The 113,100-nt window shown below is 66.8% G+C and carries 100 protein-coding genes and 1 tRNA gene (2 of these 101 only partly in view); 41 read left to right on the plus strand and 60 right to left on the minus strand.

The window, feature by feature from the left end; all coding sequences use genetic code 11:
- The 5 genes in view from mtnB to ACNI3Q_RS12580 are tightly spaced (at most 45 nt apart) and all read left to right on the plus strand, a layout consistent with a single transcriptional unit that may run on beyond the window.
- Window positions 1–630, plus strand: partial view of a methylthioribulose 1-phosphate dehydratase gene (gene mtnB / locus ACNI3Q_RS12560; protein WP_426277167.1) — the 3' portion only. 9 nt of this gene lie to the left of the window's left edge; the window shows 630 of its 639 coding nt (coding positions 10–639); its start codon lies off the left edge, out of view; it ends in the stop codon at window positions 628–630.
- Entirely contained in the window at window positions 627–1,178 is a 552-nt protein-coding gene (locus ACNI3Q_RS12565) for a 1,2-dihydroxy-3-keto-5-methylthiopentene dioxygenase (RefSeq protein WP_426277169.1), read from the plus strand. Before mtnB ends, ACNI3Q_RS12565 begins: the two co-directional genes overlap by 4 nt.
- A 45-nt stretch (window positions 1,179–1,223) precedes the next feature.
- Window positions 1,224–1,865 carry an acireductone synthase gene (mtnC, locus tag ACNI3Q_RS12570; RefSeq protein WP_426277171.1) on the plus strand — a complete coding sequence of 214 codons (642 nt, stop codon included), beginning with the start codon at window positions 1,224–1,226 and terminating at the stop codon, window positions 1,863–1,865.
- Window positions 1,862–2,944, plus strand: coding sequence for an S-methyl-5-thioribose-1-phosphate isomerase (gene mtnA, locus ACNI3Q_RS12575; RefSeq protein WP_426277173.1), 1,083 nt, complete (start codon window positions 1,862–1,864; stop codon window positions 2,942–2,944). The genes mtnC and mtnA overlap by 4 nt, the downstream gene beginning before the upstream one ends.
- A gap of 23 nt (window positions 2,945–2,967) precedes the next feature.
- Window positions 2,968–3,999: a LacI family DNA-binding transcriptional regulator gene (locus ACNI3Q_RS12580; RefSeq protein WP_426277175.1), complete on the plus strand. Its 1,032-nt coding sequence runs from the start codon at window positions 2,968–2,970 to the stop codon at window positions 3,997–3,999.
- A gap of 21 nt (window positions 4,000–4,020) precedes the next feature.
- On the opposite strand, the gene ACNI3Q_RS12585 is transcribed toward ACNI3Q_RS12580, so the two are convergent.
- From ACNI3Q_RS12585 to ACNI3Q_RS12665, 17 genes are all read right to left on the minus strand, one after another.
- Window positions 4,021–4,254, minus strand: a complete 234-nt coding sequence (locus ACNI3Q_RS12585; protein ID WP_426277177.1) for a hypothetical protein — start codon at window positions 4,252–4,254, stop codon at window positions 4,021–4,023.
- On the minus strand, window positions 4,251–5,408 hold the full coding sequence (gene tgt, locus ACNI3Q_RS12590) for a tRNA guanosine(34) transglycosylase Tgt (RefSeq protein ID WP_426277179.1): 1,158 nt from the start codon (window positions 5,406–5,408) through the stop codon (window positions 4,251–4,253). The genes ACNI3Q_RS12585 and tgt overlap by 4 nt, the downstream gene beginning before the upstream one ends.
- A 72-nt stretch (window positions 5,409–5,480) precedes the next feature.
- Window positions 5,481–6,167, minus strand: coding sequence for an HAD hydrolase-like protein (locus ACNI3Q_RS12595; RefSeq protein ID WP_426277181.1), 687 nt, complete (start codon window positions 6,165–6,167; stop codon window positions 5,481–5,483).
- Window positions 6,164–7,123, minus strand: coding sequence for a cation diffusion facilitator family transporter (locus ACNI3Q_RS12600; protein WP_426277183.1), 960 nt, complete (start codon window positions 7,121–7,123; stop codon window positions 6,164–6,166). The genes ACNI3Q_RS12595 and ACNI3Q_RS12600 overlap by 4 nt, the downstream gene beginning before the upstream one ends.
- Before the next feature lie 13 nt (window positions 7,124–7,136).
- Complete coding sequence (locus ACNI3Q_RS12605; protein ID WP_426277185.1) at window positions 7,137–7,628, minus strand: EF-hand domain-containing protein; 492 nt, start codon at window positions 7,626–7,628, stop codon at window positions 7,137–7,139.
- Between the two features lie 39 nt (window positions 7,629–7,667).
- Window positions 7,668–9,167 carry a tryptophan halogenase family protein gene (locus ACNI3Q_RS12610; protein WP_426277187.1) on the minus strand — a complete coding sequence of 500 codons (1,500 nt, stop codon included), beginning with the start codon at window positions 9,165–9,167 and terminating at the stop codon, window positions 7,668–7,670.
- On the minus strand, window positions 9,164–10,201 hold the full coding sequence (locus tag ACNI3Q_RS12615; protein WP_426277189.1) for a cupin-like domain-containing protein: 1,038 nt from the start codon (window positions 10,199–10,201) through the stop codon (window positions 9,164–9,166). Before ACNI3Q_RS12615 ends, ACNI3Q_RS12610 begins: the two co-directional genes overlap by 4 nt.
- Before the next feature lie 5 nt (window positions 10,202–10,206).
- A complete protein-coding gene (locus ACNI3Q_RS12620) occupies window positions 10,207–10,938 on the minus strand; it encodes a SapC family protein (RefSeq protein WP_426277191.1) in 732 nt (243 codons plus the stop codon).
- A gap of 140 nt (window positions 10,939–11,078) precedes the next feature.
- The gene (locus tag ACNI3Q_RS12625) at window positions 11,079–14,180 is read right to left on the minus strand and encodes a TonB-dependent receptor (RefSeq protein WP_260020169.1); all 3,102 of its coding nucleotides are present in this window, start codon (window positions 14,178–14,180) and stop codon (window positions 11,079–11,081) included.
- A gap of 275 nt (window positions 14,181–14,455) precedes the next feature.
- Complete coding sequence (gene queA, locus ACNI3Q_RS12630) at window positions 14,456–15,490, minus strand: tRNA preQ1(34) S-adenosylmethionine ribosyltransferase-isomerase QueA (RefSeq protein ID WP_426277193.1); 1,035 nt, start codon at window positions 15,488–15,490, stop codon at window positions 14,456–14,458.
- A gap of 16 nt (window positions 15,491–15,506) precedes the next feature.
- Window positions 15,507–16,199, minus strand: a complete 693-nt coding sequence (locus tag ACNI3Q_RS12635) for a peptidylprolyl isomerase (protein WP_426277195.1) — start codon at window positions 16,197–16,199, stop codon at window positions 15,507–15,509.
- A 65-nt stretch (window positions 16,200–16,264) separates the two neighbouring features.
- Entirely contained in the window at window positions 16,265–16,780 is a 516-nt protein-coding gene (gene coaD / locus ACNI3Q_RS12640) for a pantetheine-phosphate adenylyltransferase (RefSeq protein WP_426277197.1), read from the minus strand.
- Complete coding sequence (locus tag ACNI3Q_RS12645; RefSeq protein WP_426277199.1) at window positions 16,777–17,667, minus strand: polyprenyl synthetase family protein; 891 nt, start codon at window positions 17,665–17,667, stop codon at window positions 16,777–16,779. Before ACNI3Q_RS12645 ends, coaD begins: the two co-directional genes overlap by 4 nt.
- Window positions 17,668–17,684: 17 nt before the next feature.
- Entirely contained in the window at window positions 17,685–17,930 is a 246-nt protein-coding gene (locus ACNI3Q_RS12650) for an exodeoxyribonuclease VII small subunit (protein WP_426277201.1), read from the minus strand.
- Between the two features lie 48 nt (window positions 17,931–17,978).
- Window positions 17,979–19,697, minus strand: a complete 1,719-nt coding sequence (locus ACNI3Q_RS12655; RefSeq protein WP_426277203.1) for an AMP-binding protein — start codon at window positions 19,695–19,697, stop codon at window positions 17,979–17,981.
- 98 nt (window positions 19,698–19,795) lie between these two features.
- Entirely contained in the window at window positions 19,796–19,996 is a 201-nt protein-coding gene (locus ACNI3Q_RS12660; RefSeq protein WP_426277205.1) for a hypothetical protein, read from the minus strand.
- Window positions 19,997–20,074: 78 nt separating this feature from the next.
- On the minus strand, window positions 20,075–21,754 hold the full coding sequence (locus tag ACNI3Q_RS12665; protein WP_426277207.1) for a GGDEF domain-containing protein: 1,680 nt from the start codon (window positions 21,752–21,754) through the stop codon (window positions 20,075–20,077).
- Between the two features lie 378 nt (window positions 21,755–22,132).
- Here ACNI3Q_RS12665 and ACNI3Q_RS12670 point away from each other — a divergent pair, with 378 nt between their 5' ends.
- Entirely contained in the window at window positions 22,133–22,450 is a 318-nt protein-coding gene (locus tag ACNI3Q_RS12670) for a UrcA family protein (protein WP_426277209.1), read from the plus strand.
- A 93-nt stretch (window positions 22,451–22,543) separates the two neighbouring features.
- On the opposite strand, the gene clpA is transcribed toward ACNI3Q_RS12670, so the two are convergent.
- Complete coding sequence (gene clpA / locus ACNI3Q_RS12675; RefSeq protein ID WP_426277211.1) at window positions 22,544–24,868, minus strand: ATP-dependent Clp protease ATP-binding subunit ClpA; 2,325 nt, start codon at window positions 24,866–24,868, stop codon at window positions 22,544–22,546.
- 133 nt (window positions 24,869–25,001) lie between these two features.
- Window positions 25,002–25,199 (minus strand): DUF1192 domain-containing protein, encoded by a 198-nt coding sequence (locus tag ACNI3Q_RS12680; protein WP_426277213.1) that lies wholly within the window; start codon window positions 25,197–25,199, stop codon window positions 25,002–25,004.
- 197 nt (window positions 25,200–25,396) lie between these two features.
- Here ACNI3Q_RS12680 and ACNI3Q_RS12685 point away from each other — a divergent pair, with 197 nt between their 5' ends.
- The 4 genes from ACNI3Q_RS12685 (at window position 25,397) to ACNI3Q_RS12700 (ending at window position 30,917) form a co-directional block, all read left to right on the plus strand.
- Window positions 25,397–26,395, plus strand: a complete 999-nt coding sequence (locus tag ACNI3Q_RS12685) for an NAD(P)H-quinone oxidoreductase (protein WP_426277215.1) — start codon at window positions 25,397–25,399, stop codon at window positions 26,393–26,395.
- Between the two features lie 3 nt (window positions 26,396–26,398).
- Window positions 26,399–27,022, plus strand: coding sequence for a glutathione S-transferase family protein (locus tag ACNI3Q_RS12690; protein WP_426277217.1), 624 nt, complete (start codon window positions 26,399–26,401; stop codon window positions 27,020–27,022).
- Between the two features lie 97 nt (window positions 27,023–27,119).
- Entirely contained in the window at window positions 27,120–28,568 is a 1,449-nt protein-coding gene (uxaC, locus tag ACNI3Q_RS12695; RefSeq protein WP_426277219.1) for a glucuronate isomerase, read from the plus strand.
- A 156-nt stretch (window positions 28,569–28,724) separates the two neighbouring features.
- Window positions 28,725–30,917: a TonB-dependent receptor gene (locus ACNI3Q_RS12700; RefSeq protein WP_426277221.1), complete on the plus strand. Its 2,193-nt coding sequence runs from the start codon at window positions 28,725–28,727 to the stop codon at window positions 30,915–30,917.
- An 86-nt stretch (window positions 30,918–31,003) separates the two neighbouring features.
- Here the strand turns inward: ACNI3Q_RS12700 and ACNI3Q_RS12705 are convergent, their stop codons facing one another.
- Entirely contained in the window at window positions 31,004–31,630 is a 627-nt protein-coding gene (locus ACNI3Q_RS12705) for a DNA-3-methyladenine glycosylase family protein (RefSeq protein ID WP_426277223.1), read from the minus strand.
- 68 nt (window positions 31,631–31,698) lie between these two features.
- Here ACNI3Q_RS12705 and ACNI3Q_RS12710 point away from each other — a divergent pair, with 68 nt between their 5' ends.
- Entirely contained in the window at window positions 31,699–32,016 is a 318-nt protein-coding gene (locus ACNI3Q_RS12710; protein WP_260020151.1) for a 2Fe-2S iron-sulfur cluster-binding protein, read from the plus strand.
- 213 nt (window positions 32,017–32,229) lie between these two features.
- Here the strand turns inward: ACNI3Q_RS12710 and ACNI3Q_RS12715 are convergent, their stop codons facing one another.
- A complete protein-coding gene (locus ACNI3Q_RS12715; RefSeq protein WP_426277226.1) occupies window positions 32,230–33,000 on the minus strand; it encodes a hypothetical protein in 771 nt (256 codons plus the stop codon).
- A 36-nt stretch (window positions 33,001–33,036) separates the two neighbouring features.
- Entirely contained in the window at window positions 33,037–33,792 is a 756-nt protein-coding gene (gene rlmB / locus ACNI3Q_RS12720; RefSeq protein ID WP_426277228.1) for a 23S rRNA (guanosine(2251)-2'-O)-methyltransferase RlmB, read from the minus strand.
- 152 nt (window positions 33,793–33,944) lie between these two features.
- Between rlmB and ACNI3Q_RS12725 the strand changes: the two genes are divergently transcribed.
- Window positions 33,945–34,030, plus strand: a tRNA-Tyr gene (locus ACNI3Q_RS12725).
- 494 nt (window positions 34,031–34,524) lie between these two features.
- Here ACNI3Q_RS12725 and ACNI3Q_RS12730 read toward each other — a convergent pair.
- Window positions 34,525–36,846 carry an ATP-dependent helicase gene (locus tag ACNI3Q_RS12730; protein ID WP_426277230.1) on the minus strand — a complete coding sequence of 774 codons (2,322 nt, stop codon included), beginning with the start codon at window positions 36,844–36,846 and terminating at the stop codon, window positions 34,525–34,527.
- Window positions 36,847–36,949: 103 nt separating this feature from the next.
- On the opposite strand from ACNI3Q_RS12730, the gene ACNI3Q_RS12735 reads away from it, so the two are divergent.
- The 8 genes from ACNI3Q_RS12735 to pdeM all read left to right on the plus strand — a co-directional run bounded on the left by ACNI3Q_RS12735 (window position 36,950) and on the right by pdeM (window position 43,615).
- On the plus strand, window positions 36,950–38,089 hold the full coding sequence (locus ACNI3Q_RS12735) for a S41 family peptidase (protein WP_426277232.1): 1,140 nt from the start codon (window positions 36,950–36,952) through the stop codon (window positions 38,087–38,089).
- A 114-nt stretch (window positions 38,090–38,203) separates the two neighbouring features.
- Entirely contained in the window at window positions 38,204–38,569 is a 366-nt protein-coding gene (locus ACNI3Q_RS12740; RefSeq protein WP_426277234.1) for a YciI family protein, read from the plus strand.
- 10 nt (window positions 38,570–38,579) lie between these two features.
- A complete protein-coding gene (locus ACNI3Q_RS12745) occupies window positions 38,580–39,788 on the plus strand; it encodes an RNA polymerase sigma factor (protein WP_426277591.1) in 1,209 nt (402 codons plus the stop codon).
- A 68-nt stretch (window positions 39,789–39,856) separates the two neighbouring features.
- Complete coding sequence (locus ACNI3Q_RS12750; protein ID WP_426277236.1) at window positions 39,857–40,036, plus strand: hypothetical protein; 180 nt, start codon at window positions 39,857–39,859, stop codon at window positions 40,034–40,036.
- 59 nt (window positions 40,037–40,095) lie between these two features.
- A complete protein-coding gene (locus ACNI3Q_RS12755; RefSeq protein ID WP_426277238.1) occupies window positions 40,096–40,494 on the plus strand; it encodes a GFA family protein in 399 nt (132 codons plus the stop codon).
- A gap of 94 nt (window positions 40,495–40,588) precedes the next feature.
- Window positions 40,589–41,872 (plus strand): MFS transporter, encoded by a 1,284-nt coding sequence (locus ACNI3Q_RS12760; RefSeq protein WP_426277240.1) that lies wholly within the window; start codon window positions 40,589–40,591, stop codon window positions 41,870–41,872.
- A gap of 62 nt (window positions 41,873–41,934) precedes the next feature.
- Window positions 41,935–42,915: a retroviral-like aspartic protease family protein gene (locus ACNI3Q_RS12765; protein WP_426277242.1), complete on the plus strand. Its 981-nt coding sequence runs from the start codon at window positions 41,935–41,937 to the stop codon at window positions 42,913–42,915.
- A 37-nt stretch (window positions 42,916–42,952) separates the two neighbouring features.
- Window positions 42,953–43,615, plus strand: coding sequence for a ligase-associated DNA damage response endonuclease PdeM (gene pdeM, locus ACNI3Q_RS12770; RefSeq protein ID WP_426277244.1), 663 nt, complete (start codon window positions 42,953–42,955; stop codon window positions 43,613–43,615).
- 67 nt (window positions 43,616–43,682) lie between these two features.
- Here pdeM and ACNI3Q_RS12775 read toward each other — a convergent pair whose 3' ends face one another.
- The 7 genes from ACNI3Q_RS12775 to ACNI3Q_RS12805 form a co-directional block, all read right to left on the minus strand.
- On the minus strand, window positions 43,683–44,204 hold the full coding sequence (locus ACNI3Q_RS12775; protein WP_426277245.1) for a hypothetical protein: 522 nt from the start codon (window positions 44,202–44,204) through the stop codon (window positions 43,683–43,685).
- A 286-nt stretch (window positions 44,205–44,490) separates the two neighbouring features.
- The gene (locus ACNI3Q_RS12780; RefSeq protein ID WP_426277247.1) at window positions 44,491–45,201 is read right to left on the minus strand and encodes a GIN domain-containing protein; all 711 of its coding nucleotides are present in this window, start codon (window positions 45,199–45,201) and stop codon (window positions 44,491–44,493) included.
- 62 nt (window positions 45,202–45,263) lie between these two features.
- Complete coding sequence (locus tag ACNI3Q_RS12785) at window positions 45,264–45,980, minus strand: head GIN domain-containing protein (protein ID WP_426277249.1); 717 nt, start codon at window positions 45,978–45,980, stop codon at window positions 45,264–45,266.
- Window positions 45,981–46,115: 135 nt separating this feature from the next.
- The gene (locus ACNI3Q_RS12790; RefSeq protein WP_260020135.1) at window positions 46,116–46,655 is read right to left on the minus strand and encodes a CarD family transcriptional regulator; all 540 of its coding nucleotides are present in this window, start codon (window positions 46,653–46,655) and stop codon (window positions 46,116–46,118) included.
- Between the two features lie 319 nt (window positions 46,656–46,974).
- On the minus strand, window positions 46,975–47,316 hold the full coding sequence (gene fdxA / locus ACNI3Q_RS12795; protein ID WP_260020134.1) for a ferredoxin FdxA: 342 nt from the start codon (window positions 47,314–47,316) through the stop codon (window positions 46,975–46,977).
- Window positions 47,317–47,353: 37 nt separating this feature from the next.
- Window positions 47,354–47,677: an RNA-binding S4 domain-containing protein gene (locus tag ACNI3Q_RS12800; protein WP_426277252.1), complete on the minus strand. Its 324-nt coding sequence runs from the start codon at window positions 47,675–47,677 to the stop codon at window positions 47,354–47,356.
- A complete protein-coding gene (locus tag ACNI3Q_RS12805) occupies window positions 47,670–50,174 on the minus strand; it encodes a helicase-related protein (RefSeq protein ID WP_426277593.1) in 2,505 nt (834 codons plus the stop codon). The genes ACNI3Q_RS12800 and ACNI3Q_RS12805 overlap by 8 nt, the downstream gene beginning before the upstream one ends.
- A 290-nt stretch (window positions 50,175–50,464) precedes the next feature.
- Between ACNI3Q_RS12805 and ACNI3Q_RS12810 the strand changes: the two genes are divergently transcribed.
- Complete coding sequence (locus tag ACNI3Q_RS12810; RefSeq protein WP_426277254.1) at window positions 50,465–51,892, plus strand: M23 family metallopeptidase; 1,428 nt, start codon at window positions 50,465–50,467, stop codon at window positions 51,890–51,892.
- Between the two features lie 12 nt (window positions 51,893–51,904).
- Here ACNI3Q_RS12810 and ACNI3Q_RS12815 read toward each other — a convergent pair whose 3' ends face one another.
- The gene (locus tag ACNI3Q_RS12815; protein ID WP_426277256.1) at window positions 51,905–52,288 is read right to left on the minus strand and encodes a hypothetical protein; all 384 of its coding nucleotides are present in this window, start codon (window positions 52,286–52,288) and stop codon (window positions 51,905–51,907) included.
- 84 nt (window positions 52,289–52,372) lie between these two features.
- Between ACNI3Q_RS12815 and ACNI3Q_RS12820 the strand changes: the two genes are divergently transcribed.
- On the plus strand, window positions 52,373–52,870 hold the full coding sequence (locus ACNI3Q_RS12820) for a TetR/AcrR family transcriptional regulator (protein ID WP_426277258.1): 498 nt from the start codon (window positions 52,373–52,375) through the stop codon (window positions 52,868–52,870).
- On the opposite strand, the gene ACNI3Q_RS12825 is transcribed toward ACNI3Q_RS12820, so the two are convergent.
- The 5 genes from ACNI3Q_RS12825 to ACNI3Q_RS12845 all read right to left on the minus strand — a co-directional run bounded on the left by ACNI3Q_RS12825 (window position 52,867) and on the right by ACNI3Q_RS12845 (window position 58,859).
- Entirely contained in the window at window positions 52,867–54,540 is a 1,674-nt protein-coding gene (locus tag ACNI3Q_RS12825; protein ID WP_426277259.1) for an ATP-binding protein, read from the minus strand. The two genes, ACNI3Q_RS12820 and ACNI3Q_RS12825, sit on opposite strands and share 4 nt — an antisense overlap.
- A gap of 81 nt (window positions 54,541–54,621) precedes the next feature.
- Entirely contained in the window at window positions 54,622–55,401 is a 780-nt protein-coding gene (locus tag ACNI3Q_RS12830) for a TIGR02186 family protein (RefSeq protein WP_260020131.1), read from the minus strand.
- A 2-nt stretch (window positions 55,402–55,403) separates the two neighbouring features.
- A complete protein-coding gene (locus tag ACNI3Q_RS12835; RefSeq protein ID WP_426277261.1) occupies window positions 55,404–56,315 on the minus strand; it encodes a sulfite exporter TauE/SafE family protein in 912 nt (303 codons plus the stop codon).
- A gap of 85 nt (window positions 56,316–56,400) precedes the next feature.
- A complete protein-coding gene (locus tag ACNI3Q_RS12840; protein ID WP_426277263.1) occupies window positions 56,401–57,465 on the minus strand; it encodes a hypothetical protein in 1,065 nt (354 codons plus the stop codon).
- On the minus strand, window positions 57,462–58,859 hold the full coding sequence (locus ACNI3Q_RS12845) for a glycosyl transferase family protein (protein WP_426277265.1): 1,398 nt from the start codon (window positions 58,857–58,859) through the stop codon (window positions 57,462–57,464). The genes ACNI3Q_RS12840 and ACNI3Q_RS12845 overlap by 4 nt, the downstream gene beginning before the upstream one ends.
- Window positions 58,860–59,007: 148 nt before the next feature.
- Between ACNI3Q_RS12845 and ACNI3Q_RS12850 the strand changes: the two genes are divergently transcribed.
- Both ACNI3Q_RS12850 and pbpC read left to right on the plus strand, forming a co-directional pair.
- On the plus strand, window positions 59,008–64,746 hold the full coding sequence (locus ACNI3Q_RS12850) for an alpha-2-macroglobulin family protein (RefSeq protein WP_426277267.1): 5,739 nt from the start codon (window positions 59,008–59,010) through the stop codon (window positions 64,744–64,746).
- 177 nt (window positions 64,747–64,923) lie between these two features.
- Window positions 64,924–67,038: a penicillin-binding protein 1C gene (gene pbpC, locus ACNI3Q_RS12855; RefSeq protein ID WP_426277269.1), complete on the plus strand. Its 2,115-nt coding sequence runs from the start codon at window positions 64,924–64,926 to the stop codon at window positions 67,036–67,038.
- Between the two features lie 43 nt (window positions 67,039–67,081).
- On the opposite strand, the gene ACNI3Q_RS12860 is transcribed toward pbpC, so the two are convergent.
- Both ACNI3Q_RS12860 and ACNI3Q_RS12865 read right to left on the minus strand, forming a co-directional pair.
- Entirely contained in the window at window positions 67,082–67,606 is a 525-nt protein-coding gene (locus tag ACNI3Q_RS12860) for an RcnB family protein (protein WP_426277271.1), read from the minus strand.
- 110 nt (window positions 67,607–67,716) lie between these two features.
- The gene (locus ACNI3Q_RS12865) at window positions 67,717–68,202 is read right to left on the minus strand and encodes an outer membrane protein assembly factor BamE (RefSeq protein ID WP_426277273.1); all 486 of its coding nucleotides are present in this window, start codon (window positions 68,200–68,202) and stop codon (window positions 67,717–67,719) included.
- A gap of 128 nt (window positions 68,203–68,330) precedes the next feature.
- Here ACNI3Q_RS12865 and ACNI3Q_RS12870 point away from each other — a divergent pair, with 128 nt between their 5' ends.
- Both ACNI3Q_RS12870 and ACNI3Q_RS12875 read left to right on the plus strand, forming a co-directional pair.
- Window positions 68,331–68,852 carry a ubiquinol-cytochrome C chaperone family protein gene (locus tag ACNI3Q_RS12870; protein WP_426277275.1) on the plus strand — a complete coding sequence of 174 codons (522 nt, stop codon included), beginning with the start codon at window positions 68,331–68,333 and terminating at the stop codon, window positions 68,850–68,852.
- Window positions 68,849–69,376, plus strand: a complete 528-nt coding sequence (locus ACNI3Q_RS12875; RefSeq protein WP_426277277.1) for a YceD family protein — start codon at window positions 68,849–68,851, stop codon at window positions 69,374–69,376. Before ACNI3Q_RS12870 ends, ACNI3Q_RS12875 begins: the two co-directional genes overlap by 4 nt.
- 4 nt (window positions 69,377–69,380) lie before the next feature.
- Here ACNI3Q_RS12875 and ACNI3Q_RS12880 read toward each other — a convergent pair whose 3' ends face one another.
- Window positions 69,381–70,013 carry a TetR/AcrR family transcriptional regulator gene (locus tag ACNI3Q_RS12880; RefSeq protein WP_426277279.1) on the minus strand — a complete coding sequence of 211 codons (633 nt, stop codon included), beginning with the start codon at window positions 70,011–70,013 and terminating at the stop codon, window positions 69,381–69,383.
- Between the two features lie 115 nt (window positions 70,014–70,128).
- Here ACNI3Q_RS12880 and ACNI3Q_RS12885 point away from each other — a divergent pair, with 115 nt between their 5' ends.
- The 3 genes from ACNI3Q_RS12885 to ACNI3Q_RS12895 all read left to right on the plus strand — a co-directional run bounded on the left by ACNI3Q_RS12885 (window position 70,129) and on the right by ACNI3Q_RS12895 (window position 75,309).
- Window positions 70,129–72,441 (plus strand): TonB-dependent receptor, encoded by a 2,313-nt coding sequence (locus tag ACNI3Q_RS12885; protein ID WP_426277281.1) that lies wholly within the window; start codon window positions 70,129–70,131, stop codon window positions 72,439–72,441.
- A 71-nt stretch (window positions 72,442–72,512) separates the two neighbouring features.
- The gene (locus ACNI3Q_RS12890; protein WP_426277283.1) at window positions 72,513–73,784 is read left to right on the plus strand and encodes a spinster family MFS transporter; all 1,272 of its coding nucleotides are present in this window, start codon (window positions 72,513–72,515) and stop codon (window positions 73,782–73,784) included.
- A 28-nt stretch (window positions 73,785–73,812) separates the two neighbouring features.
- On the plus strand, window positions 73,813–75,309 hold the full coding sequence (locus ACNI3Q_RS12895) for an ABC1 kinase family protein (protein WP_426277286.1): 1,497 nt from the start codon (window positions 73,813–73,815) through the stop codon (window positions 75,307–75,309).
- A gap of 6 nt (window positions 75,310–75,315) precedes the next feature.
- Here the strand turns inward: ACNI3Q_RS12895 and ACNI3Q_RS12900 are convergent, their stop codons facing one another.
- The gene (locus tag ACNI3Q_RS12900) at window positions 75,316–76,887 is read right to left on the minus strand and encodes a peptide chain release factor 3 (RefSeq protein ID WP_426277288.1); all 1,572 of its coding nucleotides are present in this window, start codon (window positions 76,885–76,887) and stop codon (window positions 75,316–75,318) included.
- 138 nt (window positions 76,888–77,025) lie between these two features.
- Here ACNI3Q_RS12900 and ACNI3Q_RS12905 point away from each other — a divergent pair, with 138 nt between their 5' ends.
- Window positions 77,026–77,856, plus strand: coding sequence for an alpha/beta fold hydrolase (locus ACNI3Q_RS12905; protein ID WP_426277290.1), 831 nt, complete (start codon window positions 77,026–77,028; stop codon window positions 77,854–77,856).
- 63 nt (window positions 77,857–77,919) lie between these two features.
- Here ACNI3Q_RS12905 and ACNI3Q_RS12910 read toward each other — a convergent pair whose 3' ends face one another.
- Window positions 77,920–78,795, minus strand: a complete 876-nt coding sequence (locus ACNI3Q_RS12910; protein ID WP_426277292.1) for an aldose 1-epimerase family protein — start codon at window positions 78,793–78,795, stop codon at window positions 77,920–77,922.
- 103 nt (window positions 78,796–78,898) lie between these two features.
- Window positions 78,899–79,651 (minus strand): SDR family NAD(P)-dependent oxidoreductase, encoded by a 753-nt coding sequence (locus ACNI3Q_RS12915; RefSeq protein WP_426277294.1) that lies wholly within the window; start codon window positions 79,649–79,651, stop codon window positions 78,899–78,901.
- Window positions 79,652–79,761: 110 nt separating this feature from the next.
- On the opposite strand from ACNI3Q_RS12915, the gene ACNI3Q_RS12920 reads away from it, so the two are divergent.
- Window positions 79,762–80,604, plus strand: a complete 843-nt coding sequence (locus ACNI3Q_RS12920) for an alpha/beta hydrolase (RefSeq protein WP_426277296.1) — start codon at window positions 79,762–79,764, stop codon at window positions 80,602–80,604.
- A 31-nt stretch (window positions 80,605–80,635) separates the two neighbouring features.
- On the opposite strand, the gene pheT is transcribed toward ACNI3Q_RS12920, so the two are convergent.
- Genes pheT through ACNI3Q_RS12935 form a run of 3 tightly spaced genes read right to left on the minus strand, consistent with a single transcriptional unit; the run spans window position 80,636 to window position 84,833 of the window.
- Window positions 80,636–83,083 (minus strand): phenylalanine--tRNA ligase subunit beta, encoded by a 2,448-nt coding sequence (gene pheT, locus ACNI3Q_RS12925; RefSeq protein WP_426277298.1) that lies wholly within the window; start codon window positions 83,081–83,083, stop codon window positions 80,636–80,638.
- Window positions 83,080–84,168, minus strand: coding sequence for a phenylalanine--tRNA ligase subunit alpha (gene pheS, locus ACNI3Q_RS12930; protein ID WP_426277300.1), 1,089 nt, complete (start codon window positions 84,166–84,168; stop codon window positions 83,080–83,082). Before pheS ends, pheT begins: the two co-directional genes overlap by 4 nt.
- 44 nt (window positions 84,169–84,212) lie before the next feature.
- Window positions 84,213–84,833, minus strand: a complete 621-nt coding sequence (locus ACNI3Q_RS12935) for a LysE family translocator (RefSeq protein ID WP_426277303.1) — start codon at window positions 84,831–84,833, stop codon at window positions 84,213–84,215.
- 169 nt (window positions 84,834–85,002) lie between these two features.
- Here ACNI3Q_RS12935 and ACNI3Q_RS12940 point away from each other — a divergent pair, with 169 nt between their 5' ends.
- Complete coding sequence (locus ACNI3Q_RS12940) at window positions 85,003–85,890, plus strand: UDP-2,3-diacylglucosamine diphosphatase (protein WP_426277305.1); 888 nt, start codon at window positions 85,003–85,005, stop codon at window positions 85,888–85,890.
- 5 nt (window positions 85,891–85,895) lie between these two features.
- Complete coding sequence (locus ACNI3Q_RS12945; RefSeq protein ID WP_426277307.1) at window positions 85,896–86,921, plus strand: glycosyltransferase family 4 protein; 1,026 nt, start codon at window positions 85,896–85,898, stop codon at window positions 86,919–86,921.
- Window positions 86,922–86,924: 3 nt separating this feature from the next.
- Here ACNI3Q_RS12945 and ACNI3Q_RS12950 read toward each other — a convergent pair whose 3' ends face one another.
- The 9 genes from ACNI3Q_RS12950 to purD form a co-directional block, all read right to left on the minus strand.
- Window positions 86,925–88,274, minus strand: a complete 1,350-nt coding sequence (locus ACNI3Q_RS12950) for a hypothetical protein (RefSeq protein ID WP_426277309.1) — start codon at window positions 88,272–88,274, stop codon at window positions 86,925–86,927.
- A gap of 54 nt (window positions 88,275–88,328) precedes the next feature.
- Window positions 88,329–88,688: a hypothetical protein gene (locus ACNI3Q_RS12955; RefSeq protein ID WP_426277311.1), complete on the minus strand. Its 360-nt coding sequence runs from the start codon at window positions 88,686–88,688 to the stop codon at window positions 88,329–88,331.
- A 46-nt stretch (window positions 88,689–88,734) separates the two neighbouring features.
- Window positions 88,735–89,835 (minus strand): redox-regulated ATPase YchF, encoded by a 1,101-nt coding sequence (gene ychF / locus ACNI3Q_RS12960; protein WP_426277313.1) that lies wholly within the window; start codon window positions 89,833–89,835, stop codon window positions 88,735–88,737.
- 75 nt (window positions 89,836–89,910) lie between these two features.
- Window positions 89,911–90,516, minus strand: a complete 606-nt coding sequence (locus tag ACNI3Q_RS12965) for a TIGR02466 family protein (protein ID WP_426277315.1) — start codon at window positions 90,514–90,516, stop codon at window positions 89,911–89,913.
- Window position 90,517: 1 nt separating this feature from the next.
- On the minus strand, window positions 90,518–91,549 hold the full coding sequence (locus ACNI3Q_RS12970; protein ID WP_426277317.1) for a glycosyl hydrolase: 1,032 nt from the start codon (window positions 91,547–91,549) through the stop codon (window positions 90,518–90,520).
- A 57-nt stretch (window positions 91,550–91,606) separates the two neighbouring features.
- The gene (gene pth, locus ACNI3Q_RS12975; protein WP_426277595.1) at window positions 91,607–92,176 is read right to left on the minus strand and encodes an aminoacyl-tRNA hydrolase; all 570 of its coding nucleotides are present in this window, start codon (window positions 92,174–92,176) and stop codon (window positions 91,607–91,609) included.
- A gap of 62 nt (window positions 92,177–92,238) precedes the next feature.
- Entirely contained in the window at window positions 92,239–92,892 is a 654-nt protein-coding gene (locus tag ACNI3Q_RS12980) for a 50S ribosomal protein L25/general stress protein Ctc (RefSeq protein ID WP_426277319.1), read from the minus strand.
- A 130-nt stretch (window positions 92,893–93,022) separates the two neighbouring features.
- Complete coding sequence (locus tag ACNI3Q_RS12985) at window positions 93,023–93,910, minus strand: TraB/GumN family protein (protein ID WP_426277321.1); 888 nt, start codon at window positions 93,908–93,910, stop codon at window positions 93,023–93,025.
- A gap of 48 nt (window positions 93,911–93,958) precedes the next feature.
- Window positions 93,959–95,224 (minus strand): phosphoribosylamine--glycine ligase, encoded by a 1,266-nt coding sequence (gene purD, locus ACNI3Q_RS12990; protein WP_426277323.1) that lies wholly within the window; start codon window positions 95,222–95,224, stop codon window positions 93,959–93,961.
- Between purD and xseA the strand changes: the two genes are divergently transcribed.
- The 5 genes from xseA to ACNI3Q_RS13015 all read left to right on the plus strand — a co-directional run bounded on the left by xseA (window position 95,223) and on the right by ACNI3Q_RS13015 (window position 98,881).
- Entirely contained in the window at window positions 95,223–96,677 is a 1,455-nt protein-coding gene (gene xseA, locus ACNI3Q_RS12995) for an exodeoxyribonuclease VII large subunit (protein ID WP_426277325.1), read from the plus strand. The genes purD and xseA overlap by 2 nt on opposite strands.
- Before the next feature lie 25 nt (window positions 96,678–96,702).
- Window positions 96,703–96,900, plus strand: a complete 198-nt coding sequence (locus ACNI3Q_RS13000) for a DUF2093 domain-containing protein (protein ID WP_426277327.1) — start codon at window positions 96,703–96,705, stop codon at window positions 96,898–96,900.
- Window positions 96,900–97,793: a M23 family metallopeptidase gene (locus ACNI3Q_RS13005; protein WP_426277329.1), complete on the plus strand. Its 894-nt coding sequence runs from the start codon at window positions 96,900–96,902 to the stop codon at window positions 97,791–97,793. Before ACNI3Q_RS13000 ends, ACNI3Q_RS13005 begins: the two co-directional genes overlap by 1 nt.
- A 33-nt stretch (window positions 97,794–97,826) precedes the next feature.
- Window positions 97,827–98,375 (plus strand): superoxide dismutase family protein, encoded by a 549-nt coding sequence (locus ACNI3Q_RS13010; protein ID WP_426277331.1) that lies wholly within the window; start codon window positions 97,827–97,829, stop codon window positions 98,373–98,375.
- A gap of 131 nt (window positions 98,376–98,506) precedes the next feature.
- Window positions 98,507–98,881 (plus strand): hypothetical protein, encoded by a 375-nt coding sequence (locus tag ACNI3Q_RS13015; protein ID WP_426277333.1) that lies wholly within the window; start codon window positions 98,507–98,509, stop codon window positions 98,879–98,881.
- A 61-nt stretch (window positions 98,882–98,942) separates the two neighbouring features.
- Here the strand turns inward: ACNI3Q_RS13015 and ACNI3Q_RS13020 are convergent, their stop codons facing one another.
- The gene (locus tag ACNI3Q_RS13020; protein ID WP_426277335.1) at window positions 98,943–99,983 is read right to left on the minus strand and encodes a LacI family DNA-binding transcriptional regulator; all 1,041 of its coding nucleotides are present in this window, start codon (window positions 99,981–99,983) and stop codon (window positions 98,943–98,945) included.
- Window positions 99,984–100,164: 181 nt separating this feature from the next.
- Here ACNI3Q_RS13020 and ACNI3Q_RS13025 point away from each other — a divergent pair, with 181 nt between their 5' ends.
- Window positions 100,165–103,311, plus strand: a complete 3,147-nt coding sequence (locus ACNI3Q_RS13025) for a TonB-dependent receptor (RefSeq protein ID WP_426277337.1) — start codon at window positions 100,165–100,167, stop codon at window positions 103,309–103,311.
- Between the two features lie 122 nt (window positions 103,312–103,433).
- On the plus strand, window positions 103,434–106,133 hold the full coding sequence (gene galB, locus ACNI3Q_RS13030; protein WP_426277339.1) for a beta-galactosidase GalB: 2,700 nt from the start codon (window positions 103,434–103,436) through the stop codon (window positions 106,131–106,133).
- A 39-nt stretch (window positions 106,134–106,172) separates the two neighbouring features.
- Here galB and ACNI3Q_RS13035 read toward each other — a convergent pair whose 3' ends face one another.
- A complete protein-coding gene (locus tag ACNI3Q_RS13035) occupies window positions 106,173–106,952 on the minus strand; it encodes an arginyltransferase (protein ID WP_426277341.1) in 780 nt (259 codons plus the stop codon).
- Window positions 106,953–107,213: 261 nt separating this feature from the next.
- The gene (locus ACNI3Q_RS13040) at window positions 107,214–108,455 is read right to left on the minus strand and encodes a threonine ammonia-lyase (protein WP_426277343.1); all 1,242 of its coding nucleotides are present in this window, start codon (window positions 108,453–108,455) and stop codon (window positions 107,214–107,216) included.
- Between the two features lie 179 nt (window positions 108,456–108,634).
- Here ACNI3Q_RS13040 and ACNI3Q_RS13045 point away from each other — a divergent pair, with 179 nt between their 5' ends.
- Window positions 108,635–110,287: an amidohydrolase gene (locus ACNI3Q_RS13045; RefSeq protein WP_426277597.1), complete on the plus strand. Its 1,653-nt coding sequence runs from the start codon at window positions 108,635–108,637 to the stop codon at window positions 110,285–110,287.
- Between the two features lie 4 nt (window positions 110,288–110,291).
- Here ACNI3Q_RS13045 and ACNI3Q_RS13050 read toward each other — a convergent pair whose 3' ends face one another.
- From ACNI3Q_RS13050 to ACNI3Q_RS13060, 3 genes are all read right to left on the minus strand, one after another.
- Window positions 110,292–111,653, minus strand: coding sequence for a glycoside hydrolase family 27 protein (locus tag ACNI3Q_RS13050; RefSeq protein WP_426277345.1), 1,362 nt, complete (start codon window positions 111,651–111,653; stop codon window positions 110,292–110,294).
- Window positions 111,654–111,834: 181 nt separating this feature from the next.
- Complete coding sequence (ctrA, locus tag ACNI3Q_RS13055) at window positions 111,835–112,545, minus strand: response regulator transcription factor CtrA (RefSeq protein WP_426277348.1); 711 nt, start codon at window positions 112,543–112,545, stop codon at window positions 111,835–111,837.
- A 165-nt stretch (window positions 112,546–112,710) separates the two neighbouring features.
- On the minus strand, window positions 112,711–113,100 hold the 3' end of the coding sequence (locus ACNI3Q_RS13060) for a LysR family transcriptional regulator (protein WP_426277350.1). It continues 513 nt past the right edge of the window; the window shows 390 of its 903 coding nt (coding positions 514–903); its start codon lies off the right edge, out of view; it ends in the stop codon at window positions 112,711–112,713.

Here is a 113,100-nt window from a genome sequence, read left to right on the forward strand (position 1 = left end):
ACCGCGCAAAAGCCGGATACCGCAGAGGCAGCGATCGCGGCGTTGATCGCGGCGACCGCACGGCTGGATGCGCGCGGGCTGGCAGCGGCGACCAGCGGCAACCATTCGGTGCGGCTGGATGCCGAAACGATCGCCATAACGCGGTCCGGCACGCACAAGGGGCGGCTGACCCCCGCCGACCTGATGCTGGCAACGCCGGAGGGCGAACCGCTGGAGCCGGGTCGGCCATCGGCCGAAACCGTGCTGCACGCGCTGATCTATCGCCAGTTTCCCGACGCTGGCGCCATCCTGCACTGGCATTCGCCGGGCGGCGTTGCGCTGAGCCGTACCCTGGGCGACGCATTGGTGCTGACCGGGCACGAGATGCTGAAGGCATATCCGGGCGTCGAGACGCACGATACCGAACGGGTAATCCCCGTGGTCGACAACAGCCAGGACATGGGCGAGATCGAGGCGGCGCTGGGCGGGCGGCTGACGGCCGAGGACACTGCGCCGGTGTTCATGATCCGCGCGCATGGCATCTATGGCTGGGGCCGGGATGTTGCAGAAGCCGAGCGGGTGGCCGAGGCGACGGAATTCATGATCGCGGCAGAGATCGCCGCACTGACGATCAGCGGAGCAAGACCATGAGCCGGTTGCGCGTTTATGCCGAGGATGCACCCGATGCGGTGCTGCTGGACAGCGCCGATGGCGCGGTGATCGCGCGGGAGATGGCCGGGATCGGCGTGCGGTTCGAACGATGGCCGCTGCGCGATGTGCCGCAGGGGGCGGATAACGACGCGATCCTGACGCTGTATTCGCCCGAGATCGACCGGCTGAAGGCAGAGGGCGGCTATCAGTCCGTCGATATCGTCCGCATGGTCCCCGATCATCCCGACCGGGCGAGCCTGCGGACCAAGTTCCTGGACGAGCACGCCCATGCCGAGGACGAGGTCCGCTTCTTTGTCGAGGGCGAGGGGCTGTTCACGCTGCACGCCAATGGCCATGTTCATGCGCTGCTGTGCACGGCAGGCGACCTGATTTCCGTTCCGGCGGGCATGACGCACTGGTTCGACATGGGGCCAAGCCCGACCTTTACCGCGATCCGCCTGTTCGTGAATCCGGACGGCTGGGTGGCGAAATTCACCGGCGACGATATCGCCAGCCGATTTCCCCGACACGAACCGGTCGCGGCATAGCACTTGCCCCTCCCCTGACGGACAGGGGCTTGATAAGGGCGCTGCATGACCAAGCCCAAGGCCCTGCTGCTCGATATCGAGGGCACCACATCCTCCATCGCCTTTGTCGCGGAGGTTCTGTTTCCCTATTCCCGCGCGCATCTGCGGGATTGGGCAGCGGCGCATCCCGATGCGGCCGCACCCATCCTGAACGACGTGGCCGCGATGGAACCGGGCGATCCGGTCGACACCCTGATCGGGTGGATGGACGAAGATCGCAAGGCGACGCCGCTCAAGACCATACAGGGAATGATCTGGGCCGATGGCTATGCCGATGGCACGATCCGGGGCCATGTCTATCCCGACACGATAGAGGCGCTGGCGCGGTGGCGGGCGGCGGGCGTGCCGGTGCACATCTATTCCTCCGGCTCGGTCGAGGCGCAGAAGCTGTTGTTCCGCCATTCCGAGGCGGGCGACCTGACCCCGTATCTGGGCGAGCATTTCGACACGCGGGTGGGTGCAAAGCGGGAGGCGGCGTCCTATGCCGCGATTGCCGCCGCGCTGCGGCTGGCGGCCGGCGATGTGCTGTTCGTCAGTGACATGATGCCGGAGGTCGAGGCCGCACGGGCCGCAGGGATGCAGGCGCTGCTGATCGACCGGACGGGCGATGCAGGCGATGTCGCCACGCTGGCGGAGGTGCGCCCGTGAAACTGAACGGCGTTGCCACCCGGTCGATCATGCGGACGGATGACGGTGCGGGGTGCCGCATTCTGGACCAGAGGCTGCTGCCCTGGGAAATCCGGTGGGTCGAAATCCGCGATGCTCAGACGGCCGCGACGGCGATCCGCGAGATGTGGACGCGCGGCGCGCCGCTGATCGGCGAAACCGCCGCTTATGGCCTGGCGATGGCGCTGGCGGTCGATCCTTCGGACGAGGGGCTGACGCGGGCAGACGCGTTGCTGGGGGCGGCGCGGCCGACGGCGGTCAATCTGCGCTGGGCACTGGACCGGGTGGGGTGCATCGTCCGGCCGCTGTCGCCGGATCAACGCGCCGCCGCCGCCTTTGCCGAGGCGGACCGCATCTGTGACGAGGAAGTGGCGATCAACCGCGCGATCGGCGAACACGGCCTGGGGCTGATCCGCGATCTGGCGGCGCGAAAGGCGGGGCAGACCGTCAATGTCCTGACGCACTGCAATGCCGGATGGCTGGCGACGGCGGATTACGGCACCGCGACCGCGCCGATTTACCTGGCGCATGATGAGGGCGTGCCGGTCCATGTCTGGGTGGACGAGACGCGGCCGCGCAATCAGGGCGCGCTGTTGACCGCATTCGAACTGGCCGGGCACGGGGTGCCGCACCATTTGATCAGTGACAACTCCGGCGGCCTGCTGATGATGCGGGGACAGGTGGATGCCGTGATCGTCGGCACTGACCGGGTGACGGCGAACGGCGATGTCTGCAACAAGATCGGCACGTATCTGAAGGCGCTGGCCGCGCACGACAATGGCGTCCCCTTTTACGTGGCGCTGCCGTCGACCACGTTCGACCCGGCGACGCCCGATGGCGCTGCGGTGCCGATCGAGGAACGGTCGGGCGACGAACTGGCCTGGCTGACCGGGCCGACCGCCGATGGCCGCATCGAAACGGTGCGGGTGACGGGATCGCCCGCCGCCAACCATGCGTTCGACATTACCCCTGCCCGGCTGGTGACCGGATATATTACCGAGCGCGGCGTCCTTGACCGGGACGGCCTGGCGGGGTTGCGCCAAAGCGGCTTGCCAGCGTAGGTCATCCGCGAAGGAAGGACCGTTTGACCAAGCCGCCGCCCCGCCTGACCTCCGTTGAACTGGCCGAACGCGCTGGCGTTTCGCAGCCGACCGTATCGCGGGCGCTGCGCAACGATCCGAGTGTTGCTGCCGAAACGCGCGAGCGGATTCAGGCGATTGCGCGGGAAATGGGCTATTCGCTGAACGTGCCCGCATCGCGGCTGCGCACCGGGCGCACGCAGACGCTGGCGCTGGTCGTGCTGGCCCCGCCGGGTGGCCGGGCGGGGGACGTGAACCCGTTCTATCTTTCCCTGCTGAGCGCAATCTCGGTCGCGGCGGCCGAGCATGGCTACAGCCTGCTGGTCAGTTTTCAGGGCGCGGGCGGCGATCCGTTTTTCGGCGCCTATGAGGATTCGGGGCTGGCCGACGGCGTGATCGTGATCGGTTCGGGCCAGAACCGCGACGGCTGGGCTTTTTTTGCAAGGCTGGCCGAACAGGGCAAGCGGATCGCCGCATGGACCGGATCGGTCGAAGGGATTGCCGCCGTCCATGCCGATAACCGCGCGGGCGGGCGGCTGGCGACCGAGCGGCTGATCGCGCGGGGATGCAGCCGCATCCTGTTCCTTGGCCCCAGTGACAACAGCCTGAGGCAGTTTGGCGACCGGTGCATCGGGTATCGCGCGGCAATGGCAGCGGCGGGGCTGGCCGCGATCGAGGTGGATCCGGTTGCCGTCCCCTTTGGCGGGGACCGCGAATCCTATGGCATTGCGGCGATCGAATGGGCGCTGGGCATCGGCCTGACCTTTGATGGCGTGTTCGCCGCCAGCGACCTGGTTGCGCTGGGCGCGATGCAGCGGTTGCAGGAAGCCGGGATCAGCGTGCCGGGCGCGGTGCCGGTGATCGGGTTCGACGGCATCCGCGCCGGACTGTACGCCAGCCCGCCGCTGACCACGATCGAACAGGATTACGACCGGGCCGGGGACGAGCTGGTCGAATTGATGCTGGCGATGCTGGACGGGCGCGAGTTCACGCCCGACCCGGTGCCCGTCCGCCTGCTGGAACGTGCCAGCGCCTGAACGGGCCGGGCCAGCGTCCGCTTACTTCTTGCCCTTGCCCCGATTGGCGTAGAGCAGGGCAGCGACCAGCGCGGCCGAACCGACGCCGATGCCGGCGGCCAGGCCAACGGTGCTGGCGGGCCAGCGCTTTTTCTGGGCATCCGCTTCGGCCGGGTCGTTGGCCTTGGCTTCCTCGATCGCCTGCAGCGTCGATTTCGCGCTCAGCGCGACATCGGTGATTTCGTTGCCCACGGGTTTGGTGGTGTCGTCCGTCAAGATTTCCCTCCAGTCGCATCAGCCGCCTTGCCGCTGGAATAGCGGCTGCGGAATTCGTTGGCGAATACCGTCAACCGACCCTGGCCGATCGCGTTCCGCAGATCCTGCATCAGCGCCTGATAAAAGGCGATATTATGTTCGGTCATCAGCATCGCGCCCAATATCTCGCCCGATTTGACCAGGTGGTGCAGATAGGCGCGGCTCCATTTGGTGCATACCGGACAGGCGCAGTCGGGATCGAGCGGGCCCTGATCCTCGGCAAAGCGGGCGTTGCGCAGGTTGATCGGGCCGGACCGGGTGAACGCCTGTCCCGTGCGGCCGGACCGCGTGGGCAGCACGCAATCGAACATGTCGACGCCGCGTTCGACCGCGCCGACAATGTCGTCCGGCTTCCCGACACCCATCAGGTAGCGCGGCTTGGCCGCATCCAGCTGACCCGGTGCGTAATCGAGGGCGCCGAACATCGCTTCCTGCCCTTCGCCGACCGCCAGGCCACCGATGGCATAACCGTCAAATCCGATGTCGAGCAGCGCATCGGCGCTTGCCTTGCGCAGCCCCTGGTCCAGCGCGCCCTGCTGAATGCCGAACAATGCGTTGTTGGCGGCATGATCGCCGCCCGCGTCGAATCCGGCCCGCGACCGGCGCGCCCAGCGCATCGATCGTTCCATGGCGGCGGCCTGTACCTCGCGCGTCGAGGTGGTCGGGACCAGTTCGTCGAACGCCATGACGATGTTCGATCCCAGCAGCCGCTGGATTTCCATCGACCGTTCCGGCGACAACATATGGCGGGTGCCGTCGAGGTGCGATTTGAAGACAATGCCTTCCTCGCTCCGCTTGGTCAGTTCGGACAGGCTCATCACCTGATAGCCGCCGCTGTCGGTCAGGATCGGGCGATCCCAGCCCATAAAGGCGTGCAGGCCGCCCAGCCGCGCCACCCGTTCCGCCGTCGGGCGCAGCATCAGGTGATAGGTGTTGCCCAGGATGATGTCGGCCCCCGCCGCGCGCACGTCCTGCGGCTTCATCGCCTTGACCGTGGCGGCCGTGCCGACGGGCATGAAGGCAGGGGTGCGGATGGTGCCGCGCTGCATCGCAATCTCGCCGGTGCGGGCGCGGCCATCGGTGGCGTGGATGGTGAACTGAAAACGGGGAGGCATGACGCGCGCCTTAGGCGCTATGGCCGGTAAAATGAAGCGGGCACCTGCGCACCGGGGCGCCGGCGGGCGCGCCTATCGACCCAGGATCGTGCGGACCACATGGTCGGGGCCGGTAAACAGCCAGTCGGGGTGCATCGCCCCCAGGATACCGGGATTGGCATAGCCCCACAGGACAGCGCCGCACCGCACCCCGGCCTTGCGCGCGGCGGTGACGTCGCGGGTTTCATCGCCCACCGACAGCGCCTCGTCCGGACGGACGTTCAGCTTGCGCAACAGGCGCCGGAACTTGCGCGCCTTGCCGAACAGGCTGGCTCCGCATTCGAAATGTTCGATCAGCGCGACATTGGCCGGACCCAGCACGGCCTTGGCATTGGCTTCGGTGTTGGACGTGCAGATGGCGATGCGGATGCCAGCGTCATGCACCTGTGCCAGCATGTCGGACACGCCGGGAAACAGTTCGATCCGGTGCGCATTTTCGGCAAAGCGCGCCTGAACATAGCGGGCGATGGCGGGCAGCCGCCAGCGGGAGATGCCGACCGCGCGGATCACCTCGCGCGTGGTGCGGCCGCGCAGCGTCTCGATCTCCTCTGGCGAGACATGACGGAAGCCGAACCGGTCGGCCAGTTCATCGACGATCGACAGGAACCAGGTGCCGCTGTCCGACAGCGTGCCGTCGAAATCGAAGATCGCCAGCCGACAGATCGGGTCAGCGGGATCGGCAAGGATTGCAGGCGCAATCGGCGCCTCGCCATCGCTCAACGATGCCCTCCATGCAGCCGACATTCGGTTCCCGTTCCCGTTTCAACCTGAACGGTCATGTGCCCGATCCGGTGATCATGCGCTAGCCGATGTTGCAGTGCGAGCAGAAAATCGTCGCCGGGGTGCCCGTCGGGCATGACGAGATGTGCGGTCAGCGCCGCTTCGGTCGTGCTCATCGGCCAGATGTGAAGGTCGTGCACGCGCGCGACGCCCGGCTGTGCGGCCAGCATCGCCTCCACCGCCACCGGGTCGATCCCGGCTGGCACGCCGTGCAGCGCCATCGCAACCGATTCCCGGAACAGGCCCCAGCCGGACCACAGGATGACGGCGGCGATGACAAGCCCGACCAGCGGATCGACCCACCAGGCCCCGGTCAGCAGCAGGATCGCGCCCGCCGCGACCACGCCGGCGGACACCGCCGCATCCGCTGCCATGTGCAGGAACGCGCCGCGAATGTTGATGTCGCCATGTCGCCCCCGCGCAAACAGCAGCGCGGTGCCCAGGTTGATCACGATGCCGATGCCCGCGACGATCATCACCGTAAGGCCGGGGACGGGCGCGGGGTCAACGAACTGACGCACCGATTCGGCCGCAATCACGACGATCGCCGCCATCAGCATCACCGCATTGGCAAGCGCGGCAAGGATCGAGGCGGCGCTGAGCCCATAGGTGAACCGCGCAGAGGGCGAACGCCGGGCCAGGCTGGAGCCGATCCAGGCAATGACCAGGCCCGCGACATCGATAAGGTTGTGGCCAGCATCGGCCACCAGCGCGATCGACCCGGTCCAGAACCCCCATGTCCCCTCGATCAGGACAAAGCCGAGATTGAGCAGCGTGCCGATGGCAAAGGCCCAGCCGAAATCGCCGGACGGGGCATGGCCATGACTATGACCATGGCCGTGGTTGTGACCGTGGCCATGATCGTGCCCATGGGCATGGGAATGATGGACGCCCATGGCGATTGCCGCTCTATCGCCTGCGCTGCGGGGGGCGGTCGCGGCGCATGTCGCCATCCATGCTGCGTGCGCCCGCGATGGTCAGCATCTCTGCACGGGTCAGGCGGCCGTCCTTGTCCCGGTCCATCCGGTCGAACCCCTGGTTCATCGCGGCCAGACATTCGTCGGGCGTGATCCGGTCGTCCCGGTCGCCATCAACGGCAAAGGGGCTGGGCAGGGCATTGCGATCGCCCAGATAGCGTTCGGCCCAGTCCGACCAGGCGATATAACCGGCCGCAACCCCGCCCTTGTCGAGCATCGGGCGAAAGGTGCGATCCACACAGGCGACCAGTTCCGCCCGCGCCAGCACGGCATCGCCATCGCCGTCGCATCCGGCAAAGAACAGCGCCAGCGGCTCTGCCATGATCAGCGCGCGCGGCATGGTGGGCACGACCGGCGGCGGGGCGGGGGGCGCGGCCTGCTGGCCCGACAGGGCGAGCAGGGCGGCAAGGGCAATCGCACTCATCCTGTCAGCGTGGCCGCGCTTGGCAGCGGGCGCAAGGGGTCAGGCCGCGCGGGCCGGACAATATCCCGCCACGAAATCCGCATGATGCGGCATCTGGCCCACCGCACGGTCGATCTGCTGCTTCAGGTCGCGCAGCGATTCCGCCAGCCGGGGCGGCGGGATCATGCGCGCGACGGCGTGCCAATCCTGCGGCTCGACGCGCTGGCCCAGCATCACCTGAATCCAGCTGTCGACCCGGAAGATATCCTCGCCCGCCTGAAACGCCTGTGCGCTTTCTCGCCACAGGGTCATGCGCGCCCGCAGGCTGTCGGGCAGGGTCATCGACCGGCACCGCTGCCAGAACGGACTGTCGTCGCGCTGGGTCGCGGCATAGTGCAGGATGATGAAATCGCGCACGCCCTCCAGCTCGGCAATGCTGATCGCGTTGAACCGGTCGGCCAGCGCCTGATGGCTGCCAGTGCCGAACGGGAACATCTGAATCAGCCGCGTGACCGCGATCATCATCAGGTGGATGCTGGTTGATTCCAGCGGCTCCAGAAACCCGCTGGACAGGCCCATTGCCACCACATTGCGTTCCCATAGCCGCGCGCGGCGGCCGGTGGTGAAGCGCAACTGGCGCGGATCGGTCAGCGGCCGGCCCTCGATCGCGCCGAGCAGTCGGTCGCGCGCCGCATCGTCGGACAGATAGTCGGTCGAATAGACCAGGCCGTTGCCCACCCGCGTCTGCAGCGGAATCTGCCAGCGCCAGCCGGCATCATGCGCGATGGCGCGGGTATAGGGTACGGCCGGGCGCACCGCTTCGGTCTGCACCGCCTGTGCCGCGTTCATCGGCAGCCATTCGCTCCAGTCGACATAGGGCACGCCCAGCGTCTGGCCGAGCAGCAGGCTGCGAAAGCCGGTGCAATCGATAAACAGGTCGCCCGCGATCATCGTGCCGTTTTCAAGGTGCAGCGCGGCGATATCGCCGGTTTCGCCATGCTGTTCGACGCGGGCGATCCGCCCCTCGACCCGGCGGACGCCCTGCCGTTCGCTGATCGAGCGGAGGAACCGGGCATAGGCGGTGGCGTCGAGATGAAAGGCATAGCTGATCTTTGCAGCGTCCGAGACGTAGAATTTTTCCGCGTCCGCCGCCTGATGCTCGAAACAGTAATCGCCGATCGGCCCGGCAATCCCCTGTCGCCGCGCCTCCAGCCAGATATGTTGGAAATCCGCCATCCAGGTGGATTTGCCGACCACGCCGAAGCTGTGGAGATAGCGGTCGCCGGGCTGTGCCCAGTTTTCGAACGCGATGCCCAGTTTGAACGTCGCCTGGGTGGCGGCCATGAATTCGCGCTCGTCGATGCCGCACAGGGTGTGGAACGACCGGACGGTGGGGATCGTCGCCTCGCCCACGCCGACCGTGCCGATCTCGTCCGATTCAACGAGGGTGATGTCGATCAGCGCGCCCAGCTGTTTCGACAGGGCGGCGGCGGCGCACCATCCGGCGGTGCCGCCGCCGGCAATCACGACACGGGTGCGGGCAGGGGAGCGATCGGTCATCGGTTCATCTTTTGCAGGATCATGGCACGCAGGCGGCGCGCCTCCATCGGGTCCATCGGCGCGGCAAGCGGCCCGCGGGCATGGGGCGGAAGGGGATCGCCCGCGCGCGTCGCCGGGCCGAACACATAATGGTCGAACAAGGCGCGCCACGCCGCCTTTTCCCCGTCCGGCCGGTCGCGCAGCGAGAGGAGGCCATGCAGCAGAGTCAGCATCGGCGTGTCCATGTGGGGCGATGCCTGGTTCCACCAATAGTTGATCATGGCGTTGAACGGATCCAGCGCCTCGACCTGATGCCACCACAGCGCGGGATAGATCAGGGCATCGCCCGGCTCCATTTCCGCAACCTCCGCCGCGGCGAGGGCATCGGCAAAACCGGGATGCCGCGACAGGTCGGGCGCGGCGAAATCGACCGTGCTGATGACCTGGCCCGCGGGCGTGGGATCGAGCGGGCCGGGATAGAGATTGCCGATCTGATCCGGCGGGAACAGGGTGAAACGGCGGCCGCCGACCATCGTCACGGCGATGTTGTTCGACATGTCGAAATGCGCGCGTGCGGTGGTGCGGTTGCCGATCCAGATGCTGACCAACGGCGGATGCGCGGCAAGCGACGGATCGCCAAAGGGCAATGCCGCCTCTGCGCGCAGGCCGGGCAGATACAGATCGAGATCGGTCGATCCGACATACAGGCTCGGCGCGGCGGGATCACCCAGCGTGGCGGCGATCCGGTCGAGCGTTTCCGACAGCCCGGCACGGGTGGCTGAAAAGTTCAGCCCGCGATACTCGTCGGCATAGCCGAACCGTCCGCCAATGGAAGGATCGCCGCAATAGACGGTGATCGGGCGGCCGCCATCAAAGGATTTGAGATAGGCGATGGCATGATCCGGCCCGGCGCGGCCTGCCGCGACCAGCGGCAGATCGCGGGCGATGCCGCGCAGGATCGCCGGCCGCCCCTCTGCGATCAGATCGGCGATGGGCAGCGTGGCTGCATCCGTTCCGTCGATCACGCGGGTCCGGGCAGGCACGGTCAAAGCCATCGCGGCTATTCCGCCTCTGCCGCTGCCAGCAGCGCGACCTTGCGGTCGATCAGGGCGCTGATATTGCCGAGCGAGGCGATCAGATACAGGGCGGGCGCAAGAAAGCCACGCGCGTGCAGCGTGCCCAGTTCATCCCCTGTCAGGTCGGCAAAGCGTGCCTGGCTGATCGTCAGATAATCCTCGAGCGCATAGATTTCGCGGTCGTTGAGCGCCAGTTCGAGTGCGATCGGCTCGATCAGGTCAAGCGCCTCCCACGCCGCATAGCATTCGGCGGCGACGGCATGGCCTTCATGAATGGTCCGCAACACCTCGATCATCGCGTCGAGCACCGGGCCGTTGCCGCCATGGGGCAGGAATACCGGATGGCCCATGCCGCCATCGCTGACGATGCGGGGATGATCCAGATCGATATGGATCATGGGTTCGCGCACGCCGTCCCGCTCACCCAGTCCGATCAGGAACGGGCCACGCGCCATCAGCGCGGGGATATAGCGCGCGTCCCAGCGTTCGTCAGTGACGAACAGATTCTCGCCCCGGTCAAGGCCAAGCAGGGCAACCGTCTGCAACGCGCCGTCCTCATCGCGCATCAGCAGCATGGGATAATCGCGCTGCACGGCCTCGAACTCATTGGGCAGCACGGCGATCTGGTTCACCGCCTCCCCAAAGCGGGCGCCATGGCCCGGCGCGATCTTCAGATCCGCATGGTCGATATTGTTGAGCAGGGCATAGTTGGTCATGGCGGCAGTCTATCGGATTTGCAGGTAGGCGCGACCCCCCAGGGTGCAGCGGATGGAAAAAGGCCGTTGCACGCAGGCAACGGCCTTCCTCCCCCTCCTGAGCGGGTAAACGAAGCGGCCTTGTGAAAGGCCGCCCGTCATCAGAAGCGGTAGCGCGCGCCGACCAGGATGCGCGGCTTCAGCTCCTGGGCGAACACCAGGTTCGTTTCGGTGCGGGCATATTGCCGCAGCGATTCGCTGGTCAGGTTGATCGCTTCCAGCGACACCGCGATGTTGTCCGAGATGTCGTAGCTGATGTTCGCATCCAGCGTACCGAACGCGGCGGTGAACAGCGGGTTGCGGTTCGCGCCCTGGTTGGTCGCCGTCAGGAACTTGTCGCGCCAGTTGTACGACACGCGGGCCGACAGGCCGTTCTTGTCGTAAATGCCGGTCAGGTTGGCGCTGTCGCCAAGGCCGGTCAGCGCGAACACGTTCTCGTTCGGGTTGGCATAGGGATCGACATTCACGTCGCCGTTCACCTTGGTGTACGACGCAGCAAAGCCGAAGCCGCTGTTCCCGAAGAAGTGCGTCCAGGCCACTTCAAAGCCGTTGATCCGGCCTTCGCGGTTGTTGATCGGCTGCGACACTGCAAAGTTGAACAGCGGATCGTTGGCGGCCGCCACCACATCGACCTGTGCCAGCAGTGCGTTGACGAACGCATCGTTCAGCGCGCCGTTGGCATAGTTGGAATTGAACGCCGCCGTGGCTGCTGCCGCGTTGCCGTTGTTCTGGACCAGCAGCGCCGTGTACGAGAACAGGTTGATGTCCGACACGTCGTAATTGTTGGCGCGCAGGAAATCGAGCGCCTGGCCCGAACGCGTGCCCGCTGTCCCCGAGCTGGGATCGCGCAGCCCGAACAGGTTCCGGTTTTCAACGCCGGTGCCGATGAAGTTGCGGACGCGCTTGTCAAAGAAACCGACCGAGATGAAGCTCGACGGCTTGTAATACCATTCCAGCGACACGTCGAAATTGTCCGACAGCAGCGGCAGCAGGGCAGGGTTCTGCGAGCTGCCGGTCGGCACGCCGCCCGTCGCGGTGGGACGCGGCGGGGCAAAGGCGCTCGCGGTAGCGAACAGGTTGCCATAATCCGCGCGGGCCAGCGTCTTGCTGAACGACACGCGGCCGACCAGGTTTTCGACGATGTCGATGTTGAAATCGAGCGACGGCAGCAGGTTTTCATAGCTGCCGGTGCCGACCACTTCCGACCCGGCGCCGCCGGCATCGACGAAGAAGTCGTTGTCGGCCGCCCAGCGGATGGCGGACGGGATCGCCTGGATACCCACCGAACGGACATCGGTCTGTTCGTAGCGCACGCCGATCACGGCGCTGGCGCGGCGGCCGGCGATTTCGCCGTTCCACGTCATCTGACCGAACACGGCCCAGGTCTTTTCAGCGACCGTATCGTCCGACGGCGGGTTGGGGCCGACGGGCTTGCCGCGCTGCGCATAATAGGGGCTGAGCACGTTGTTGAGGTCGACGGCATTGCCGCGGAACGCGATCAGCGCCGATCCGGTCGAGCCGGGGTTGAACGCATCGAACTTGCAGGTCAGGCAGTAGGTGCTGACCAGATCGCCCGCGATCTGGTTGATGAGGCCCGTATCGGTGATGCCCCAGTCGCCAAGGGTCTGCGTCGTCTGCTGAGAGGTCGAGCGCATCTTGGAATCGACATACTGGCCGCCGAAATCGAACCGGCTGCCTTCACCGAAATCCCAGGCCAGGCGGGCGGTTGCGCCGTTGATCCGCTGTTCCTGACGGGAGGTGACGGTGCGGCCGACCTGCGAGCCGAGATCGGCCAGGTCGAGCGTGTTGTTACAGTTGCCGCCGCGATTGGTGCAGTCGTTGATGGTTTCGGCCTGCTGCGGGAAACCGTCGACATAGGTCAGCGAATGGCTGGACCGCACCGGCGCGCCGATCGCCACCAGCGTGGCAGAGGTGCCGTTGGGGTTGTTCGGGTTCGACACCGACTTCGAATGATAGCCATCGACGATCACGCTGAGATTGTCGGCCACTTCCCACTTGGCGTTGCCGCCGACCGAGTAGAGCTCGGTCTTGGTGGCAAAAGCCTGCTGCTCATAGCCCTTGTCGGCCTGGATCGCTTCCTGAAGGAAGATCGCCGACTGCATCTGCGGGTCGCCATCGAACCGGATGCGGCCGAACGGGCGCTGGAACCAGTTGGTCTGTTCGCTGCGGTCTTCCTGCAGCGAGTTGCTGGCATACAGCGCGTCGATGCTGAGATCGAGCGAGTCGGACGGACGGAATTGAACGACGCCCTGCGCGTTGATGCGTTCGCGGCGGTTTTCCGAGAACTGATAGCGGCTGTCGTTCGGGATCTGAACGAACGAAGTGGTCGGCCGGTTTTCGATGACCGTATTGGCGTTCACGTACGTGCCCGAATTCAGGAATTCGTTCAGCGGCACGATGTTCCAGTAGTTCGGGTTCGCCTGAACCGACGCCGAGTTGCGCAGCTGATAGCTGCCGAACAGGGTCGCGCCAAAGGTGCCGTCCGGGTTGCTCCAGTTCAGCAGGCCGGACAGTTCCGGGGTGATGTGGCTGCGGTCGTTTTCCGCGTCGCTCATCGACACATCGTAAAGTGCCTTGGCGCCGATCGAGCCGGAAAAGCCGGTTTCGCGGGAATCGAGCGGCTTGCGCGTCACGATGTTGATGGCAGCGCCGATGCCGCCCGACGGCACGCTGGCGCGGCCGGTCTTGTACACCTCAAGCGCGCTGACGCCTTCCGATGCCAGATTCTGGAAATCGAACGAACGGCCGGTGCCGCGGGCAAAGGCGTTGCCGGCGCTGGTATCGACGTTCGATGCGGGCAGCTGGCGGCCGTTGATCGTGACCAGGTTGAAGCCGCCGGAGAAGCCGCGGACAGCGACCTGCGAGCCTTCACCGTTCACGCGGTTGATCGACACGCCGGTGATCCGCTGCAGCGATTCAGCGAGGTTGGTGTCGGGAAACTTGCCGATGTCTTCGGCCGAGATCGCGTCGACGACGCCGGCGGAATTACGCTTGATGTCGATGGCCCGGTTGATCGATGCGCGGACGCCGACGATGACGATGTCTTCATCGGTCTGATCCTGGCTGGTCGCGGCGGGATCAGCTTCCTGGGCGGATGCAATGGTCGGAACGGCAAGGCTGGCGGCGACGGCAATGACCGACGCAGAACGGACCAACGCCGTGGACAGCGAGAACTGCTTCATATTCCCCCTCCTAAAATCGGCCGGATGCGTGTCCCGCCGTTGTTAAAGATACCGGTGAATCACGCGATCCACGCTGTTAGCGGTATCACAGTCACAATGACTGTCAAGCGCCGCGGTAACAATTTGTCCTACGTTGTCAATCCGACAATGTGGGATTTCGACCGGAACTGTTCAAAACGGGTGGTAAATCCGACCGTTTATAATCATATATATGATTATTTTAGAACTAAATATCGCCGGTTTTAGACTTGTCTGAGTGGGGGGCTGGTTTCAGGTCAGGCGCGGGGCGGTAGCAACAGGCTGGCATCGCCATAGGAATAGAAGCGGTACCCCGATGCAATGGCATGGGCATAGGCTGCCTGCATCCGATCCAGCCCCATAAGCGCCGATACCAGCATGAACAGCGTCGACCGGGGCAGATGGAAATTGGTCATCAGCCCGTCGATGCCGCGAAAGGTGTAGCCGGGGGTGATGAAGATCGCCGTGTCGCCTTCGAACGGACGGATGATCCCGTCCGGGCCGGCGGCGCTTTCGATGAGGCGAAGGCTGGTCGTGCCGACCGCGATGATGCGCCCGCCGCGCGCGCGGACCGCATTCATCCGGTCGGCCGTCGCGGCGTCGATGCGACCCCATTCGGCGTGCATCCGGTGATCGTCGGTGTCGTCCGCCTTGACCGGAAGAAAGGTGCCGGCGCCGACGTGCAGCGTCAGGGTTGCCGTTTCGATCCCCGCTGCGGCGATGGCGTCCATCAGCGCGGGCGTGAAGTGGAGCGACGCGGTGGGCGCGGCAACGGCACCCGCCTCCCGCGCAAACATCGTCTGGTAATCCGCCCGGTCGCGGTCGTCGATTGCGCGCTTTGACGCGATATAGGGCGGCAGCGGCACCGTGCCCGCCCGTTCCAGCAGCAGTTCGACCGGCTCCGTCCCCTCGAACTCCAGGGCCAGGCTGCCATCCTCGCCGCGCTCGCCGGCGATGGCGGTGACGCCCGCTGCGAAGTCGATCCGGTCGCCGGCGCGGACACGCCGGGCATTGCGGACAAAGGCGCGCCAGCGACGCGGCCCTTCGCGTTTGTGCAAGGTCGCGCCGATCCGGGCATCGCCGCGCATCCCCTCCAACTGGGCAGGGATGACGCGGGTGTCGTTGAACACCATCAGGTCACCGGCACGCAGCATCCGGGGCAGATCGGCAACGCCCATGTCCAGCGTCGCATCGCCGTCCAGCACCAGCATCCGCGCGGCATCGCGCGGCTCGGCGGGCCGCAGCGCGATCCGATCATTCGGCAGTTCAAAGTCGAAGGCATCGACCTTCATCAGTCAGGGAACCGGTTCAGTTGCCGGCGGGCGGGATTACCAGGTCGGCATCCTCGTTCGGCACCGCTGCCTTTGTCTGATCCGCCTGATAGGGCGGGGGATTGTCCGCCGCGATCCAGGCATGAAGGATGCGGGCGGGCTGAGCCGGCGGCTCGCCGCGCGGGATGGAATCGACATATTGCATCCCGTCCAGCACGCGGCCGAACACGGTATAGTCCCGGTCCAGCGACAGGCGGGGGGCCAGCATGATGAAGAACTGGCTGTTCGCGCCATTTTCCGCCTTTGCCACGATTTCCGCCGGAGCGCCCTGCGGCGCGCCTGGGCGGGCCGCGGACACCGCACCGCGAACATGGGGCAGATAATTGAATTCCTTTTCCAGGTCCTGCAGCTCCGATCCGCCCGTGCCGTCGCCCTTGGGATCGCCGCCCTGTGCCATGAAACCGTCGATCACGCGGTGAAAGACAAGGCCGTCATAGAATTTCTGCCGGGTCAGCGTCTTGATCCGCTCGACATGCTTTGGCGCGACGTCCGACCGCAGCCAGATGGTGACGCGCCCGCCAGTCGACAGATCGAGGATCCAGAGATTTTCCTTGTCCGTCGTCGACGGGGCAGGGGGGCGATTGCTGGGCACCAAAAGCTGCTGCTGCGCCGAAGCGGGGGCCGCCCAGAGGGTCGCCAGGGAGAGGAACAGGACGGAAAGAAAACGCATGCAAACCCCGACTGACCGGATAATCCGGCGCGGCTTAGCCCAATTCCGCGCTTAGTCCAATGCCATCAGGCGCGGCTGCCCTTGCGCCCGATGCTCTCCACCCGGGCGATGACCTCTGCCTCCACGGCCGGGGTGACAAAGCGGTTGATCGGCCCCCCGAACAGCGCGATTTCCTTGACCAGGCGGCTGGCAATCGGCTGCAACGCGACATCGGCCATCAGGAAGACAGTGTCGATGCGGTTGTTGATCTGCTGATTCATGCCCGCCATCTGATATTCATATTCGAAGTCGGCGACGGCGCGCAGGCCGCGCACGATGATCCCCGCGCCTTCCCGCTCGGCAAAGTCCATCAGCAGCGAATCGAAACTGACGACTTCGATGTCGCCTTCGATCCCGGCAACTTCGCGGCGGACCGTCGCCATGCGTTCATCGACGCTGAACATCGGGTTCTTGGACGGATTGGTCGTGACGCCGATGACCAGCCGGTCGACCAGTTTCGCGCCGCGCCGGATGATGTCCATGTGACCCAGCGTGATCGGGTCGAAGGTGCCGGGATAGACGCCGGTGCGGGGGGCGCTCACCGGTCGCGCTCCAGCACGTAGCGGGCGATGTCGCGCAGCAGGTCCGCTTCGGGGCCATAGGCGTGGAGATGTTCGATCGCCTGATCGACCAGCAGCCGGGCCTGTTCGCGGGCGCGGTCGATGCCGAGCAGGGAAAGGAAGGTTTCCTTGCCCGCCTCGCCATCCTTGCGCAGCTTCTTGCCGGCCGCTTCCTCGTCCCCCTCGACGTCCAGAAGATCGTCCGCGATCTGGAACGCAAGGCCGATGTCGCGGGCATAGCCGCGAAGGCCGGTGCGCCCGTCGACCGGAACCCGGCCCAGGATGGCCCCTGCCTCGACCGAGGCGGAGATCAGGGCGCCGGTCTTCATCGCCTGAAGCCGGGTGACGGTGGGCAGGTCGAACGTCGTCTCTTCCGCCTTCAGGTCCATCATCTGTCCGCCGCCCATGCCGGCGGGGCCGGCGGCGCGGGCCAGATCGGCGATCAGTTCGACCCGGACGAACGGATCGGCATGGGTATCCTCATGCGCCAGCACGTCGAAGGCGAGATCGTGCAGGCAGTCGCCGGCCAGGATTGCCGTCGCCTCGTCAAACGCCTTGTGCACCGTCGGCTTGCCCCGGCGCATGTCGTCATCGTCCATCGCGGGCAGATCGTCGTGGATCAGCGAATAGACATGGATCGCCTCGATCGCCAGCGCGGCGCGGGCCATGCAGCGCCGGTCGACGCCGAACAGCCGGCCGGTGGCAAAGACCAGCAGCGGGCGCAGCCGCTTGCCGCCGCCGATGCTGGCGTGGCGCATCGCCTGATACAGGCTGGCACGGGCATCGTCCGGCACGGGCAACAGCCGGTCGAACTGCCGGTCCATTTCCTCGCCCACATCCGCCAGCGCGGCGGCGAGCAACGGTGTCATCCCCCCCATGGCGTTGATTATCCTGCGTTGAAGGGCTGAATGCCGGTCGGCTGGCCATCGGCCCCGGCGCGCACCGCCTCGATTCGCATCTGCGCGCGCTCCAGGCGTTCCGCGCACTGGCGGCGCAGGGCATCGCCCTGTTGATACAGGTCGATCGCGCGGTCCAGCGGCACGTCGCCGCTTTCCAGCTGGGTGACGATCCGTTCCAGTTCTTTCAGCGCGTCTTCGAACGAAAGCTGCGCGACTTGGGTGTCCTCGGCCATGGCGGCAGCTATGCGGCAGCCCCCGGCCGCTTGCAACCGGGGAAGCGTTCAGCCGCGCGCCGCCGCCTCTGCCATCACCTCGGCGACCAAATCCTTGCGGCTCAGTTTGCCGATCATCGTCTTGGGCAGGGTCAGGCGCACGATCACTTCGGCCACGCGCTCATGCTTGCCCAGCTGCGGGTTCAGCCAGTCGCGCAGCGCCGCGCCGTCGATCGGTTCCGCCTCCGGATGCAGCGTGACATAGGCGTGCGGCCGCTCGCCCAGATATGCGTCGGGCAGGCCGATCACCAGCGTCTCCTTCACGGCGGGGTGGTGATACAGCAATGCCTCGATCTGGCTGGGGAATACCTTGAACCCGCCAACGGCGATCATGTCCTTCAACCGGTCGACGATGCGGATGAAGCCGTCGGCATCGATCGTGCCGACATCGCCGGTGCGCAGCCAGTGGCGGCCGGGTACGCGGGTGTCGGGATCGTCGATGAACACCTCTGCGTCCGCTTCGGGCCGGTTCCAGTATCCGCACATGATCTGCGGTCCGCACACGACGATCTCGCCCGGTTCCCCCTCCGGCGCAGGGCGGGTGGGGTCTTCCTTGTCGACCAGCCGGACGCGGGTGCCGATCAGCGGCTGGCCGATGGTGCCGGTCTTGCCCTCCGCGTCATAGGGATTGGTCGAGACGACGCCCGAACTTTCCGACAGGCCATAGCCCTCGATCACGCGGGCGCCGGTCTTTTCCTCGAACGCCGCCTTCAGCTCGGCGGCGAGCGGCGCGCCGCCCGAGATGCAGATTTCCAGCGACCGCAAATTGGTCTGCGCCAGCTTCGGATGGTCGAGCAGCGCGCGGTACATGGTCGGCACGCCGGGCAGGGCGGTACAGCGCGCCCGCTGGATCGCGTCCAGCGCCTGACCCGCATCGAACCGGGGCAGCATCACGATCTCTCCGCCCGTCACCACGGTCCGGTTGAGGACGCAGGTATTGGCAAAGACGTGGAACATGGGCAGCACGCCCAGCACCCGGTCCTCCCGCTTGCCCAGCCGCGGGTCGAGCCAGGCCACCTGACGGGCATTGGCGGACAGGTTCTGGTGGCTGAGCATCGCGCCCTTGGGCGTGCCGGTGGTGCCGCCGGTATACTGGATCAGGGCGATGTCGCGTTCGGGATCGATGGCGGGCGGGGTGTGCCGTCCGTCATTGGCGATCAGCGCGGAAAAGGCGGTGACACGCGGATCATGCGGCTTTTCCGTCACCTCGCTCTGCCGGAACAGGCGATAGAGGATGGATTTCGCCATCGGCAGCGCGCCGGCGACCGATCCGACGATCAGGCGTTCCAGGCCGCTGCGGTCCAGCACCTTGAGCGCGGTGGGCAGCAGCGCGCTGGCCGACAGGGTGAACAGCGCCCGCGTGCCCGAATCCGCAACCTGCGCCGCCAGTTCGTCGACGGTATAGAGCGGCGAGAAATTGACGACGGTCGCACCCAGTTTGAGGATGCCGTAATAGGCCGCGACATAATGGGGCACGTTGGGCAGGAACAGGCCGATCCGGTCGCCCTTGCCATAGCCCATCCGCGCAAGGCCGGCCGCGACCCGGTTCGCCCCGTCCAGCGTTTCGGCATAGCTGTAATGCCGGCCGAGGAAATCGATCAGCGGCGCCTGACCCTTGACGCGCGCGGTCTCGTCGAACAGGTCGATCATGGTGGCCGGCGGCAGCGCCTGATCCCAGGGTCCCGGATGCCGATAAAGCGTGCGCCACAGGGGGTCAAAGTCCGTCATTGACACAGGTGTAAGCACCGGATTTCCGGCGTGCAACCGTGCTTTTTCATATGGTTCGATGGTTCAGCGACGGGCAGGCAGTTGACGCTGCGGCATGCTTATCCGGCGATGCGACGACCGGTCCAGGTGACCAGAATATTCACGGCCAGAACGCCCAAATCGAGCGCCGCCTGCACCTTGTGCGGGGCCGTGTCGCCCGAATCATGGGTGATGATGCGGATGTCGGCGTTGGGTTGGCGCATGGCGGCCAGCGCCAACAGCGCCAGCACCGCTCCAGCCATGATACGCCGCTTGCGCATAGCGCGTCTCCCCAATCCGTCCTCCATTAACCTGAATGGCGTCGGGCGGCAAGTGAACAGACCATGGGTCGCCCCGGTTCAGGCAGCGGCGCCCAGCGCGCTGCGAACGCGGTCGCGCCCGGCAGCCTTGGCATCGAATAGCGCGCGGTCGGCGCGGCGATAGAGCGATTTCCAATCCTTTTCGTCCGACAGCGGGCCGGTGCAGCAACCGATGCTGGCGGTGACGGTCAGGTCGAACGGCATCCGTGCAGCGCGCAGCCGGTCAAGCACCGCATCGGGGCTGATCGCCGATGCCGCGTCCTGCACCAGCACGAATTCCTCGCCCCCGATCCGTGCCGCCAGCGATCCTTGCCCCGCCACCTCGCGCAGCATCCGGGCAAAGACGCGCAGCACCTCGTCCCCGCCATCATGGCCCAGCGTGTCGTTGACCCGTTTGAAATGGTCGATGTCGATGATCATCATCTGCTGCTCGCCCGACCGACCGATGGCGCGCGACAGGAACGACCGGCGATTGAGCAGCCCGGTCAGCGGCTCGGTGTCGGCCAGCAATTGCGCCGCGATTGCGCCGGCCCGCGCAGCATCGCGTTCCCGGCTGAGCAGGTGAATGCGATAGGCGATCGCCAGCGACGACAGCAGCGATTCGGCTGCCATCGCAATGATCGTCGAATTGTCGGCCCAGAAATTCCAGGGGAGCAGCCCCAGATTGATCATGGTCCGCGTGGTGCCCGACAGGATCGGCATTGCCCAGGCAAGGGCGAACATCCAGCGATAGCGGCTGCGCCGCGCCCAGCTGGCCCACAGCATCATGCCGGCCAGCAGCATGACGGCCCCGAAACTGAGCGTGTACAGCCGGTCGGCCAGATGGATCGACCAGTGCGACAAGGGCGCAAAGCCAACGCCGACGAGGATCAGCAGGCCCGACACGATCAGCTGAATCCGGCTGAGCCAGCCGTCCATCACCCGCGGTTCGAAATAGCTGCGGGCAAAGAACAGAGCGGCGGAGGCGGACGCGGCAAGGAAGAAGTGATTGAACCGGATCCGGTCATTGTTGGCGATGTCGGGCACCGCCCACGCCAACAACCCCGACGAGGACAGCGTATAGCCGAGCAGCAGCGCCACCATCATGCAATAGAGCAGCTGGAACCGGTGGCGCAGCGCGCCCCACATGGCGAGGTTATAGACGATCAGTGCGATCGCGAGGCCGGCGAACCCGGCATAGACCGCCGCCATTTGCAGCGAGCCGCGCCGCGCCTCTTCCCGCGTCATGACATGCGCCCCGACCAGGACACCGCGCATGTTCGCACTGTCGTCAACGCGCCAGACAAGCCGGCGCACGGGCGCATCATGCGCCGGAATGGTCCATCCGATCAGCGCGCCGAGTTCGATATGCCGGCTGATGTCGCGATTGGTGAGCGATTGGGTGACGCGCCGGCCATCGGCGTAAAGCACGGTCAGCGCGATATCGCCCTGCCACAGGCTGGCGATGCGGATGGTCAGCGGATCTGCGGCCGTGGACGTCCGATCAAGCGGGCCGGACACCGCCCAGTAATCGCCGGGACCCAGTTTGCGCTGCTGTTCCCCGCAGGTCAGCCGCTCTGCCGGGGTCTGCACAATGGTTTCGGACGTATCCCCGGCCTGCACGGCGGCAACGCAGACCGGCAGCAGATCGGCATCCGGCGGAACGACGGCATGAACCGCCGCCGGGGCCAGCCAGGCGGCGACAACTGCGAACAGGCCAAGGAACCGGATCATCGGCATTGGCCGCATCGATAGCGGGGGGTTCGCAAAGATTAGGTAAATCCGAAAGTTAGCATGGCGAACGGCGCTGCGGATCGACCGGCAAAGCATCTGGCCGGGCACCGTTCATGGCGGCAAGCAAGTCGGTTGATCTGCCCCGCGCGGATTGACCGTCCGGTCAGTACAATCGTAATCGACCACGTGCCGGTGCCAAGTCTCTTCGCAGCTGCAACTTGATACCTTTGCAATAGAAGCCACGGCACCGATGGAATATGGCGCTGCCACCATTGGGGCGGAACCGGCAACAGCCGGGCCGCGTTCAATGGCACGACGCGATCAGGCAAACAGCCGGCGCGGCGTACACAGAAAAGAATATCGCAGACGCAGGAGTTGAGGAACATGACCCGTACCCTTTTGCTCGCCGTGGCTGCCGCCGCGGCGGCGACGGCTGTTCCAGCCACGGCTGAACAGCGTGTCGTTTCGACGACCGTCCATTTTGCAGACCTGAACCTGACCAGCGCCGCCGACCGGGTGGTGCTGAACAATCGCCTGGGCACCGCCATCCGCCGGATGTGCCGCGCCTATGGCAAGCAGACCGATGCCGAGCAGATCACGGCCGATGGCTGCGTTGCCGAAGCGCGCGCGGATGCCGAGGCCAAGCTGGGTCGCCTGAACGGCGGCGCCGGTTCGGTCGAGGTGATGTCGATGATGCGCTGATCCCGGCTGCGGATCGGAAATCAAAAACCCCGGCGGGCGGTGGCCTGCCGGGGTTTTTTCTTTGCCGGTGTAACCGGAGCCTGTCTGGCCGGATTACGCCTCGGTCGGGGCCGATTTCCGGCCGCCCTTGCGCTTGGACTTGCGGGGCGGGGCGGGGACCATTTCAAAGGCCAGCGCCCCGTCCTTCAGCTTCACGCTGACCTCGCCGCCATGGACCAGCTTGCCGAACAGCAGTTCCTCGGCCAGCGGCTGCTTGATCTTTTCCTGAATGAGGCGGCCCATCGGGCGCGCGCCATACAGCTTGTCATAGCCCCGCTCGGTCAGCCATGCCTTGGCCGCATCGTCCAGATGAATATGGACGCCGCGATCCGACAGCTGCAACTCCAGCTGCAGGATGAACTTGTCCACGACGCGCGCAACTACTTCCGGCGGCAGATAGCCAAACGGCACGATGGCATCGAGGCGGTTGCGGAATTCCGGCGTGAACAGCTTCTTGACCGCGTCCTCCTGCACATCCTCGCGAGTGAACTCGCCAAACCCGATGCTTTCGCGGGCCATGTCGGATGCACCGGCATTGGTCGTCATGATCAGGATGGTGTTGCGGAAATCCACCGTCTTGCCGTGGTGATCGGTCAGCTTTCCGTTGTCCATCACCTGAAGCAGGATGTTGAACAGATCGGGATGCGCCTTTTCGATCTCGTCCAGCAACAGCACGCTGTGCGGGTTCTGATCGACGGCATCGGTCAAGAGGCCGCCCTGATCATAGCCGACATAGCCCGGAGGCGCACCGATCAGGCGGCTGACCGAATGGCGTTCCATATATTCGGACATGTCGAACCGCTGCAGCGGAATGCCGAGCAATTCGGCCAGCTGCTTCGCCACTTCCGTCTTGCCGACGCCGGTCGGGCCGCTGAACAGGTAATTGCCGATCGGCTTTTCCAGTTCGCGAAGGCCCGCACGGCTGAGCTTGATGGCAGAGGACAGGACCTCGATCGCCTTGTCCTGGCCGAACACGACCCGCTTCAGGTCGGTTTCCAGATTGGCGAGCACGCGGGTGTCGTCGGTGCTGACCGTTTTCGGCGGGATGCGCGCCATGGTGGCGATCACCTGTTCGATCTCCTTGACGGTGATCGTCTTTTTCCGCTTCGACGGCGGCACCAGCATCTGCATGGCGCCAACCTCGTCGATGACGTCGATCGCCTTGTCGGGCAATTTGCGGTCGTTGATGTACCGGCTGGACAGCTCGACCGCGGCCTTGATCGCGTCGGGCGTATACTTGACGGAATGATGCTCCTCGAACGCCGAACGCAGGCCGGCCAGGATCTTGATGGTGTCCTCGACCGTCGGTTCGTTCACGTCGATCTTCTGGAACCGGCGCAGCAGGGCGCGGTCCTTTTCGAAGTGGTTGCGGAACTCCTTGTAGGTCGTGGAGCCGATGCAGCGGATCGAGCCGCCCGACAAAGCGGGCTTCAGCAGGTTGGACGCATCCATCGCCCCGCCGCTGGTCGCGCCGGCACCGATGACGGTGTGAATCTCGTCAATGAACAGCACCGCATGGGGCAGCTTTTCCAGTTCGGAGACGACCTGCTTCAACCGCTCCTCGAAATCGCCGCGATAGCGGGTGCCGGCCAGCAGCGCGCCCATGTCGAGCGAATAGATGACGGCCGGCTTCAGCACGTCGGGAACATCGCCCTCGACGATCTTGCGGGCCAGGCCCTCTGCAATCGCGGTCTTGCCGACGCCCGGATCGCCGACGTAGAGCGGGTTGTTCTTGGACCGGCGGCACAGGATCTGGACCGTGCGGTCAACCTCCGGCCCGCGGCCGATCAGCGGATCGACCTTGCCGTTCTTCGCCTTTTCATTGAGGTCGACGCAGAACTGCTTGAGCGCGCTTTCGCCCTTGCCGCTTTTCTGTTCCTGCTTGGCCGATTTCTCCTCCTCGGCCGCGCCCTTCACCTCTCGGCTTTCGGCAGGGGTGCCGCCCTTGCCGACGCCGTGGCTGATATAGCTGACGGCATCCAGCCGGCTCATATCCTGCTGCTGCAGGAAATAGACGGCATAGCTTTCGCGTTCGCTGAACAGGGCGACCAGCACATTGGCGCCGGTCACTTCGTCCCGGCCAGAGGACTGGACGTGCAGGATCGCGCGCTGGACGACACGCTGGAACCCGCTGGTGGGCGACGGATCGGTCTGTGTATCGACCTTCAGCGCCTCAAGCTCGGTATCCAGATATTTCGCCACCGTCGCCTTCAGGTCGCCCAGATCGACGCCGCACGCGTTCATCACCTTTGATGCGTGCTCGTCATCGATCAGCGCCAGCAGAAGATGCTCCAGCGTTGCATATTCGTGGCGGCGCGCAGACGCGGCCTCCAGCGCCTTGTGCAGCGTGGATTCCAGGGCAGAGGCAAAGGACGGCATTATTCATTACTCCAGGCGGGGCGGTGGGACGCTGGCCCCGCAAACCCTATGTCGGGATTGTGGGGCCGGTCATCAAGCGGGGTGCCCCTGCACCGGATGCGCGACGACGGGGTCGGTTCCGGTACGATCATGTTCATCGCTTGAATAAACTGTCGGCAACGGCGCGGTGACTGACCGCGCGCGCCTGGTGCGCGCGGACCCGGGCAATCTCCGCCTCCAGCGCGGCGATGCGCTCGTCCAGCTCGGCCACGGAAAGCGGGTCCAGATCCTGGCGTGCCAGCTGGTCGATCAGGTCGCCCAGGCGGGCGCGAGGGAGATCGTCCATATCCATATCGCCGATGCTCGCCCGCCTGCCTGCCCGTGTCAACGCCGCCGGGGGGAATTTTCCGCTGGTCGCGCGGATGCCCCCGATTATCGCGTCCGTGGCGGTTGACCCGCCGCCGGGCGCAAGCGTAAGCGGGCTGGCGGGACCAGCGCGGCGCGACATGGCGGCCGCGCGCCGGCGCCCGGGGGGAGCTGAATACCGGTATGGCGATTCCCGAAGCGATGCGAGCGATCGACCCTGCCACCGCAGGCGGGCCGGAGGTGCTGACCATCGTCGAACGGCCGGTACCGCAGCCTCAGCCGGGCGAGGTCCTGATCCGCGTGGCAGCGGCCGGGGTGAACCGGCCCGATGTCCTGCAGCGCCGGGGAATGTATCCGCCGCCGCCGGGCGCGCCGAGCATCCCGGGGCTGGAAATCGCCGGACATATCGTCGCGCTGGGCTCCGGTGTCGGGTCGGAATGGATCGATCAGCCGGTCTGCGCCCTGATCGGTGGCGGCGGTTATGCCGACTATGCCGTCGCCCCGCTTGGTCAGTGCCTGCCGGTGCCGGATTCTCTGTCGATGGACGAGGCGGCGGCAATGCCCGAAACGCTGTTCACCGTGTGGACCAACCTGTTCGAGCGCGCCTATGCGGCAGAGGGCGACCGGGTGCTGATCCATGGCGGCACGTCGGGCATCGGCACCATGGCGATCCAGCTTGCCCGGCTGTTCGGGCTGACCGTGATCGTCACCTGCGGATCGGATGACAAGGTCGCGGCCGCCCTGTCGCTGGGCGCGCATCATGCGATCAATTACCGGACCGAGGATTTTGTGGACCGGGTCAGGGACATCACCGGCGGACGCGGCGTCCATGTGGTGCTGGACATGGTCGGCGGCGAGTATGTCGCCCGCAATATCGCCTGCCTGGCCGATGACGGCCGCCATGTGTCGATCGCGGTGCAGGGGGGCGCGATAGCGACCATCCCGGTGTTCGAGGTGATGCGCCGCCGCCTGACGCTGACCGGATCGACGCTGCGCGCACGCGATGCCAGTTTCAAGGCGCTGGTATGCGACGAACTGTTCCGCACCGTGTGGCCACTGGTCCGGGAAGGGCGGCTGAAACCCGTGATCGACCGCCGCTTTCCGCTGGAGCAGGCCGCCGATGCGCACCGCCGGATGGAAGCGGGTGACCATATCGGCAAAATCGTGCTGACGATGGCGTGACGCATGGCTGACGAGCGGCTCATCCTTCACGAATATGCCTTGTCGGGGAATTGCTATAAAATCCGGCTGACGGCCGCGCATTGCGGCGTTCCGCTGGACCGGCGGCAATATGACATCCTGGCCGGGGAGACGCGGACGGCGGAATTTCTGGGGCGGATCAACCCGGATGGCCGCATCCCTGTTTTGCAGATCGGCGACCGGTTCCTGCCAGAGAGCAATGCCGCCTGTTGCTGGCTGGCGGATGGATCGCCGTTGATCCCGACCGACCGGATGGAGCGGGCGGAGATGCTGCGCTGGCTGTTCTGGGAACAATATAGCCACGAGCCCAACGTCGCCACGCTGCGCTTCTGGCGGCGCTGGGTGGGCGAGGACCGGTTGACCGAGGCGCAGCGCGCGCAGGTGGCGGGCAAGGAAGCGGCAGGCCGCGCGGCGCTGGCGATGATGGACCGCTACCTCAGTGGTCGGAACTGGATGGCGGGCACGTCCTTTTCGATCGCCGATATCGCGCTCTACGCCTACACCCATGTCGCCGATGACGGGGGCTTCGCGCTGGATGAATACCCGGCCATCGCCGGGTGGCTCGGCCGGATCGCTGCATTGCCGGGGCATGTTCCGATCACGGATTGAATGACATTGGCACGGGATCGGCCGCGTTACCGGCTTGCATTCACGTGAAAGCTGCTTTCTATCCGGCGGGTACCGCTATCATTCTGCAGGGACTGTCATGACCCGCCCGCTGACCCTTGATCCCGATCGCCTGTTTCCGGCCGAAACCCGGACCCGTGCCATTGCCCGGGACCTGTATTCGACAATTGCCGATCTGCCGATCATCAGTCCGCATGGCCATACCGATGCCGGCTGGTTTGCGCACAATCGCAACTGGACGAGCGCGACCGAGCTGTTTCTGGCGCCCGATCATTATGTCTATCGCATGCTCTATTCGCAGGGCATTGCCCTGGCGGACCTGGGCGTGCCGGATCGCAACGGAACGCCGCCGCACGATCCCCGCCGGGCATGGCGGATCTTTGCCGATCACTATTACCTGTTCCGCGGCACGCCGTCGCGGATGTGGCTGGATCATGTCTTTGCCAATGTCTTCGGCCTGGACGTGGCGCTGGATAGCGGGACCGCCGACCAGTATTTCGACCGCATCGGCGAGCAGCTGGCCAGTGAGGCGTTTCGCCCGCGCGCGCTGTTCGACCGGTTCAACATCGGGTTTCTGGCCACGACCGAAGGGCCGCAGGATGACCTGTCCGCGCATCACGCCGTGCAGGCATCGGGATGGGGTGGGCGGGTCGTCACGACCTATCGCCCCGATGCCGTCATCGATGTGGAGCATGAGGCGTTCCGTCCGGCGATGGACCGTTTCGCCGAGGTGACGGGCGAGGATGTGTGGTCGTGGCGTGGCTATCTGGCCGCCCATCGCAAGCGGCGCGCGGATTTCCGCGCAGCAGGCGCGACCGCGACCGATCACGGCCACATCACTGCCCAGACCGCCAATCTGACCCCTGCCGAGGCAGAGGCATTGTTTGACCGGGTAACGCGCGGGGAATGGGTGGCCGCCGATGCCGAGCTGTTCCGGGCGCAGATGCTGACCGAAATGGCCGCGATGAGCATCGAGGACGGGATGGTCATGCAAATCCATCCCGGCGTTGACCGCAATCATAACCACGGCCTGTTCACCTCGCACGGCCGCGACAAGGGCGCCGATATCCCGCTTCGCACTGACTATGTGCGTGCGTTGCGCCCGTTGCTCGACCGGTTCGGCACATCGACCGAGCTGTCGATCATCCTGTTCACGCTGGACGAGAGCACCTATGCCCGCGAGCTGGCGCCGCTGGCCGGGCATTATCCCTGCCTGAAGCTTGGCCCGGCCTGGTGGTTCCATGACAGTCCGGAGGGGATGCGCCGGTTCCGCGAGATGACGACGGAGACGGCCGGGTTCTACAACACCGTCGGGTTCAACGACGATACCCGTGCCTTCCTGTCCATTCCCGCGCGGCACGATGTCGCCCGCCGCGTCGATTGCGCGTTTCTGGCGCGGCTGGTCGCGGAAGGGCGGTTGCAGGATTGGGAAGCGGCGGACCTTGCCTATGAACTGACCAATGGCCTGGTAAAGCGCGCCTATCGCATCGATGCGGGCGACCGTTCGCCGGAACGCGTCGCCGCCTGAACGGCCGACCGGGCACAGGCGCGCCGCCATCGGATGGCGGCCGCCGACGAGCGATCGACGCCACCCTTACTCGCATATGCAGCATCGCTATTGTAATAGTGTAACATATCGTTAGGAACGACCCCGATACCGAGTCGAGTTCAAGGGGTTTTTCCAATGTCGATCCTCAACACCCTGCTAGCATCGTCTGCGCTGATCGCGGCACCGGCACCTGCTCCGCGCGAGCCGGTGGCCGTGCCGGTCACCGCCGCCCCGGACGAGGCGGACCCGCAGTCGCGCGACGGCGTGCATGGCGAGGCATCGACGGACATCATCATTACCGCGCCCTATGTCCGCGAACTGGACGTGCTGGCGCAGAAGTCGGTGCTGACCGGTGATGCGTTGCTGCGCGATCTTCGGCCGCAGATCGGCGATACGCTGACCCGGCTGCCCGGCGTGTCCGCCACGTCGTTCACCCCCGGTGCGTCGCGCCCGGTGCTGCGCGGCTTTCAGGGCGAGCGGATTCGCGTTCTGACCGACGGGCTGGGTTCGCTGGACGTGTCCAACACCTCTGCCGACCATGGCGTGACCATCGACCCGCTGACGGCAGAGCGGGTCGAGGTGCTGCGCGGTCCGGCCGTGCTGCTGTTCGGCAGCCAGGCGATCGGTGGCGCGGTCAACGTCATCGACCGGCGCATTCCGCGCGCGGTGCCGGAGAACGGCGTGCATGTCGATGCGATCGGCAGCTATGGATCGGCGGCTGAGGAGCGGAGCATCGGCGGTGCGCTGGATGTGGCGCTGACGCCGCAGATCGTCGCCCATGTCGATGGCAGCTATCGCAAGTCCGGTGACCTGCGCGTCGGCGGCTATGTGCTATCCCCGACGCTGCGCGCCGAACAGCTCGACATCGCGGCCGAGGAGCGGGCGGAAGGCAATCTGGACGAGGCGGCGGAGGCAGAGGCGCTGGCCGGCCTGCGCGGCCGGGTGCCCAATACGGCGACCGAGACGTACACGCTGGGCGGCGGCATTGCGCTGATCAACGATGGCGGCAGCCTGGGCATCTCTGCCGGCTATTACGACAGCAATTATGGCGTGCCGGCGCGGCCCGGCAGCAGCCATGCCCATGGCGAGGAAGGCGGCGCCGAAGCGGCAGAGGCCGAAGAAGGTCCGGTGACGATCGGGATCAAGCAGTTCCGCGCCGACATGCGCGGCGAGATCAATGTGGATGGTGGATTTCTGGACACCATTCGCACCCGTGTCGGCTTTTCGGATTACGAGCATACGGAGTTCGAGGGCGCAGAGGTCGGCACCCGGTTCCTGTCGGAAGCATTCGAAGGCCGGCTGGAGCTGGTTCAGGCCGATCGCGACGGCTGGCGCGGCGTGACCGGCGTTCAGGGCTTTACCCGGCGGTTCGACGCGATTGGGGCAGAGGCGTTCGTGCCGCGCAACGACACCGCGCAATTCGGCATCTTTACGGTGCAGGAAGTCGGGCTTGGCCCGCTCGAGCTGGAAGTCGCCGGGCGGTACGAGCGGACGGACGTGTCATCCAATTCGGTGCTGATCGGCGGCGAGGAGGATGGCGAGATCGTTGCGATCGATCGCGGGTTCGACACCTTTTCCGGTGCAGTCGGCCTCACCTATGCGCCCAGCGATCAGCTGCGCATCGGCATCACCGGATCGCGGGCGGAACGCGCCCCGGCGGCCGAGGAGCTGTTCTCCAATGGCCCGCACATCGCCACTCAGGCGTTCGAGATCGGCAACCCGTTCTTTACCAAGGAAAAGAGCTGGGGTGTCGAAGGGTTCGTGCGCGGCACTGCCGGGCCGTTGAAGTTCAACCTGGCCGCCTATGCCACCTGGTTCGACGATTACATCTATGAGTTCAACACCGGCGAGGAGCTGGATGAGCTGCCCGTGTTCCAGTATCAGCAGGCCGATGCCCGCTATTACGGGTTCGAGGCGGAGCTGTCCGCGACGCTGGTGCAGACCGACGGCTTTGCCCTGCGTGCCGACGGCGTTGCGGATTATGTCGATGCGCGCCTGACCGCGACGGATACGGCGGTTCCCCGCATTCCGCCGCTTCGCCTGCGCGGCGGGCTGGAGGCGGATGCCGGGCCGGTCAATGGCCGGGTCGAGGTCGAGCATGTGTTCGAACAGGACAAGGTTGCGGCATTCGAGTTGCCGACCGACGCATTCACGCTGGTCAATGCCTCTGTCGCATGGCGTCCGTTCGGCAGCGCCAGCGAAAGCGCGGTGATCCTGTCGGCCAACAACATCTTTGACGTCGACGCCCGCCGGCATGCCAGCTTTACCAAGGACTTCGTGCCACTGGCCGGCCGCGACATCCGGGTGTCGCTGCGCCTGAGCATCTGACGGCTCCCTCTCTGGCCCCGATCATCCAGGAACCAGAGCAACTGCCCCACCCCCTTTCGCCAGCACCCCGGCGAAAGGGGGATTTTTTATCCGACCGGTACGCCCCCCTGATAATGGTGCCAGGCAAAGATGGCGGCGGCCCCGCGATGCGGGCGCCATGGATCGGCCAGCGCACGGGTTTCCTTTTCGGTCGGCTTTTCGGACAGGCCAAGGATGCGACCGACGGCAATCTGGACGGCAAGATCGCCCGCGGGCCAGATGTCGGGCCGCCCCTCGGCAAACAGCAGATAGATTTCGGCGGACCAGCGCCCGATCCCCTTTAGCGAGACGAGCGCGGCAATCGCCTCTTCGTCGTCGGCCGGCAGCTGGTGCAGGTCGATGCGGCCAGAAGCGACCGCATCAGCGAGGCCAAGGGCATAGCCCGCCTTTTGCCGGGAAAGCCCGGCAGCGCGCAGGGTTTCGGCATCGGCCGCGAGCAGAGCCGCGGGGTCAAGGACCGCGCCGTCCAGCAGGGCATCCAGCTTGTTCCACACCGATTGCGCGGCCTTTACGCTGACCTGCTGGCCGATGATCGTGCGCAGCAAGGTGGCATAGCCCCGTTCGCGAAGCCGGGGGGCGGGATAGCCATAGTCGGCCAGCGCAGCCGCGATCGCGGGTTCCCGGTCCGCCAGAGCGTCCATCCCGGCGTTCAGTTGTTCCGCGCTCAATCCCATGTCACCCGTCCTTGATCTTTGCCGATCCCAGCGGCAGAGGCGGTCAGGCAATAGCCGTGGAGCCCGCAATGCCAAAACTGATCGTCGTCACCCGCGATGGTACCGAACACCCCGTCGACGCCACGCCCGGCCTGAGCGTGATGGAAGTGATCCGCGACCATGGGTTCGACGAGCTGCTTGCCCTGTGCGGCGGCAATTGTTCGTGCGCGACCTGCCATGTCCATGTCGACCCGGAATTTGCGGCCAAACTGCGCCCGGTCAGTGCGGACGAGGACGACCTGCTGGACAGTGCGTCCGACCGGGATGCGACGTCGCGCCTGTCGTGCCAGCTGCTGTTCACCGCCGAGCTGGACGGCATGAAGGTGCGGATCGCCGAAGAAGACTGATCCCCCGGTCGGCTGACAGTTTTGACACATTGAACGGGTTTCACGCGGCCGACCGCCCGGTTGACCGGCGGCGGCGGCGTGCCGGGCAAGCGTGGGCATCAGGGCTGATCCAGTCGGGGTCATCGCACCGACTGGATCAGAAAAAATCCAACATTGCCAGCCCGTTGACGCGGTTGCCCTTCGTCTGCGCACTCGCGCGCCGACTGGCCCGGATCAGCGGGCCGGGGGCAGGGGGGCCAGTTTCAGGACCGCCATCGGCGCGTCCTTGCTGATCGGGGTTGCCCGCCAGGTCACGCTGCGCCGGCCATTGGCCTCTGTTGCGCCATCTTCGTTATTCTGGCTGATGATTTCCGCATCGGTGGTCAGGGTGAAGGTACCGTCCAGCCGGTCCGCTGCCTTGCTGGCGCTGCTGCCGGCCATGCCGCCCGACTGCTGGTTGCCCTCGCCAAACGCAGGGGCTTTCACCCGGACCCGTTCATTGCCGCGCAGTTCGATGGCGACGAACGGCAACACGATTTCCGCGTCGAGATTATAGGGATAGACAAAGGCGTGATCGAGCCGCCCGTTGATCGCATAATCGATCAGGAACAGGCCATCGCCCTTATATTCCACCGATCGATAGCCTGCCTCGCCGCGCAGAGCATCGGCGATCGCGCGGTTCTTGCGCTCCTGTTCCGCCTTGTCGTCATCTTCTTCTTCGGAGAAATCGGCCGAATCCTGCTTCAGCGACGCGGGCTGCCACGAAGCCTCGCCCTCGGTCACGGCTTCGCCGTCCTCCTCGCCGCCCTCTTCATCAAGGTCGCCAAGCCCCTGCATGCTTTTTTCAAGGTCGAGGGCGAACACCTCACCCTTGTAGGTAAAGGTGAAGCTGCGATCCCGGTTCACGTCGAGCGTCGAGACGAACTTGCCCGGAGCGATAAAGCAGCTGGTCAGCATCAGCGGCGCCAGCACCGCCATGAGCACCGCGACCATCCGTTTCAACATTGCAGCGCCCCCGTTCCGATGTGTTCCAGCCGACCCCTAGTCCTGGCGACGATGCGTTGCCGCCGCGTAAAGCGCAATGGCTGCTGCGTTGGAAACGTTGAGGCTCTCCATGCGCGGGCTGATCGGCAGGCGGGCCAGCACGTCGCAATGGGCCATCGTGTTCTGCCGCATCCCGTCGCCCTCTGCACCCAGCACCAGTGCCACACGATCCGTGCCAAGCGCGCTGTCCAGCGTGGTTTCTGTCGCACCGGCCAGGCCGATGCGCCAATAGCCCGCCTCGCCAATCTCATCCAGCGCGCGGGACAGGTTGACCACGCGGACCCAGGGCACGAACTCCAGCGCGCCCGATGCAGCGCGCGCGACCGTGCCCGATTCCGGCGGCGAATGGCGATCCTGGGTCACGATGCACAGGGCATCGAAGGCGGCGGCGGATCGCAGGATGGCGCCGACATTGTGGGGATCGGTCACCTGATCCAGCATCAGGATCGGGCGATTGTCCTTTTCCCCCTGACCCAGCACTTCGCTGAGCCACAGATCCTCCAGCGGGTCGACCTCCGCCACCAGCCCCTGATGCGGCGCATCGGACGGGACCAGCCGCGCCAGATCGGCAACATCGGCATAGGTGATCGGCAGAACCGGCGGCAGGTCGAGCGTCGACAGCGCCTCCCGCGTTCCCCACAGCTTTCGCACCGTGCGTTCGGGATTGGCCAGCGCGGCCAGCACGGCATGGCGGCCCCAGAAACGGGGGCGGCCAGCCGGGGCCTGAGAGGGGCGATGTCCGCGTCGTGCCATGATGCTGTTCTTTCCGATCGCCTGTAACGATGATCCCGCCTGCTATGCCCACGGCCCCGCGGGCGCAAGACATTGACGGCGGGACGCACGCGGGGCGTTGACAGGCGGGGCGGGGGACGGCAAAGGCTCGCGCTCGCTTCGGCGGCTGGCCCGGAAGGGTGGCCGAGTGGTTAAAGGCAGCAGACTGTAAATCTGCCCGCGTGAGCGTACACTGGTTCGAATCCAGTCCCTTCCACCATCGCCGCCGCCGAAGCGAATACTCCCACCCGGAGGATGAAAGGCCCGCGCATGGCCGCCGGCCCGGCGGGTGCGGTTCCGATCCGTGTGTCATTCCGGTGTAATTGCGCCCGTCGCGGCCGCGTCGCATCGCAGGTACCGTCGGCCCTGGTCGCGTCCGTTCGATCATGGAGGCAGCGGCCATGCCCGGCGGGCACCATCGACAGCGCGATCCTGCGCGAACAGCTGGTCAAGAAATGGCGGCGCGAATGGAGGTTTGCGCTGATCGAAACGGATCATCCCGGTTGGGATGACCTGTGGGAGCAGTGCTTCGCAACCGGGATGCCGCAGCAATAGCCAGGCCCCGTGTCAAGCACGGGGCGACGATGAGAAGAGGAATCCGGAATGGGGTCGTTTCCTGACCGGCGGCTTTTGTGGTGCAGATGCTTCACGGCCGCCGTTCGATTGCGGTTCGATGCTTTCCGCATGGTCTGGCCCGCCGGAGGCTGAGGCCGGTCAGCCCAGCGTCACGAAGCTGTCGAGGACGCGTTTGCGGCCGGCCTGTTCGAAGTCGATTTCCAGCTTGTTGCCCTCGATCGCGGCAACCGCGCCATAGCCGAATTTCTGGTGAAAGACGCGCATCCCGATGCTGATGTCGTCGCGGCCCTTGTTGCCCAGGCTGACCGCCGGGGCGCGGCTTTCCACGACGCGGACTGGCTCTCGCGTGAAGCTGCGGGGGGTATAGCTGCCGCCGGGGTTCTTAAGGTCCACCCCCGCCGCGCGTTGCCAGCCCGGCCCGCGCCCCTGCCCGCGTGCAACATCGGCAAAGGGGTCGGCGCGTTCCGACCAGTTGGCGCGCCACAGGCTTTCGCCGCCCGACATGGTCGTTTCGCTTTCCACATGTTCGGGCGGCAGTTCGGCGATGAAGCGGCTGGGCAGGCTGCTGGTCCACTGGCCATAGATGCGGCGATTGGCGGCGTGCAGGATGGTGCTGTGCCGCCGTGCGCGGGTGATCGCGACATAGGCGAGGCGGCGTTCCTCCTCGAGGCTGGCAAGCCCGCCCTCATCCAGCGCGCGTTGCGAGGGGAACAGCCCTTCTTCCCATCCCGCCAGGAACACGGTGTCGAATTCCAGCCCCTTGGCCGCGTGGATCGTCATGATCGTCACCCGCGCGCCGCCGTCACTGGCGTCATTGTCCATGACCAGGCTGACATGTTCGAGGAACGCGCCGAGGGTTTCATATTCCTCCATCGCGCGGACCAGTTCGGTCAGGTTTTCGAGGCGGCCGGCCGCCTCTGCACTGCGATCCGCCTGCCACATCCCGGTATAGCCGCTTTCGTCGAGCAGGATGCGGGCGAGTTCCGGGTGCGGCAGGCTGGTTGCCATGTCGCGCCAGCGGGCGATGTCGCCGATCAGGTTTCCGAGCGCGCGCCGGGCCTGGGGCGTCAGTTCGTCGGTGTCGAGGATGCGCGCGGCAGCAAGGGTCAGCGGAATGCCCTGAACCCGGGCGAGCTGATGCACCTTGGCCAGCGCCTTGTCGCCAAGGCCGCGCTTGGGCACGTTGACGATGCGTTCAAAGGCCAGATCGTCCGCCGGTTGATTGACCACGCGGAGGTAAGCGAGCGCGTCGCGGATTTCCTGACGCTCGTAAAAGCGGAAGCCGCCGACGATGCGGTAGTTGACGCCGATCTGGATGAACCGGTCCTCGAACTCGCGCGTCTGATGCTGGGCGCGGACCAGGATGGCGATGTCGTTGAGGCTGGTGCCGCGCCGCTGCGCCGCCTCGATCTCGTCGCCGACCCGGCGCGCTTCCTCCGGGCCGTCCCACACGCCGATGACGCGCACTTTCTCGCCGGCGTCCAGTTCGGTCCACAGCGTCTTGCCCAGCCGCCCGGCATTGTTGGCGATGACGCCCGATGCCGCGCCCAGGATGTGCGGCGTGGAACGGTAATTCTGTTCCAGCCGGATCACCTTGGCACCGGGAAAATCCCGTTCGAATTTCAGGATGTTTTCCACCCGCGCGCCGCGCCAGCTATAGATCGACTGGTCGTCATCGCCGACGCACGCGATGTTGCGCCGCGCCTGAGCCAGCAGGCGCAGCCACAGATACTGGACGCTGTTCGTGTCCTGATATTCGTCGACCATGATGTAGCGGAACCGCTGCTGATACTGCTCCAGCACCTCCCGGTTATCCTTGAGGATGGTCAGGCTGTGCAGCAGGAGGTCGCCGAAATCGCAGGCGTTCACGGCGCGCAGCCGCGCCTGATACTGGGTATAGAGTTCCTGCCCGCGGCCATTGGCGTACAGTTCGCTTTCCCCGGCATCCAGATCGGCCGGGGTCAGCCCCTTGTTCTTCCACCCGTCGATCAGGCCGGCGAGCTGGCGCGCGGGCCAGCGTTTTTCATCCAGATCGGCCGCAATGACGAGCTGTTTCAGCAGGCGCAGCTGATCGTCGGTGTCGAGGATGGTGAAATTGCTTTGCAGGCCGACCAGTTCGGCATGGCGGCGCAGCATCTTTGCGCCGATCGAGTGAAAGGTGCCCAGCCACGGCATCCCCTCCACCGCATCGCCCACCAGCCGCCCGACGCGTTCCCGCATCTCGCGCGCGGCCTTGTTGGTGAAGGTGACGGACAGAATCTCCGACGGATAGGCGCGCCGCGTGTAGAGCAGGTGCGCCAGCCGCGCGGTCAGTGCCGCTGTCTTGCCCGTGCCTGCGCCCGCCAGCACCAGCACCGGGCCGTCCGTGGTCAGCACCGCATCCCGCTGTTCGGGGTTGAGGCCGCGCAGATAGGGCGGATCGTCGGACAGGGTTCGACCGGGGGCGGCGGGAGCATTCATCGGTGAACAGTTAGGGAACAGCGGCGAACGGGGCAAGCGCCGATCCCCGGCCGTCATCATTCTGTTACCTTGATCCAGCACCTGTCTGTCGAGGAGTATGCGTATGCCGATTGCCCGTCGTGACGTAATGATTGGCGGCGCCGCCGCGATGATGATGAGCGGTGCTGGCCGGGCGCTGGCACAGGTCAGCGGAGCGGCGGGCGTGCCGATCAAGCTGACCGACAGCCGGTTGCTGGTGGCGGGATCGATCGGCACGTCGCCGACGCTGCCGATGGTGATCGATACTGGCGGCCAGTTCGGCCTGATCCACACCGACCTGGCCCAGCAGCTGAAGCTGTCCAGGATCGGCTATCGAAAGCTGCGCCTGTCCTGGGGCAATGCCGAATACCCGATTTACCGCGCCAGCGGCTTGTTGCTGGGTGGCCGGTTCGAGGTGCCGGTGCTGGCGCTGGCGGGGATTGATCGCGCGCTGGGAGACGGGGCGCTGATCTCTCTGCCCGGACGCGTACTGACGGTGATGGACGGCGAACTCGACATGGATGCCGGCCAGTGGCGCGTCCATCCGCAAGGGTTGGGCGACATGGCCGGGTGGACCCGGTTCGAGAAGGCGATCGTCCAGCGCGGGCAGAGCGAGGACAGCCGGTTCCTTTATGCCGATGCCAGCATCAATGGCGCGCCGCCGATGCGGTTCGGGCTGGACACGGGGATGCCCCCGGTCATTCGGCTGTACCGCAAGGCGGCGGAGGCGGCGGGGCTGTGGAACGCGCCCAAATGGGCACCCGCCGCACCGGATGGCGAGACGCGCGTGGTGCGGGCGGAACGGATCGAGCTGGCCGGGGCGGTTATCGAGCGGCCGCTGGTGTTCATCAAGGACCGGCCCGACTGGAACGAGTTCGAAAACGGGATCGTCGGCCTGCCGCTGCTGCGCCTGTTCAACATCGCAACCAGCAACCGCGACAACGCCGTGCTGATGAAGCGCAATCGCCAGACCATGCAGCCGGACATGTACAACCGGACCGGCATCTGGATCGAACGGGCGGGGGACGCCATCGCTGTCGGCAAGGTCGGGCCGGGCAGTCCGGCGGAACAGGCCGGGCTGAAACCCGGAGACAAGCTGCGCGGCATGACGTTCGAGAGCTTTGTCCAGCGAAGCTATGACCCAGCGGGAACGGTGTTCAACCTGACGGTGGAGCGGGGCGGGACCAGCCAGCCGCTGCCCCTGACGCTGGCCGATTATCTGTAGGTTTTTCGAGCGACGCCGATTTTTTTCGGCGTTGCTGTCGAAACGGGCGGGGGTCGCGGCTCATCGTTACGGGTGCTGATTGTCAGCGCGCCGATGATGAGGAAGGATATCCCCATGCAATATATGCTCGTCTATCGCGAAACCGCCGCCGAAATGGGCAAGCGCGACGATCCGCAGGCCGCCGGTCCCTATTGGGGGGCATGGATGGCCTATATCGGCGCGATGCAGGCCGCGGGCGTCATGCTGTATGGCGACGGATTGATGTCGCCGGAATCCGCAACGCTGGTCAGCGTGGGCGCGGACGGCCGCACCATTCAGGACGGCCCGTTCCCCAATACCAAGGAGCAGCTGGGCGGTTTCGTCGTGATCGAGGTCGCCGATCTGGACGCGGCGATCGAATGGGCCGCGCGGGCGCCCTGTGCCGCCGACACGCCAGTTGAGGTGCGGCCGGTCGAGGCGCCGCCCGCCGGCATGGAATAGGCCGGTGACGATGGACGCGCGCCGCACCGCCGAACGGGTGGCGCGCGATTCCCATGGGCGGCTGGTGGCGATGCTGGCCAGTCGGACGCGCGACATCGCGGCGGCCGAGGATGCGCTGAGCGAGGCGTTTCGCGCCGCGCTGGCCACCTGGCCGGAACGCGGCGTGCCCGACCGGCCGGAGGCGTGGCTGCTGACCGCGGCACGGCGGGCGATCGGTCATCAGCAGCGGCACGAGGGCGTGCGGGCAGCGGCCGAGCCGATGCGCGCGCTGATCGAGGCGGAGCGGGAGGCGATGAGCGGAGCGGCATTTGGCGACCATCGGCTTGGCCTGATGTTCGCGTGCACCCATCCCGCGCTGGCCGCGGATATTCAGGCGCCGCTGATGCTGCAGGCCGTGCTGGGGCTGGACGCAGGCCGAATTGCGGCCAGTTTCCTGATCGCGCCGGCCACCATGGGTCAGCGCCTGTCGCGGGCCAAGGCAAAGATCCGTGACGCCGGCGTGCCGTTTGCCGTGCCCGATCCGGCGGAGGCGGGGCCGCGCATGGCGGCGGTGCTGAACGCGATCTATGCCGCCTATGGCACCGGATGGGACGACCGGTTTGCGGGCCATGCCGCGACCCGCGGCCTGGCGGAGGAGGCGCTGTGGCTGGCGCGGCTGACCGCCGGACTGGCCCCGCAGGATGCGGAGGCCAGGGGGCTGCTTGCCCTGATCCTCTATTGCGAAAGCCGGGCCACCGCGCGGCGGGATGCGGCGGGCGCATTCGTCCCGCTGGACCGGCAGGATCGTGGATTGTGGGATGCGACGATGATCCGCGAGGCAGAAACGCTGCTGGCCGGGGCCGCGCGGATCGCTACGCCGGGCCGGTTTCAGATCGAAGCGGCGATCCAGTCGCATCAGATGGTCGCCATCGCCACGCCGCATGCAGCGCCGCCCCATGCGGCAGCCATGCTGCACGACCTGCTGGTCCGCATTGCGCCGTCGATCGGGGCACAGGTGGCCCGCGCCGTGGCGCATGGCGAGGCGGGGCGGCCGGCCGACGGTCTGGCCATGCTGGATGCGATTTCGGCGGCGGCACAGGGATATCAGCCATGGTGGGCGGCGCGTGCGCATCTGCTTGAACGGCTGGGCCAAAGGGCGGCCGCGCGTGCGGCCCGGATGCGGGCGGCGGGGATGACCGACGACCCGGCGGTGCGCCGCTGGCTGCTGGCCCAGCCCTAGCGCCGCCCGGCGGCTGGTGTATGGACGGGGCAACCCGCCCGGAGTCGTCCATGCCCATCAAGAATCGCATGATCCGCAAGATCGCCGTCGCTCTGCTGTTCTCCGGCCTGACCGTGCTGGTCTGGCGGATCGGGGTGGCGCAGGGCTGGTTCCCGAACGAGAACAACTGCACCGCGGACCGGCAGGAGGAGCGGGATGCAAAGGGCAAGGTGACGCGCATCGTCCGCACGACCTGTTATTCAGGTTGACGCTTTACCCGCACGGGCCAGTGGGTTAGAACATATGGCGAACAAGGAAGGGGCAACGGATGCTGACGGGACAATGCCATTGCGGGGCCATCCGCTATGAAATGCCGGACACGTTCGATCATCACGCGCTGTGCCATTGCAGCGATTGTCGCCGCCATGCCGGTGCGCCCATGGTTGCATGGGCGCTGGTGGCGGCAGATGCGCTGAACGTGACGGGCGATCCGGTCGTCTATGCCTCGTCCGAGCATGGGCGGCGGCATTTCTGCGGCAGGTGCGGCACGGGCCTGTTTTATACCAATGATGCGATCTTTCCCGGCAAGATCGACGTGCAGTCGGCCACGCTGGACGATCCGGACGCCCTGGCCGGTCCGTTCGGGCACATCCAGATTGCCGAGCGGATCGGGTGGATGGCGGGCGCCGAGGGATTGCCGATGTTCGACCGTTATCCGGGCGGATGAGCCAAAGGCGAGCCTTAGCCGTCCAAAGCGCAATTGCGCTGGACCGGCGGCGGCGATCCCGGCAGGGCGCGCGGGCAATTTCGGGGGAAACGGCATGAACGGCGGATTGGCGGGGGGCAGGCGACCGGCGGGGATGGGCCGCATCCTGTTCGCCAGCCTGACCGGAACGGCGGTCGAATTTTACGATTTCTATATCTATGCGACCGCCGCCGCGCTCGTGTTCGGCCCGCTCTTCTTTCCGGCCAGCGATCCTGCGGCGCAGTTGATGCTGAGCTATGCCAGTTTCGGCCTGGCGTTCCTGGCCCGGCCGCTGGGCGGCATCGTGTTCGGCCATTTCGGCGACCGGGTGGGGCGCAAATCCACGCTGGTCGCATCGTTGCTGCTGATGGGCGGATCGACGGTGCTGATCGGGTTCCTGCCCACTTATCAGATGGTCGGATGGGTTGCGCCGGCGCTGCTGTGCGTGCTGCGTTTCGGTCAGGGGCTGGGGCTGGGCGGCGAATGGGGCGGGGCCAGCCTGTTGGCAGTCGAGAATGCGCCGCGCGGTCAAACCTATCGCTGGGGGATGTTTCCGCCGCTGGGTGCGCCGGTGGGGTTCATCGCGGCCAACGGGTTTTTCCTGATCCTGGGCGCGATGCTGGACGAGGCGGCGTTCCGCGACTGGGGCTGGCGGCTGCCCTTTATCGCCAGTTCGGTGCTGGTGATCCTGGGCCTGTGGGTGCGGCTCAGCCTGACCGAGACGCCGGCGTTCGCGGCGGCAGAGGCGCGGGGCGCGTTGCCCAAGGTGCCGATCGGCACGCTGTTGACGCAGCATCCGCGCGAGACGCTGGCCGCGACGGGGGCGACCATCGCATGCTTTGCGCTGTTCTATCTGTCGACCGCCTTTGCGCTGGGCCATGCAACCGGCACGCTGGGGATGGACCGGGAACTGGTGCTGGCGATCCAGATTGCGGCCATCCTGTTCCTGGCGCTTGGCATCGTGGTGGCGTGCGTCGGCGCGGACCTGATCGGGCCGGAACGGATGCTGGCGGTCGGATTTGCGGGCGCGGTGCTGGCCGGGGTGCTGATGGGGCCGCTGCTGGGGCGGGCGAGCGTGGGGGGCGTGTTCCTGTGGCTGGCCATCGCGCTGTTCCTGATGGGCTTCGCCTATGGCCCGCTGGGTGCGTGGCTGCCATCGCTGTTCCCGGCGGGCGTGCGCTATACCGGCACGTCGATCGCGTTCAACGTGGGCGGCATCCTGGGCGGCGCGCTGGCACCGGTTGCGGCACAGGCGCTGGCGGCGGATGGCGGGATTGCGCGGGTTGGCGTCTATCTGATCGCGGCGGGGATCGTCAGCGCGGCGGGACTGGCGCTGGTACCGCGGGCGATGCGGCGCTGATCCGGCGGCTTGTGCTGCGCCGCAAGATTGCGGGGTGGGCGCGACAGGCATATCGTGGGTCCATGACGGGCTGGCTGTTCACCTTGCTGGCGATGATCGGGGGCGTGGGCGAGGATCGCCCGGCCCAGCCCATGCCCGCGCCGCCCGCCGCCACGGCCCCCACTGGCGATGCCGCGCTGACCGAGGCGGAGGTGCTGGCCATCGGTTATCAGGAAACGCGGATGACGGTGCCGGTCGAGATTGCCGGGATCGGTCCCCATGCGTTCATGATCGACACCGGGTCGCAGCGCACGGTGATCGCCCGCCAGCTGGCCGAGCAGCTGCGGCTGACCGCCGGGCCGGTCATCAGCCTGACCGCGATGAGCGGGACCAGCCGGGTGCCGACGGTGACCATCCCCTCGCTGCGGCTGACCGAGCGCAGCCGATCGAGCGCGATCACCGCCCCGGCGCTGGAGGCGCATCACGTCGGCGGCATGGGCCTGTTGGGGGTCGACGTGCTGCAGGGGCACCGCGTCGTCATCGATTTCGATGCCAACCAGATGCAGCTGATGCCGTCCAGCCGCCGCACCGCAACGCGTGCGCGGTCGGACGAAATCGTGGTGGAGGCGCGCAACAGGGCGGGTCAGCTGATCCTGACCGAAGCCTTTTATGGCGGGCACCGGGTCCGCGTCGTGGTGGATACCGGGTCGTCCGTCACCATCGGCAACAGCGCGCTGCGTGCGATCATCGCGCGCCGGGGCGGCAAGACGGTGCCGATGTCGCTGCTGAGCGTGACGGGGGGGCAGGTGACCGCTGATTACGGCTATGTCGACCGGCTGAAGCTGGGCGCGATGAGCTTTACCAATCTGCCCATGGCGTTTGTCGACGTGCCGCCGTTCGCACGCCTTGGCCTCGACAAGCGGCCCGCGATCATGCTGGGCATGGATGCGATCAGCAAGTTCCGGCGGATCGAGGTGGATTTCCCCAACCGGCAGGTGGTGTTCCGGATGCCGCGCGATGTGCCGGCCGGGCCGCGTGGCATCGCCGACCCGTCGGCCATATAGGCTTGCCGACCGGGCGGGCGGCGGGCATAGCGGGGTCATGGTTCCCTTTTCGTTCGCAGGTCATGGCTTTGCCGCGCTGGCCGATGGCGCGCTGTACTGGCCGCGCCGCCGGGCGTTGATCGTGGCCGACCTGCATCTGGAAAAGGCGAGCTGGTTTGCGGCGCGGGGCCAGATGCTGCCCCCGTATGACAGCGCAGCGACGCTGAGCGCGCTGATCCGGGCGGTGGAGCGGACGGGGGCGCGCGAAATCTGGTGCCTGGGCGACAGTTTCCACGACAGCGCCGGGGTCGAGCGGCTGCCCGCCGAGGTGCGCAGCGGGCTGAAGCGGCTGATCGGGCCGCGCCGCTGGGTGTGGATCGCGGGCAACCATGACGGCGCGGTCACCGACGGCCTTGGCGGCGAGATCATGGACGAGGCGGTGATCGACGGCCTGACCCTGCGGCACGAGGCGGTGCCGGGCGATCCCGCGCCGGAGCTGTCGGGGCATTTTCATCCCAAGTTCCGGGTGCAGGTGCGCGGGCGGCTGGTGTCGCGGCGATGCTTTCTGACCAGCCCGACCAAGATCGTGCTGCCCGCGTTCGGCGCGCTGACCGGCGGGCTGGACGTGCGCCACCCGGAGCTGGTGCGCGCGGTGGGGCGGGATGCCGAGGCGCTGGTGGCGCTGGACAACCGGCTGCTGAGGTTTCCGGTGGCGGCGTGAGGGGAGTGGCCCCGAAGCTTCGAGCGACCGCTATAAAGAGGTCGTGCGAGCGGCAGCGATTGGGTGGTTAGTTGCCATCGCGCTCATCAGGCGCCCGGCACCAGGTTCGATCGTTGATGCTACCCACGATCGTTTGCGGCAACGGGCCGACATCGTCGATCGACTCAACGTAGAATTGCAGTTTGGCAAAGCCCAGATGCCCATAAGATCCGGGTGTTTGCGTTCGCCACCCTGTTACCCGTGCCGTTGCCCCGTCGACGCAGTGCTCTTTCCAAGAGCGTTCGCTTTGTTGGGCAAGATGCGGAAATCCTCGTGCTAAATATAATGCGACAGGCTCCGTTTCGTTTTCCCCAATTATCGATGACCCGTGATCACTGCTGAATATGGTCCCCGCTATTGTTTCACGCTCGCCTAGTATCTCACATTTCAGGACGTCCGCCGGAATGGATTCGGGCCGCGAAAGATTAGGCAGCCCGAGATCGCAGACGGCAGCCAGAACCTTCGGTCGATCGGCAATGTAAGTCGTCACTGCAGCGCAGACAAAAAGACCAGCGCCGATCAAAAGGGCTGTCTGCAGACGTTGTCTCATCAAGCATTCGGTACATCAGCACAACAATGTCCGCAACGGGATCGTTAGCTTATGGGCAGCTTTGGTCGGATTACGGCCCAACGCCTCTCCCGCAAGGGGAGGTGGCGCATAGCGCCGGAGGGGTGACGCGCCGTCGAAGGGGGGATACCCCTCCGTCAGCGCGTGCCGCGCTGCCACATCTCCTTGCAGGGGAGGAGCATGACGTCCCGGCCATTCACTCATCCTGAGCTTGCCGAGGGATGCGCTCCGACACCGGCGCCGATCAGCAAATTGTCGTCAGTAAAGCCTACCGCGCGTCGCCCTTGCCGCACTGGATGGGGGCGGGGCCGCTGATGCGGCATTCAGGGTTGCCGCCGATGGTGATGCTGCCAAGGCCAAGGCCGCTGACATCGGCGCGGTAGCGGGCGGTCATCTGGATCGTGCCGGTGCCTTCGGATCGCACCAGCGCCTCGTCCGCCACCAGCGAAAAGCCGGTGATGCTGCCGCCGGCATTGGACAGGATGCGGGCGCGGCGCACAGTGCCGGCCAGGGTCATGGCGCCCGGGCCGATGACGGTGGCGTTGAGGTCGTCCGCATCGATATCGCCGACCGACAGCCGGCCCGCGCCATTGACGGCGACCTGGACCCGCGCCCCTTCGATCCGGTCGATGCTGAGCGTGCCTGCGCCGTTCAGGCTGGCCCCGGTCAGGGCGCTGGCGGACACCCGGATGACCGGGCCATCAGGCGCAGGAGCCGCCCCGCCGCGCCAAGCGCCGTCCGCGCCGCGCACGGGGGAGACGATCAGCGTGCTGCCCTCCTGCCGCACCTGAACCCGTTCCAGCGAAGGACGGTCGCCGGTCAGCGTGGCGCCGGTGGTGCCGCCGCTGGTCACTTCCACCTGCCATGGGCCGTCGACGCGGATCTTGTCGAACCCGCTGAGCACCACGCGCCGTTCGAGCGATTGCGGTGCCGCCCCGATCAGCAGGGGCAGGGCGAGAAGGGGAGTGAGGCGGCGCATATCCACTGATCGCACCATCGGCGCGCCGCTGGCAAGCCGGATCGCGCGTGCCCCGCTTACTCCTATCCGCCGCAGCGGACGGTGCCCGATCCCCGCTTGTTGACGGTGCAACGGGCATTATCGCCCAGATCGGCATTGCCCGAGCCAAGGATCGAGACAGTGGCGGTGCCATTGACGTCGATGCGGACATCGCCCGACCCGGCGATGGAAACGCTGGCGGATGCGGCGCGCAGCTGTTCCGCGCGGATATCGCCGGAACCGGCAATGCTCGCCTCGACCGATCCGACCTCTCCCGCCGCCGACAGGGTTCCCGAACCGGCGACGGCAAGCGTTGCCCGATCCCCGGCCAGGCGGCCGACGGTCAGGTTGCCGGATCCAGCAAGATCGCCGGCAAAACCGGCATCGGCACGGTCGATGGTCATGTCCCCCGACCCGGCAAGCGAGGCGCCGGTGAGCCGCGGCAGGACGATGGACAGTTTGACATTCCCGTCACTGCCCCAGTTCCAGCCCGCGTCCTTTTTGCGGGCGATGACCAGCGTGCCGTCGCGGTTGACCAGGTCAAGGCTGTCCAGCGCCTTTTGGTGCCCGCGCGCCGTAACGCTGAACGTGTCGCCATGGCGGACATCGACACTGTCCGACCCGTTCAGCGCGATGCGGTCGAACCCGGCGACCGAAAAGCGGCGCGTGCCATCGGCGCTGTCCGATGCGGGGGTGCCAATTGCGGGTGTACACGCAGTGGCGGCAAGCGCGAGTGCAGCAAGGGTGGCAGAGCGCAGCATCGGAGGACCCCTTCCATGTGTATTATATGGATCATACACGTAGGAGAAAGGGCGGGCAAGGGCGCATCGCCCCGAACGAAACAGGGCGGCCCGTTGCCGGACCGCCCCGTTGCCATGTGACCGAAGTCGCTGCCGTCAGGCGGCGGCGTCTTCCTTGTCCTTGTTGTAGATCGCGGCTGCGGCCTTCAGGATCTCGATCAGCTTCTTGAGCGCGGTCGGTTCGTCCACCTGCTCCATCGCGGCCAGTTCGCGCGCCAGGCGCGAGGCGGCGGCTTCGAAGATCTGCCGTTCCGAATAGCTCTGTTCCGGCTGATCGTCGGCACGGTACAGGTCGCGGACCACTTCGGCGATGGAAACGAGATCGCCCGAATTGATCTTTGCTTCATATTCCTGCGCGCGGCGCGACCACATGGTGCGCTTGACCTTGGGCTTGCCCTTCAGCGTGTCGAGCGCTTCCTTGAGCGTCTTGTCGCTGGACAGTTTGCGCATGCCGACGCTTTCCGCCTTGTTGGTCGGAACGCGCAGCGTCATCTTTTCCTTTTCGAAGCGCAGCACATACAGCTCAAGCTGCATGCCCGCGATTTCCTGCTTCTGAAGTTCGATTACACGGCCCACGCCGTGCTTGGGGTAAACGACATAATCGCCGACGTCGAAGGACAGCGCCTTGGCAGCCATGTAGGAGGAACCTTTCCGTGAACTCGCGCCCCGAGGGGTTGCACGAACAACACTGGCCCGCTAACCGGGCTGGGTTGGTGCGACCGGGGCATTATTGTCAACGTCTCCGCGGCGGGGGGCATCGAATCCACCCGTCTGGCCATTATATAACACGTTGGACACAGAAATGCCAGCGCGGCGCGCCGGGCTTGTCCATTTTATCCATTTTGGCACATGTTTCACGCGCGGCACGATCTTTCGGCCCAACGCAAAACGGCCCCCGCCATTCGCGTGGCGGAGGCCGCTATCCTGATCCGCGCAGCGGCGTCAGCGGTGGCGATCAGTCGCCGGCGCCGGGCTCTGGCGAGAAATACTTGTCGAACTTGCCCTCTTCGCCCTTGTGCTCATCGGCATCGGCAGGCGTCTGGCCGGCATTGTTGGTGACGTTGGGCCATTGCGCGGAATAGGTCGCGTTCAGCTCAAGCCATTGTTCAAGGCCGTTTTCCGTGTCGGGCAGGATCGCCTCGGCCGGGCATTCGGGTTCGCACACGCCGCAGTCGATGCACTCGTTCGGGTTGATGACGAGCATGACCTCGCCCTCATAGAAACAGTCCACCGGGCAGACCTCGACGCAATCCATGTATTTGCATTTGATGCAGGCGTCGGTGACGACATAGGTCATTGGGGCGCAGGCTCCGTTCGTGTTGTGCGCACTTCTGCTATGCGGCGCTGTCGGGCGCGTCAACGGGGTTGGCATCGCCGGTGACAAGGTTTTCGTAGCAGCCAACCGCTTCTGCAGGCGGCCCGCGCCGGTGGGGCAGGGCCGTGACCCGCACCACGCGCACCTGGCCGTGCAGCGGAAAGGCGATGATCGCGCCGACGCGGACGGCGGCATGGGCACGGTCGATGCGCCGCCCGTCAAGGCGCAGGCGGCCGCCCTCTGCCAGCGTCTGGGCCAGGCTGCGCGATTTCGTCAGCCGCGCATACCAGAGGAACCGGTCGAGCCGCATCGACGGCCCGTGATCGCCCGCCCGGTCAGCCATTCAGCATCAGTTCTGCCAGCCCCGAAAAGGCATTGCCGGGGCGGGCGACGGGTTCGGCACGGGCACGCGGCGGGCGGCGGCGGCCATGCCAGACCCAGCCGGGTTCCTGCCCGCGCCGCCGAAAGCCGAGCGCGGTCATCAACCGGTCCTGCGACGGTGCGGTCAGGCCGATCGAGGTGGCGAGCGCCATGGGTGGTTCGAACGGCTGATCCGCGGGGGCGGCGACCCGCGCGTCGTGGATGCCGCGCGCCAGTCGCTCGACCAGGTCGATCCGCACCGCCTGATCCCCGATGCGGCGATAGCCGGGTGCAGCATCGCCCGATACGGCGACCACCGTCGCACCGGCAGGGGCGGGTGCGGGCACCGGCGACCCCGCTGCCCGAAACAGGGCATGGCGAAGGCGTGCGGCCTGCGGCTTCAGCATCCGGGGATCAAACAGGTCGAGCGTGCCGATGGTGACCCCGGCGCGGCGGAGCGCATGGCGCGCCGGGCCGGGCAGCGTGTCCACCGCCGCCGCCAGGCCATCGCGCGGGGCGATGCCCAGGCCATCGAGCAGCGCCGCCGCCACGACGCGCACGCCGGGCGGCGCATCCATGGCGCTGGCCAGCGCGGCAAGGGGGGCAAGGCCGGGCAGATGCCGGTTCAGCTGATCCGCCAGCCAGCGGTCCAGCCTGCCCTGAACCAGATCGCGGGCGCGGGCGGGCAGGGCAGCGGTCGCCCGGTCCAGCCGGACGCGCGGGCGATGGGCGGCAGGGCCGACGGCCAGGGCAGCGACCGGCACGTCGTTCCAGGCGATCCGGGGCTGACCCGTGCCGTCGACGGTCAGCGAGAAGGCCGCGTCCGGCGACGCGGCAAGGGCATCGGCGCGTGCGGCAAGTTCGCCCGCAAGCCGCTTTTCGGCCGCCGCCAGCAGCATCCGCTTGTCCGACGCGCGGGCATCGGCCGCGACCTCGAACCGGAAACCGCTGAGGCGGCCCAGCGGCTCGCCCTCCACGCTGACTGCGCCATCGGCATCGACATCGACCGGCAGGGCGGCGGGATCGGCCCCGATCTGGCGCAGCAGCACGCTGGTCCGACGGTCGACAAAGCGTTGGGTCAGACAGGCGTGCAGCGCGTCGGACAGGCGTTCCTCGATCGCGCGGGTCCGTTCTGCCCAATGGGCCGGGTTTTCCAGCCAGTCGGACCGGTGGGCGATATAGGCCCAGCTGCGCGCCGCGGCGATCCGCCCGGCGATGGTTTCCACATCGCCGCCCAGCCGGTCCAGCCGGTCAATCTCCTGCGCAAACCAGTCCTGCGGGATATGGCCCGTCCCTTCCGACAGGTGGCGGAACAGGCGGCCGACGAAGCGGGCATGGGGATCGGGGCCTAGCTTGCGGAAATCCGGCAGCCCGCACGCGGCCCACAGGCGGCGGATCATGGCGGGATGGCGCGCGCGGTCGCGGACCCAGCCTTCGGCGGCCAGCCGCTTGAGCACGGCAAGGTCCACCGCCTCTGGCGCGGCGCGCAGCACGGGATCGGCGGGCCGCCGTTCAAGGCTGTCGATCAGGGCGTCGATGCTGGAAAAATCGGGCGCGCCGTTGCGCCAGTACAGCTGTTCCAGCGGCGGCACGCGGTGCCCCTCGATCGCCAGCACCTCTTCCGGCTGAAACGCCTCCGGCCCGTCCTCGTGCAGCGCGCCAAAGGTGCCGTCGCGCTGATGCCGGCCGGCGCGCCCGGCGATCTGCGCCATCTCGGCGACGGTCAGACGGCGATGGCGGCGGCCGTCGAATTTGTGCAGCGAGGCAAAGGCGACATGGCCGACATCCATATTGAGGCCCATGCCGATGGCGTCGGTGGCGACGAGATAATCGACCTCGCCCGCCTGAAACATCGCGACCTGCGCATTGCGGGTGCTGGGCGACAGGGCGCCCATGACGACGGCGGCCCCGCCGCGCAGCCGCCGGAGCGCCTCTGCCACGGCATAGACCTCCTCTGCGCTGAACGCGACGATGGCGCTGCGCCGGGGCAGGCGGGACAGCTTTTTCGCGCCGGCATAGCTGAGCGTCGAAAAGCGGGGCCGGGTGATGATTTCGGCATCCGGGATCAGTGACCGGACCATCGGGCGCAGCGATTCCGACCCGAGGATCATGGTTTCGTCGCGCCCGCGCACGTTGAGCAGGCGGTCGGTGAACACATGGCCGCGTTCGGGATCGGCACCCAGCTGCGCCTCGTCCAGCGCGACAAACCCCACGCTGCGGTCGGTCGGCATGGATTCGGCGGTGCACAGCAGCCAGCGGGCATCGGGGGGCAGGATTTTCTCCTCACCCGTGATCAGTCCGACCTGGTTCGCGCCCTTGATTCGGACCACGCGGTCATAGACTTCGCGCGCCAGCAGGCGGAGCGGAAAGCCGATCATGCCGCTGGAATGGCCGCACATCCGCTCAATCGCCAGATGAGTCTTGCCCGTGTTGGTCGGCCCCAGCACGGCAGTGACCGGTCGATGCGCGAACTGGGCCATAGCCATGCCAAGATTGGCCATCCCGATGCCCATGGCAACCGGCATTGCGCGATTTAAGCGATCGGTTGCCGGTTCCGCGTCCCGGTCGCCCGGCCAGCGGCACGGTTCGTCGCAGGCAGAGCCGTTACTGGGCCGGGTTAATTTGACTTTAGGACCTTTGCTTCACAGAAATCATGCCGGTCCAGCGACCGGAATGGGTTGCCGGATCAACGGGTTGGGGGTGCGGGTTTTTGTTCCTGCGGGGCGAGCATGAATGGTTGGACGGCGGTAGCGGCGCTCAGGGCGCTGCGGTGCCTGCCCTGCGCCTTCGCCGTCCGGCCTGGGTCGAGACGCTGGCCGACCGTTTTCCCGACTTCGATCCCTTTCCCGACCTTGGCTCGCGCATTGGCAGCGGCGAATGGTATCGCGGCGCCGCAACCTGTGCCGGGATGCTGGCGCTTGCCTGGCTGTTGTCGCCGGGGTTTGAGCGGCCGATCCTGGGCCGCGCGCCCGCGCCGCTGGCCGGGGATGCACTGGATCAGGCGCGCAGCCAGGGCGTGACTGCGCTGGCGCTGGGCGCGAACAGCGGAACGCGCATGGGCGCGACCGCCGCCGCACGGCCGCTGAACGACACGCCCGAACGCCCGGTGATCGATGTCAGCGGAACGATGAGCGGTTCGTTCGAACGGTTCCTGACCCGGTCGGGCATGGCCGATGACGAGGCCGCGCGCGTGGCCGCCATGGTCGGCGATGCAGTGCCGCTGGATGCGATCCGGCCGGGCACCCGCATTGCGATGAAGCTGGGCCGCCGCCCGGAAAAGGATGCCGCCCGGCCGCTGGAGATGCTGGCATTTCGTGCGCGGTTCGATCTGGCGATCGACGTCAAGCGAACCGATGGCGGCGCGCTGGCGCTGAAGCGCATTCCCATCGCCATCGACAATACGCCGCTGCGCATCCGGGCACGGGTGGGCGGCAGCCTGTATCGTGCGGCGCGTGCCGCCGGTGCCCCGGCCCGCGCGGTCGAGGCGTATATCCGCGCCATGCGGCTGCGCCTCCCCATGTCGCGGATCGGCGCCAATGACCAGTTCGACCTGATCGTCGAGCGGCAGCGGGCGGAAACCGGCGAGGAGCGGCTGGGCAAATTGCTCTATGCCGCGATCGACCAGGGCAACCGCCAGATCCAGCTGGTCCGGTGGGAACAGGGCGGCCGCACCGAATGGTTCGATGCCAAGGGCGTCGGCGAAAACCGCGGCGAGATGGCGCGGCCCGTGCCGGGCGCGGTGTCCAGCGGTTTCGGCGCGCGCTTCCACCCCGTGCTGCGTTATCGCCGCCAGCATAACGGCCTGGATTTCAAGGCAAGCTATGGCACGCCCATCCGCGCCGCCTCCAGCGGCGTGGTTGCCTATGCCGGGTGGCATGGCGGCCACGGCAAGTTCGTGAAGGTCAATCACGCAGGCAGCCTGGCCACCGGCTATGCCCATATGAGCCGCATCGCCGTCAGCCCCGGCACGCGGGTCAGCGCGGGGCAGGTCATCGGCTATGTCGGATCGACCGGCCTGTCGACCGGCCCGCACCTTCATTACGAGGTGTATCGCGGCGGCCGCCCGGTGAACCCGGCCAATTTCAAGTTCACCGTCCAGCAACAGCTGAGCGGCGGCGAACTGCGCGAGTTCCGCGCGATGCTGGCCCGGCTGATGGCTGTCCCTACGGCGAATGGCGGGCGCGCCGGAAAAGAATAAGCAGCAACCGGATCAGCCCCGGCGCTGTTCCAGCCACAGGAGTCGCGCCAGCATTGGCAGCAGCGCCAACGATGCCGTGGCCAACACGGCTATCGCCCAGGGCAGGATCGACATACCCGCCGCCCGCGCCCGGGGTGCGATGAGGAAAAAGCTGATTGAAACGGCGATCAGCAGGTCAAACCACACCTGATTGCCGGCCATCGTGGTCGAATGATTGATCCAGAACTGGATCACGCCTTCCTTGGCGATCGTGGCGCTCGTGAACAACGCAAAAGCTGCGGTCAGGACGACGAGGAACGGGATGGTGCGAACCGTATGGCGGTTTGCTGCAATGGCCAGGATGACAATGGTTGCCCCGAAATAGGCGATCAACAGCAGGGTCTGAAAAACGGCCATCACTGCATCCTGTTTGCAAACGTAGCAGTTGCTACATACGGACACGATTTGTAGCGACTGCTACATCGAATGCAAGAGGTGGCGATGCGATACAACAGGGCAGTTCTGCTGGACCGAATGGCGGATCATGTGCTGGCGCATGGCCTTGGGCAGGCAACGCTACGACGGCTGGCCGCGGCATCCGGCACGTCGGACCGGATGTTGCTGTATCATTTCCAGTCGAAGTCCATGCTGGTCGCCGCATTGCTGGATCATCTGGCATTACGGATGAAGGCGCTGCTGGACGCGGCCGTCACGCCAGCGACCTTTGAGACGGAAGCAGCGCTGGTCACCGTGACCGTGGGGGCGATGCGATCGCCGCTCTTTTCCCCCTATATTCGCGTATGGCTGGAGATCGTCGCCGCAGCGGCAGGCGGCGAGAGTGCGCATCGCGAAACCGGCGAGCGGATCGCGCGACTTTATCTGCAGTGGCTGGCGATGCGGCACCCGGATGGCGAGCGTGGCGCGCTGAATGCCCTGAGGCTGATCGAGGGTACGATTTTGCTGGATGCCATCGGTTTTGCCGATCAGCCAGCGGCTTAGCGCCCCTGTGACCGCCAGCGTTTGATGGTGCGGGCGATGATCTCCTCATCCCCGCCCGACTGACGCCAGAGGTCGGAGAAGACGGGGTCTTCGGATGCGGGCCGGCGATGTTCCTCAAGATTGTCGAACGCCACGCGCACCGGGGTCGACACACCCTCGCCGCAGACGATGCATTCGCGGTTGCGCAGCGCCGGGATGGAATCGAGGAAGCCACGCGCCCCTTCGGGCATGGCGGCGCGGACGAACGCCTGGTCGCGTTCGTTGTTCAGGCGCATCGAGATGATCGTGCCGACCTGGGACAGCACGCCTTCGGCAAGGTCCGATGGCCGCTGCGTGATCAGGCCGAGCGAGACGCCGTATTTGCGGCCTTCCTTGGCAATGCGGCTGAGGATGCGGCCGACCGAGCTGGCATCGGCGTGCCGTTCGTTCGGGATGTAGCGGTGCGCCTCTTCACAGACGAGCAGGATCGGGCGCTGCGGTTCGTTGCGCGACCAGATGGCGAAATCGAACACCATCCGGGCCAGCACGGCCACCACGACCGAGGTGATTTCATTGGGCACGCCGGAGACGTCGATGATCGAAATCGGCTTGCCGTCGCTGGGCAGGCGGAACATCCGGCCGATGAACTGCGCCATGCTGTCGCCGACCAGCATGCCGGAGAACATGAAGCCATAGCGAGGATCGGACTTGATCTCGTCCAGCTTGCCCTTGAGCCGCAGGAACGGCGCGGTGTCCGTCGCCTTGTCCATCTTGCCCATCTCGTTCTGGATGGCGGTCGACAGGTCGGACAGCAGATAGGGGATCGGCGCATCGACGGTCAGCTTGCCGACCTCTTGCGCGATCCGGTTCTTTGATTTGGCGGCGATCAGGCAGCGGGCGAGGATGTCGGCATCCACCTGTCGATCCGAGCCGGTCGAGGTGAGCAGCACCTCGCAATGTTCGGCAAAGTTCATCAGCCAGTAGGGGATCTGAAGATTGCTGGCGTCGAACAGCGCGCCATTGGTCGAAAAGGCGGTCGAATATTCGCCGTGCGGGTCGATCATCACGATATGACCCTGGGGCGCCATGTCGCAGATGCGGTGCAGGATCAGCGCGGCGCTGGTCGATTTGCCGGTACCGGTCGATCCCAGCAGCGCGAAATGCTTGCCCAGCAGCGCATCGACATAAAGCGCGGCGCGAATGTCGCGCGTGGGATGGACAGTGCCGATTTCGATATTGGGCCGGTCCTCGGTCGCATAGATTTGCGACAGGTCGACGGTCGACACGGGATAGACCAGCGTGCCGGGGGCGGGATAGCGGGTGACGCCGCGACGGAACCGGAACAGCCGACCGGTCAGCTTTTCCTCGTCCCCCTCGCCCAGAAAGTCGATCTGAGCCGACAGTTCATTATGTTCGGCATTGGTCAGGCGGGTGTTGCGGACGGTGGCGACCAGCCAGACCGATCCGGCGCGCAGCTTGATCTGGCTGCCGATCTGTCCGGCATGGGCCAGGCCGCTGTCGGCGTTGCCGGACAGGGCGGCGAGGGCATTGCCGTCGAGCACGATTTCGCCCGAGCCGCCGGAAACAGAGGTAAGCATCCCGACCGGTTGAGCCACCGCGGCAACCGCGCCGGCCGAACCGCCCGCTGTCACCGCCGGTTCAAATCCGCGCGCACCCTGCATGTCCGCCATTCGTTCCGATCCCACCCCATTGACCCTGCGCCTTTTGCAGAACAGGCGTAAAGATATGGTTGTCGGACGATAACCGGATGCTCACCCTGTGCGGATGCGCTGCCACAACTGGCCCGCCAGCCAGCCCAGCCCGAGCGACAGGGCGACCGCGACGATCCCGTACAGGAACGACCATTGATCGGCGGCGGCGGCAACGAAGCGTTCAAAGCCGGATTTGCGGATTTCGATATCCCGGACCGCAGCCGCCAGCACGCGTCCATCGCGGATCAGCAGCGTTTCGGCGGTAAACCGGCCAACGGGCACGCGCGCGGGGATGGCCAGGCGGGCGCGATAGAGCACGTCCTCGGTGATTTCCACCGCACCCGGTGCCTCGTAATAGAGGCCGGCCCGACGCTTCAGGTCAACCAGGCCATCGGCAAAGCGGCGCTGCTCCTGCGGCGTGGCAGCGGTGATCGGCGACAGCTGCAGGCTGTCGAGGCCGAGTTCGTAAATCGCGCGGGTCCGCTCATCCACCACCTCGTCGATCGGGCGTGACGAAGCGATCGCGTAAAAGGACGGGGCGGATCGGTAGCGTGCGCTGTCCGCATTGACCCAGATGCCGGCAACCTTTCGCTTTTCGCGCAGTCGGATGCTTTCGGTCGGCCCCTTGACCACCACGACGATGTCCGCCGGTTCGTCCCCGCCGGGCACCCGGCCGCCGGGATAGAGGATCGCCCCGAACAGCAGCAGTTCCGCGCCGGTAAAGCTGTACACGATTTCGATATCGCGCTGCGACACGTCGGGCACCAGCACCGGCTTTGCCGCGCCCAGCGTCAGCGGCAGGGCGAGGGCAAGCAACACGGGGCGCAGCCAGCGGGCCATGGTCAGCCAAGCTCGATCGAATAGATCTCGTCCGGCCGCCAGGCGAGGCCGAGCAGCATCCGCGCCCCCACCGCCAGCACCAGGATGGCAAGCAGCAGGCGGAGATATTCCGGCTGGACCCGCTGGGCCAGCCGTGCGCCGATCTGCGCCCCGCTGACCGATCCGATCAGCAACAGGGCGGCCAGCACGATGTCCACCGCCTTGGTCGTCAGGGCGTGGACCATGGTGGCGGCCGCCGTGACGAACAGGATCTGGAACAGCGACGTGCCGACAACGACGCGCGTGCTCATGCCCAGCAGATAGATCATCGCTGGCACCAGCACGAAGCCGCCGCCGACGCCCAGCAGCATCGTCAGGATGCCGACCGCGATCCCCAGGACCAACGGCGCGATGGGCGAGATGTACAGGCCCGACCGGTAGAAGCGCCAGCGAAAGGGCAGCGCGGCGATCAGCGGCCAGTGCCGCTTGCGCAGCGGCTGGGGCGTGCCCGACCGCACCGCATTGAGCGAGGCGAGCGATTCCCACAGCATCAGCCCGCCGATCGATCCGAGCAGCAGGACATAGAGGATGTTGATCACTGTATCGATCTGGCCCGTGCCGCGCAGCCAGTCGAACAGCACGGCGCCGAGCAGCGATCCGACCACGCCGCCCAGCACCAGCACGCCGCCCATCTGAAGGTCGACGCCGTCGCGCTGCATATGCGCGATGACGCCGGAAACGCTGGCGCCGGTCACCTGACTTGCGGCAGAGGCGGCGGCGACGGTGGGCGGGATGCCATAAAAGATCAGCAGCGGCGTCGTCAGGAACCCGCCACCCACGCCGAACATCCCGGCCAGCAGGCCGACCGCGCCGCCCAGCAGCACGATGACCAGCGCATTGACCGACAGGTTGGCGATGGGAAGGTAAAGGTCCATGTCCGACGACCGATAGCGCGATCACCGGGCAGGAAAAAGGCGCGATGGTGGCGTTCGCCGCTTTCCGCCGCAGGACCGTTGCCCGCTAGAAGTCCAAACCGACGGTCAGGGCCGGGCCACTGTCGGGGGCGGCGTCGCCCGCAACGCGTTGCCGCCAGTCGAGCGCGATCCGCACCGGCTGTGGCCCCAGGCGCACGGTCGCAACCGCGCTGGGCCCGATATCCAGCCGCGCGGCATCGCGCTGAGCGCCGCCCCACACCCCGCCGCCAAGCGAGATGCCACCCCCGACCGGGCGCAGTGCGCGGGCCGCCCCATCGGCATAGGGTTGAATCCGGTCGCGGACCAGTGCGCCGCCCTGGCCATAGAGTTCGACCGAAACGCCGCCGCCGACCGGGCTTGGCCCCATGCCCATCACGGCACCCGCGCCAACGGCGGTCCCGGCCACGCCGTCAATCGCATCGCGGCGCTCGGCAATCAGGGTGATCGGCGCGCGCACCGGCCGCCATTCGATGCCGGTGACCAATTCGCGGCCGGTTGTCGCCAGCGGCAGGTTGACGCCCGCCATCGCGGTCAGGGCGGGTCCGGCGACCGGATAGCGCAGCCGCGCGCCGGCCTGTGCCCCGCCAAGCTGCCCCTGACCGGCGACCGTGCTGCCAGAGCCGCCGCGCGCCACCAGCCAGGCGGAACCCGACAGGCCGCCGGGCCGGGGGCCAAGCGCCCCGGCATCCGGCATCAGGCGCGGGCTGCTTTCCGGCGCCACGAGATGGATGGGGTCGATCAGGGCGATGGCGGCACTCGCCATGCGGATGCGGTCGGGTTCGGCCACGTGCGCCGGGGTGTGGATGGCGAGCAGTCCGGGGACAGGATTGCTCGCGGGCGCCAATAGCCGGGGCGCGATCTGCGGGGCTGGCGCAAGAGGAACGGCGCGGGGCAGGGCGGCCTGTGCCGCCGCCGGGCCGGGCAGGGCGGCCATCAGGTCCGTCTGCGCCACCAGTCGTTCGACCATCGTGCCGCCCGGCACGCCCTGCCGGATCGCATCGGGCAGATTGCCCGTTTGCGACCAGAGGACGAGCACGCGCAGCGATACCCAGCCCGTCAGGACAAGGCCCGCAAAGCGCAGCGGGCGACCGGCGGCCTGGCCCAGGCTCATCGCGTGGCGCGATCCGGGGCGACGGGGAAGTGGTGCGCGGTCTTGTCCCAGTGCAGGCGCGCGCCGCGCAGCAACCGGAAATAGGCGAACAGCGCCCGCCGGGTGGCGAGCAGCGCGATGAAATTGCCGACAATCGCGCGAGGGGCGGACAACAGCGCCTGTCCCCAGCCATAATGGGCGCGTACGTGGATCGCGCGGACGATCAGCCGCCAGCCGAGCAGCACGGCATTGATGGGGATCAGCCAGGCGATCCACGGATCGGTTGCAGGAACCGGCACGCCGGCCAGCCAGTGTCCGACCCGCCCAACACCCCATCCCAGCAGCGCCAGATAGGCCGCAGCCAGCACCATCACGGCGATCAGCGTGCGCCGGTCGCGCATCCGCATCCAGTGATCCTGCCACTGCCGCGCGCGGCTCCACCCCGTCCGGTCCCATCCGGCCAGCGCGATGCCGGTGATCCACCGCGCCTTTTGCCGAACGGCCGCGTCGATGGTGTCGGGGAAATAGGCGCGGACCGCGACCAGCGGACCGCCGGGCCGCTCTGCCATGCGGACCAGCGCGCCCCGACCGCCCAGCCGGTGGATGGCAAGGCCCAGTTCGTAATCCTCGGTCAGGCTGTCCTCGTCGAACGGCTTGCCGCCGCGCGCGGTGGCGATGGCGACCAGCATGGAAAAGCGGATCGCGCAGCCCACGCCTGCCAGCGGCAGGCCGGCGCCCAGCCGTTCGCGCACAGGCAGCGACTTCAGATGCGCCTCGGCAAACTCGTCGGCATAATGGCCGGAGACAAAGGGGGATGCCGGATGAACCAGCGGCAGCACCGGGATCTGGACCACATCGTACCGGCCGATGTGATGGGCATAGACGGCCAGTTCGCCGGGATGCACCCAATCCTCTGCATCATGCAGCACGATCAGGTCGGCCGGATCGTTCCCCGCCGCCTGATCGGCAAGCAGCGCGGCCCATAGCTGATTGAGGCAATGCGCCTTGGTCGTCGGACCCGGACGATCGACGACAACCGGACGGACGCGAAGGTCGGTGCGGGCGATCGCGGTGACGGCGCCCATGGTGGCCGGATCGTTGGGATAGACACCGACATAGATGCGATAGCGCGAATGATCGAACCGGGCGAGCGCGCCCGACAGCATCGGGCCGATCACCTGCGATTCGTCCCAGGCGGGCACGAACACCGCGATCATCGACGGATCGGCGGGCACCGGCAGTTGCGACAGGGCGATGCGCGGGCGGCGCGGACCGGATATCCGGTCGCGCAGCAGATGCCAGCCATGGATGAGGTCGATGGACAGATCGTCGATCCCGCCGATCAGAAACCCGATCGCGGCGAATAACAGCATCTCATGCGTGAACGCATCGACCAGACCGAGCAGGAAGATCATCAATCGCCACACCCCCCAACCTGCGCGATTTACGTAGTTCAATGTTCACCGATAAATGACGAATGTAAACAAAGCACTGTCAGGCATTCTGGACACTGCTATGGTCCGGCCGGTAGTGCCGGTGGACAACCGGGCGGGAGGGATGCCCATGATGCTTGCAGTGCGCGTTGCGCTTGCCCTGGCCGTGATCGGCGTGCCGCTGGCCATGGCCGATGATGCCCCGCGCGTGACACTGGCGACGCCGGGTCTGGGCAACGGTGCGATCCAGCGCTTCACGCTGCGGTTCAGCGCGGCGATGGTGCCGCTGGGCGATCCGCGCGCCGCAGCGCCCGCCGCCATCGCCTGTCCGGTGGGGGGCGAGGGGCGCTGGGTCGATCCGCAAACCTGGGTCTATGATTTCGCCAGCGGCCTTCCCGGCGGCGTCACGTGCCGCTTTGACCTGCGCGATGGCCTGAAAAGTGCGGCGGGCTATGCCGTTGAGGGGACGCGCAGCTTCAGCGTGGACAGCGGCGGGCCGGTGGCGCGTGCGGTGCTGCCCGGCGGTTATGGCGGCGAGATCGAGGAGGATCAGGTGTTCCTGGTCGCCGCGAACCTGCCCGCATCGCCGGGGTCGGTGGGGGCCAATGCCTATTGCGCGATTGACGGCCTGAGCGAACGCATCCCGGTGGATGTGTTGGGCACGGATGCCGCCATCGACCTGTTGAAGAAATTGAGCAAGGACGACTGGCAAAGCCGCAGCTTCCTGTCGAACGCGGGGCTGCCCGAAACGGTGCCCGCCAGCGCGGATGAGGCGAAGCGGGCGCTGGCCGGGGTGACGGCGCTGCGCTGTCGCCGGCCATTGCCGCCGGGGCGCGACATGGCGCTGGTGTGGGGCGCAGGGATCGAGAGCGGCGGACGGACGGCGGGGGCGGACCAACGGTTCGATTTCACGGTGCGCAAGCCGTTCACCGCGCGCTTCGAATGTTCGCGCGTCAACCCGCAAGCCGGGTGCAATCCGGTGTCGCCGGGCTGGCTGCGCTTTTCCGCGCCCGTGCCCGCCGAGGTGGCGAAACAGGCGCGGATCGAGGTGCCGGGCGGCAAGGTGCTGACCGCCGCGATCACCGACGATGACAAGAACAAGGCGATGGTGAGCGAGGTTCGCTTTGCCGCGCCCCTGCCCGAGGCGGTGGCCGCCAAACTGGTCCTGCCCGCCGGGGTCAAGGACGAGAGCGGCCGGCCGCTGAGCAACGCCGAACGCTTTCCGCTGGAGGTGCGGTTCGACGAGGCGCCGCCGCTGGTGAAGTTCGCAGCACCGTTCGGGATCGTGGAGGCGAAGGAGGGCGGCACGTTGCCCGTCACCATCCGCAATGTCGAAAACCCCCTGCCGGGCAGCAATGCCGCGCTGGCCGGACAGGCGCTGCACGTTGCGGGATCGGATGCCAGCGTCGCCAAATGGCTGCGCACCATCGACGAGGCCGATGATTACAAGAGCCATGAGGAGCAGCGCGGCGGCGAGACGGTGACGGTCAACGACACCGGATCGAAGCCGATCCTGACCGGCGGGGCGGGCAAGGCGTTCAACCTGCCCCTGCCCGCAGGCGGCAAGCCGATGGAGGTGGTGCCGATCGCGCTGGGCAAGCCCGGATTCTATGTCGTCGAATTTGCCAGCCCCCGGCTGGGCGCGGCGCTGCTGGGCCGCAATGCGCCGCGTTATGTGGCGGCGGGTGCGCTGGTCACCAACATGGCGGTGCATTTCAAATGGGGCCGGGGCGGATCGCTTGCCTGGGTCACCGCGCTCGATACCGGCAAGCCGTTGGCGGGAGCGGAGGTGCGCGTCACCGACAGCTGCACCGGGGCCGAGCTGGCGCGCGGGCGCAGCGATGCACAGGGACGCGCGGCGTTTGCCAAGGGGCTGCCGGAACCGGAAACCTATACCGATTGCGGCCCGTCGAGCGAGGCGCATCCGTTGATGATTTCCGCTCGCGCGGGCGATGACATGAGCTTCACCCTGACCCAGTGGGGCGAGGGCATCCGCCCCTATGACTTTGACCTGCCGTTCGGCTGGTCGGCGCGGGAGGAGGTGATCCATACCGTGTTCGACCGCGCGCTCGTCAAGCAGGGCGAGACGGTGAACATGAAGCATTTCGTGCGGATGCCGTCGCCGCGCGGATTCAGCCTGATGCCCGGATTTACCGGCAAGCTGGTGCTGAGCCATTCGGGCAGCGGGACGGAATTCGAACTGCCGCTGACGATCCGGCCGGGCGGATCGGGCGAGACGACTTGGGCGGTGCCGGCAGCCGCGCCGATGGGCGATTACAACCTGCGCTTCGTCAATGGCGACCGCACGATCTGGTCGGGCCAGTCGGTGAAGGTGGACGAATATCGCCTGCCCACAATGAAGGCGAGCGTCAGCGGGCCAAGCGCGCCGATGGTAAAGCCCAAATCGGTGCCGCTGGACCTGTTCGCCGGATATTTGTCGGGCGGGGGCGCGTCCAACCTGGCCGTCGATCTGCGCGTCGCGTTCATGGAGGGGGTTCGCCGGCCCAAGGGGTATGACGGATACAGCTTTGCCGGGCGGCGGATGGTGGAGGGCGTCAAGCCGCTGAACGGCGATGGCGAGGAGGAACTGTCCCCGCTGCCGCCGACGCAGATGCTGCCGCTGACCCTGAACGGCGAAGGGACGGCGCGGACCAGTGTCGATGTGCCCGCGACCCTTTCCGGCCCCACCGACCTGCTGGTCGAGATGGATTATGAGGACGCCAATGGCGAGATCCTGACCGCGTCGCGCCGGGTGCCGCTGTATGACAGTGCCGTCCAGATCGGGGTCAGGACCGATGGCTGGATGATGAAGGACGACGATCTGCGGCTGAAGCTGGTCGCGCTGGACCCCGGTGGCAAGCCGATCAAGGGACAGCGGATCAAGGTCGAGCTGTTCAGCCGCGAAGTGCTGACCGCCAGGCGGCGGCTGATCGGCGGCTTTTATGCCTATGACAACCAGATGAAGACGACGCGGATCGACGAGAGCTGTTCCGCGACCACCGACGAACTGGGGCTGGCCGAATGCCGTCTCGACCCCGGCGTGTCGGGTGAGGTCTATGCCGTTGCCACTGCCGAGGATGCGGATGGCAATGCCGCGGTGGCGGGCACGTCGGTCTGGCTGGCGGGTGAGGACGACTGGTGGTTTGGCGGCGACAATGGCGACCGCATGGACGTGATCGCCGAGACGCAGGAAGTGAAGGCAGGCGACAAGGCGCGGTTCCAGGTGCGGATGCCGTTCCGGTCCGCGACCGCGCTGGTCACCGTCGAGCGCGAGGGCGTGATCGACAGCTTTGTCACCGAACTGAGCGGCAAGGATCCCGTCGTCGAGGTGGCGATGCCCGGCGGCTATGCGCCCGAAGTCTATGTCAGCGTCATGGCGGTACGCGGGCGGATCGGCGGATGGTCGCTGTGGCTGGCCAATCTGGCGCGCGAATGGAACCTGCCCTTTTTCTCCCGCGAGGGCGCACGGCCGACGGCTTTGGTCGATCTGGCCAAGCCCGCATACCGGATGGGCGTGGCGCGGGTGAAGGTCGGCTGGGACGATTTCCGCATGGGCGTTGCGGTAAAGGCGGACAAGGAACGCTATGCCGCGCGCGACACGGCGCAGGTGGCGATCGCGGTGACCAACCCCGATGGCAGCCCGGCACGCGATGCCGATGTCGCGTTCGTCGCGGTGGACGAGGCGTTGCTTCAGCTTGCCCCCAATGAAAGCTGGGACGTGCTGACCGCGATGATGGGCGACCGTCCGCTGTCGGTGCTGACCTCTACCGCGCAGATGCAGGTGGTGGGCAAGCGGCATTACGGGCGAAAGGCCGTGGAGGCCGGCGGCGGCGGGGGCGGCGACCTGTCCGGCCTGAACCGCGAAAACTTTCAGCCGGTGTTGCTGTGGCGGGGTCAGGTGGCGCTGGACGCACAGGGCCGGGCGCGGGTTGCGGTACCGCTGTCCGATGCGCTGTCCGGATTCCGGCTGGTCGCGGTGGCGGGCGCGGCCGATGGCAATGCGTTCGGCATGGGCGAGGCGAGCGTGCGCACCGCACAGGACCTGTCGATCTTTGCCGGCGTGCCGCCGCTGGTGCGGGGCGGGGACCGGTATGCGGCGCAGTTCACCCTGCGCAACGGATCGGACCGCGCAGTGAAGGTGACGGCAGATGTGACGGTCAGCCCGCGCGTGGCAACGGGCCGCCCGATCAGCGTGACGATCCCGGCGGGCGGCGCGGTGCCGGTGGCGTGGAACCTGACCGCGCCGGGCGGCACGGGCACGCTGACCTGGACCGTCAATGCGCGCAGCGAGGATGGCCGGGCGGTCGACCGGATGACGGTGGTGCAGAACGTCGTGCCGCCGGTGCCGGTCGAAACCTGGGCCGCGACGCTGACGCGGGTGGGCGCGGGCGGCGACATTCCGATTGCGCCGCCTGTCGGATTCCTGCCGGGGCTGGGCGGGGTCGAGGTGACGCTGACCGACACGCTGGTTCCGCCGATGCAGGGCGTGCGCGATTACATGGCAGCCTATCCCTATACCTGTTTCGAGCAGCGGCTGTCCAGGGCGGTGGCGCTGGGCGATGTGGCGGCGTGGAACCGGCTGGCGGGGGAAATGCCCGCCTATCTGGATGCCGACGGCCTGCTGAAATATTTCCCGGTCGAGGGGATGAGCGGGTCCGAGGCGCTGACCGCTTATGTCCTGTCGATCACGGCCGAGGCCGGCCTGCCGCTGCCCGGCGGGTCGCGCGACCGGATGATCGCGGCGATGCAGGCGGTGCTGGACGGGTGGCTGCGGCGCGAGGACTATGGCGATGTGCGCATCCAGCGGATTGCGGCACTGGCGGCACTGGCCCGGGCGGGCGCAGCCAACGCTGCGATGCTGGGGCAGGTGGGCATGACGCCGGCGGAAATGCCGACCGCGACGCTGGCCGATTACCTGTCGGCGCTGGGGCGTATTTCCGGCCTGGCCAACGGGGCGGCACTGCGGGCGGCGGGCGAGGGCGAGCTTCGCAAGCGGCTGGCCTATGAAGGGACGCGGCTCGACCTGACCGATCAGGGACAGGCGGCATGGTGGATGATGAGTTCGGGCGACGAGGCTGCGATCAAGGCGCTGTCCGCGGTGCTGGGACGGCCCGGCTGGGGCGAGGATGGCCCGCGCATGATGACCGGCATCGCGTCGCGGCAACAGCGCGGGCATTGGGACACGACGACGGCCAATGCCTGGGGCACGATCCTGGCGCGGCGGTTCGCGGCCGCCTATCCGGCGGAGGCGGTGGCCGGGGTGACGACGGCATCGCTGGGGACCGCGCGGGTCAGCCGGAGCTGGCCGCTGGCGGCTTCGTCGCGGCTGCTGAGCTTCCCGCTTCCGCCCACGCGCGCGCCGCTGTCGCTGACGCAGAGCGGCGGGGCCGGGCCATGGGCCTTTGTCCGCGTCAAGGCTGCCGTGCCGCTGACCCGCCCGCTGGCGGCGGGATACCGGATGACCCGCAAGGTCGATGTGGTGCAGGCACGGACCAAAGGCGTGCTGACCCGCGGCGACGTGCTGCGCGTGACGCTGACCATCGAGGCGAGCGCCGAGCGGAGCTGGGTGGTCGTGTCTGACCCGATCCCGGCGGGCGCGACGGTGATCGGCGGCATGGCCAACCAGTCGGCGCTGCTGGGCGAGGGCGGAGAGAGCGGGGGCGCATCCCCCAGCTATGTCGAGCGCGGACAGGACGCCTGGCGCGCCTATTTCGCCTGGCTGCCTGCGGGCACGCACACCGTCAGCTACACCGTGCGGCTGAACGGCGCGGGCACGCTGCAACTGCCGCCCAGCCGGGTAGAGGCGATGTATTCGCCGGAAATACGCGCGGCGGTGCCGAACGGGGTTGTGACGGTGCGGCAGCGGTGAGGGGGCGGATCGCAGCCGTTCGCGACTGGCCCTCGGCCTTCGCGAGGAACGGTATGGTGCGACTGATGCGTGTCGGTTCCATCGTGCTGCTGCAAAGGCAGGAGCCCTGGGTTGTCTGGCGGTTGGCTTGGGGCTTTGGGCTTCTGCTTTCGCGGGAGTGCCGGGGGTGAGTGGGCGATGATCGCGCGCCGTCATGGGGGTCTGATCGCGCTAGGCTTCCTCGCCGCGCTGTATGCGGTGCTGAGCTGGCTGACCCTGCCGCCGCCCTTGCCTTCGCTGGCCAGCGTCAAGGCGAACTACAAGCCCTCCGAGGCGTGGCTGTATGACCGCAACGGGGTGTTGATCGACAGCGAGCGGGTGAATTTTGCGGCGCGGCGGCTGGCATGGGTGCGGCTGGGCGATGTTACGGCCGATGCGCGGGGGGCGATTGTCGGGGCGGAGGACCGGCGCTTTGCCGATCATGGCGGCGTGGACTGGTGGGCGCTGGGCGGCAGCATCCGCGACCGGGTGACGGGCGCGCGGGTGCGTGGGGGCAGCACGATTTCGATGCAGGTTGCCGCGTTCATCGCGCCCGACCTTGCCCGGCCGGGTGCGCGGGGATGGCGGGACAAGGTGCGGCAGATGCGTGCCGCATGGGCGCTGGAGCGGGCATGGGGCAAGGACGCGATCCTTGAGGTTTATCTGAACCTGGCTGGCTTTCGCGGCGAGGCGCAGGGGGTTGGCGCGGCGGCGCTGGGCCTGTTCGGCAAGACGCCGGGGGCGCTGACGCGGGATGATGGCGTGCTGCTGGCGGCGCTGCTGCCCGCGCCGGGGGCGGATGCGGCGGCGGTGGCGCGGCGGGCCTGTGCGATTGCCGGCCGGGGCGATTGTGCGCGGTTTCGCAGCGGGGCGGCGTCGATGCTGGGTCCGGCGCGCAGCCTGCGCCTTGATCCCGGTCTTGCCCCGCACCTGTCCGTGAGGTTGTTGAAAGCGCCGGGCGCGAAGGTGACGACGACGCTGGATGCGGGCGTGCAGCGCATGGCGATGGCGGCGCTGACCCGGCAGCTGAAGGGGCTGGGCGGATCGCGGGCGCGGGACGGGGCGGTGGTCGTGGCCGATACCGTGACGGGCGAGGTGCTGGCCTATGTCGGCGGGGTCGGCGGCGCGTCTACGGCGGCGGCGGTGGACGGGGCGAGTGCGTACCGGCAGGCTGGATCGACGCTGAAACCGTTCCTGTTCGCGCAGGCGATCGAGCGGGGATACCTGACCCCGGCATCCATCCTGGACGATTCGCCGGTGCAGCTGGACACGGCATCGGGCCTGTATGTGCCGCAGAATTACGACCGCGCGTTCAAGGGGCCGGTGTCGGCGCGGGTTGCGCTGGCCGGATCGCTGAACGTGCCGGCCGTGCGGACGTTGCTGCTGACGGGCGTGGAGGCGTTCCGCGACCGGTTGTGGGATACCGGCTATCGCGGGCTGACCGAGGACGGGCAATATTACGGCTATTCGCTGGCGCTGGGGTCGGCGGAGGTGACGCTGATGGAACAGGTCGCCGCCTATCGCAGTCTGGCGCGGGGCGGACAGTGGCAGAAGCTGCGGCTGACCAGGGGGGAGGCGGCAGAGGAGCCGCGCGCCGTCACCACGCCCGCCGCCGCGTGGATCGTGGCGGACATGATCGCCGATGCCAATGCCCGCGCCGCGACATTCGGCACCGACAGCGCGTTGCGGCTCCCCTTCTGGGCGGCGGTCAAGACGGGCACGTCAAAGGCGATGCGCGACAATTGGTGCATCGGCTTTACCGACCGGTACGTCGTCGGCGTTTGGGTCGGCAACCTGGAGGGTGATCCGATGCGCGCGGTGTCGGGGACCAGCGGCGCGGCGCCGGTGTGGCGCGATGTGATGCTGGCGCTGCACCGCGACCGGCCGGGGCGCGCGCCGCCAATGCCGCAGGGGGTGGAGCCGCAGCCCGTGCGCTTTGCCGCCGGACTGGAACAGCCAAGGCGCGACTATTTCCTGGCCGGCACGGGGATGAGCGAGGTGGCGCTGGCCCCGGCAACCGCGCGGCGGCCTCGGATTACCAGCCCGGTTTCGGGCAGCGTCTATGCGCTGGATCCCGACATTCCGGTGGATCGCCAGCGGCTGGTGATCGGCGTGTCAGGGGAGGTGGTCGGCCATCGCCTGATGCTGGACCGGCGCGATCTGGGCGCGGCGGACGGGCGGCCGATGGTGCTGGCCGGGCCGGGGGCGCACCGGCTGGCGCTGGTGGCGCCGGGTGGCCGGGTGGTGGATCAGGTGCTGTTCACCATGCGGTGACGGGTAAAAAGGGGCGGCCCCGAAGGACCGCCCCGATCAACGTTTACCAGAAGAAGTTGTTGTACACCCGGACGACCCCGCCGCGACGGGTGTCGACCAGCAGGACGTCGTCATAGTGACGGACATACTGGAAGCCGCGCGCCGGGGGCAGGCGATAGCGCCACGGATCGGAAATCCAGTAACGCTGGCCGAAATACGCGGGCGCAATCCGCGCACCATTGTTCCAGCGGTTGTAGCGGAACGGCGCGCGCCAGTTGCCGCGGGCATAGACGCCGCGATGGCTGGCCCGATAGTCGCGCCAGTCATTGTCGCGCCAGGCATGGTTGCGGTCGAACTGACGTTCCGTCCGGCGCAGATCGCGGGTTTCGCGGCGCAGGTCGCGGCGTTCCTCGCGGATGTCGCCCCGGTCGCCCCGGCGATAGGCGTCGCGCAGTTCGCGGCGCTCCTCGCGCACGTCGCGGCGATCGTCCCGCAGCTCGCGCCATGACTGGGCGCTGGCCGCCGTCGGCATCGCGGCCGCAGGAACGGCTACCGCCGCCATCAACAGCATCAGCATGGGCTTGCGCATCTTCAATTCCTCCTCATGCGCGGCGGTTCGGTCCGCCGCTGATGAGAGGAAGCTAGGCCGATTCGCCTGAACGGGCCGGGAATCGCCCGTTTAGCCGCGCGAAAGGAAGATTACTGGCCGGGGCCGCCGCCACCGGGGCCGCCAGCGCCGACGGGCGCACCGACCGTGCCGATATTGCCGAACAGATCCTCGAAAAAGCCGCGTTCCCGGCCAAGGGTCGGCGTCTTCTTGTCGCTGGGCGCGACAAACGCGACCTGATCCACCCCGGTCTTGTCGATCGCGGTGACGGTGCCGGCATCGTCAAAGGTGATGCGGATGGCGGTCTGTTCCACCGGACGCGGGCGGTTATAGGCCAGGTTCCGGCTGTCGCGGGACAGATAGATCCACTGCTTGTCGTTGAACTGCGCGACAAAGGTCGGGCTGCCCAGCGTCTGCGTGACCGAGTCGCGCGTGTCCACGCCCGGCTGGACCGAGTTCACCAGATCGGGATCGATGACATAGCCCTGATGGCTTTTCAGCTTGGTGCAGCCCCCGCTGACCAGCGCACCGGCAACCGCCAGCGTCAGGCCGAGCGCACGAACCGAAAGGAGCTTCATCGACACTTCTCCGCGAAAACCACAAGGCGGCGGCGCTATCCATTGCAACCATCGCCAGCCCGCTCAATATGCCGCCAATCATGGCGCCACAAGGGCGCAGTGGATGGAATGCCGAAAGGGCCGGTTGAATGAAACTGTTGGAACGCCTGTTCGGTGCAAAGGGAGAGCTGCCCGCGCAGCGTCCCTATGAGGTCGTGATCGCCCGCGCGCGGGAGCCGCACTGGTATCTGGACGGGCAGGTGCCCGACACGATCGATGGCCGGTTCGACATGGTGGCCGCGGTGCTGGCCATGTTGCTGTTGCGGCTGGAGGAGGAGGCGGGCGATGCGGCGGCGGTGCTGAACGCACAGCTTGCCGAGCGGTTCGTTCAGGACATGGACGGCCAGCTGCGCCAGATCGGATTTGGCGATGTCGTCGTCGGCAAGCAGGTCGGCCGCATGATGGGGATGCTGGGCGGCCGGCTGGGCGCCTATCGCGACGGGCTGGCCGAGGGGGATGCGCGGCTTGGCGAGGCGCTGGTGCGCAACCTTTATCGCGGCGAGGCGCCGGAGCCGGCGGCGCTGGATCATGTCGTGGCGGGCCTGTCCGCGTGGCGGCGGGCGTTGAGCCAGGTGCCGCTGGACGCCATTCAGCGCGGCGAATTGCCATGACGCCGGAATTCAGCCGTCCGCAGCGGATCGACCGGATCGGCACCGCGCCCACAACCGTGACGATCAGCGCAGAGGCGGACGAGCGGGAGCGGCTGGCCGCGCGGTTCGGCCTGATCGCCGTCGATACGCTGTCGGCCGAGTTTGCGCTGCGTCGACAGGGGGCGGACGTGCTGGCCGATGGGCGGGTGATCGCCGAGGTGGCGCAGCCCTGCATCGCAACCGGCGAGCCGGTGGCGGCGCGGATCGAGGAGCCGGTGTCACTACGCTTTGTGCCGGAAGCGGACCTTGATGCCGCCCCGGCGGACGAGGTGGAGATCGATGCAGAGGCGGCGGACACGCTGTTCTACACCGGCGGCGCGATTGATCTGGGCGAGGCGGCGGCGGAGACGATGGCGCTGGCGCTCGACCCCTATCCCCGCAGCCCTGCGGCCGAGGCGGCGCTGCGCGAGGCGGGGGTCAAGCGCGACGACGAGGTGGCGACGGGTGCCTTTGCCGGGCTGAAGGACTTGCTGAAGGGGGAGTGACCGGTCAGCTGCGGGGGGCAAGGCCGTTGGCCAGCAGGTCGGCAACACGGTCGGCCACCCCCTCCGGCGGTTCGGCATCGCTCCACACGCCATAGCGCAGGCCGAGGAACACGTTCATGCCCATGATCGCCCAGGCATGAACCTCGTCCACATCGCCGCGCACCTCGCCCCGCGCGGCGGCGGCGGACAGGCGGGTGCGGATGCGATCCGCCGTGGTGGCGTAATGGCGGCGGAAGCTGTCGGGATCGACAAATTCAGCCTCGTCGATGATGCGATAGATTTCCTTGTGCTCGCGCACGAAGCGGATGAATTCGAGCAGGCCCGCGCGTTCGGCGGCAAGTTGATCGGGCGCGGCGCGGATCGCCGGGGCGACCTGATCGCGTACCTGATCCGACATGTCCTGAACCAGCGCGCGGAACACGGCGTCCTTGCTGTCGAAATAGGTGTAGAAACTGCCCAGCGCGACGCCCGCGCGGCGGGTGATCCCGCTGATCGATCCGTCGTGAAACCCCTTTTCCCCGAACTCGGCGGCGGCCGCATCCAGGATCGCGCGCAGCGTGCGGCGGCCGCGCTCGGTCCGCGGTTCCTTGCCCGCACTGGCCGCCGATGCGCCCGCCGTTCCCGGTTCCGTCCCCATCCGGCTCCCTCCGATACATTCCCAAGTTGAAACCCGGTTCAGGTTTCAGTATAGCGGATCGCAACACGGCACAACCCGCGTCCGACGGGCTGCCATCCACAGGGGAGGTTTCGCCATGAAGCATCGTTCGTCCAGCGTCCGCGCGCTGATCCTGTCCGCCGCCGCCTTGCCCGCGCTGATGATCGCCGCGCCCGCCGCGGCGCAGGACATGGACCCGGTTTCCACCGAAGCCGCGCCCGAAGATGCCGAGATCGTCGTCACCGCCCGCCGCCGCGAGGAACGCCTGCTGGACGTGCCGGTCGCGGTAACCGCGCTGTCCGCCGCGACGCTGGAGAAATATCAGGCGACCGACCTTGGCGGCATTCAGGGGACGGTGCCCAACGTCAATCTGGTGCAGGGGCGCGGTTCGACCAGCAACGCCAACATCTTCATCCGCGGCATCGGCCAGCCGGATGCGCTGCAAACCTTTGACCCGGCGGTCGGCATCTATGTCGACGGGGTGTATATGAGCCGGATTCAGGGCGCATTGTTCAACCTGTTCGATGTCGAGCGGGTCGAGGTGCTGCGCGGGCCGCAGGGCACGCTGTATGGCAAGAACACGGTCGGCGGCGCGGTGAACGTGGTGTCGCGCAAGCCGAGCACCACCGATGTTCGCGCGGCCGGATCGGTCACCTATGGCAGCTATGACCAGTGGCTGGTCAACGGCTATGCCTCCGCGCCGCTGGTCACTGACAAGCTGGCGCTGTCGGTGGCGGGCGTGTTCGACCGGCGTGACGGCGTGGTGATCGATCCGCGGACGGGCCAGGATTACAACGACCGCAACCAATGGGCCGCGCGCGGCATCCTGCGCGCGACGCCCAGCGAGGACGTCGAGCTGATCCTGTCGGGCGATTATTACAAGCAGCGCAATGCCGCCGCCCTGGGTCAGGCCACGGCGCCGCTGACCGGGCTGTTCGGGTTTCCGGTGCTGAAGCCCGCCTTTCCCAACGGCCGCACCTGGAATTACCGCGCCTCGACCAGCCTGGCCCCCGGCCAGGGCCAGCGCGTGGACCATTGGGGCCTTGGCTTTACCGCGAATATCGACCTGACCGACAGTCTGACCTTCACCTCGATCACCGGCTATCGCAAGCTCAGCCCCGATTATTACCTCGATTTCGACGCAACCGAGCTGGAGGTCGCGGACGCGTTTGTCGGCGTGCGGCAGGAACAGTTCAGCCAGGAACTGCAGCTGAAATACGACAAGGGGCCGCTGTCGGGCGTGTTCGGCCTGTATTACCTGAACGAGGACGTCACCTCGCATCAGGAAGCGTATAGCGACAATCTCGTCTACCTCTCGCTCGCCGGGCCGCCGCTGACGTTCACGCGGTTCATCGATGATGACCAGAATACCAAGAGCTATGCCGCCTTTGGTCAGTTCACTTATGACTTTACCGATCAATTCTCGCTGACCGGTGGCCTGCGCTATTCTAAGGAGCGCAAGAGCTATACCCGCCTGACCACGACGGTGACGGGCGGCGTCACGGGCGGGCGGTTCGAGTTTCCGACCAACCTGCCCGCGCCGTTCAACACGCTGGACAGCGTGGATTTCGACGCCTGGACGCCGACGGTCAGCCTGTCGTTCAAGCCGACGCCGGATACGCTGCTCTATGCCTCTGCCTCGCGCGGGTTCAAATCGGGCGGGTTCAACGGCCGCGTCAACGGGATTGGCGATGTGACCGTGGTGGTCGACGGCGTACCGACGATCCAGCCGTTTTTCCGGCCGGAAACCGTCTGGACCTATGAAACGGGTGCCAAGGGCAGCTTCCTGAACGGCCGCGTCCAGCTTGCCGGCGATGTCTTCTATTCGACCTACAAGGATTTCCAGGCGCGGGTCGGCGGCGGCAGCGCGGGTGCATTCCCCGTGCTGAACGCGGGCGAGTTGCGCATCTGGGGCATCGAGTTCGAGGCAACGGTGAAGCCGGTGCGCGAATGGACGATCCGGTCCAGCTTTGGCTATCTGAACGCGAAATACGAGGAGTTTGCCGATGGTCGCCGGGCGCCGGCCTATTCGTGCAACCCGACCGGCAATCAGGTGGTGTGCCAGCCGCCCTTTGCCCCGCCGGTCAGTTTTTCGCTCGCCAGCGATTACGCGATCCCGCTGGGCGATGCCGGAGCGTTGACGCTGGGCGGAGATGCGCGGTTTGTCGACCGGCATTTCCTGTCGATCGACAACCGGCCGGGCCTGACGGAGCCGGGCTATTGGCTGGTCAATGCGTTCGTTCAGTTCGATGCAGCCGGGGGCCGCTATTATGTGCGCGGCGGCGTGCGTAACCTGACCAAATCCATCTATCGCACCGACGGGCAGGAGTTTTCGTCGATCGGCAACATCCAGACCGCCTATTTCGGCGATCCGCGCACCTGGAACGTGACGGCGGGCTTCCGCTTCTGATCCGCGCGGCCTAGCGTCGGGCGGGTGTAGGGGGATGGCCGCGCGCCATCCCCGCCGGTGGAGGGATGAGGATGAACCAGACCATGCCGGCGAGCATGCCGGCGACCACGCCGGGGTATCGCGCGGCGGCGCTGGCGATGATGTTGCTCGTCTATACCTTCAATTTCCTGGACCGGCAGATCCTGGGCATTCTGGTTCAGCCGATCAAGGCGGACCTGAACCTGACCAACACGCAGTTGGGCGCGCTGGGCGGGATCGCGTTCGCGCTGCTTTATTCCACGCTGGCCATTCCGCTGGCGCTGGTGGCCGACCGGACCAGCCGCACATGGGTCATCACCCTGTCGCTGACCGTGTGGAGCGGCTTTACCGCGCTGTGCGGCATGGCGGGCAGTTTCTGGCAGCTGTTCGCATTCCGCCTGGGCGTGGGCGTGGGGGAGGCGGGGGGCGTTGCGCCGAGTTATGCGGTGATCGCCGACACGTTCCCCCCGCATCAGCGGGCGCGGGCGCTGGCCATCTATTCGCTGGGCATCCCCATTGGCCTCGCCAGCGGGACGCTGCTGGGTGCGTGGATCGCGGCCAGCGTGGACTGGCGCTGGGCCTTCATCGTCGTCGGCATTGCGGGCGTGGTCATCGCCCCGCTGTTCCGCCTGATCGTGCGCGAACCGGCGCGGCCCGCCCAGCCAGCGGGCGAGCGGGTGCCGGTCAGCGCGGTGTTCCGCATCCTGGCCGCCAAGCCGAGTTTCTGGCTGATGAGCTTTGCCGCCGCATTCAGTTCGATGTGCGGCTATGGCCTCGCCTTCTGGGTGCCGTCGGTGCTGATGCTCAGCTTCGGTTTCGACCTGTCGTCGACCAGCTATTTCTTTGGCTCGCTGTTGCTGGTCGGCGGGACGATCGGCGTGTTTGCCGGCGGATGGCTGGCCGACCGGCTGGGACAGGCGGATCGCGGCGCCTATGCGCGGCTGCCCGCTTTTGCCTGGCTGGCCAGTATTCCGCTGTTCCTTGGCGGCTTTGTGATGACGGGATCACCGGTCATCGCCTGGTTCCTGTTCCTGATCCCCAACGGCCTCAACATCCTGTGGCTTGGCCCGGTGACGACCGCCGTGCAGCATCTGGTGCCGCCGCATATGCGGGCGACGGCGAGTGCGTCGTTCCTGTTCATCAACAACCTGATCGGACTGGGTGCCGGGTCGTGGATCATGGGGGCTGTCGCGGATGCGATGACCGGCACCTATGGCGACGAGGCGCTGCGCTATGCGGCGATGGCGGCGCTCGGCTTTTACGCGGTGGCGGCCGGGTTGATGTTGCTGGCCATCCGGTCGCTGCGCCGGGACTGGGTTGGATAGGGCGGCGCGGCCCCTTACCTGATTGGCCATGTTCGATACGATCCGCGTCGCCGCCCGTGACCGCCAGCGCCTGAGCGAAATTGGCGGCGTCATATCGCGTTATGGCATCGGAGTGCTGGCCGCGCGGCTCGGCCTTGCCGATCGCAGCGGCGATGCGCCCCCCGATCTGCCGCGCCGGACGCGAGAGGCGATCGAGGCGCTGGGTCCGACCTTTATCAAGCTGGGCCAGATCCTTGCCACGCGCGGCGACCTGTTGGGGCCGGAATGGATTGCGGAGCTATCCGCGCTGCACGCCGATGCGCCGACCCTGCCGTTCGAGACGCTGCGGTCGCACGTCGAAGCGGCGCTGGGCGATGCGCCGGAGGCATTGTTCGCCCGGTTCGATCCGCAGCCGCTGGCAGCGGCGTCGATCGCGCAGGTGCACCGTGCAACGCTGGAGGACGGGCGGGAGGTGGTACTGAAGATCCGGCGGCCCGGCATTTCGGAGACGATTGCGGCCGACCTGCGCCTGATCGCCGAACTTGCCGGCATTGCCGAGCGGGCGAGTGCCGAGGCGCGGCGATTTACCCCCGTCGCCATGGCCCGCCAGCTGGCGACGGCCATGCTGGAGGAACTGGATCTGGCCAGCGAGGGACGGCACGCCGATGCCCTTCGCGCCGATTTCGCGGGCGATGACCGCGTCGTCGTGCCGGTGATCCACTGGCGCTACACCAGCGAAACCCTGTTGGTGATGGACTATATCGACGGCGTTCGCCCGGTCGATGGCGATACCCTGCGCGCGGCGGGGATCGACCCCGTGATGATTGCAGAGGCGGGCGCGGACATCGTGCTGGACATGGTGCTGCTGAACGGCCGGTTTCATGCCGATCCGCATCCCGGCAACCTGCTGTGTCAGCCGGGCAACCGGATCGCACTGCTCGACATGGGCATGACCGGACAGATCAGTCACCGGCGGCGTCAGGAGTTTATCGGGTTCGTCCGCGCGCTGGGCAGCGGCGATGCACCCGCGCTGGCCGATACGCTGGCGGTGTGGACGGGGAGCGGGCCGGGCGGCGGCCAGAAGCTGACCGCAGCGGCAGAGGGGCTGATCGCGCGGCATGGCGGCGGGCAGCGGATCGTGCTGGCCGCGCTGGTCACCGATATGCTGCGGGTGATGCGCGAGGAGCGGCTGGTGCTGCCGCCGGACCTGTTGATCGTGTTCAAGGCGCTGATGACGCTGGACGGCGTGCTTGGCCGGATCGCGCCGGACAACGACCTGTCCGGCGCAATGGCGCGGGCAACCGCGCGGGTGACGCTGGACCGGGTGTCGCCCGCCACCTGGACCGCGCAGATCGCGCCGATCGCATGGGAGTTGTCGCGGCTGGGCGACGATGCGCCCGCGCTGATCCGGGCGGCGGTGGCCCGGCTGCAGGCGCCGCCGGTGATCGGCCCGGGCGAACAGGCGATCGTGTCGGCGCTTCGCTGGCTGAGCGCATCCGTGCTGGTCGCCGCTGTCATCGTCGCGGCGGCGGCGCTGCTGACCTGACCGGGTTCAGCGTTCGCGCGTCGCGGCGAACTTTACCTTGGCATAGCGGTCGGCGATGTAGCTGACTTCCCATGCCGATTTGGCGAGGAACACCGGGTTGCCGTCGCGGTCCCTGGCCATCGCGCCGCGGTTGATGGACATGAACTCCTCAAGATCCTTTGGGCTGTCCGACGAGATCCAGCGGGCGGTTTCGAACGGCGCGCCCTCAAGGTTCGCGCCGACCTTGTATTCCGCATCCAGCCGGGACAGCAGCACTTCCAGCTGAAGCTGGCCGACGACGCCGATGATCCAGTTCGACCCGATGTCGGGATAGAAGACCTGGATCACGCCCTCCTCCGACAAATCGTCCAGCGCCTTGCGCAGCTGCTTGGTCTTGGTCGGATCCTTCAGCGCGATGCGCCGCAGGATTTCCGGCGCGAAATTGGGCAGGCCGGTGAAGCGGACACCCGTCTTTTCGCTCAAGCTGTCGCCGACGCGCAGCACGCCGTGATTGGGAATGCCGATGATGTCGCCGGGATAGGCCTCGTCCGCCAGTTCGCGTTCGCGGGCAAAGAACAGGATCGGCGAATGGATCGCGATCGGCTTGCCATGGCCGGTGGGCGTCAGCTTCATCCCGCGCTTGAACGTGCCGGAGCACAGCCGCATGAAGGCGATCCGGTCCCGATGGTTCGGGTCCATGTTCGCCTGCACCTTGAAGATGAAGCCGGTGACTTCGTTTTGCGCCGGATCGACCGGCGCAGGCTCGGCGGGCTGGGGCCGGGGCGGGGGCGCGTGGGTGGACAGCGCCTCGATCAGCGAATCCACGCCGAATTCCTTCAGCGCGGAACCGAAATAGACGGGCGTCAGATCGCCGTTGCGATACGCATCCATGTCGAATTCGGGATAGCCCGCCTGCGCCAGCTCCACATCCTCGCGCAGCTTGGCCAGCGTGTCGGCGGAGATGATCGCGTCCAGCTGCGGGTCGTCCAGGCCGCTGCACTGGACCACCTTGCCCTGAAATTCGCGGCTGTCCCCTTCGGGCAGCAGCAGGCGGTGGGTGACGAGGTCGTAAATCCCCTCAAACTGCCCGCCCATGCCGACCGGCCAGGTCATCGGCGTGACGTCCAGCGCCAGCAGCTCCGCGATTTCATCGAGGATCGCGAACACCTCGCGCCCCTCCCGGTCCACCTTGTTGACGAAGGTGATGATGGGGACGGAGCGCAGGCGGCACACCTCGAACAATTTCCGCGTCTGGCTTTCGATGCCCTTGGCGACGTCGATCACCATGACCGCGCTGTCGACGGCGGTCAGCGTGCGATAGGTGTCCTCGCTGAAATCCTCGTGGCCCGGCGTGTCGAGCAGGTTGAAGGTCACGCCCTGCCGCTCGAACGTCATTACCGAACTGGTGACGGAAATGCCGCGCTGCTGCTCGATCTTCATCCAGTCCGACCGGGCGCGCCGCGCTGCCCCGCGCGCCTTCACCTCGCCCGCCAGATGGATCGCGCCGCCGAACAGCAACAGCTTTTCGGTCAGCGTCGTCTTGCCGGCGTCGGGGTGGGAAATGATCGCAAAGGTGCGACGGTCGAATGGGGAAGTCATCCGCGCGCCCTAGCCGCCCGGCCCTGCCAAGTCGAGTGCGGCGGATCCCGGCATGGTTGTCATGACAGCGACCTGCGTTCGGAGCATCCTGACGCCCGGCGACTCGGCCATTGAGGCTCAGGCACAAGGAGCAGCATCATGCCATTCATCACCACCGACGACGGCACCGAGATTTTCTACAAGGACTGGGGGCCAAAGGATGCGACCCCATTGGTGTTCCATCATGGCTGGCCGCTGAGCAGCGACGACTGGGACAATCAGATGCTGTTTTTCCTGCACAAGGGGTACCGGGTGATCGCGCATGACCGGCGCGGGCATGGCCGGTCGACCCAGACGTGGCAGGGCAACGAGATGGACACCTATGCCGCCGACGTGAAGGCGCTGGCTGCGGCGCTGGACCTGAATGGGGCGATCCATATCGGCCATTCGACCGGCGGCGGTGAAGTGGCGCATTATGCCGCCCGCGCCGAGCCGGGGCGGGTGGCCAAGGCTGTGCTGATCGGTGCGGTCCCGCCGATCATGGTTCAGACGCCGGACAATCCGGAAGGCCTGCCGCTGTCGGTGTTCGACGGGTTCCGAGAGGCTCTGATCGCCAATCGGGCCCAGTTCTTTCTCGACATCCCGACCGGGCCGTTCTTTGGCTTCAACCGCGACGGGGCAAAGGTGGATCAGGGCGTGATCCATAATTGGTGGCGGCAGGGGATGATGGGCGGCACCAAGGCGCATTATGATTGCATCAAGGCGTTCAGCGAGACGGACTTTACCGAGGATCTGAAGGCGCTCGATATTCCAGTTCTGGTCATGCATGGCGAAGACGACCAGATCGTGCCCATCCACGACAGTGCAATGAAGGCAATCAAGCTGCTGAAGCACGGCACGCTGAAGGTCTATCCCGGTCTGCCGCACGGCATGGCGACGACCCATGCCGATGTGATCAACGCCGATCTGCTGGCATTTATCGAAGGATGAGCGATGCGCCCCCGCCGGTTGCCGACGCAACGGGCGGGGGCGATCCCCAGCCGTCAACAGCGGTCAGGCAAAGACCGTGATCGTCATGGCGAACCGGCGCGCCTCGCCGGGTGCCAGGATCCGGATGCCCGGCTTTTCGCTGATCTCGCCGGCAAACCCTGCCGGATCGGCGATGCCCCACCAGGGTTCGATGCAGATGAAGCGCGCCCCGGGCCTCGTCCAGATGCCCAGCTTGTCGGCATCGGCATAGTCGATGCGGAGCGATGCACCGCCGGGCGAGCGATAGGTGACGGCGCGGCTGGCCGGTCCGTCCCAGACCAGCGCATCCTGAACGAACAGGGCGTCGTCCAGCGGCAGGCGCTTGCCCCTGATCAGCGGGCTTGGCCGGTCATGGCTGGCGATCAGGCCGCCCGATACGCGGGCAAGCGGCGCAGGCTCGGGCTGGTCGAATTCGATGACATGCCCCTGCTTGTCCGCATTGCCGGGCAGCGGCCAGGCGAAGGCCGGGTGATAGCCGAAACTGACGGGCATCGGCGTGTCGCCGGTGTTGGCAGCGGTGCAGGCGATGACCAGCGCATTGCCGTCGATCCGGTATTCGGCGTCGAGCGTGAAGGAAAAGGGATAGACGGCCCGGCTGTCCGCATCGTCCGCAAGGCGGAAGCGGGCATGGTCGCCGCCATGCTCGATCACTGCGAAGGCGCGGCGCCGGGCAAAGCCATGCTGGGGCAGGGCATATTCCGTTCCGCCATGCCGATAGACGCCGCCATTCAGCGCGCCGACAATGGGGAACAGCAGCGGCGAACGGCCGGTCCAGTATGCCGGGTCCGCATCCGTCATCCATTCGCGGCCCATGGCATCGGTCAGCGAAGACAGCTCCGCCCCGAACGGATTGATCCGGCCGGTGAGCGCGCCGTTCGTGATGGACAGCCAGTCGCTCACAGGCCCTCACCCTTCCCACCGCCTGCGGCGGCGGGCCCCGTCCCTTTCCCGCCTGCGGGAGAGGGAGGGAGCGCCGTCAGGCGCGGAAGGGTGAGGGCCTTGTTCACGCCGGCACCTCCCGGTGGATGGCGAATCCGGCAAAGCTTTGATGCACCGGCATGATCTCAATGCGGTTGATGTTGAGGTGCGGGGGCAGGGTGGCGATCCACAGCATGGTGTCGGCCAGATCCTCCGACGTGATCGGATTCACGCCGGCATAGAGGCTGTCCGATGCCTGCTGGTTGCCGCCCGTGCGCACCACCGTGAATTCGGTTTCCGCCATGCCCGGTTCGATGCACGTCACGCGAACGCCCGTGCCGTTCAGGTCGGCGCGAAGCACATGGGACAGGTGGTTCACGAACGCCTTGCTGGCGGCATAGACGTTGCCGCCGGGATAGGCATAGTTGCCCGCAATCGAGCCGAGATTGATGATCGCGCCCTTGCGTTCGATCAGTACGGGCAACAGCTTGTGCGTGATCGCGACCAGCGCCGAGATGTTGGTGTCGATCATCGTCTGCCAGTTGGCGAGGCTGGCCTGTTGCGCAGGCTCGGTGCCCAGCGCGAGGCCCGCATTGTTGATCAGCAGGTCGATGCCTGCGAAGGCGGCGGGTAGCCCGTCCAGCGCCGCATTGCGTGCCGCTTCGTCCCGAACGTCGAATGCCAGCGGCAGGAACGCATCGCCCAGTTCAGCCTTCAGCGCATCCAGTCGTTCGGCCCGGCGACCGGTGCCGATCACCTGCCATCCGGCACTGACAAAGGCGCGCGCGGCGGCCGCGCCGAACCCGGCGGTCGCACCGGTGATGAGGGCGGTTGGCATGGAACTGGTCCTTTCGCTTGATCCGGTCCCTTCCCTTTCGACGCGGGTCGATTCGGTCAAGCCCGCTGGCGGGATTGGCGATGCGGCGGCCGGGATGATAGGCGGATGGCATGACCCATCCGTTCGACGCCGATGATGCCACCACCCTGTGGACCGATGCACCCGTGGATGGTGCCTTTTCGCTGGCCCCCGATACGCGCCCGGCGGTGGTGACTGCCGTGGCCCGCCCGGTGTTGCTGACCTATCGGCCCCGCAATCCCAATGGCCGGGCCATGCTGGTGCTGGGCGGCGGCGGCTATACGGCGCTGATGGTCGAGCGGGAGGGCGTGGCCGTGGCCCGATGGCTAACCGGGCTGGGCTATGCCGCCCATGTGCTGATCCACCGCTTTCCTGACGCCATCGGTGGCCCGCAGGCACCGGTCGACGATGCGATGGAGGCGATGCGCGTCATCCGCGCGGGCGGGACGGCCCCCGGGGGCGTCGGCGTGGTCGGCCTGTCATCGGGCGGGCATCTGGCCGCGTGCCTTGCCGCACATTATCCCGCCGACGGGCAGCCCCCGGCATCCCGCCACGCCGATCAGCCGACGCGGCCCGATGCCATGATCATCGGCTATGCCCCGATATCGACCAATGCGCGGGGGCGGACGATCATTCCGGACAAGCCGCCGCTGCCGCCGGCCGAGAAACAGGCATTGTACGATGCGCAGGCGCCCGATGCGCAGCTGCTGCCCGATCCGCCGCCCTGCTTCATCGTCTATTCGGGCAATGATTCGGTGGTCCCGGTCGAAAACGCCCGGCGGCTGCATGCCGCGATGGAAGCCGCCGGGCGCCACGCCGAGCTGCACATCTTTGCCGATGCGCCGCACGGCTTTGCACTGGATACCGACGGACTGCCCGTCGCGATCTGGCCCCGGCTGTGCGAGGCATGGCTGAACCAGACGGGGTTTGGCTGACCCCGCCTGCCCATCAGCTTGTCCGCCCGGATTATCCGCGCAGCGTCGCGCCCAGCTTTGCCGCGGCCGCCACGACCTTGTCGGCGATCGCCTTCAGCTCGGTATCAGTGAAGCTCTTGTCGCCCGGTTGCAGCGTGACTTCGACCGCAAGGCTGAGCTGACCATCCTTTTCGAACCGGTCGAACAGGCGCGCGTCGGTGATCGCCCCCTTGTCCGCGCCCCGGATCGCGCGAACCAGATCGCCCGCGACCAGATCGGCCGGGACGAGGAACGCGAAATCGCGGGTCACCGCCTGAAGCGCCGGGGGCGCATAAGCGGGGCGCATGAAGCCGGAAGCGCGCTTTGGCGGGATGGCGTCGAGATAAAGCTCCACCGCCGCCACCGCCACGCCATCCAGGTCGAACGCCTTCAGCGTTGCGGGATGGATCATGCCGAATGCGGCCAGAACGGTTTTCGGTCCCAGCCGCAGCGTGCCCGACTGACCGGGATGCCAGGCATCGCCAGCCTCCCCCATCACTTGCAGATTGGCGACCGGCGCGCCCGCTGCCTCCAGCAGGGCCAGCGCCTCCGCCTTGGCATCGAACGGGCCAAAGGGTTGCGCCTTGCCGGTCGTCCAGCCGCGCGGGGTGCGCTCGCCCGCCAGCAGGACGGTCAGCGTCGGGCGCTCGGCATCGGCAAGGTAGCGCCGGCCGATTTCGAACAACCGCACGCTCGTCGCTCCGCGCCGCAGATTGCGGTCGGCCGCGCCGAACAGGCCGGGCAACAGGGACGGGCGCATGACCTTCATGTCGGCCGCGATCGGGTTGGCCACGGTCCACGCGCCGCCGCCGAACGCCGCCGCCTGCGCCTCGCCGATGAAGCTCCAGGTGACGGCTTCGGACAGGCCGCGCGCAGCGGCTGTGCGGCGCAGGCGGCGCTCCAGCTTTTGCGCCGGGGTCGCAGTCGGCGTGGCGACGCCAGGCGTGCGGGGCAGGGAAGTGGAGGGGACCTTGTCGATCCCCTCGATCCGGATGACTTCCTCGACCAGATCGGCCGGGCCATCGACATCGCGCCGCCAGGTGGGAACGGTGACGACATCGCCGTCTACCGTAAAGCCAAGCCGTTCCAGGATCGCGCGCTGACGATCGGCGGGCACGGGCAGGCCGCCCAGCGTTTCGGCGAGGTCCGGACGGAATGCCACGGTGCGCGGTTCCCGCGGCGGCTGGCCCGTGCGCGTGATCGCACTGGGCGTGCCGCCACAGATCGACAGGACCAGCCGCGTGGCGATGGCAAGGCCATCGTCAAGGAACGCCGGATCGACGCCGCGTTCGAACCGCTGGCGCGCATCGCTGGTCAGGGCGAGTTTCTGGCCCGTCACCGCGATATGTTCGGGCGTGAAATAGGCGCACTCGATCAGCACGTCGGTGGTCGTTTCCGAGCAGCCCGAATGTTCGCCGCCCATCACGCCGCCAATGTCGTGCACCGCCACATCGTCGGCGATGACGGTCATGGTTTCGTCCAGCGTATAGGTCTTGCCATTGAGGGCCAGCACCTGTTCGCCGGCCACCGCCTTGCGCGCGACGAGCCCGCCGGTCAGCTTCGCGCGGTCATAGACGTGAAGCGGGCGGCCAAGGTCGATCATCACGTAATTGGTGATGTCGACGAGCGCGCTGATCGGTTTCTGCCCGATGGCGGTCAGGCGGCGGGCGATCCAGTCGGGCGCATCGCCATTGGCGACGCCGCTGACGCTCTGCGCATAAAAGGCGGGGCAGCCCGCGGGATCGTCGGTCCGCACGTCCGGTGCCGGGCCGATGCCCTCGACTTCCGCCACCCCGTCCGCTCGTCCTGAGCCTGTCGAAGGACGCTGCCCCTGCAGGGACGAGGCTTCGACAGGCTCAGCATGAGCGGGAAACGCATACACGTCCGCCAGCGGCTTCAGCGTGCCGATGCCGGCCGCGGCCAGATCGCGCGCGATGCCGCGAACGCCCATGCAATCCTGGCGGTTCGGCGTGATCGATACGTCGATGACCGGATCGTCCAGCCCGGCATAGGCGGGGAACGGCGTGCCGACCGGCGCATCGTCGGGCAATTCGATGATGCCGTCATGATCCTCGCCCAGCTCAAGTTCACGCGTCGAACACATCATGCCGTTGGATTCGACGCCGCGAATGGCGGAAACCTTCAGCTCCATGCCGTTCACCGGCACGACCGCGCCGGGCAGGCCCAGCACGCCGACCAGCCCCGCACGGGCATTGGGTGCGCCGCACACCACCTGTAGCGGGGTGCCGGTGCCGGTATCGACGCTCAGCACCTGAAGCTTGTCGGCCTGGGGGTGACGTTCAGCGGTCAGCACGCGCGCGACGGTGAAACCGGCGAACCGGTCGGCGGGATTGTCCACGCCCTCCACCTCGAGCCCGATGCGGGTCAGCGCATCCAGGATCGCGGGCAGATCTGCAGCGGTGTCGAGATGGCTTTTCAGCCAGCCAAGGGTGAACTTCATGCGCCCACTCCCCCCGACAGCGTAGGCACGTCAAGCGCGCCGAACCCATAGTGTTTCAGCCAGCGGATATCCCCGTCGAAAAAGGCGCGCAGATCGTCCATCCCGTATTTCAGCATCGCCAGCCGGTCGACGCCGGTGCCGAATGCAAAGCCCTGCCACTCATTGGGGTCCAGCCCGCAATTTTCCAGCACGCGGGCATGGACCATGCCGCTGCCCAGCACTTCCATCCAGCCGCCATCGGCCGCATTGCCGTCGCCGCCGATCACCCGCTTGCCCTTGATCCAGGTAAAGCCGACATCGACCTCGACCCCCGGTTCGGTGAAGGGGAAATAGCTGGGGCGCAGGCGCAGACCGATGTCGTCGCGTTCGAAAAACGCCTTCAGGAACGTCTCCAGCGTCCATTTCAGGTGCGCCAGCGTGATCCCCTTGTCGATCACCAGTCCCTCGATCTGATGGAACATCGGCGTGTGGGTGGCGTCGCTGTCGCTGCGATAGACGCGGCCCGGCGCGATGATGCGGATGGGGGGCTTTTGCGACGTCATCGTGCGGATCTGCACGGGCGAGGTATGGGTGCGCAGCACGCGACGCGCGCCGTCCGGCCCGTCGACGTAAAAGGTATCGTGCATCGCCCGCGCCGGATGGGTTTCGGGAATGTTGAGCGCGGTGAAATTGTGCCAGTCGTCCTCGACCTCCGGCCCGGTCGCGACGGCAAAGCCCATATCGGCGAAAATCTCGGCCAGCTCGTCCATCACCTGAGCCACCGGATGCACGCCGCCCGGTGGGGGCATGTCAGCGGGCAGGGTCAGGTCGACGCGCTCCGCCGCCAGCTTTGCCGCCAGTGCGTCGGCCTCCAGCACCGCCTTGCGCGCGGTGATCGCGTCGGTCACCGCTTCACGCAGCGAATGGATGCGCGGCCCCTCGCTCGTCCGCTGTTCGGGGGTCATGCCGCCCAGCGTCTTGAGCAGCGCGGTGATGCTGCCCTGCTTGCCAAGCGCCGAAACGCGCAGGGATTCCAGCGCGTCCAGCGCGGGTGCCTGCTCAATGGCCGGGATCAGGTCGGCGCGGAGTTGGTCGAGATCGCTCATGCCCCGCGTCGAAGCCGACAAAGCAGGCAAAGGTCAAGCCCGGATCACACCCGGCTGCCCAGCAGCGCCAGCCCGAACGCCATGAAAATGCCGCCCGTCGCCCGGTTGAACAACCGCTGGCGCGCGGGCGGGGCCAGGTATCGGGCCAGCGACCGGCCACCCAGCGCATAGGTGGTGAACCAGAACCCCTCGATCACGGTGAACGTGGCGATCAGGATGCCCAACTGCGGCGCGACTGGCCGGCCCGTGTCGATGAACTGCGGAAACAGGGCGGCGGCAAAGACGATCAGCTTGGGATTGGAAAAGCCGGTGCCCATCGCGGTCAGGAACAGGCTGCGCGCCGATCCGCCAGTGCGCGGGGTATCCGCCGCCTCGGCCTCGACCGGCGCGCGCCACGCCTTGATGCCCAGCCAGACGAGATAGGCGACACCGATCAGCTTCATCGCCTCGTACAGCATGGGCGAGGCGCGCAGCAGGGCGCCAAGGCCGGCGGCCGAGGCAAGCAGACAGATGATGTTCGCCAGCATCAGCCCGGCCATGGAAATGGTCGACCGGGCAACGCCGTGGCGGATGCTCTGCGCCATCACGTGCAGCATGTTCGGCCCCGGCGTTGCCGAAATCAGGAACACGGCGGTGACATAAAGCCACCAGGTCTGGATGGACATTGCACGGCCCCCGGTTGAAGCGGCCGCTATCGCACGGCCCGACCCCCTGCGCCAGCCGTCCGGAAGGCGCGGAAATGTGACGGTTTGGCGACTCCCGCGCGATTCCAGATGTAACATTTGCGGGGCATTGGCCGGGCATCGACAGGCTGATCCAAGAAGGCGGCACCCGATGGCGACCATCACCAAATTACCGTTCGGCGCGGACATCAACGACCTGGCGGATTTCACGCGGTCAGCGCCCAGCATCCCCGAAAAGGCGGTGACTCAGCGGCGGCAGTATCGCACGGTGTGGATCAGCGACGTCCATCTGGGCACGCGCGGCTGCAACGCGGAAATGCTGATCGATTTCCTGGATCATGTGGACAGCGAGACCATGTATCTTGTCGGCGACATCATCGATGGCTGGCGGCTGAAAAAGAAGTTCTACTGGCCCGCCGCGCACAATGACATCGTCTGGCGCATCCTGAAACGCGCGCGGCGCGGCACGCGCATTGTCTATGTCCCCGGCAATCACGACGAAATGTTCCGCCAGTTCACCGGCCTGAATTTCGGCGGTGTCGAGATCAAGCGGCAGGCGATTCATGAAACCGCAGACGGGCGTCGGTTGTTGGTGCTGCATGGCGATGAATTCGACGCGATCACCCTGTCCCACCGCTGGCTGGCGCATCTGGGCGATGCGGCCTATACATTCATGATGGCCCTTAACCGCTGGGTGAACACCTATCGGCGCTGGGCCAATCTGCCTTACTGGTCGTTGTCGAAGCACGCGAAGAAGAAGGTGAAGAACGCGGTGGAGTTCATTTCCAACTTCGAGGAGATCGTGGCGCGAGAGGCCGGAACGCGGGGCGTCGACGGCGTCATCGCCGGCCATATCCATACCGCCGATGCGCGGATGATCGACGGCATCGAATATTATAACGACGGAGACTGGGTGGAAGGATGCACCGCGCTCGTCGAACATTTCGACGGCCGCATGGAAATCCTGCACTGGGCCGACGAAATGGCGCTGCGTGACGGCGTGCCGCCGCCCGTGGTGGAAACGCTGGCGGCGGCATGAGGCCAATGCGGATCGCGCTTGTCACCGATGCCTGGGAACCTCAGGTCAATGGCGTGGTCCGCACCCTGCAATCCGTCCGCCGCGTGCTGGAGGGGCAGGGGCATCAGGTGATGGTGATCTCACCCGACCGGTTCTATTCCGTGCCATGCCCCACCTATCCCGAAATCCGGCTGGCCATGGCGCGCACCGCGACCATCGGCGCGATGCTGGAGGCGTTTCGCCCCGATGCCATCCACCTGGCGACAGAGGGGCCGTTGTGCCTTGCCGCGCGGCGATGGTGCCTGCGTGGGGAGTTTCCGTTCACCACCGCCTATCATACCCAGTTTCCGGACTATGTGTCGGCGCGCACCGGCATCCCGGCCGAACTGATCTGGCGCTATATCCGCTGGTTCCACCTGCCGGCGCAGGCCGTGCTGGCATCCACGCCCAGCATCCGTCAGACGCTGAACGACCATGGCCTGACCAAGGTGCGCCATTGGGGCCGGGGCGTCGATCTGACCAATTTCCGGTCCGGCATAGCCCCGCATCCCGACATGGCCGCACTGCCCGGCCCGGTGCAGCTTTATGTCGGGCGCGTTGCCATCGAAAAGAATCTCGAGGCGTTCCTGAAATCCACCCATCCGGGCAGCAAGGTGGTGGTCGGCGATGGCCCGGCGCGCGCGTCGCTGGAGGCCGCCTATCCCGACGCGCTGTTCCTGGGGCCGCGGTTCGGCGCTGAACTGGCGCAATGCTATAGTGCTGCCGATGTGTTCGTGTTCCCCAGCAAGACGGACACGTTCGGCCTGGTGATGATCGAGGCGCTGGCCTGCGGCGTTCCCGTCGCGGCCTATCCGGTGACCGGACCGATCGACGTGGTGACGCCAGAGGTCGGCGCGCTGGACGAGGACCTGACCGCCGCGATCGCCGCGGCCCTGACCCGCGACCGCGCCGCCTGCGCGGCCTATGGTCAGGGCTTTACGTGGGAGGCGAGCGCGGCACAGTTTCTGGACGCGCTCGTCCCGTTCGACAGCGTGTTCCGCCGGGCGGCCTGAGCGTTACTGACCGACGGTCAGCTTCAGGAACCCGGTCAGCGCCAGTGGATCGCGGCCATAGGCGGCATCGAGCGCATCGGGCTTGAAATAGGTCGCGACCGATCCGCCCATCGCCAGTTCCACGTCGCGGGTCAGCAGGATACGGTGGGCATAGCCGCCCTCCAGCTTGGCCACGCGGAACGGCCGGCCGTGCAGCGGGTCCCCTTCGGGAAACAGTTCGTCATTGGCGACATTTTCGTACCGCCCGAACAGGCTGTGGCGCGGCGTCAGGTTCCAGTTCGCCTCTGCCAGCCAGGCGGTCAACACCGGGCCGGGCAGCCGATTTTTCGATGAAAAGGCCAGGGTCGCGTTCACGTCCCGCGCCGCATAATGAACGCTGGCCGTGGTTCGCGCCTCATTCTCATCCGGGTGCAGTGCCTCCGGTGCCTTCAGCCGCCCGAAACTGACCTGTGCGGTCAGGTTGTCGCTCGGCGCCCAGGTGGCCCGGACGGACCAGCTGTCCAGTGCAGGCGTTTCGATGCCCCAGCGTTCCTCGTCCGGCTCGCGCCCGCGAAAAGCTGATGCCTCCAGCTGGAACCGCTTCGCCGCGATGCCGCCGGTGACGACGCCATAGGCGATATGGGTGGAATCGAACCAGTGATGGGTGATCGGTCCCAGCGCCAGATATTGCGCCGACCGCCGGTGCATGAAGGCGGGGGGGCCAAGCGCCGGTTCGCCCACCGGGCCGCCATAGACGAACAGGCGGGTGTCATCGGTTTCGCCCAGCGCGACATCGACCCGCGCGGCCAGTTCCATGAACAGGTCGTGCGGATGCTGACGGTCGATCAGCGCCTCGCCATTCGCCGTCTCGCCCGTCGTGAACAGATTGGGATAGCCGCGCGCGCCCATGGTCGGGTCGGCGCTCATTCCCAGCCTCAGCTGAAGCTGCGTCCGGTCATTCAGCGCGCGATCGGCCATCACCATGGCCATGCTGGGGGCATAGAGCTGGCTGTCGCCGCGCGGGCCGGACTGGTCGGTCACTGCGCCAAAGACAAAGCCATGGATCATGACGCCCCAGCCACCGGCCTGTGCGTGGATCGCCCGCATCGGCTCGGCATCGGGCAGGCGCGCGGTGCCCGATCCGGCGTTCATCATCGCTGGGTGCATGGCATGGCCGCCATGGTCCATCGCGCCGTGATCCATGGCGGCATGATCCATGGCGGCATGATCCGGGGATGCTGGCGCTGGCGCTGGTGCTGGTGTCGGGGACGGCTGGTGCTGGCCGTGCTGGCCATGATCCATCTGGTCCTGCGCCATTGCCGGCATGGGCAACAGCGCGCTCGCGGCAACCGCCGCGAACAGGGTAATCTTCATTCTCTATACTCCGCTTGTCCGAACTGATGCGGGCGGCATGGCCCGCGATGGTGTTCAGACGGTCAGGCGCGGAGGGGGCGTGGCGGGGCTGGCGATCGGCAGGTGCCGGCCATCCCGGGCAATCGGCCGGGCGGGCAGGGCGCGCAGCGGCAGCGGCTGGGCAATGGCGACCGGGCGGATCGTCGCCGGCGCGACACAGCCCATGCACAGGTCCGGCGCGCGGTCCGGTTGCGGTTGGTCCGGTGCCGGGGTGCGGACCGTCCGGTGACAGTCATCCGCCATGGGCATGGCGTGTGCCGAAGCGGTTGCAGCGGCCGGTTCCGCGCGCGGCTGATGACAGGCCATTACGGCCGGCGGCAACGACAGCGCAGCCAGGATCAGGGCAAGGAACAGCCGGGCGAGCATGGTACGCATCTAGAGCAGGTGGCACCGCATTGGAATGGGGTGCCGCCCGATAAGCCTAGACGTTGAAGCGGAACAGCATCACGTCGCCGTCCTTGACGACATATTCCTTGCCCTCGGCGCGCAGCTTGCCCGCATCGCGTGCGCCAGCCTCGCCCTTGAACTGGACATAGTCGTCGAATGCGATGGTTTCGGCGCGGATGAAGCCGCGTTCGAAATCGGTGTGGATCGCGCCGGCGGCCTGCGGGGCCTTGGCCCCTGCCTCGACGGTCCAGGCCCGTGCTTCCTTTGGCCCCACGGTAAAGAAGGTCAGCAGGTGGAGCAGGCTATATCCGGCGCGGATCACGCGGGCGAGGCCGGTTTCGGTAAGGCCAAGCTCGGCCAGAAACTCGGCGCGGTCCTCGGCAGGCATGGTGGCGATATCCGCCTCGATCGCGGCGGAAACGACGACCGCCTCTGCGCCCTCTGCCTTCGCCTTTTCGAACACCTTGGCCGACAGGGCGTTGCCGTCCGCTGCATCCTCTTCATTGACGTTGCAGACATAGAGGACGGGCTTGGCGGTCAGCAGCTGCGCCTGCGCGAACACGCGCGCTTCGTCCGCATCCTTGGGCTGGGTCAGCCGGGCGGGCTTGCCATCGCGCAGCAGGTCCAGCGCCTGGCCCAGCACGGATGCCGCGACCTTGGCCTCCTTGTCGCCCTGCGCTGCCTTTTTCTGAAAATTGGGCACGCGCTTTTCCAGCGATTCCAGATCGGCCAGCATCAGTTCGGTTTCCACCGTTTCGGCATCCGCAATGGGATCGACGCGGTTGTCGACGTGCTGGATATCGTCATTCTCGAAACAGCGAAGGACATGGACGATCGCGTCCACCTCGCGGATGTTGCCCAGGAACTGGTTGCCCAGCCCCTCGCCCTTGCTTGCCCCGCGGACCAGGCCCGCAATGTCGACAAAGCCGAGCTGCGTTTCGATGATCTTGGCCGAACTGGCGATGGCGGCCAGTTTCTGAAGCCGCTCGTCCGGCACCGCGACATTGCCGACATTCGGCTCGATCGTGCAGAACGGGTAATTCGCCGCCTGTGCTGCCGCCGTTTCGGTCAGCGCATTGAACAGCGTGGATTTGCCGACATTGGGAAGGCCGACAATGCCGCAGCGAAAGCCCATGGGATACTCCGGGGGATAAAGGAAATCTGGCCCGCGCCCTTAAGCTGCATGGGTCGGGAAGGGAAGGGGGCGGGATCAGCGGCGATAATTGAAGCTGATGCTGATCCGCTCGCCCTTGCCCGCATGGGGCATCACCTCGTGCCGCAGCCAGCTTTCCCAAAGGAACACGGTCCCGGCGCGGGGCTGAGCATAGACAAAGGGTTGCAGCGCCTCTTCGGCATCGGCCATGCGGGTCGGCGCGGCCATCATCAGGCCAAGGCGCGGATCCTCCAGCTTCAGCGCGCCCGCACCCGGCGGCACGGCGATATAGACGGTGCCGCTGACCACGCTGTGCGGGTGGATATGGCCGCTATGCGTCGCGCCTGGCTTCATCACATTGACCCACAGGCTGTCGAGCCTCAGCCGCTTTCCGCCAAGGTCGAATGCGCAGTCGGATGCAAAGGCGGCGACGTGGCGATTGAGGTGGCGGACCAGATCGGCAATCGCCGGATCGCGCAGCGGCAGATCGTTGAGCGAGGCATAGCTGGTATAGCCGCGATAGCCATGGTCCCGGCTCCACCGTTGGCCCGCCCGATCCTCCGCCGCCAGCGCAAGCGCGCAGTCCTCAAGATCGGCGAGCAGTGCCGCGTCGGCCAGCGTGCCTTCATAGAAACGGGTCGCGAAGAGGTTGCGGCTCGGCATATCAGCCCTTTAGGTCCGGCAGTTCGGACAGGGTGACATAGCGATCGGACGCGTAGGCGGCCTTCAGCCCTTCTGGCGCGTTCTGGTCCGGCTCGGTCAGCCAGCGGGTGTGCCAGGTGAGAAACCAGAGCCAGTCGGCCTGTGGCCCCAGCCCGGCCGGATCGGGAATCGGCCCGTTTTCATGCAGGCAGATCGGCACGCTGGTCCCCACGATCGCCTTTACCGCGCCGAACATGTCGGCCAGCGGGCCGTGATGATCGACATACAGGTCGGCCCCGGCGATATCGACCATCGACCGGCCGGGATAATAGGCTGGATCGATATTCTGGCCCGCATAGCCCAGCACCCAGATCAGGTTGTTCAGCCCGCGAACCCGGGTGAAATGGTCAAAGATCAGCGCCCATAGCGCGCGGAACCGCGCCGGGCCCCATTTGCCCCACCAGAACCAGTCGCCCGAAAATTCGTGCAGCGGCCGCCACAACACGGGGATGTTGCGATCGCGCAGCACGGTCAGCTGATCGGCGATCTGATCGATGTCGCGCATCATCGCCCGGTTCTGGGGGGTGCCGGCGCGCATCGCGGCGGGCAGGTCGAACGGCTTTTTCGAATTGTCGTACCCGGTGCCCTGATCGGGCGCGCCCCAGTGCCAGCAGATGCTGGGCAGGCCGCCGCCATCGAACCAGCGGGTCGCGCGGTCGTTCACATTGGCGAAGTCCGCCGGCTCGATATAGTCGAGGCCCAGGATCGCGGGCAGTTGCCCCGTCGTGCGGCGCAGATAATCGAGTTCGAAGGTCGGCCCTTCGGGCAGCCAGAAACTTTCCTGCTGTCCGGTCAGCGTCCGCTTGCCGTAGATCGACCAGAGATAGGCATAGACGGCGCGCGCGCGGGGCGTGGCGGCCGGATTGCACAGCGTCCGCGCTGCCGGTTCCTGTGCGGCAAGGGGGGCGGCGGGCAGGGCCAGCATCGCCGCGGCGGTGGCGGTGCCCGACAACAGGTCGCGGCGCGTGGGCAGCAGGCGTGAAGGATCAGTCATCGTTTCACCGTCATGCCGGTCGTGCCGCGCGAAGTCGAGCGGCCAGCATCGCATCGCTCAGGGCTGAAGCCGCAGCGCGACATCGTTCATGAACCGCACATCGTCCCGTGCGGCCAGCCACGGCGCCTCTGCCGCGATGGCGCCAAGCATGTCGGACAGCGGCTCGATCTCGGCCTTGGCGTAATTGCCAAGGACATGGCCGGTCACGCGGTCCTTGTGCCCCGGATGGCCGATGCCGATGCGGACGCGTCGGAAATCCGGGCCGATATGCTGGTCGGTGGATCGAAGGCCGTTATGCCCGGCCGTGCCGCCGCCGACCTTTACCTTGACCTTGAACGGCGCCAGGTCGAGTTCGTCGTGGAACACGGTCACGTCGCCCGGCGCGAGCTTGTAGAAATCCAGCGCCGCGCGGACCGCACGGCCGCTTTCGTTCATGAAGGTACCGGGTTTCAGCAGGATCAGCTTGTCGCTGCCGATCCGACCTTCCTGCGTCCAGCCCCGGAATTGCTGGCGCGGCGGGCCAAAGCCATGCACTTCGGCAATGGCGTCCATCGCCATGAACCCGACATTGTGCCGGTGCATCGCATATTGAGCGCCCGGATTGCCGAGGCCAACCCACAGCTGCATCATGTCGCTCCGTCACGTCATCCCGGCGAAAGCCAAAGCCTTCGCCGGGGTAACGGTTTGACTTATTCGGCGTCGGACGCTTCGTCCTTGGCGTCGGCATCAGCGCCGGCTTCCGCTTCCGCGGCAGCTTCTTCCTGCTCGTCGACCAGGGCGGTCGGCGCTGCGATGGTGGCGATGGTGAAGTCGCGGTCGGAGATCGCGCTTTCCGCGCCCTTGGGCAGCGTGACGGCGGAGATGTGGAGCGATTCGCCCACGTCCAGGCCCTTCAGCGACACTTCGATGCTTTCCGGGATTTCGGATGCGTCGACGACCAGTTCCAGCTCGTGGCGAACGACGTTCAGCACGCCGCCCTTCTTGATGCCGGGGGCCAGTTCTTCGTCGGTGAAGGTCACCGGAACGGCAACGGTCACGGTGGCGTGCTTGGAAATGCGCAGGAAATCGACATGGACGGGGCGATCCATCACCACGTCGAGCGTCACGTCCTTGGGCAGCGTGCGAACCGCCTTGCCACCGACATCGACCATGATGACCGAGTTCATGAAGTGGCCGGTCATCAGCGCCTTCATCAGCTCGCGCTCATTCAGGCTGATCGCGGTGGGTTCTTGCTTGTTGCCGTAGATCACGGCGGGCACGCGGCCTTCACGACGAAGCGCGCGGGAGGCTCCCTTGCCAACCCGCTCGCGCGTCTCGGCCGACAGGTTGAGCACGTCGCTCATATGTCGTCTCCGTTTTGCGCTAAAAGTTCAGTCCAGTTTCACCGGGCAGGCCTCCAGGGATGACCCTGCACGCGGCAAGCGCGGGCCGTTAGCGGAAAGCGGGCGCGAAGGCAAGGCGGGGCAGGGGGCGTCAGGGGCGAAGCCGATCCACCTTCAGCCCCATCCGCTCCAGTTCCGCCTGCACGCTGCCCGGTCCGGCCAGATGGCCAGAGCCCACCGCCATGAACACAACGCCCGGCCGGTTCAGCCGCGCGCGGACCCATTCGGCCCAGCGGCGATTGCGGGCGCCGACCAGAGGGTCGGTCAGCGCTTTCGGCGATTTGGCCTGATCCTCGGCAAGGACGGCGGCCATGTCGACAGTGTCGGCGCTGGACCAGGCGGCGACGGCGCGTTCCGTCCCCTGATGCACCGTCGCCTGATTGTCGAGGATGCGGGTCAGCATCGCGATCTGGTCCGGCTCGCTCAACCCGGCAAAGATGGCGTATTGGTCGGTTGGCTGTTCCAGCCCGCTGACCGGCTTTCCCGCGCGCTCGGCGGCGCGGACCAGCACGCGCTCGACGCCCAGCGCCTCGTCATAGCCAAGCTCGCGCAGCGGCAGCACCGACAGGCTGGTCGCCGCCAGCCATGGCGCGGTGCGATCGAACGCGGTTTCTGGATAGCCGACCCGCTTCAGTGCGGCCCGCAACTTGACGGCATAGCCGGGGGGCAGCCGGTCGGGCAGGGCGGGCGTGCCGTCGGGCAGGGTGCTGAGCCGCTGGAATTCCCCGCGCGCCGCCGCCTGCGCGCCCGGTGCCAGCTCCATCACCACCTCGTCCGACGCGTTGAACGCCGCCGCCACCTCGTCATTGAACCAGGCGAGTTCCGGTTTCAGCCAGTGAACCGTCCCGAACAGATAAAGGGTCGTATCGGCATCGCGCACGACCCAGACGGGCGGATCGATGTCGCGCTGCGGCACCTGAACCGCCGGTCCCGCCAGCGCAAAGGCCGCGAATAGCAGGAAGAGCTTGGGCAGCGCCATGGCGATCATCCTATCCGCGCACGACCGGCAAAGTCGAGGTACCGTGCGTCAGCGCCCCTCCCGTGCAACCTCGCGCCAGCCAATGTCGCGGCGGGCAAAGCCGCTGGGGAAATCCAGCGCGTCGACGCCGCGATAGGCGGTGGCCTGCGCCTCGGCGACGGTGGTGCCAAGCGCGGTGACGGCAAGCACGCGGCCGCCATTGGCGACCAGCCCGTCATCGGTCATCGCAGTGCCGGCATGGAACACCTTGGTCCCCTCGGCCTCGGCGGCTTCTATGCCGGTGATGCGGCCGCCCTTTTCCGGGGTGCCGGGATAGCCATTGGCGGCCATTACCACGGTCAGCGCGGTACGGTCATTGAACCGCGCGGGGGGCAGATAGCCAAGCGTGCCGCGATCGGTGGCGATCATCAGGTCGAGCAGGTCGCTCTCCAGCCGCATCATCAGTACCTGACATTCCGGGTCGCCGAACCGGGCATTATATTCGATCAGCTGCGGGCCGGTGTCGGTCAGCATCAGCCCGGCATAGAGCACGCCCTTGAACGGCACGCCGTCCGCCGCCATCGCCGCCACGGTCGGCCTGACGATCCGGTCGATGGCCAGCGCCTCCAGCTCCGGCGTCAGCACGCGGGCGGGGCTGTATGCGCCCATGCCGCCGGTATTGGGGCCGGTGTCGCCATCGCCGACCCGTTTGTGATCCTGCGCCGACCCGATCGGCAGGATGGAGGTGCCGTCGGTCAGCACGAACAGGCTGGCTTCCTCTCCCGTCAGGAACTGTTCGATCACCGCCTCGCCGCCCGGCTCGGCGAACAGGGCGGTCAGCGCCGCGTCCGCATCCACTACCGTTTCTGCAATGGTCACGCCCTTGCCCGCGGCCAGTCCGTCCGCCTTGATCACCACGGGCAGGCCGAAATCCGCCAGCGCCGCGCGGGCAGCATCCAGCGACGTCACGCGGACATAGCCTGCGGTCGGGATGTCCGCGCGGGCGCACAGGTCCTTGGTAAATCCCTTTGACCCTTCAAGCTGTGCTGCGGCGGCATCCGGGCCGAACACGCCGATCCCCGCCGCGCGCAGGGCATCGCCCAGGCCGTCGACCAGCGGCGCTTCCGGCCCGATGACCACGAACGTGATGCCGTGCTGCGCACAGAATGCGATGACGGCGGTATGATCGGCGACGTTCAGCGCAACGCAGGTCGCATGATCGGCAATGCCGGGGTTGCCGGGCGCCGCATAAAGCGTCGATAAGGATGGCGACTGGGCGAGTTTCCACGCCAGCGCGTGTTCCCGCCCCCCAGAGCCGACCAGCAGGACGTTCATGCCCGATCCCTTTTCCGATGAATCCCAATCCGGGCGGCTGCTAGCCCAAAGCACCCCCGGCGACAACGCTGCGCCCGAAAGCGTGTCCGAACTGTCGGGCCGGCTCAAGCGGATGGTGGAGCGCGAGTTCGGGCAGGTGCGGCTGCGCGGCGAAATCTCCGGCTACAAGCGGGCGGCGTCGGGCCACGTCTATCTGGCGCTAAAGGACGAGAATGCCGTCATCGACGCCGTGATCTGGAAGGGCGCGGCGGCCGCCATTCCGTTCGCGCCGCAGGACGGGCTGGAGGTGGTGGCGACCGGCAAGATCACCACCTATCCGGGGCGGTCGAAATACCAGATCGTGATCGACCGGCTGGAACTGGCGGGCGAGGGCGCGCTGATGGCGCTGCTGGAGCGGAACAAGGCGCGGTTTGAGGCGGAGGGCCTGTTCGCCAAGGGCAAGGCGCGGGCGCCCATGCCCTATCTGCCGGGCGTCATCGGGGTCGTCACATCGCCCACCGGCGCAGTAATCCGCGATATCCTGCACCGGCTGGCGGATCGCTGGCCCAGCCAAGTCGTCGTCTGGCCCGTGCTGGTGCAGGGCGATGGCGCGGCGCGACAGGTGGCGGCGGCGATCCGGGGGTTCGACGCGCTGACGCCCGGCGGGCCGGTGCCGCGTCCCGACCTGTTGATCGTCGCGCGCGGCGGCGGGTCGATCGAGGATCTGTGGGCGTTCAACGAGGAAGCGGTGGTTCGCGCCATCGCGGAATGTTCGATCCCGACCATTTCCGCCGTGGGGCATGAAACGGACACGACGCTGGCCGATTATGCCGCCGACCGGCGCGCGCCCACGCCCACGGCCGCTGCCGAAATGGCAGTGCCGGTGCGGGCCGAGGTACGGTTGACCATCGACGGTCTGGGCGCGCGGGCGGAGCGGCTGGCCCGGCGCTATGCCGAGCGGGCGGGCGAGCGACTGGCTGCGATCGCCCGGCTGATGCCCAGGCCCGACCTGCTGCTCAGCCCGCAGCGTCAGCGGCTGGACGAGGCGGGGCAGCGGTTGGGGCTGGGGCTGGAACGGCGGATCACGCTGGCCCGGCGGCGGCTGGATCAGTTCGACGCGCGGCTGCGCCCGGACGTGCTGGCGCGCAAGGCGACGCTGGCGGGCGAGCGGCTGGACGCGCTGACCCGCCGCATGACGCCGCAGGTGATCGAACGGCGCATTGCCGCCGACCGTCAGCGGCTGGACGCGCTGTCGCGCCTGCTGGATGCGGCCAATCCCGACAATCTGCTGAAAAAAGGCTATGTCCGCGTCAGCGCCCGGATCGGCGACCGGCCGGTGGTGACGGCAGAGGCAGCGCGGGCGGCGGGCGCGCTGGTGCTGCATTTCGGCGACGGCGATGTCGATGCGCGGGTTGAGCGCGGCGGCGGCAAGCCCTATCCTGATGCAAAGCCCGAACAGCCCAGCCTGTTGTGACCGCCGATCAGGAAAGCCAGACCCCATGTTGATGTCGAACACCCGTCGCCTCGCCAAACTGCATTACATGGCCAACGGGTTTCGTGTGCTGGCCAATGGCGACCATGTGCTGTGCGCCCGTTCCGGTGCGGCAATCCCGCTGGATGAACTGCGCTACTGGAGCGTGGAGCGGCAGGAGCCCTATGCCAGCGCCGAACTGGCGACGGAGGCCCTGTCGCACTGATGCCGGGCCGCAATGGCTGGCGCGCTGCCGCTGCCTGGATGTTGGTGCCCGCCATGCTGGGCGGAGTCGCCGTGGCGCAGGCGCAGACAGTCCGTCCGGTCGACGGCTTCGTTCTCGACGGCCGGATCGTGCAGGGCGGCATCGTGCGTGGAAAGGCACCACGCGGCACCGCGTCGCTGATGCTGGGCGACGTGCCGGTCCCCATCGCTGCCGATGGCCGGTTCCTGATCGCGTTTGACCGCGACGCGCCGATACAGGTGTCGCTGACCGCGGTGCTGGCCGATGGCCGCCGCATCGGCGAGACGCTGGCCATCGACCGGCGCGAATGGCGGATCGAGCGGCTGAACAGCCTGCCGCGGTTCAGCCAGCCCAGTGCCGAGTTTCAGGCGCGGCGACCGGGCGAACTGGCGCGGATCGAGGCGGCGCGGAATATCGGTTCGGACAGTCAGGGCTGGCGGCAATCCTTTGTCTGGCCAGTGACCGGGCGGATATCCGGCCTGTTCGGTGCCCAGCGCATCTATCGCGGTGAGCCGGGGGCCTATCATGGCGGCGTCGATGTGGCGCGGCCGACGGGCACGCCCATCATTGCCCCTGCCGACGGCGTCGTCGTCCTGGCGGCAGAGGCGCCCTTTACGCTGGAGGGCAATCTGTTGATGCTGGACCACGGCATGGGATTGAACAGCGCGTTCCTTCACCTGTCGCGCATCGATGTCCGGGCGGGGCAGCGCGTGCGGCAGGGGCAGGTGATCGGGGCGATCGGGACGACCGGGCGGTCGACCGGGCCGCACCTGCACTGGGGCATGAAATGGGGCGATGCTCGGATCGATCCGCTGCTGGTTGCGGGGCCGATGACGGCAAGCGCGGCCGGAACCGACGCGTCGATCGTTCATTAACGAATGGCAACAAGCGAACAGGAGCGACAGGCGATGAACAGGGCGATTTTTGCATTGGCGGCAGGCGCGATGGCGCTGTCCGCCTGTACCGCGACCAGCCAGACGGCTTCGGCACCGATGGCCCCGGCCGCGCCCGCCGGCGCGCAGGTGCTGAGCGCCAGCCTGCGCACGGGGACCAATGCGCCGGTCGGCACGGTGACGGCGACGGCTGCAACCGATGGCGTGGTGATGACGATCGAGGCGATGAACATGCCGCAGGGCACGCATGGCGTGCACGTCCACACCGTCGGCAAGTGCGACGCCCCCGATTTCACCACGGCGGGCGGGCACTGGAACCCGGCCGGGCGTCAGCACGGGCTGGACAACCCCGCCGGATCCCATGCCGGCGATCTGCCCAACCTGCTGATCGGTGCGGATGGGAAGGGCACGCTGAACTATACCCTGCCCGGCGCGACGCTGGCTGCGATCATGGATGCCGACGGATCGGCATTCGTCGTCCATGCCGGGCCGGATGACATGAAGACCGACCCGTCCGGCAACAGCGGCGGCCGGATTGCGTGCGGCGTGTTTGCAGAGGGGTAATGCCCCGTTCCTGAACGATCGTCGCGGGCTTGCGACAATTGCGGACAAGATTGCCCTGTCGCTGACACACGCTGGCGACAGGGCCGGGCCAGATTGCCTCTCGACCACAAGGTCGCATGAGGAGACGAGCCATGAAGAAACTGATCCTGATCGCCGCTGGCCTTGGTATCGCCACGGCCGCCCTGCCTGCCGCAGCGCAGGCCCAGTCCTATCGCCCGCACCCCCAGGCAGTGCGTTATGACGCCAACGGGTGGCAGAGCATCAACCAGCGTCAGGCGAACCTGTACGCACGCATCAGCACCGCGCAGCGGCGCGGCGCGATCAGCGCCCGCGAAGCGAACAGCCTGCGTGCGCAGTTCGGCCAGCTTGCCCGGCTGGAGGCGCAGTATCGGCGCAGCGGGCGCGGCCTGACCGTCGCGGAACGGCGCGATCTCGACCGCCGCTTCGACGGGCTGTCGCAGCGCATCCGGTACGAACGGCTGGATCGCGACGGCCGCCGGGGCTGATCCCCGTCGCCCAGGCGCAGCACAGGCAAGGGCGGTCCGGTTCGGGCCGCCCTTGGTCTGTTCAGGGTGCCGGGGGGCCGTCCGACTGGCGACGCACCAGCAGATGGTCCAGTTCCACCCGCTCCCCCTCATCCGCCACACCGCCGCCGACCCGCTGCATGATCATGTCGAACGCCCGCTGGGTCAGCGCCTCGTTCGGTTGGCGAATCGTCGTCAGTGCCGGCCAGATGGTGGAGGCGAGCGGCGTATCATCGAATCCGCAAACGGACAGGTCCGCCGGCACATCCAGGCCCATGCGATGCGCCACCGCCATGGCCGCCGCCGCCATGTCGTCGTTGCTGGCGAAAATGGCGGTCGGCGGTTCAGCCAGCGACAGCAGTGCCTCTGCAGCGGCAAGGCCGGATTGATAAGTATAAAGGCCCTGTGCGATCCAGTGCGGATCGACGGCAATCCCGGCGGCCGCGAGCGCATCGCGATACCCGTCCAGCCGGCATTGCGACGATGCATGGTTCGGCCGGCCGGTGATGATCCCGATCCGGCGATGGCCCAGACCCAGCAGATGGGCCGTCATCGCCCGTGCCGCTGCGCGGTCGTCGATGCCGACGCTGGCCAGGCCGCTTTCGGCATGGATCGACCCGGTGGCGATGACGGCCAGCCCCTCCTGCCGCAACCCGTCGATCAGGGTGCGGTCGTTGCCCATGGGTGGGGCAAGGATCACGCCCCGGATGCCGTCCTGTCGCAGTTCGACGATCGTTTCGGCCTGTCCGCCCTCCGGCACCTCATGCACCACCATGCTCGCATGGGCGCGGGTTGCCGCCTGCAGCAGATGCACAAGGTAATTGCCCAGTGACCCTGCATTGGGGAAACGGTGGAGCAGGGCAATCCGGGCGGGAACGGCACTGGACAGGGCACGCGCCGCCTCATTCGGGGCAAAACGCAGTTCCCGGATCGCCTTTTCAACCAGTTCGCGGGTTTGCGGACGCACTGCCCGATCGCCGTTGATCACGCGTGACACGGTCATGTGCGATACACCGGCATGACGGGCAACATCCCGCATTGTTGCCATGCGACCCGCCGCCGCGGACTGATCGCCGTCGCTCATCCTTCCTCCCCATCCCGCCGCATTCGCGGGCTTGTTCAATACTCGGCGGCTCCGCCGGTGCGAAAGATTGTTCCCGTGAACATTGCAGAATTGACACGGACTGCAAAATGATATTCTTGTTATGTTACCGCGAACATCCCGGCGTAAGATTGGGGAAGATCGCAGGGACAGGGAGAGGACCATGACACGCACTTCGTTTGCGCTGCGCCGGGGCGCCGCACTTTCCGCAATCCTGATGGCTGGCTGTGCCTGGCCTGCACTGGCCCAAGATGCTGCATCACCGGCAGACCAGTCTGCCCAGAGCCAGCCCGCGACACCCGAAGTCGATCCGGCCGCGCCGGCTGAGGCAGGCGAGGACATCCTGGTGACCGGTTTTCGCCAGTCGCTGCAGAGCCAGGTGCGGGCCAAGCGCGAGGCGGTCGGATTTACCGACAGCATCTTTGCCGAAGACATCGGCAAGTTTCCGGATACCAACATCGCCGAATCGGTGAACCGCATCCCCGGCGTGACGATCACGCGCGAGGTGACGGGCGAGGGCGCCAATGTCGCCATTCGCGGCCTTGGCACCAATTTCACCCGCGTCTTGCTGAACGGCGCGCCGGTCGCCGTTGCCTCTGTCCGTTTTGATGCGCAGAGCACGAACCGCGAGGTCGATCTCGACCTGCTGCCCACTGAATTGTTTACCCAGCTGACCGTCAGCAAATCGCCCACGGCCGGTCAGGTCGAGGGCGGGGCTGCGGGCACCGTGAACCTGCGTTCGGCGCGCCCGTTCGACAATCCGGGTTTCCATTTCAACTATGGCATCCAGGCCAGCCAGGTCAGCACGACGGATGACTGGGGCTATCGCGGTTATGCACTGGCCAGTGCGACCTTCGGCAATTTCGGCGTGCTGATCGGCGGCACGATCGTGCGCAACAAGTTTCAGGTGAACGGGTATGAGACGATCGGCTTCACTAACCCCAATCTGACCGCGGCGCAAAATCCGGCGACGAACCGCAATTCCACGGGCGGCGGCAATTTCACCATTCCGGCGACGGTGCCGGTCAATGCCGGAAACGGTCTGACGCCGGGTGCCGTGATCGATCAGGCGTTCCTGCTGGCCAACAATCCCGGCGCGTCGATCACCCAGATCGACAATGGGATCATCCCGCGGCTAAGCCGTCCGCGCACGGAAATCGGCGACCGCAACCGCGAAAACGCGATCGCGTCGATCGAATGGCGGCCGAGTGACAGCCTGCGCTTCTATGTCGACGGCATGTATGGCTATCGCACCAACGAGTTCGAGCGGACAGCAATGAACTGGGTCGGGCGCAACGGCGCGGCCATCCCGCTCAACACCACCTATGATCGCGAAGATTGCACGGCGGGCTGCGTCGTCACCAGCGGCACCTATGCCAACGCGCAATTCTTCCTCGAATATCGGCCGTACAAGGACTGGGTCGATTTCTATGGCGTGAACCCCGGCATGGAATTCACCGTCAACGACTGGATCAGCGGCGATCTTCAGGCCAATTACACCAAGTCCAATTTCCGCCGCGAAAGCCCGACCGTGCTGGTCATCACACCCCCCAGCAGCGGCGTGACCGTGGACTATGACAACACGTCCGGCGGCATTCCGATCGTCAGCACCAATATCGACCTGAACAATCCCGCCAATTTCGGCTGGGCAGGCGGCGGCCGCGTCAACCTGAACGGCGAAGAGCGCCGGACGGAGACAAAGGGCGTTCGTGGCAGCCTGTTGTTCGGCGATGCCAGCCGGTTCAGCGCCCGTGTGGGGGCGGCCTATGACGAAACCAGCCGCCGGATCACCCCGTTCGACAATACCGGTCCGTGGCAGAACCTCATTTGCGGCAACGGACCGAGCATCAATCTGCCCGCGCCGAACACGTCCACGACGCCCTGCACCGGCCTTAATCAGCCGGGCAGCGCGACACCGGCCGGATTTCCGGCATTTCCCGGCTATGGCACCAACTTCACGGCGGGTCAGCCGGCGATCACCTATGCCGGATCGCGGGTGCCGACGGCGGCCGTGCCCGGCTATCTGCGGCCCGGCACGAACGGCTTCGTCACCGTCGACTGGGACCGGTTCCGCGCGGACACCGATTACGACACGCTGCTTGCGGCAGCCGGCGAAACCGGCACGGGCAGCAGCGGCGCGAATGGCGGCCTGATCGACGAACGGGTGACGGGCACCTTTGCCGAGCTGAACGGCATTTTCGATATCGGCGAAAACCGCCTGCGGCTGAACGGCGGCCTGCGCTATGTCCGCACCGAACAGATTGTGGGCGGCCGGATCAGCGTGCCCGATCCGCGCAACACGCTGCCGGGCGGTGCGCAGATTGCCGATGGCGGCCGGTATCCCAACACGATCAACTTTGCCCGGACGCGGACGGTCTATTCGAACTTCCTGCCCTCGCTGAGTGCAGCGTTCGAGGTGGGCAGCGACCTTGTCCTGCGCGCATCGGTGTCGCGCACCATGACCCGGCCCGATCCCAATTCACTGCTGCCGGGCGCCAGCTTCGTCCAGCCATCGGCAGATATCGGCACGGTCGGCAATAACGAGCTTGATCCGTTCATCTCGAACAACATCGATCTGGGCGCGGAATACTACACCGGCGGCGAAGGCGTGATTGCGGTGGCGGCGTTCCGCAAGTCGATCACCGGCTTTACCGTCAACGGCCTGACCAACCGGCCCTTCTCGTTCCTGGAACAGTTCGGCATCAACATCGAATCGCTGACCCAGGCGCAGCGGGACGCGCTCGCCGCGCGCGCCACGCCGGGCCAGGCGCTGCGCGACGTGCCGATCGTCATCCAGCAGCAGGTCAATTCGGACGGCAAGCTGATCGTCAACGGCCTGGAGTTCCAGCTGACCCAGCCGCTCGATTTCCTGACCGACTGGGCGGGAATCAACGGTTTCGGCTTTCAGGGCAACCTGACCATCATCGATCAGAAGGGAACGGGCACGGGTGCGCCGGCGGTTGCGCTGGGCGTTGCGCCGATGACCTATGTGCTGACCGGATATTATGAAGGCGGCGGCCTGGATGCCCGGCTGACCTACACCTTCAACGAAGGGTCGCAGGGTTCGGGCCTCAATCAGAACGGCATTCCCGCCGCCGCGATCTTTGGCCGCGATTACGGGCAGCTCGATTTTTCGGGCAACCTCGATCTCGGCACCGTCTTCGGCGCCAAATATCTGCCGACCCTGACGCTCAACGTGATCAACATCACCAAGGAAGCGCAGAGCACCTACTTCCAGTTCGAAAATGCCACCTTCAACGAATATAATCCGGGTCGCACCGTCCTGGTTGGCATTCGCGGACGGTTCTGACGTGCTGGCGCGAATAAACCGCTTCCCGATTTAACCTCCCCCTCGATGGGCAGATCGCTTGCGGTCTGCCCATTTTTGTTTTCGTTTCGACGGATCAGACCGTCTGCAAAGGTTCGGAGGACATGGTGCCGAAAACGATCATCCGCCATTGGGCGGCGCTCCTGGTGACGATGCTGGCGATGGCGGTGACGTGCAGCCCGGCCATTGCGCGGGACCGGGTACTGATCGACACCGGATGGCGCTTTGCAAAGGGCGAGCCGGCCGGCAGCGGCGCGGGCCTGGAATACGATGTCCGGCCCGAAGTCACCCAGAGCGCGGACGGCAAGGTGGCCGATGCGCGCCCCGACGCGGCAGTGGCCGTTGATGCCCGCAACGCCCGCATCCTGAAACCCTGGATCCTGCCCAGCGCCAATGCCCTGATCCGCGATCCGGCCCGCCGCCATGTCCGCCCTGCCGGCGATCCGGGCAGCGACCACCCCTATGTCCGGGCCGGGTTCGACGACAGCAAGTGGCAATCCGTCACGCTGCCGCACGACTGGGCGATCAGCGGCCCGTTCCTGGAAACCGGCCCCTATGGCGGGATGGGTCGCCTGCCCAGCTGGGGCATCGGCTGGTATCGCCGCGTCCTCGACATACCGGCCGGCGACCGGGGCAAGTCCATCTTCCTCGATATCGACGGGGCGATGTCCTATTCGACGGTGTGGCTGAACGGTCGGCTCGTCGGCGGCTGGCCCTATGGTTATAACAGCTATCGGCTGGACCTGACCCCCTTTGTCCGGTTTGGCGAGGCGAACCAGCTTGCCATCCGTCTCGACAATCCGCCGGAAAGTGCCCGCTGGTATCCGGGCGGCGGCCTGTATCGCAACGTCTGGCTGACCAGGACCGACCCCGTCCATGTCGCGCACTGGGGAACGGTCGTCACGACGCCGGAAGTGTCCGCCGAGCGCGCCACCGTGAAACTGGACGTGACGATCGACAATGATGGCGCAGGACCGGCGGATGCAGAGGTTGCGACGACGCTGTATGCGCTGGACGGTCAGGGACGGCGGACCGGCAAGCCGGTGGCCAGCATTGCGCGCGCGCCCATCCGCGTCGCTGCCGATGGTCAGGCGACCGCCAACGGGTCTGCGGTGATCGTAAAGCCGCGCCTGTGGGGGCCGCCGCCGACCCAGGTGCCGAACCGCTATGTCGCGGTGACGCGCGTGATGCAGGGCGGGCGTGTGGTGGACGAGGTGGAAACCCGCTTCGGCATCCGAACGATCCGCTTCGATCCCGATCGCGGCATCATCGTCAATGGTGAGCATGTCCGGTTTCAGGGGGTGAACAATCACCATGACCTTGGCGCGCTGGGCGCGGCGTTCAACACGCGCGCGGCGGAACGCCAGCTGGAATTGCTGCGCGACATGGGCGTCAACGCTGTCCGCATGAGCCATAATCCGCCTGCGCCGGAACTGCTTGAGCTGACCGACCGGATGGGCTTTCTGGTCATCGACGAGGTGTTCGACAGCTGGGAGCGGAAAAAGACACCGCTCGATTTCCACCTGATCTTTCCCGACTGGCACGAGCCGGACCTGCGCGCGATGCTGCGCCGCGACCGTAATCATCCCAGCATCGTCCTGTGGAGCGTCGGCAACGAGGTGGGCGAGCAATATACGGGCGAGGAAGGGGCGGCGATCGGCCGCAAGCTGGTGCAGATCGTGCGCGAGGAGGACCTGACCCGCCCGACGACCAGCGCAATGAACTTTGCCAAGGCGGACATGCCGCTGCCCGGCGTCGTCGATGTGCTGAACATCAATTATCAGGGTCACGGCATCCGTACGCTGCCCAGCCAGTATCCGGCCTTCCGCGCGCGTTTTCCCGACAAGGCGATCCTGCATTCGGAAAGCGCGTCGGCCCTGTCCAGCCGCGGCGAATATCTGTTCCCCGTGCCGGGGGCGATCAGCGCCAGCGTGCGCCCCGGCGTGGGCGGCGATCCGGTGACCCAGCAGGTCAGCGCCTATGAGCTGTTCGCATCCGATTTCGGATCATCGGCCGATCGAGTCTGGGCGCTCGATGACCAGCATCCGTGGAATGCGGGCGAGTTCGTGTGGACCGGGTTCGATTATCTGGGGGAGCCGACCCCCTATTATGGCGCGCGCAGTTCCTATTCCGGTATCCTTGACCTCGCCGGTTTCCCCAAGGACCGCTATTGGCTCTATCTGTCGCGGTGGAAGCCCGACCTGAAATTCGCGCACATCCTGCCACATTGGAGCTGGCCGGGGCGCGAGGGACAGGTGACGCCGGTCCACGTCTTTTCCAGCGCGGACGAGGCGGAGCTGTTCGTCAACGGCAAGTCGCAGGGGCGGCTGAAGCGCGCGCCGTTCGCCTATCGCTTTCGCTGGGATTTCGTGACCTATGAGCCCGGCGAAATCCGCGTGGAAACGTGGAAAGAAGGCAAGCCATGGGCCAGCGCGACGCGGCGGACCACCGGCGATCCCGCGCGGCTGTCGGCAGAGGCGGACCGCACGCGGATCGCGGGGGATGGCAAGGACCTGTCGTTCGTCACCGTCCGGGTGCTCGACAAGGACGGTCAGGTCGCGCCCCGCGCCATGACCCCGCTGCGCGTCACGGTCACCGGACCGGGCGAGCTGGTTGCCACCGACAATGGCGATCCGACCAGTTTCGTGCCGTTCCAGTCGGCGGAGCGCCGCGCCTTTAACGGCATGGCGCTGGCCATCGTCCGTGCCAGACCGGGCGCGCGGGGCACGATCACGGTGCGGGTCGAGGGGGACGGGGTTCAGCCTGCCACCGTCGGCATCGTGGCGGGCGGCGTGCAGCAATAACCGGCGGCCGGGGGTTTCCCGGCCCGTCCATGCCTTTGGTCAGGCGGATTCACGCTGTCGGGTGGCGACCATGTCGGTATCGGCATCGTCGGGCAGCAGCCGCCAGCCATTGGGCCCAAGCGCCTCGATCGGGCGATAGCGCGCCTTGTACGCCATCCGGGCCGATCCCTTCACCCAATAGCCGAGATAGACATAGGGCAGGCCGACCGTCCGCGCGCGCAGGATATGGTCGAGGATGATGTAAGTGCCCATGCCGGGGCGGCTGTCGTCATCGGCCAGAAAGAAGCTGTAGATCATCGACAGGCCATCCGCCTGCTGATCGGTGATGCACGCGCCGACCAGCCGGCCCGGCGTGCCGCCGACCGACGGTTCGCGATATTCGATCACATAGCTGTTGACCGGGCTTTGCTCGACCATGTCGGCATAGTCATGCTCGTCCATCTGGCTCATCCCGCCGACCGGGTGGCGGGCGGACAGATAGCGGCGGAGCAGCGCATATTGCTCCTCCGTCGCCCATGGACGGCACGCCGTCACCTCCAGATCGTCATGCCGGCGCAGCAGCTTTCGCTGGCTGGCATTGGGCTGGAACTCGCGGGCGCGCACGCGGACGGAAACACAGGCCTGGCAATTCGGGCAGGACGGGCGATAGGCAACGGACTGGCTGCGGCGAAAGCCGATCTGCCCCAGCGCGTCGTTCAGTTCGGCCGCGTTCTCGCCATTCAGTTCGGTAAAGACCTTTCGCTCCTGCCGACCCGGCAAATAGGGGCAGGGGCTGGGGCTGGTGACGAAAAATCGGGGGAACCGGAAAGGAGCGCTCACCGAGAATAATCTCCAACCAGGCCGCACCGCGCGGCGAGAACTGGACTATGCAGGCTCGATTCGATGATGAAAAGCGGCTTTACCACGAAAAGCGGTTAACGCCGCCGCATTGCCTGTGGATAAGCGGAGCGGGGACCGAAGCAGGTCTGTGCGCTCATCCGGGATGATAGGCCAGCCCGCCCATGCTGGCGACCGGGCGCGGATTCGGTTTGCCGCGCGCCCGATTCCACTCGTCGTTTCGGCGGGTTTCGCCGCGCCGGATCAGGCCAGTTCGACCTGGCTCACCTCGTAGCTGGCATCGCGCAGCGCCTGGATCAGCCGGTCGAGATGCGCCCGGTCGCGGGTTTCGCATTCGATATCGGTGATCAGCCCCTTGGCCGGCAGGGTGGTGAACACGCGCTGGTGATACACCTCGATAATGTTCACGCCCTGATCGTGAAAGATCTTGGCGACATGATAGAGCGCGCCGGGCCGGTCCTGAAGCCGGATGCGCAGCCGGGCCAGGCGGCCCGAACGCGCCAGATCGCGCAGCAGGACATTGGCCAGCAGCCGGGTGTCGATATTGCCGCCGCACAGCACGATGCCCACGGTCCTGCCGGCAAAGCGTTCCGGATGCGCCAGCAGCGCGGCAAGGCCGGCGGCGCCCGCGCCCTCGACCACCGTCTTTTCAATCTGGACGAGCAGGCTGACCGCCTCTTCCAGGTGCCGTTCGCCGACCAGCACGATGTCATTGACCAGCGCCTCGACAATCTGGCGCGTATAGCCGCCGGGCTGCTTGACGGCGATCCCCTCCGCCAGCGTATCGCCCTCGCACGCCAGGGTGGTGCCGTTGCGGGCATTATACATGGACGGGAACAATTCGGCCTGAACGCCGACCACGTCGATCGGGCGGCCCGTCGCGTGGGCGACCGTTGCCACGCCGGAAATCAGTCCGCCGCCGCCGATCGGCACGACCAGCGTGTCGATATCCGGCGCATCGGACAGCATTTCCAGCGCGACGGTTCCCTGTCCCGCGATGATGCGCGGATCGTCGAACGGGTGGACGAACGTGAAGCCGCGTTCCGCCTCCAGCTTGCGGGCATGGGCATAAGCGGCGTCGAACGTCTCGCCCTCCAGCACCACATTGGCGCCATGCCCCTCCGTCTGGGTGATCTTGATCGTCGGCGTGGGCTTGGGCATCACGATGGTGACGGGCACGCCCAGCCGGGCGCCGTGATAGGCAAGGCCCTGAGCATGATTGCCGGCCGATGCCGCGATCACGCCCTTTGCCCGCGCCGCATCGTCCAGTTGCAGCAGCGTGTTGAGCGCGCCGCGTTCCTTGTACGCGGCGGTGAACTGAAGATTTTCGAACTTCAGATAGACGGTGGCGCCGGTCAGTTGCGACAGGGTGCGGCTGATCAGGGTGGGGGTGCGGACGATGGATCCGGTCACCCGATCATGCGCGGCGCGCACATCGTCGATGCTGACGGGAAGGGGGGTGTCGCTCTTAGCCTGGGTCGCCACGTCTGGTCCGGTCCTTGATCCGTTCGGGGCGCAGGGTCGAAGGGCGCGCGCACTTTCCGGGCGGAAAGGGACATGGCTTCGACCAGCACAGCCTGAACGGGCGTTTCTGCTTGTCCAATCTGGCCCCTAGACCATCTGGCGCGGGCGGGGAACAGGGCTTATGCCCGTCGTCCATGAACATGACGCTTCGCATCGCCGCACTGGCGGCCGCCGCCCTGATCCCCGCAACCCCCGCGCTGGCCGATGCGCTGGTCGACAATGTCCAGGGCGTGGCGCTGGACGAACAGGGGCGCACGGTGCGCTTTACCGGCATCCTGATCGACAAGCAGGGCAAGGTCGTCCGCCTGCTCAAGGATGGCGAAAAGCGGCCGGAGCGGCTGGACTGGCGCGCGGACATGAAGGGGGGCATCGCGATCCCCGGCATGATCGACGCGCATGGCCATGTCATGGACCTGGGCTTTCGCGCGCTTCAGCTTGACCTGTTCGACACCCGGTCGCTGGACGAGGCGCTGGAAAAGCTGCGCGCCTATGCCGCGGCCAATCCCAATGCCCGCTGGATCATTGGCGGCGGATGGAACCAGGAACGCTGGGGCCTTGGCCGGTTTCCGACGGCCGCCGAACTGGATGCCGTGGTCGGCGACCGGCCGGTCTGGCTGGGCCGTACCGATGGCCATGCCGGATGGGCGAACAGTGCGGCGATGCGCGAGGCGGGCGTGACCGCAGCGACCAAAAGCCCGGCCGGCGGGCGCATCGAAAAGGGCGCGGGCGGCCGTCCGTCCGGCGTGTTCGTCGATGCCGCCATGGCGCTGATCCAGGACAAGGTGCCGCAGCCCACCCCGCGCGAGCGGGCGCAGGCGTTCCTGAAGGCGCAGGACGCGCTGCTGTCGATGGGCGTCACCGCGACCGCCGACATGGGGACGACGACCGACGACTGGCTGACCTATCGCCAGATGGGCGACACCGGCAATCTGCGGGTGCGCATCATGTCCTATGCCGCCAATATCGGCCCGGCGCTGGCCGTTGGCGGTGCGGGGCCGACGCCATGGCTGTATGACGACAAGCTGCGCATGGGCGGGATCAAGCTGTACACCGATGGCGCGCTGGGCAGCCGGGGCGCGTGGCTGAAGGCGGATTATGCGGACAAGCCCGGTGAGCGGGGCCTGGGCTTCCTGACCGATGCGCAGCTCAAGAACCTGATGACGCGCGGGGCGATGGACGGGTTTCAGATCGCCATTCACGCCATTGGCGACCGCGCGAACCAGCAGGTGCTGGATGCCATCGACGAACTGTCCGACACCTATGGCGGCGACCGGCGCTGGCGCATCGAGCACGCGCAGGTCATCGAGATGAAGGATCTGCCGCGGATCACGCAGCACACGACCATCGCGTCGATGCAGCCGGTGCATCAGACCAGCGACCGGGAAATGGCCGAGGCGCGGCTTGGCCCGGCGCGGCTCGATGGGGCCTATGCGTGGAACACCATCCTGAAGGCGGGCGGGCGCATGGCGTTCGGGTCCGATTATCCGGTGGAAAACCCCAATCCGTTCGTCGGATGGGCGGCGGCGTTCACGCGGCAGGACCCGGCGGGCCAGCCTGCAGGCGGCTGGCGCGTGCAGGATGCGGTGACGCGGGAACAGGCGTGGCGTTTTTTCACCACCGATGCCGCCTATGCCGGCTTTGCCGAAGAGCGGTTCGGCACGCTGGCCCCCGGCAAGCGCGCCGATTTCCTGATCGTCGACCGCGATCCCACCCAGGCGGCGCCGGAGGCGCTGCGCGAGACACAGGTGCTGGAAACCTGGGTCGGCGGGCAGCAGGTCTGGCGGCGCAAGTAACGGTTCAGGCGACCAGTCGGTAAAGCCCCGCGCCATGGGCGGGCAGGGTGCGGGCAAACCGGCCCTGCACCCCGGCTGCCCGTTGCCCCGACCACAGATCATGGACCGCAGACACGCGGTTCAGCCCCAGGTCGGCGACCGGAATGGCGACCTCCAGCGGCTTGGTCGTCAGGTTGAACAGCGCGACATAGCGGTCGCCCGGCGCCCCATCGGGAATGGCGGACCAGATGCGCGTCCCGTCCGCGATGAAATGCGGCCGGTTGGCATGGCTCGCCTGATTGACGGCAAGGACCGCGCGGTTGGTCAGCAGCGCCAGCGTCGGCGGGTCCAGATGGCGCAGGTCCCCGCCCATGATCAGCGGCGACCGGGCGATCGACCACAATGTCATCACCATCCGCTGTTCGTCGGGGGTAAAGCGCGTTTCCCGCTCGCCCAGGGCCAGCTGCCCCAGCGGCAGCATGTCGGCATCGGGCCAGCCGCCCCGCCCGATATAGGGCGACCAGTTTTCCAGCCGCGTGAACTGCGCCTCCAGCTGTGGCCATTCGTCCCAGAAATCGTCGGATATCCGCCACATCTGCGCATGACGGCCGACATGATCGGCGCGCGGCACCGGCGTTTCGCCGGGCGACAGGCTCAGCAGGATCGGCCGGCCGGTGCGTGCGATGGCGCGATGCGCCGCCTCAATCTCCGCCGCATGGGCGTCATAGGGGCGGCTCATATCGTCCATCTTGACGAAATCGACGCCCCATTCGGCGAACAGCGCAAAGACGCTGTCATAATAGGCCTGCGCCCCCGGCCGGCGCATGTCGACGCCGAACATGTCGGGGTTCCACGGACAGATGCTCGTCCGGTCGGCAATGTCCTGCGCGCGATAGCGGGTGCCCAGGACCGGCAGGTTCCGTTCGACCGCCAGCCGCGGAATGCCGCGCATCAGATGGACGCCGAATTTCAGGCCAAGCGCATGGACCTTGTCCGCGATCGGCCGGAACCCCGCGCCGTTTGCGCTGGACGGAAAGCGGTTCGGCGCGGGCAACAGGCGGCCATGATCGTCCATCGCGGGCTTTGGCGCGCGGTTATAGGTATAGCTTCGCGCCTCCGGCTCGTACCACTGAATGTCGATGGTAAAGATGTCATAGCCAAAGGGGAGCAGCCGGTCCGCCATGATCCGGGCGGTTTCCAGCGACTGCCCCTCGTCGATGGTGGTGGCAAAGCTGTTCCAGCTGTTCCAGCCCATGGGCGGGCGCGGCGCGAGTGCGGGTGCGCCGGCAGTGGATCGGGCCATGGCGGGCACGCTGGCGGCGGCCGCTGTGCCGATGGCCGCCCCGGCCAGTACCGAACGCCGGCTGACGGATCCTGCATCATTCATGTACCCGACATCCCCCCTTGCCTGTTCCAGTCATGCTGGCCGGGCCAAGTGTCGGGCATTTGTCTGATCATTTCAAGCGCCCGCGGCGCGGAACGTGCGGACAGGGAAAGGCCCGCGGTTCCCCCCGAAACCGCGGGCCTCGACACGCCCCTCACTCCAAACGAATATCGTGCAGCGCCGTTCAGGCGACGGCGGCGACAGGTTCCCCTGTGTCCGCATCGGAATCACGCAGCACATAGCCGCGGCCCCAGACGGTTTCGATGTAATTCTCGCCCTCGCACGCCATGCTCAGCTTCTTGCGGAGCTTGCAGATGAACACGTCGATGATCTTCAGCTCGGGTTCGTCCATGCCGCCATACAGGTGGTTCAGGAACATTTCCTTGGTCAGCGTCGTGCCCTTGCGGAGCGAAAGCAGCTCCAGCATCGCATATTCCTTGCCGGTCAGATGGACGCGGGCGCCATCGACCTCGACGGTCTTGGCATCCAGGTTCACGGCCAGCTTGCCGGTGCGGATGACCGACTGGGAATGACCCTTTGACCGGCGGACGACGGCGTGGATGCGGGCGACCAGTTCGTCGCGGTGAAATGGCTTGGTCACATAATCGTCGGCGCCAAAGCCGAACGAGCGGACCTTGCTGTCCATTTCGTTGATGCCGGACAGGATCAGCACCGGCGTCTGCACCCGCGCCACCCGCAGCTTCTTCAGCACGTCATAGCCGTGCATGTCGGGCAGGTTCAGGTCGAGCAGGATGATGTCGTAATCATACAGCTTGCCCAGATCGAGGCCTTCTTCGCCCAGATCGGTCGTGTAGACGTTGAAACCCTCGGTCGTGAGCATCAGCTCGATCGCCTTGGCCGTGGTCGGTTCGTCCTCGATCAACAATACCCGCATCGCCAGTCCCCTGTTTCGGCGCGATCGCCCCCGATAGGCCGACGCATCAGCAGCGATTCATTAACCTAAGCATCACTGAACGCAAAAGGTTAATTTCTTCCTAACCGGCCCAAATCCGCGAGTCGTGATGGTTAAATCGGTTAAGCGGGCATGAAGCCCGATCGGTCAGGCCGCCGCACAGCTCGCTCGAAGCCGGTCGGCCAGGTGGGTCAGCAGCGCCTCGACCCGCGCGGGACGAAGCGCACTGGGCGGGGTCAGCAGGTGCAGTGCAACGCTGGCGCTGTGCCATTCGGTCAGTACCGCCTCCAGCCGCCCGTCGGCCAGATCCTTGCCGACGATGAAGTCGGGCAGGCGGGCAACGCCAAGCCCCGCCCGCAGCGCGGGCAGCATCGCCTCGCCATTATTCGCGCGCAGCGGCCCTTGCGGACGGACCGCCGCTTCCTCGCCATCCGGCCCGCGGAAATGCCAGAGCTGTGCGACATTGGTATAGGCGATGCAGGGAAACCTGCCCAGATCGGCCGGGTGTTTCGGCCGGCCGATCCGGTCGAACAGCGC

Origin of the sequence: Sphingomonas eleionomae (assembly GCF_049889035.1) — a bacterium.
Classification (GTDB): domain Bacteria; phylum Pseudomonadota; class Alphaproteobacteria; order Sphingomonadales; family Sphingomonadaceae; genus Sphingomonas.

Excerpts from the sequence above, each read along its gene's own strand:
- ACNI3Q_RS12600 (WP_426277183.1), bottom strand. The coding sequence starts at position 7,123 with ATGGGCGTCCATCATTCCCATGCCCATGGGCACGATCATGGCCACGGT.
- ACNI3Q_RS12970 (WP_426277317.1), bottom strand. The coding sequence starts at position 91,549 with ATGACTGATCCTTCACGCCTGCTGCCCACGCGCCGCGACCTGTTGTCG.
- ACNI3Q_RS12920 (WP_426277296.1), top strand. The coding sequence starts at position 79,762 with ATGACCCATCCGTTCGACGCCGATGATGCCACCACCCTGTGGACCGAT.
- ACNI3Q_RS12605 (WP_426277185.1), bottom strand. The coding sequence starts at position 7,628 with ATGAGTGCGATTGCCCTTGCCGCCCTGCTCGCCCTGTCGGGCCAGCAG.
- queA (WP_426277193.1), bottom strand. The coding sequence starts at position 15,490 with ATGAAGGTCGATGCCTTCGACTTTGAACTGCCGAATGATCGGATCGCG.
- ACNI3Q_RS12785 (WP_426277249.1), bottom strand. The coding sequence starts at position 45,980 with ATGCTGCGCTCTGCCACCCTTGCTGCACTCGCGCTTGCCGCCACTGCG.
- ACNI3Q_RS12830 (WP_260020131.1), bottom strand. The coding sequence starts at position 55,401 with ATGGCCCGCTGGCTGCGCCCCGTGTTGCTTGCCCTCGCCCTGCCGCTG.
- xseA (WP_426277325.1), top strand. The coding sequence starts at position 95,223 with ATGCCCGATCCCTTTTCCGATGAATCCCAATCCGGGCGGCTGCTAGCC.
- ACNI3Q_RS12615 (WP_426277189.1), bottom strand. The coding sequence starts at position 10,201 with ATGGCTTTGACCGTGCCTGCCCGGACCCGCGTGATCGACGGAACGGAT.
- ACNI3Q_RS12565 (WP_426277169.1), top strand. The coding sequence starts at position 627 with ATGAGCCGGTTGCGCGTTTATGCCGAGGATGCACCCGATGCGGTGCTG.
- ACNI3Q_RS12715 (WP_426277226.1), bottom strand. The coding sequence starts at position 33,000 with ATGTTGAAACGGATGGTCGCGGTGCTCATGGCGGTGCTGGCGCCGCTG.
- ACNI3Q_RS12950 (WP_426277309.1), bottom strand. The coding sequence starts at position 88,274 with ATGAAGATTACCCTGTTCGCGGCGGTTGCCGCGAGCGCGCTGTTGCCC.
- ACNI3Q_RS12710 (WP_260020151.1), top strand. The coding sequence starts at position 31,699 with ATGCCAAAACTGATCGTCGTCACCCGCGATGGTACCGAACACCCCGTC.
- ACNI3Q_RS12705 (WP_426277223.1), bottom strand. The coding sequence starts at position 31,630 with ATGGGATTGAGCGCGGAACAACTGAACGCCGGGATGGACGCTCTGGCG.
- ACNI3Q_RS12685 (WP_426277215.1), top strand. The coding sequence starts at position 25,397 with ATGGCGATTCCCGAAGCGATGCGAGCGATCGACCCTGCCACCGCAGGC.
- ACNI3Q_RS12915 (WP_426277294.1), bottom strand. The coding sequence starts at position 79,651 with ATGCCAACCGCCCTCATCACCGGTGCGACCGCCGGGTTCGGCGCGGCC.
- ACNI3Q_RS12840 (WP_426277263.1), bottom strand. The coding sequence starts at position 57,465 with ATGAGCCTGGGCCAGGCCGCCGGTCGCCCGCTGCGCTTTGCGGGCCTT.
- pheS (WP_426277300.1), bottom strand. The coding sequence starts at position 84,168 with ATGAGCGATCTCGACCAACTCCGCGCCGACCTGATCCCGGCCATTGAG.
- tgt (WP_426277179.1), bottom strand. The coding sequence starts at position 5,408 with ATGCCTCCCCGTTTTCAGTTCACCATCCACGCCACCGATGGCCGCGCC.
- ACNI3Q_RS12885 (WP_426277281.1), top strand. The coding sequence starts at position 70,129 with ATGAAGCATCGTTCGTCCAGCGTCCGCGCGCTGATCCTGTCCGCCGCC.
- ACNI3Q_RS12870 (WP_426277275.1), top strand. The coding sequence starts at position 68,331 with ATGAAACTGTTGGAACGCCTGTTCGGTGCAAAGGGAGAGCTGCCCGCG.
- ACNI3Q_RS12790 (WP_260020135.1), bottom strand. The coding sequence starts at position 46,655 with ATGGCTGCCAAGGCGCTGTCCTTCGACGTCGGCGATTATGTCGTTTAC.
- ACNI3Q_RS12625 (WP_260020169.1), bottom strand. The coding sequence starts at position 14,180 with ATGAAGCAGTTCTCGCTGTCCACGGCGTTGGTCCGTTCTGCGTCGGTC.
- ACNI3Q_RS12860 (WP_426277271.1), bottom strand. The coding sequence starts at position 67,606 with ATGCGCAAGCCCATGCTGATGCTGTTGATGGCGGCGGTAGCCGTTCCT.
- ACNI3Q_RS12635 (WP_426277195.1), bottom strand. The coding sequence starts at position 16,199 with ATGCGTTTTCTTTCCGTCCTGTTCCTCTCCCTGGCGACCCTCTGGGCG.
- ACNI3Q_RS12890 (WP_426277283.1), top strand. The coding sequence starts at position 72,513 with ATGAACCAGACCATGCCGGCGAGCATGCCGGCGACCACGCCGGGGTAT.
- ACNI3Q_RS12645 (WP_426277199.1), bottom strand. The coding sequence starts at position 17,667 with ATGACACCGTTGCTCGCCGCCGCGCTGGCGGATGTGGGCGAGGAAATG.
- pth (WP_426277595.1), bottom strand. The coding sequence starts at position 92,176 with ATGCAGCTGTGGGTTGGCCTCGGCAATCCGGGCGCTCAATATGCGATG.
- ACNI3Q_RS12655 (WP_426277203.1), bottom strand. The coding sequence starts at position 19,697 with ATGACGGACTTTGACCCCCTGTGGCGCACGCTTTATCGGCATCCGGGA.
- ACNI3Q_RS12665 (WP_426277207.1), bottom strand. The coding sequence starts at position 21,754 with ATGCCGATGATCCGGTTCCTTGGCCTGTTCGCAGTTGTCGCCGCCTGG.
- ACNI3Q_RS12690 (WP_426277217.1), top strand. The coding sequence starts at position 26,399 with ATGGCTGACGAGCGGCTCATCCTTCACGAATATGCCTTGTCGGGGAAT.
- pdeM (WP_426277244.1), top strand. The coding sequence starts at position 42,953 with ATGGTTCCCTTTTCGTTCGCAGGTCATGGCTTTGCCGCGCTGGCCGAT.
- ACNI3Q_RS12730 (WP_426277230.1), bottom strand. The coding sequence starts at position 36,846 with ATGAATGCTCCCGCCGCCCCCGGTCGAACCCTGTCCGACGATCCGCCC.
- ACNI3Q_RS12985 (WP_426277321.1), bottom strand. The coding sequence starts at position 93,910 with ATGGCGCTGCCCAAGCTCTTCCTGCTATTCGCGGCCTTTGCGCTGGCG.
- ACNI3Q_RS12700 (WP_426277221.1), top strand. The coding sequence starts at position 28,725 with ATGTCGATCCTCAACACCCTGCTAGCATCGTCTGCGCTGATCGCGGCA.
- ACNI3Q_RS12835 (WP_426277261.1), bottom strand. The coding sequence starts at position 56,315 with ATGGACCTTTACCTTCCCATCGCCAACCTGTCGGTCAATGCGCTGGTC.
- ACNI3Q_RS12805 (WP_426277593.1), bottom strand. The coding sequence starts at position 50,174 with ATGGCCCAGTTCGCGCATCGACCGGTCACTGCCGTGCTGGGGCCGACC.
- purD (WP_426277323.1), bottom strand. The coding sequence starts at position 95,224 with ATGAACGTCCTGCTGGTCGGCTCTGGGGGGCGGGAACACGCGCTGGCG.
- ACNI3Q_RS12845 (WP_426277265.1), bottom strand. The coding sequence starts at position 58,859 with ATGATCTTCCTGCTCGGTCTGGTCGATGCGTTCACGCATGAGATGCTG.
- ACNI3Q_RS12940 (WP_426277305.1), top strand. The coding sequence starts at position 85,003 with ATGGCGACCATCACCAAATTACCGTTCGGCGCGGACATCAACGACCTG.
- ACNI3Q_RS12955 (WP_426277311.1), bottom strand. The coding sequence starts at position 88,688 with ATGCGTACCATGCTCGCCCGGCTGTTCCTTGCCCTGATCCTGGCTGCG.
- ACNI3Q_RS12740 (WP_426277234.1), top strand. The coding sequence starts at position 38,204 with ATGCAATATATGCTCGTCTATCGCGAAACCGCCGCCGAAATGGGCAAG.
- ACNI3Q_RS12660 (WP_426277205.1), bottom strand. The coding sequence starts at position 19,996 with ATGCGCAAGCGGCGTATCATGGCTGGAGCGGTGCTGGCGCTGTTGGCG.
- mtnC (WP_426277171.1), top strand. The coding sequence starts at position 1,224 with ATGACCAAGCCCAAGGCCCTGCTGCTCGATATCGAGGGCACCACATCC.
- ACNI3Q_RS12965 (WP_426277315.1), bottom strand. The coding sequence starts at position 90,516 with ATGCCGAGCCGCAACCTCTTCGCGACCCGTTTCTATGAAGGCACGCTG.
- ACNI3Q_RS13005 (WP_426277329.1), top strand. The coding sequence starts at position 96,900 with ATGCCGGGCCGCAATGGCTGGCGCGCTGCCGCTGCCTGGATGTTGGTG.
- ACNI3Q_RS13020 (WP_426277335.1), bottom strand. The coding sequence starts at position 99,983 with ATGAGCGACGGCGATCAGTCCGCGGCGGCGGGTCGCATGGCAACAATG.
- ACNI3Q_RS12825 (WP_426277259.1), bottom strand. The coding sequence starts at position 54,540 with ATGGCGGACATGCAGGGTGCGCGCGGATTTGAACCGGCGGTGACAGCG.
- ACNI3Q_RS12800 (WP_426277252.1), bottom strand. The coding sequence starts at position 47,677 with ATGGCTGACCGGGCGGGCGATCACGGGCCGTCGATGCGGCTCGACCGG.
- ACNI3Q_RS13050 (WP_426277345.1), bottom strand. The coding sequence starts at position 111,653 with ATGAATGATGCAGGATCCGTCAGCCGGCGTTCGGTACTGGCCGGGGCG.
- ACNI3Q_RS12745 (WP_426277591.1), top strand. The coding sequence starts at position 38,580 with ATGGACGCGCGCCGCACCGCCGAACGGGTGGCGCGCGATTCCCATGGG.
- ACNI3Q_RS13000 (WP_426277327.1), top strand. The coding sequence starts at position 96,703 with ATGTTGATGTCGAACACCCGTCGCCTCGCCAAACTGCATTACATGGCC.
- ACNI3Q_RS12900 (WP_426277288.1), bottom strand. The coding sequence starts at position 76,887 with ATGACTTCCCCATTCGACCGTCGCACCTTTGCGATCATTTCCCACCCC.
- ACNI3Q_RS12765 (WP_426277242.1), top strand. The coding sequence starts at position 41,935 with ATGACGGGCTGGCTGTTCACCTTGCTGGCGATGATCGGGGGCGTGGGC.
- ACNI3Q_RS12820 (WP_426277258.1), top strand. The coding sequence starts at position 52,373 with ATGCGATACAACAGGGCAGTTCTGCTGGACCGAATGGCGGATCATGTG.
- pheT (WP_426277298.1), bottom strand. The coding sequence starts at position 83,083 with ATGAAGTTCACCCTTGGCTGGCTGAAAAGCCATCTCGACACCGCTGCA.
- ACNI3Q_RS13015 (WP_426277333.1), top strand. The coding sequence starts at position 98,507 with ATGAAGAAACTGATCCTGATCGCCGCTGGCCTTGGTATCGCCACGGCC.
- galB (WP_426277339.1), top strand. The coding sequence starts at position 103,434 with ATGGTGCCGAAAACGATCATCCGCCATTGGGCGGCGCTCCTGGTGACG.
- fdxA (WP_260020134.1), bottom strand. The coding sequence starts at position 47,316 with ATGACCTATGTCGTCACCGACGCCTGCATCAAATGCAAATACATGGAT.
- ACNI3Q_RS12735 (WP_426277232.1), top strand. The coding sequence starts at position 36,950 with ATGCCGATTGCCCGTCGTGACGTAATGATTGGCGGCGCCGCCGCGATG.
- rlmB (WP_426277228.1), bottom strand. The coding sequence starts at position 33,792 with ATGGCACGACGCGGACATCGCCCCTCTCAGGCCCCGGCTGGCCGCCCC.
- ACNI3Q_RS12680 (WP_426277213.1), bottom strand. The coding sequence starts at position 25,199 with ATGGATATGGACGATCTCCCTCGCGCCCGCCTGGGCGACCTGATCGAC.
- ACNI3Q_RS12980 (WP_426277319.1), bottom strand. The coding sequence starts at position 92,892 with ATGAGCGACGTGCTCAACCTGTCGGCCGAGACGCGCGAGCGGGTTGGC.
- ACNI3Q_RS12760 (WP_426277240.1), top strand. The coding sequence starts at position 40,589 with ATGAACGGCGGATTGGCGGGGGGCAGGCGACCGGCGGGGATGGGCCGC.
- ACNI3Q_RS12610 (WP_426277187.1), bottom strand. The coding sequence starts at position 9,167 with ATGACCGATCGCTCCCCTGCCCGCACCCGTGTCGTGATTGCCGGCGGC.
- ACNI3Q_RS12750 (WP_426277236.1), top strand. The coding sequence starts at position 39,857 with ATGATCCGCAAGATCGCCGTCGCTCTGCTGTTCTCCGGCCTGACCGTG.
- pbpC (WP_426277269.1), top strand. The coding sequence starts at position 64,924 with ATGATCGCGCGCCGTCATGGGGGTCTGATCGCGCTAGGCTTCCTCGCC.
- ACNI3Q_RS12945 (WP_426277307.1), top strand. The coding sequence starts at position 85,896 with ATGCGGATCGCGCTTGTCACCGATGCCTGGGAACCTCAGGTCAATGGC.
- ACNI3Q_RS12880 (WP_426277279.1), bottom strand. The coding sequence starts at position 70,013 with ATGGGGACGGAACCGGGAACGGCGGGCGCATCGGCGGCCAGTGCGGGC.
- uxaC (WP_426277219.1), top strand. The coding sequence starts at position 27,120 with ATGACCCGCCCGCTGACCCTTGATCCCGATCGCCTGTTTCCGGCCGAA.
- ACNI3Q_RS12650 (WP_426277201.1), bottom strand. The coding sequence starts at position 17,930 with ATGGCCGAGGACACCCAAGTCGCGCAGCTTTCGTTCGAAGACGCGCTG.
- ACNI3Q_RS12875 (WP_426277277.1), top strand. The coding sequence starts at position 68,849 with ATGACGCCGGAATTCAGCCGTCCGCAGCGGATCGACCGGATCGGCACC.
- ACNI3Q_RS12620 (WP_426277191.1), bottom strand. The coding sequence starts at position 10,938 with ATGACCAACTATGCCCTGCTCAACAATATCGACCATGCGGATCTGAAG.
- ACNI3Q_RS12775 (WP_426277245.1), bottom strand. The coding sequence starts at position 44,204 with ATGAGACAACGTCTGCAGACAGCCCTTTTGATCGGCGCTGGTCTTTTT.
- ACNI3Q_RS12670 (WP_426277209.1), top strand. The coding sequence starts at position 22,133 with ATGACCCGTACCCTTTTGCTCGCCGTGGCTGCCGCCGCGGCGGCGACG.
- ACNI3Q_RS13025 (WP_426277337.1), top strand. The coding sequence starts at position 100,165 with ATGACACGCACTTCGTTTGCGCTGCGCCGGGGCGCCGCACTTTCCGCA.
- ACNI3Q_RS12815 (WP_426277256.1), bottom strand. The coding sequence starts at position 52,288 with ATGGCCGTTTTTCAGACCCTGCTGTTGATCGCCTATTTCGGGGCAACC.
- ACNI3Q_RS12905 (WP_426277290.1), top strand. The coding sequence starts at position 77,026 with ATGCCATTCATCACCACCGACGACGGCACCGAGATTTTCTACAAGGAC.
- ychF (WP_426277313.1), bottom strand. The coding sequence starts at position 89,835 with ATGGGCTTTCGCTGCGGCATTGTCGGCCTTCCCAATGTCGGCAAATCC.
- ACNI3Q_RS13045 (WP_426277597.1), top strand. The coding sequence starts at position 108,635 with ATGACGCTTCGCATCGCCGCACTGGCGGCCGCCGCCCTGATCCCCGCA.
- ACNI3Q_RS12865 (WP_426277273.1), bottom strand. The coding sequence starts at position 68,202 with ATGAAGCTCCTTTCGGTTCGTGCGCTCGGCCTGACGCTGGCGGTTGCC.
- ACNI3Q_RS12755 (WP_426277238.1), top strand. The coding sequence starts at position 40,096 with ATGCTGACGGGACAATGCCATTGCGGGGCCATCCGCTATGAAATGCCG.
- clpA (WP_426277211.1), bottom strand. The coding sequence starts at position 24,868 with ATGCCGTCCTTTGCCTCTGCCCTGGAATCCACGCTGCACAAGGCGCTG.
- ACNI3Q_RS12780 (WP_426277247.1), bottom strand. The coding sequence starts at position 45,201 with ATGCGCCGCCTCACTCCCCTTCTCGCCCTGCCCCTGCTGATCGGGGCG.
- ACNI3Q_RS12935 (WP_426277303.1), bottom strand. The coding sequence starts at position 84,833 with ATGTCCATCCAGACCTGGTGGCTTTATGTCACCGCCGTGTTCCTGATT.
- ACNI3Q_RS12895 (WP_426277286.1), top strand. The coding sequence starts at position 73,813 with ATGTTCGATACGATCCGCGTCGCCGCCCGTGACCGCCAGCGCCTGAGC.
- ACNI3Q_RS12850 (WP_426277267.1), top strand. The coding sequence starts at position 59,008 with ATGATGCTTGCAGTGCGCGTTGCGCTTGCCCTGGCCGTGATCGGCGTG.
- ACNI3Q_RS13010 (WP_426277331.1), top strand. The coding sequence starts at position 97,827 with ATGAACAGGGCGATTTTTGCATTGGCGGCAGGCGCGATGGCGCTGTCC.
- ctrA (WP_426277348.1), bottom strand. The coding sequence starts at position 112,545 with ATGCGGGTATTGTTGATCGAGGACGAACCGACCACGGCCAAGGCGATC.